The 114211-nt window shown below is 63.4% G+C and carries 103 protein-coding genes (1 of these 103 cut by a window edge); 58 read left to right on the top strand and 45 right to left on the bottom strand.

The annotated features are described in order from the left end of the window. Positions 1-149, bottom strand: partial view of a tetratricopeptide repeat protein gene (locus tag FFS45_RS12750; RefSeq protein ID WP_137955005.1) — the 5' end (the start) only. 1693 nt of this gene lie to the left of the window's left edge; 149 of the gene's 1842 nt are visible here — the first part of the coding sequence; it begins with the start codon at positions 147-149; its stop codon lies off the left edge, out of view. A gap of 87 nt (positions 150-236) precedes the next feature. On the opposite strand from FFS45_RS12750, the gene mutM reads away from it, so the two are divergent. Together mutM and mutY are read left to right on the top strand one after the other, a co-directional pair. Then, complete coding sequence (mutM, locus tag FFS45_RS12745) at positions 237-1067, top strand: bifunctional DNA-formamidopyrimidine glycosylase/DNA-(apurinic or apyrimidinic site) lyase (RefSeq protein WP_137955004.1); 831 nt, start codon at positions 237-239, stop codon at positions 1065-1067. Between the two features lie 7 nt (positions 1068-1074). Next, the gene (gene mutY / locus FFS45_RS12740) at positions 1075-2205 is read left to right on the top strand and encodes an A/G-specific adenine glycosylase (protein WP_137955003.1); all 1131 of its coding nucleotides are present in this window, start codon (positions 1075-1077) and stop codon (positions 2203-2205) included. A gap of 62 nt (positions 2206-2267) precedes the next feature. Here mutY and FFS45_RS12735 read toward each other — a convergent pair whose 3' ends face one another. From FFS45_RS12735 to kdsD, 11 genes are all read right to left on the bottom strand, one after another. Beyond that, positions 2268-2900, bottom strand: a complete 633-nt coding sequence (locus tag FFS45_RS12735) for an LON peptidase substrate-binding domain-containing protein (RefSeq protein ID WP_137955002.1) — start codon at positions 2898-2900, stop codon at positions 2268-2270. A gap of 42 nt (positions 2901-2942) precedes the next feature. Further along, entirely contained in the window at positions 2943-3836 is an 894-nt protein-coding gene (gene rapZ, locus FFS45_RS12730; RefSeq protein WP_137955001.1) for an RNase adapter RapZ, read from the bottom strand. 80 nt (positions 3837-3916) lie between these two features. After that, positions 3917-4885, bottom strand: coding sequence for an HPr(Ser) kinase/phosphatase (gene hprK, locus FFS45_RS12725; protein ID WP_074263299.1), 969 nt, complete (start codon positions 4883-4885; stop codon positions 3917-3919). A 143-nt stretch (positions 4886-5028) separates the two neighbouring features. Further along, positions 5029-5544, bottom strand: a complete 516-nt coding sequence (locus FFS45_RS12720; RefSeq protein ID WP_137955000.1) for a PTS sugar transporter subunit IIA — start codon at positions 5542-5544, stop codon at positions 5029-5031. A gap of 290 nt (positions 5545-5834) precedes the next feature. Then, positions 5835-6194 (bottom strand): ribosome-associated translation inhibitor RaiA, encoded by a 360-nt coding sequence (gene raiA, locus FFS45_RS12715; protein ID WP_090684953.1) that lies wholly within the window; start codon positions 6192-6194, stop codon positions 5835-5837. Between the two features lie 252 nt (positions 6195-6446). Beyond that, positions 6447-7961 (bottom strand): RNA polymerase factor sigma-54, encoded by a 1515-nt coding sequence (locus FFS45_RS12710; protein WP_137954999.1) that lies wholly within the window; start codon positions 7959-7961, stop codon positions 6447-6449. A 194-nt stretch (positions 7962-8155) separates the two neighbouring features. Continuing rightward, complete coding sequence (gene lptB, locus FFS45_RS12705; protein ID WP_137954998.1) at positions 8156-8938, bottom strand: LPS export ABC transporter ATP-binding protein; 783 nt, start codon at positions 8936-8938, stop codon at positions 8156-8158. Positions 8939-8943: 5 nt separating this feature from the next. Continuing rightward, a complete protein-coding gene (lptA, locus tag FFS45_RS12700) occupies positions 8944-9615 on the bottom strand; it encodes a lipopolysaccharide transport periplasmic protein LptA (protein WP_137954997.1) in 672 nt (223 codons plus the stop codon). A gap of 19 nt (positions 9616-9634) precedes the next feature. After that, positions 9635-10243: an LPS export ABC transporter periplasmic protein LptC gene (gene lptC, locus FFS45_RS12695; protein WP_137954996.1), complete on the bottom strand. Its 609-nt coding sequence runs from the start codon at positions 10241-10243 to the stop codon at positions 9635-9637. Continuing rightward, positions 10240-10803 (bottom strand): HAD family hydrolase, encoded by a 564-nt coding sequence (locus FFS45_RS12690; protein WP_137954995.1) that lies wholly within the window; start codon positions 10801-10803, stop codon positions 10240-10242. The genes lptC and FFS45_RS12690 overlap by 4 nt, the downstream gene beginning before the upstream one ends. Next, positions 10803-11786: an arabinose 5-phosphate isomerase KdsD gene (kdsD, locus tag FFS45_RS12685; RefSeq protein WP_137954994.1), complete on the bottom strand. Its 984-nt coding sequence runs from the start codon at positions 11784-11786 to the stop codon at positions 10803-10805. The genes FFS45_RS12690 and kdsD overlap by 1 nt, the downstream gene beginning before the upstream one ends. Before the next feature lie 136 nt (positions 11787-11922). Between kdsD and FFS45_RS12680 the strand changes: the two genes are divergently transcribed. From FFS45_RS12680 to purU, 5 genes are all read left to right on the top strand, one after another. Continuing rightward, entirely contained in the window at positions 11923-13926 is a 2004-nt protein-coding gene (locus tag FFS45_RS12680; RefSeq protein ID WP_137954993.1) for a monovalent cation:proton antiporter family protein, read from the top strand. A 74-nt stretch (positions 13927-14000) separates the two neighbouring features. Continuing rightward, positions 14001-14567, top strand: coding sequence for an adenine phosphoribosyltransferase (locus tag FFS45_RS12675; RefSeq protein ID WP_137954992.1), 567 nt, complete (start codon positions 14001-14003; stop codon positions 14565-14567). Between the two features lie 73 nt (positions 14568-14640). Further along, on the top strand, positions 14641-15255 hold the full coding sequence (locus FFS45_RS12670) for a LysE family translocator (RefSeq protein WP_137954991.1): 615 nt from the start codon (positions 14641-14643) through the stop codon (positions 15253-15255). A 47-nt stretch (positions 15256-15302) separates the two neighbouring features. Beyond that, complete coding sequence (locus FFS45_RS12665) at positions 15303-16151, top strand: DUF4743 domain-containing protein (protein ID WP_137954990.1); 849 nt, start codon at positions 15303-15305, stop codon at positions 16149-16151. A 44-nt stretch (positions 16152-16195) separates the two neighbouring features. Further along, on the top strand, positions 16196-17065 hold the full coding sequence (gene purU, locus FFS45_RS12660; protein ID WP_137954989.1) for a formyltetrahydrofolate deformylase: 870 nt from the start codon (positions 16196-16198) through the stop codon (positions 17063-17065). A 118-nt stretch (positions 17066-17183) separates the two neighbouring features. Here the strand turns inward: purU and FFS45_RS12655 are convergent, their stop codons facing one another. Further along, complete coding sequence (locus FFS45_RS12655) at positions 17184-18269, bottom strand: AI-2E family transporter (RefSeq protein WP_137954988.1); 1086 nt, start codon at positions 18267-18269, stop codon at positions 17184-17186. 35 nt (positions 18270-18304) lie between these two features. After that, a complete protein-coding gene (gene uvrA, locus FFS45_RS12650) occupies positions 18305-21178 on the bottom strand; it encodes an excinuclease ABC subunit UvrA (RefSeq protein ID WP_137954987.1) in 2874 nt (957 codons plus the stop codon). A gap of 311 nt (positions 21179-21489) precedes the next feature. Between uvrA and FFS45_RS12645 the strand changes: the two genes are divergently transcribed. The 3 genes from FFS45_RS12645 (at position 21490) to FFS45_RS12635 (ending at position 23737) form a co-directional block, all read left to right on the top strand. Continuing rightward, a complete protein-coding gene (locus tag FFS45_RS12645; protein WP_137954986.1) occupies positions 21490-22680 on the top strand; it encodes an MFS transporter in 1191 nt (396 codons plus the stop codon). Between the two features lie 113 nt (positions 22681-22793). Beyond that, positions 22794-23321 carry a single-stranded DNA-binding protein gene (locus tag FFS45_RS12640; RefSeq protein ID WP_137954985.1) on the top strand — a complete coding sequence of 176 codons (528 nt, stop codon included), beginning with the start codon at positions 22794-22796 and terminating at the stop codon, positions 23319-23321. Positions 23322-23506: 185 nt separating this feature from the next. Further along, positions 23507-23737 carry a hypothetical protein gene (locus tag FFS45_RS12635; RefSeq protein WP_137954984.1) on the top strand — a complete coding sequence of 77 codons (231 nt, stop codon included), beginning with the start codon at positions 23507-23509 and terminating at the stop codon, positions 23735-23737. 212 nt (positions 23738-23949) lie between these two features. Here the strand turns inward: FFS45_RS12635 and FFS45_RS12630 are convergent, their stop codons facing one another. After that, a complete protein-coding gene (locus tag FFS45_RS12630; RefSeq protein WP_137954983.1) occupies positions 23950-24798 on the bottom strand; it encodes a LysR substrate-binding domain-containing protein in 849 nt (282 codons plus the stop codon). Positions 24799-24901: 103 nt separating this feature from the next. On the opposite strand from FFS45_RS12630, the gene FFS45_RS12625 reads away from it, so the two are divergent. Then, positions 24902-25549 carry a LysE family translocator gene (locus tag FFS45_RS12625; protein WP_137954982.1) on the top strand — a complete coding sequence of 216 codons (648 nt, stop codon included), beginning with the start codon at positions 24902-24904 and terminating at the stop codon, positions 25547-25549. 59 nt (positions 25550-25608) lie between these two features. On the opposite strand, the gene FFS45_RS12620 is transcribed toward FFS45_RS12625, so the two are convergent. From FFS45_RS12620 to FFS45_RS12595, 6 genes are all read right to left on the bottom strand, one after another. Continuing rightward, entirely contained in the window at positions 25609-26706 is a 1098-nt protein-coding gene (locus FFS45_RS12620) for an oligopeptide/dipeptide ABC transporter ATP-binding protein (protein WP_137954981.1), read from the bottom strand. Positions 26707-26747: 41 nt separating this feature from the next. Further along, positions 26748-27755 carry an ABC transporter ATP-binding protein gene (locus FFS45_RS12615; protein ID WP_137954980.1) on the bottom strand — a complete coding sequence of 336 codons (1008 nt, stop codon included), beginning with the start codon at positions 27753-27755 and terminating at the stop codon, positions 26748-26750. Between the two features lies 1 nt (position 27756). Next, complete coding sequence (locus FFS45_RS12610) at positions 27757-28659, bottom strand: ABC transporter permease subunit (RefSeq protein WP_137954979.1); 903 nt, start codon at positions 28657-28659, stop codon at positions 27757-27759. Between the two features lie 50 nt (positions 28660-28709). Beyond that, complete coding sequence (locus FFS45_RS12605) at positions 28710-29648, bottom strand: ABC transporter permease subunit (protein ID WP_137954978.1); 939 nt, start codon at positions 29646-29648, stop codon at positions 28710-28712. Between the two features lie 44 nt (positions 29649-29692). After that, positions 29693-31309: a peptide ABC transporter substrate-binding protein gene (locus FFS45_RS12600; protein ID WP_137954977.1), complete on the bottom strand. Its 1617-nt coding sequence runs from the start codon at positions 31307-31309 to the stop codon at positions 29693-29695. 811 nt (positions 31310-32120) lie between these two features. Beyond that, positions 32121-32579, bottom strand: a complete 459-nt coding sequence (locus FFS45_RS12595; RefSeq protein WP_137954976.1) for an Lrp/AsnC family transcriptional regulator — start codon at positions 32577-32579, stop codon at positions 32121-32123. A gap of 286 nt (positions 32580-32865) precedes the next feature. On the opposite strand from FFS45_RS12595, the gene FFS45_RS12590 reads away from it, so the two are divergent. Beyond that, on the top strand, positions 32866-33939 hold the full coding sequence (locus tag FFS45_RS12590; RefSeq protein ID WP_137954975.1) for a Glu/Leu/Phe/Val dehydrogenase dimerization domain-containing protein: 1074 nt from the start codon (positions 32866-32868) through the stop codon (positions 33937-33939). A gap of 44 nt (positions 33940-33983) precedes the next feature. Here FFS45_RS12590 and FFS45_RS12585 read toward each other — a convergent pair whose 3' ends face one another. Then, positions 33984-34787, bottom strand: a complete 804-nt coding sequence (locus tag FFS45_RS12585; RefSeq protein ID WP_137954974.1) for a DUF4239 domain-containing protein — start codon at positions 34785-34787, stop codon at positions 33984-33986. Positions 34788-35172: 385 nt separating this feature from the next. On the opposite strand from FFS45_RS12585, the gene FFS45_RS12580 reads away from it, so the two are divergent. Next, a complete protein-coding gene (locus FFS45_RS12580) occupies positions 35173-36810 on the top strand; it encodes a methyl-accepting chemotaxis protein (RefSeq protein WP_137954973.1) in 1638 nt (545 codons plus the stop codon). Between the two features lie 41 nt (positions 36811-36851). On the opposite strand, the gene FFS45_RS12575 is transcribed toward FFS45_RS12580, so the two are convergent. The 6 genes from FFS45_RS12575 to FFS45_RS12555 form a co-directional block, all read right to left on the bottom strand. Then, positions 36852-37664 carry a c-type cytochrome gene (locus FFS45_RS12575; RefSeq protein WP_137954972.1) on the bottom strand — a complete coding sequence of 271 codons (813 nt, stop codon included), beginning with the start codon at positions 37662-37664 and terminating at the stop codon, positions 36852-36854. Further along, positions 37661-39286, bottom strand: a complete 1626-nt coding sequence (locus FFS45_RS12570; protein WP_137954971.1) for a b(o/a)3-type cytochrome-c oxidase subunit 1 — start codon at positions 39284-39286, stop codon at positions 37661-37663. Before FFS45_RS12570 ends, FFS45_RS12575 begins: the two co-directional genes overlap by 4 nt. Beyond that, positions 39273-39845 carry a cytochrome C oxidase subunit II gene (locus tag FFS45_RS12565; protein WP_137954970.1) on the bottom strand — a complete coding sequence of 191 codons (573 nt, stop codon included), beginning with the start codon at positions 39843-39845 and terminating at the stop codon, positions 39273-39275. Before FFS45_RS12565 ends, FFS45_RS12570 begins: the two co-directional genes overlap by 14 nt. 2 nt (positions 39846-39847) lie before the next feature. Beyond that, positions 39848-40024, bottom strand: a complete 177-nt coding sequence (locus tag FFS45_RS41720; RefSeq protein ID WP_171029647.1) for a hypothetical protein — start codon at positions 40022-40024, stop codon at positions 39848-39850. Between the two features lie 70 nt (positions 40025-40094). Beyond that, the gene (locus FFS45_RS12560; RefSeq protein WP_171029646.1) at positions 40095-41477 is read right to left on the bottom strand and encodes a cytochrome c; all 1383 of its coding nucleotides are present in this window, start codon (positions 41475-41477) and stop codon (positions 40095-40097) included. Next, on the bottom strand, positions 41474-42190 hold the full coding sequence (locus FFS45_RS12555) for a c-type cytochrome (RefSeq protein WP_137954969.1): 717 nt from the start codon (positions 42188-42190) through the stop codon (positions 41474-41476). Before FFS45_RS12555 ends, FFS45_RS12560 begins: the two co-directional genes overlap by 4 nt. Positions 42191-42252: 62 nt before the next feature. Here FFS45_RS12555 and FFS45_RS12550 point away from each other — a divergent pair, with 62 nt between their 5' ends. After that, positions 42253-42507 (top strand): hypothetical protein, encoded by a 255-nt coding sequence (locus tag FFS45_RS12550; RefSeq protein WP_137954968.1) that lies wholly within the window; start codon positions 42253-42255, stop codon positions 42505-42507. On the opposite strand, the gene FFS45_RS12545 is transcribed toward FFS45_RS12550, so the two are convergent. Next, positions 42500-43396: a LysR family transcriptional regulator gene (locus FFS45_RS12545; protein ID WP_137954967.1), complete on the bottom strand. Its 897-nt coding sequence runs from the start codon at positions 43394-43396 to the stop codon at positions 42500-42502. The genes FFS45_RS12550 and FFS45_RS12545 overlap by 8 nt on opposite strands. A 98-nt stretch (positions 43397-43494) precedes the next feature. On the opposite strand from FFS45_RS12545, the gene FFS45_RS12540 reads away from it, so the two are divergent. The 6 genes from FFS45_RS12540 to FFS45_RS12515 all read left to right on the top strand — a co-directional run bounded on the left by FFS45_RS12540 (position 43495) and on the right by FFS45_RS12515 (position 52818). Then, the gene (locus FFS45_RS12540) at positions 43495-44826 is read left to right on the top strand and encodes an MFS transporter (RefSeq protein WP_137954966.1); all 1332 of its coding nucleotides are present in this window, start codon (positions 43495-43497) and stop codon (positions 44824-44826) included. Between the two features lie 248 nt (positions 44827-45074). Next, on the top strand, positions 45075-45728 hold the full coding sequence (locus FFS45_RS12535) for a response regulator (RefSeq protein WP_171029645.1): 654 nt from the start codon (positions 45075-45077) through the stop codon (positions 45726-45728). Between the two features lie 164 nt (positions 45729-45892). After that, the gene (locus tag FFS45_RS12530; RefSeq protein ID WP_137954965.1) at positions 45893-46585 is read left to right on the top strand and encodes a response regulator transcription factor; all 693 of its coding nucleotides are present in this window, start codon (positions 45893-45895) and stop codon (positions 46583-46585) included. A gap of 108 nt (positions 46586-46693) precedes the next feature. Continuing rightward, positions 46694-47338 carry a response regulator transcription factor gene (locus tag FFS45_RS12525; RefSeq protein WP_137954964.1) on the top strand — a complete coding sequence of 215 codons (645 nt, stop codon included), beginning with the start codon at positions 46694-46696 and terminating at the stop codon, positions 47336-47338. A 241-nt stretch (positions 47339-47579) separates the two neighbouring features. Continuing rightward, a complete protein-coding gene (aqpZ, locus tag FFS45_RS12520) occupies positions 47580-48326 on the top strand; it encodes an aquaporin Z (protein WP_137954963.1) in 747 nt (248 codons plus the stop codon). A 34-nt stretch (positions 48327-48360) separates the two neighbouring features. After that, on the top strand, positions 48361-52818 hold the full coding sequence (locus FFS45_RS12515; RefSeq protein WP_137954962.1) for a transporter substrate-binding domain-containing protein: 4458 nt from the start codon (positions 48361-48363) through the stop codon (positions 52816-52818). 59 nt (positions 52819-52877) lie between these two features. Here FFS45_RS12515 and FFS45_RS12510 read toward each other — a convergent pair whose 3' ends face one another. Then, positions 52878-53066 carry a hypothetical protein gene (locus tag FFS45_RS12510; RefSeq protein WP_137954961.1) on the bottom strand — a complete coding sequence of 63 codons (189 nt, stop codon included), beginning with the start codon at positions 53064-53066 and terminating at the stop codon, positions 52878-52880. Positions 53067-53354: 288 nt separating this feature from the next. On the opposite strand from FFS45_RS12510, the gene FFS45_RS12505 reads away from it, so the two are divergent. Together FFS45_RS12505 and FFS45_RS12500 are read left to right on the top strand one after the other, a co-directional pair. Then, entirely contained in the window at positions 53355-53789 is a 435-nt protein-coding gene (locus FFS45_RS12505; RefSeq protein WP_137954960.1) for a CHRD domain-containing protein, read from the top strand. 91 nt (positions 53790-53880) lie between these two features. After that, positions 53881-54873 carry an alpha/beta hydrolase gene (locus tag FFS45_RS12500; protein WP_137954959.1) on the top strand — a complete coding sequence of 331 codons (993 nt, stop codon included), beginning with the start codon at positions 53881-53883 and terminating at the stop codon, positions 54871-54873. Here the strand turns inward: FFS45_RS12500 and FFS45_RS12495 are convergent. Beyond that, positions 54843-55685, bottom strand: a complete 843-nt coding sequence (locus FFS45_RS12495; RefSeq protein ID WP_137954958.1) for an EcsC family protein — start codon at positions 55683-55685, stop codon at positions 54843-54845. The genes FFS45_RS12500 and FFS45_RS12495 overlap by 31 nt on opposite strands. 139 nt (positions 55686-55824) lie before the next feature. On the opposite strand from FFS45_RS12495, the gene FFS45_RS12490 reads away from it, so the two are divergent. Then, positions 55825-57420: an MDR family MFS transporter gene (locus tag FFS45_RS12490; RefSeq protein ID WP_137954957.1), complete on the top strand. Its 1596-nt coding sequence runs from the start codon at positions 55825-55827 to the stop codon at positions 57418-57420. 29 nt (positions 57421-57449) lie between these two features. Continuing rightward, positions 57450-57905, top strand: a complete 456-nt coding sequence (locus tag FFS45_RS12485) for a MarR family transcriptional regulator (RefSeq protein WP_137954956.1) — start codon at positions 57450-57452, stop codon at positions 57903-57905. Positions 57906-58002: 97 nt separating this feature from the next. Here FFS45_RS12485 and FFS45_RS12480 read toward each other — a convergent pair whose 3' ends face one another. Then, positions 58003-59280 (bottom strand): amino acid deaminase, encoded by a 1278-nt coding sequence (locus FFS45_RS12480; RefSeq protein ID WP_137954955.1) that lies wholly within the window; start codon positions 59278-59280, stop codon positions 58003-58005. A 182-nt stretch (positions 59281-59462) separates the two neighbouring features. Here FFS45_RS12480 and FFS45_RS12475 point away from each other — a divergent pair, with 182 nt between their 5' ends. The 3 genes from FFS45_RS12475 (at position 59463) to FFS45_RS12465 (ending at position 62313) form a co-directional block, all read left to right on the top strand. After that, positions 59463-60353 carry a MurR/RpiR family transcriptional regulator gene (locus tag FFS45_RS12475; RefSeq protein WP_137954954.1) on the top strand — a complete coding sequence of 297 codons (891 nt, stop codon included), beginning with the start codon at positions 59463-59465 and terminating at the stop codon, positions 60351-60353. A 3-nt stretch (positions 60354-60356) separates the two neighbouring features. Further along, complete coding sequence (locus tag FFS45_RS12470; RefSeq protein WP_137954953.1) at positions 60357-61838, top strand: D-aminoacylase; 1482 nt, start codon at positions 60357-60359, stop codon at positions 61836-61838. Positions 61839-61920: 82 nt separating this feature from the next. Beyond that, a complete protein-coding gene (locus tag FFS45_RS12465) occupies positions 61921-62313 on the top strand; it encodes a RidA family protein (RefSeq protein WP_137954952.1) in 393 nt (130 codons plus the stop codon). 742 nt (positions 62314-63055) lie between these two features. Here the strand turns inward: FFS45_RS12465 and queF are convergent. From queF to ilvA, 3 genes are read right to left on the bottom strand one after another with little or no spacing between them, the layout of a single operon-like run. Continuing rightward, on the bottom strand, positions 63056-63880 hold the full coding sequence (gene queF / locus FFS45_RS12455; protein WP_137954950.1) for an NADPH-dependent 7-cyano-7-deazaguanine reductase QueF: 825 nt from the start codon (positions 63878-63880) through the stop codon (positions 63056-63058). Continuing rightward, positions 63877-64794, bottom strand: a complete 918-nt coding sequence (locus tag FFS45_RS12450; RefSeq protein ID WP_137954949.1) for a 5'-nucleotidase — start codon at positions 64792-64794, stop codon at positions 63877-63879. The genes queF and FFS45_RS12450 overlap by 4 nt, the downstream gene beginning before the upstream one ends. Before the next feature lie 21 nt (positions 64795-64815). Further along, positions 64816-66339, bottom strand: coding sequence for a threonine ammonia-lyase, biosynthetic (gene ilvA / locus FFS45_RS12445; RefSeq protein WP_137954948.1), 1524 nt, complete (start codon positions 66337-66339; stop codon positions 64816-64818). A 520-nt stretch (positions 66340-66859) separates the two neighbouring features. Between ilvA and FFS45_RS12435 the strand changes: the two genes are divergently transcribed. The 18 genes from FFS45_RS12435 (at position 66860) to FFS45_RS12350 (ending at position 89345) form a co-directional block, all read left to right on the top strand. After that, a complete protein-coding gene (locus FFS45_RS12435; RefSeq protein ID WP_137954947.1) occupies positions 66860-70963 on the top strand; it encodes an FAD/FMN-binding oxidoreductase in 4104 nt (1367 codons plus the stop codon). Between the two features lie 34 nt (positions 70964-70997). Continuing rightward, the gene (locus tag FFS45_RS12430) at positions 70998-71426 is read left to right on the top strand and encodes an HIT family protein (protein ID WP_137954946.1); all 429 of its coding nucleotides are present in this window, start codon (positions 70998-71000) and stop codon (positions 71424-71426) included. A 60-nt stretch (positions 71427-71486) separates the two neighbouring features. Beyond that, positions 71487-71900: a DUF971 domain-containing protein gene (locus tag FFS45_RS12425; protein ID WP_137954945.1), complete on the top strand. Its 414-nt coding sequence runs from the start codon at positions 71487-71489 to the stop codon at positions 71898-71900. Positions 71901-71966: 66 nt separating this feature from the next. Further along, positions 71967-72698, top strand: a complete 732-nt coding sequence (ubiE, locus tag FFS45_RS12420; protein WP_137954944.1) for a bifunctional demethylmenaquinone methyltransferase/2-methoxy-6-polyprenyl-1,4-benzoquinol methylase UbiE — start codon at positions 71967-71969, stop codon at positions 72696-72698. Between the two features lie 37 nt (positions 72699-72735). After that, complete coding sequence (locus FFS45_RS12415) at positions 72736-73770, top strand: TIM44-like domain-containing protein (protein WP_137954943.1); 1035 nt, start codon at positions 72736-72738, stop codon at positions 73768-73770. Positions 73771-73883: 113 nt separating this feature from the next. Then, entirely contained in the window at positions 73884-74528 is a 645-nt protein-coding gene (locus tag FFS45_RS12410) for an SCP2 sterol-binding domain-containing protein (RefSeq protein WP_137954942.1), read from the top strand. 15 nt (positions 74529-74543) lie between these two features. Further along, positions 74544-76121: a ubiquinone biosynthesis regulatory protein kinase UbiB gene (ubiB, locus tag FFS45_RS12405; protein ID WP_137954941.1), complete on the top strand. Its 1578-nt coding sequence runs from the start codon at positions 74544-74546 to the stop codon at positions 76119-76121. Positions 76122-76229: 108 nt separating this feature from the next. After that, positions 76230-76880 (top strand): methyltransferase domain-containing protein, encoded by a 651-nt coding sequence (locus FFS45_RS12400; RefSeq protein ID WP_137954940.1) that lies wholly within the window; start codon positions 76230-76232, stop codon positions 76878-76880. A gap of 149 nt (positions 76881-77029) precedes the next feature. Beyond that, positions 77030-77401, top strand: a complete 372-nt coding sequence (locus FFS45_RS12395) for an FmdB family zinc ribbon protein (protein WP_137954939.1) — start codon at positions 77030-77032, stop codon at positions 77399-77401. 74 nt (positions 77402-77475) lie between these two features. Then, the gene (locus FFS45_RS12390) at positions 77476-78129 is read left to right on the top strand and encodes a DUF502 domain-containing protein (RefSeq protein ID WP_137954938.1); all 654 of its coding nucleotides are present in this window, start codon (positions 77476-77478) and stop codon (positions 78127-78129) included. A 71-nt stretch (positions 78130-78200) separates the two neighbouring features. Beyond that, complete coding sequence (gene aspS, locus FFS45_RS12385; protein ID WP_137954937.1) at positions 78201-80000, top strand: aspartate--tRNA ligase; 1800 nt, start codon at positions 78201-78203, stop codon at positions 79998-80000. A 188-nt stretch (positions 80001-80188) separates the two neighbouring features. Then, a complete protein-coding gene (gene nudB / locus FFS45_RS12380) occupies positions 80189-80665 on the top strand; it encodes a dihydroneopterin triphosphate diphosphatase (protein WP_137954936.1) in 477 nt (158 codons plus the stop codon). Next, entirely contained in the window at positions 80662-81921 is a 1260-nt protein-coding gene (gene clsB / locus FFS45_RS12375) for a cardiolipin synthase ClsB (RefSeq protein WP_137954935.1), read from the top strand. Before nudB ends, clsB begins: the two co-directional genes overlap by 4 nt. Before the next feature lie 256 nt (positions 81922-82177). Then, the gene (locus tag FFS45_RS12370; protein WP_137954934.1) at positions 82178-82777 is read left to right on the top strand and encodes a TetR/AcrR family transcriptional regulator; all 600 of its coding nucleotides are present in this window, start codon (positions 82178-82180) and stop codon (positions 82775-82777) included. A gap of 98 nt (positions 82778-82875) precedes the next feature. Next, the gene (locus FFS45_RS12365) at positions 82876-84663 is read left to right on the top strand and encodes an acyl-CoA dehydrogenase C-terminal domain-containing protein (protein ID WP_137954933.1); all 1788 of its coding nucleotides are present in this window, start codon (positions 82876-82878) and stop codon (positions 84661-84663) included. A gap of 127 nt (positions 84664-84790) precedes the next feature. After that, on the top strand, positions 84791-87226 hold the full coding sequence (locus tag FFS45_RS12360) for a 3-hydroxyacyl-CoA dehydrogenase/enoyl-CoA hydratase family protein (RefSeq protein WP_137954932.1): 2436 nt from the start codon (positions 84791-84793) through the stop codon (positions 87224-87226). A 27-nt stretch (positions 87227-87253) separates the two neighbouring features. Further along, positions 87254-88453 (top strand): acetyl-CoA C-acyltransferase, encoded by a 1200-nt coding sequence (locus FFS45_RS12355; RefSeq protein WP_137954931.1) that lies wholly within the window; start codon positions 87254-87256, stop codon positions 88451-88453. 127 nt (positions 88454-88580) lie between these two features. Continuing rightward, the gene (locus FFS45_RS12350; protein ID WP_212745727.1) at positions 88581-89345 is read left to right on the top strand and encodes an enoyl-CoA hydratase; all 765 of its coding nucleotides are present in this window, start codon (positions 88581-88583) and stop codon (positions 89343-89345) included. Positions 89346-89376: 31 nt separating this feature from the next. On the opposite strand, the gene fdhD is transcribed toward FFS45_RS12350, so the two are convergent. Next, positions 89377-90207, bottom strand: coding sequence for a formate dehydrogenase accessory sulfurtransferase FdhD (gene fdhD, locus FFS45_RS12345; RefSeq protein ID WP_137954929.1), 831 nt, complete (start codon positions 90205-90207; stop codon positions 89377-89379). A gap of 146 nt (positions 90208-90353) precedes the next feature. On the opposite strand from fdhD, the gene FFS45_RS12340 reads away from it, so the two are divergent. The 6 genes from FFS45_RS12340 to FFS45_RS12315 all read left to right on the top strand — a co-directional run bounded on the left by FFS45_RS12340 (position 90354) and on the right by FFS45_RS12315 (position 96323). Beyond that, positions 90354-90830, top strand: coding sequence for a nitrate reductase associated protein (locus FFS45_RS12340; RefSeq protein ID WP_137954928.1), 477 nt, complete (start codon positions 90354-90356; stop codon positions 90828-90830). Positions 90831-91076: 246 nt separating this feature from the next. After that, entirely contained in the window at positions 91077-94181 is a 3105-nt protein-coding gene (locus FFS45_RS12335; protein WP_137954927.1) for an EAL domain-containing protein, read from the top strand. Between the two features lie 142 nt (positions 94182-94323). Then, positions 94324-94914, top strand: coding sequence for an XRE family transcriptional regulator (locus FFS45_RS12330; protein WP_137954926.1), 591 nt, complete (start codon positions 94324-94326; stop codon positions 94912-94914). Further along, complete coding sequence (locus tag FFS45_RS12325; protein ID WP_137954925.1) at positions 94911-95438, top strand: GNAT family N-acetyltransferase; 528 nt, start codon at positions 94911-94913, stop codon at positions 95436-95438. The genes FFS45_RS12330 and FFS45_RS12325 overlap by 4 nt, the downstream gene beginning before the upstream one ends. Before the next feature lie 55 nt (positions 95439-95493). Next, positions 95494-95760, top strand: coding sequence for a hypothetical protein (locus FFS45_RS12320; protein ID WP_137954924.1), 267 nt, complete (start codon positions 95494-95496; stop codon positions 95758-95760). Beyond that, positions 95757-96323 carry a GNAT family N-acetyltransferase gene (locus FFS45_RS12315; protein WP_249362767.1) on the top strand — a complete coding sequence of 189 codons (567 nt, stop codon included), beginning with the start codon at positions 95757-95759 and terminating at the stop codon, positions 96321-96323. The genes FFS45_RS12320 and FFS45_RS12315 overlap by 4 nt, the downstream gene beginning before the upstream one ends. 1 nt (position 96324) lies before the next feature. On the opposite strand, the gene FFS45_RS12310 is transcribed toward FFS45_RS12315, so the two are convergent. Then, a complete protein-coding gene (locus FFS45_RS12310) occupies positions 96325-96720 on the bottom strand; it encodes an acyl-CoA thioesterase (protein ID WP_137954923.1) in 396 nt (131 codons plus the stop codon). Positions 96721-96955: 235 nt separating this feature from the next. Here FFS45_RS12310 and FFS45_RS12305 point away from each other — a divergent pair, with 235 nt between their 5' ends. Continuing rightward, the gene (locus FFS45_RS12305) at positions 96956-98848 is read left to right on the top strand and encodes an ABC transporter ATP-binding protein/permease (protein WP_137954922.1); all 1893 of its coding nucleotides are present in this window, start codon (positions 96956-96958) and stop codon (positions 98846-98848) included. Positions 98849-98852: 4 nt separating this feature from the next. On the opposite strand, the gene murU is transcribed toward FFS45_RS12305, so the two are convergent. Together murU and FFS45_RS12295 are read right to left on the bottom strand one after the other, a co-directional pair. Then, positions 98853-99590 carry an N-acetylmuramate alpha-1-phosphate uridylyltransferase MurU gene (murU, locus tag FFS45_RS12300; RefSeq protein WP_137954921.1) on the bottom strand — a complete coding sequence of 246 codons (738 nt, stop codon included), beginning with the start codon at positions 99588-99590 and terminating at the stop codon, positions 98853-98855. Positions 99591-99611: 21 nt separating this feature from the next. After that, positions 99612-100670, bottom strand: a complete 1059-nt coding sequence (locus FFS45_RS12295; RefSeq protein WP_137954920.1) for a phosphotransferase — start codon at positions 100668-100670, stop codon at positions 99612-99614. Positions 100671-100897: 227 nt separating this feature from the next. Here FFS45_RS12295 and FFS45_RS12290 point away from each other — a divergent pair, with 227 nt between their 5' ends. The 4 genes from FFS45_RS12290 to rsmA all read left to right on the top strand — a co-directional run bounded on the left by FFS45_RS12290 (position 100898) and on the right by rsmA (position 106611). Beyond that, positions 100898-103264, top strand: coding sequence for an LPS-assembly protein LptD (locus tag FFS45_RS12290; protein ID WP_137954919.1), 2367 nt, complete (start codon positions 100898-100900; stop codon positions 103262-103264). Positions 103265-103331: 67 nt separating this feature from the next. Beyond that, positions 103332-104726: a peptidylprolyl isomerase gene (locus FFS45_RS12285; RefSeq protein ID WP_137954918.1), complete on the top strand. Its 1395-nt coding sequence runs from the start codon at positions 103332-103334 to the stop codon at positions 104724-104726. 5 nt (positions 104727-104731) lie between these two features. Continuing rightward, a complete protein-coding gene (gene pdxA / locus FFS45_RS12280; protein WP_137954917.1) occupies positions 104732-105745 on the top strand; it encodes a 4-hydroxythreonine-4-phosphate dehydrogenase PdxA in 1014 nt (337 codons plus the stop codon). A gap of 32 nt (positions 105746-105777) precedes the next feature. Next, a complete protein-coding gene (gene rsmA / locus FFS45_RS12275) occupies positions 105778-106611 on the top strand; it encodes a 16S rRNA (adenine(1518)-N(6)/adenine(1519)-N(6))-dimethyltransferase RsmA (RefSeq protein ID WP_137954916.1) in 834 nt (277 codons plus the stop codon). Positions 106612-106614: 3 nt separating this feature from the next. Here rsmA and FFS45_RS12270 read toward each other — a convergent pair whose 3' ends face one another. Further along, positions 106615-107553, bottom strand: coding sequence for a DMT family transporter (locus FFS45_RS12270; protein ID WP_137954915.1), 939 nt, complete (start codon positions 107551-107553; stop codon positions 106615-106617). A gap of 238 nt (positions 107554-107791) precedes the next feature. Here FFS45_RS12270 and gloA point away from each other — a divergent pair, with 238 nt between their 5' ends. Next, on the top strand, positions 107792-108178 hold the full coding sequence (gene gloA / locus FFS45_RS12265; protein ID WP_137954914.1) for a lactoylglutathione lyase: 387 nt from the start codon (positions 107792-107794) through the stop codon (positions 108176-108178). A 60-nt stretch (positions 108179-108238) separates the two neighbouring features. Then, on the top strand, positions 108239-108634 hold the full coding sequence (locus tag FFS45_RS12260) for a nuclear transport factor 2 family protein (RefSeq protein ID WP_137954913.1): 396 nt from the start codon (positions 108239-108241) through the stop codon (positions 108632-108634). A gap of 24 nt (positions 108635-108658) precedes the next feature. On the opposite strand, the gene FFS45_RS12255 is transcribed toward FFS45_RS12260, so the two are convergent. From FFS45_RS12255 to glyQ, 5 genes are read right to left on the bottom strand one after another with little or no spacing between them, the layout of a single operon-like run. Then, a complete protein-coding gene (locus FFS45_RS12255; RefSeq protein ID WP_137954912.1) occupies positions 108659-109522 on the bottom strand; it encodes a SprT family zinc-dependent metalloprotease in 864 nt (287 codons plus the stop codon). 59 nt (positions 109523-109581) lie between these two features. Next, positions 109582-110340, bottom strand: coding sequence for a lysophospholipid acyltransferase family protein (locus tag FFS45_RS12250; protein ID WP_137954911.1), 759 nt, complete (start codon positions 110338-110340; stop codon positions 109582-109584). A 39-nt stretch (positions 110341-110379) separates the two neighbouring features. Further along, positions 110380-110940 (bottom strand): D-glycero-beta-D-manno-heptose 1,7-bisphosphate 7-phosphatase, encoded by a 561-nt coding sequence (gene gmhB, locus FFS45_RS12245; RefSeq protein ID WP_137954910.1) that lies wholly within the window; start codon positions 110938-110940, stop codon positions 110380-110382. Between the two features lie 24 nt (positions 110941-110964). After that, positions 110965-113070 (bottom strand): glycine--tRNA ligase subunit beta, encoded by a 2106-nt coding sequence (gene glyS, locus FFS45_RS12240; protein WP_137954909.1) that lies wholly within the window; start codon positions 113068-113070, stop codon positions 110965-110967. A gap of 15 nt (positions 113071-113085) precedes the next feature. After that, positions 113086-114093, bottom strand: a complete 1008-nt coding sequence (gene glyQ, locus FFS45_RS12235) for a glycine--tRNA ligase subunit alpha (RefSeq protein ID WP_137955062.1) — start codon at positions 114091-114093, stop codon at positions 113086-113088. Positions 114094-114211: the final 118 nt, after the last annotated feature.

Raw genomic sequence — 114211 nt, 5'->3', positions numbered from 1 at the left:
GAAGGGTCTTGCGCATGCGCCGGCACGGCGGCGAGCGCCCACAAGGCTAGCGCTGCCGCGCCGAGCAGACGGCGGGCGGACACGGCGTGCGGCACGCGGGAAGTGCGCGCCGGGCGCTTCGAAAACAGCTTCACGAAGGACAAGTTCATGGAAATCCGTTCAATGTTTCGGACGATTGTAACGCGCTCGCTACAATAAGCGCACAACCACTCACGCAAGTTGCAGACCAGTTAGACATGCCAGAGTTGCCAGAAGTTGAGGTTACCCGACGAGGAATTGAACCGTATGTCTCCGGACGCCGGGTCGAACGCGTCGACGTCCGCACAGCCGCGCTGCGCTGGCCGATTCCGGCCGACCTTGCGAGAACCTTGCGGGGCCATGTGGTGCATAAGGTCGAGCGGCGCGGCAAGTACCTGCTGTTCGAAATCGACGCCGGATGGTTCATTGTGCACCTTGGCATGACGGGTACGCTGCGAGTGCTACGTAACCTGCCGCATTTGCCGGTCGCGGCGAAACACGATCATATCGACTGGATCTTCGACGAGTTCATTCTGCGCTATCGCGATCCGCGGCGCTTCGGCGCTGTGCTCTGGCATGCGCGCGAGGATGGGGACGTGCTGGAGCATCCGCTTCTGGCGGGACTCGGGGTCGAGCCGTTTTCCTCAGCCTTTTCCGGCGCATTGATGCACCGGCTGACGCGCGGCCGCAAGGTCTCCGTCAAGCAGGCACTGCTCGCCGGCGAGATCGTGGTGGGAGTTGGCAATATTTACGCATCCGAAAGCCTGTTTCGCGCCGGTATCCGGCCCACGACGCCGGCCGGCCGCGTATCGCTGGTCCGCTATGGCCTGCTGGCCGACGCGGTACGCGTCACGCTAGCCGCTGCGATCGAAAAAGGTGGCAGCACGTTGCGCGATTTTGTCGGCAGCAATGGCGAAAGCGGCTACTTCCAGCTCGATTATTTCGTCTATGATCGCGCGGGGCTGCCGTGCCGTGTGTGCGGAACGCCGATCAAACAGATCGTGCAGGGGCAGCGCTCCACTTATTTCTGTCCGACCTGCCAGCGCTAATTTCTCGATGCCCTCACGCTTAACGCCGTCTTCCGCGGCCACCGTGCCCGTTCTGTCCGACAAACCGGCTTTGGCCGATTTCTCCGCGCGCCTGATTGCCTGGCAGCGCCAGCATGGCCGTCACGATCTCCCCTGGCAGAACACGCGCGACCCGTATCGCATCTGGTTGTCGGAAATCATGCTGCAACAGACCCAGGTGTCGACGGTGATCCCCTATTACGCGCGTTTTCTGGCGCGTTTTCCGGATGTTGCCGCACTGGCCGCGGCGCCGATCGACGATGTGATGGCCCTGTGGGCCGGTCTTGGCTATTACTCGCGCGCTCGCAATCTGCACCGCTGTGCGCAGGCGGTGGTCGAACTGCATGGCGGGTCGTTTCCGGCTTCGGTCGAGGCGCTGGCTGAGCTGCCCGGCATTGGCCGCTCGACGGCGGCTGCGATCGCGTCGTTTGCATTCGGCGCGCGCGCAACGATTCTCGACGGCAACGTAAAGCGTGTGCTGGCGCGCGTATTCGGCGTCGAAGGTTTCCCGGGTGAAAAGCGTGTCGAAAACGCCATGTGGACGCTGGCCGAATCGCTGCTGCCGTCCAACGCCAGCAAAGCCGACGTGAGCGCCTATACCCAGGGGCTGATGGATCTTGGCGCGACGCTGTGCATGCGCGGCAAGCCCGACTGCGAACGCTGCCCGTTCGCACCCGATTGCGTGGCAAATGTGACCGGCCGGCAGCGTCAATTGCCCGCCGCGCGGCCTAAAAAAGCGGTGCCGACGCGCCGCACATGGATGCTGGTGCTGTGCGACGGCGATGCAGTGATGCTCGAAAAACGGCCACCGTCCGGCATCTGGGGCGGGCTGTGGAGCTTGCCGGAAGCGGGCGATGAAGCGGCTTTGGCAGAACGTGCACGTGAGTTCGGCGGCGATGGCGCAGTTTCCCCGCTCGCGCCGCTCACCCACACGTTCACGCATTTCCGCCTGGATATCGAACCGCGTCTCGCAGAGCTGAACCGCGCAGGAGCGGGCCGGGCGGGGCTGGCACTGGGCGATGCGGAGACGGTGTGGGTCGCGCTGCGCGATATCGACGCGTACGGCGTGCCGGCGCCGGTGCGCAAGCTGCTGGACGGCCTGCACGGATCTTTGCTGTAGCACCTGCTGTGGATGTGAATCTGGATGCGCGCGTGGGCCTCAACGCTGCCGCGCCGGCGCCCTCACAGCAATTGATGCTGCTGCATGTAGTGATGAACCACATCGATACGCGCGCCGGCATCCTGCAATTCCATCAGCTTCTGCCGCGCCTTTAGCGCAATCGGCAGCACTTCGGAAAGCCGGTTGGAGACCCAGGTCGGATCGTCGAGCTTGAACGGCTCGGCAAACGGCAGGCTATCCGGATCGCGCTCGCGGATCGTCGCAATGATCCGCTCGAGCACTTCGGCACAGGCGCCGAATTTGGCCAACTGCTCGTTGCCTTCAAGAGGCACGTCGTCGGACAGCGGCTCGGCCATGCCGACCAGCAGGCCACTGGGCTCCACACGATGCGACAGCAGCTTGAAGCGCCGCGTGCCGCGCGCGCGGATCAGCAGCATGCCGAAGGTTTCGACATCGCACTCGCCGATTTCAGCAAGGCAGCCGATGTTCTCAGGCACGGACGGTTCGTCCGGCTGCGCGACTTCACCGCCGCTTTTCAGCAGGCACACACCAAACGGCGTTTTTTCGCGCAGACAGCCGCGCGCCATGTCCAGATAGCGCGCTTCGAAAATCTTCAGGGGCAGCAGCCCATCGGGGAACAGCACCGTATGCAGCGGAAACAGCGGCACATCGGCAAGCACAGAAGTAGATGACATGGCGGCGCAACGCTTCGGGTTGAGGCCGCGCGATGCGGCCAGTTAAGCCACTAACTTCGATGATTCGCCGACATCCACCGGCGCATCGCGGTGCCGCACGATCACATTGGCCTCTTTGGCAAGACGCGCGGCAAGCGTCTCGGCAATGAATACGGAACGGTGCTGGCCACCCGTGCAGCCGATTGCCACGGTCAGGTAGCTGCGATTGTCGTCGCGAAAGTGAGGCAGCCATTTCACGAGGAACGTCTCGATGTCGCCCATCATGTCCTGCACCACGGGCAGGGCGCCGAGGAAATCGATCACCGGCTTGTCGAGTCCGGTGAGAGGGCGCAATTCATGATCGTAGTACGGGTTCGGCAGCGTGCGCACGTCGAATACGAAATCGGCGTCGAGCGGCACGCCGCGCTTGAAGCCGAACGACTCGAACATCAGCACGAGACCGCTGTGCTCCTGCTCGATAAAGCGCTTGACCCATGCGCGCAACACGTTGGCGCGCAGGTTGCTGGTATCGATCTGATGACCGAATTCGGCCAGATTCGCCACCAGTTCACGTTCGCGCTCAATCGCTTCTTCCAGCGAAGTGAGCAGGCCGACGTCGGCGTTGTGCGAGGCCGACCCGGAAAGCGGATGGCGGCGGCGCGTTTCCGAGAAGCGTTGAATCAATGCCTGCGTGCTGGCATTCAGAAACAGCACACGCACATCGTGCTCGCGTGACAGGTCGCGGATCATCGCGGGCATGTCGTCGAGCGAGGCGCTCGAGCGCGCGTCTATCGCGACGGCGAGACGGCCTTGCCCGTCTTCCGCGAGATAGGCGGCGAGCTGCGGCAGAAAGCGCGGCGGCAGATTGTCGACGCAATAGTAGCCAGCGTCTTCAAGCGCGTTCAGTGCAACGGATTTGCCGGAGCCGGAAATACCGGTGATCAGAATAATGCGCATGGAGTCGTTGAATCGGTACGTTTCATCATAGCATCTGGTCCCCGCGCGTGCCCCGCTACAGCCGGGCACGCCGAGCGGTTTCAGATCAGCTTGCCGGGAAACTGGCTGTCCGGATCCTGCATGGCGAGGCGCTGGCGATCCATGAAGTCGCGCAGCGTGTCGATGCCGCGCAATTGCAGGATCGTATTGCGCACAGCGGCTTCCACCAGCACGGCCAGGTTGCGGCCGGCCGCCACCTGAATGGTGACCTTGCTGATAGGCAGGCCGAGCACGTCGACAGTCTGGCTTTCCAGCGGCAGGCGCTGGAATTCGCCGTCCGGGCGGCGCACGAGCTGAACGATCAGCTTGAGCTTCATTTTGCGCCGTACCGCGGTTTCACCGAAGATGGTTTTGATATCGAGCAGGCCCAGGCCGCGCACTTCCAGCAGGTTTTGCAGCAGCGGCGGGCAGCGGCCTTCGACGAAATCCGGCCCGAGGCGCACGAAATCCACCGCGTCGTCGGCCACGAGGCCGTGACCGCGGCTGATCAGTTCAAGGCCGAGTTCGCTCTTGCCGAGGCCCGAATCGCCGGTCAGCAGCACGCCCATCCCGAGGATGTCGAGAAACACGCCGTGCAGCGTGGCGCGCGGCGCCAGAATGCGCGACATGTACAGACGCAGGCTGTCGATCACGGCGGCGGCCGACATGGGCGTGGTGAAGAGCGGCGTGGACGAACGCGTACAGCGCAGCACCAGTTCGGGCGGCGCGGCCACTCCGCCTGCCACCACGAGGAACGGCGGCTCGAGGGCGATCAGCTCGGCCATGTGGCGCGAGCGGTCTTCCTCGGATTGGCGCTGGTAATAGTCGACTTCGGCGTCGCCGAGCACCTGGATCCGGTTCGGGTGGATCAGGTTCAGGTGGCCGACAAGGTCGGCGCTCGAGGTGGCATTGGCGACCGTTTCCGCCGAGAAGCCGCGCTCCCAGCCTTCATGCCCCGTCAGCCAGCTCAGTTTGAGCATGGCGGCGTTGTCGTCGAAAATGCTTTGGGCGTTGATGCTGGACGTATCCATGAGTCCGTGACTCCAGTGTGGGCCGCTGCCCCGCGTGCGCCGGCTGCCTCAGCGCAGCCGGATGGGCCGGCGCGAGCCGGATTCGACACGAGGACCCAGCCGCTCGCAGGCGGGGGACCGACGTGCGGATGGGCGCCGATGCATCAAGGTTGCCACTGAGTGAGCAGCCGATGCAATGCTTCGCGGTCTTCTTCCGTATGCAGCCGTTCGCGGGCTTCGCGATCGGACAGCAACTGGGCGATTTCCGAGAGAATTTCGAGGTGTTGCTGGGTAGCTTGCTCGGGAACCAGCAGGAAGATCAGCAGCGAGACCGGCTGGCCGTCCGGCGATTCGAAGGGGATGGGTTCGGCGAGGCGCACGAAAGCGGCGAGCGGCTGCTTCAAGCCTTTGATCCGGCCATGCGGAATCGCGACACCCTCGCCAAGACCCGTCGACCCGAGGCGCTCGCGCGCAAACAGATTGTCAGTGACTGTGCTGCGGGCAATGCCGTTCTGGTTTTCGAAAATCAGGCCCGCTTGCTCGAAGACGCGTTTCTTGCTGGTGACCGACAGGCCGACGACGACGTTTTCGAGGGGAAGAAATTTGGCTAAACGATTCATGTTGGCAGGCGGAAACGTGGCCTGGATACTCCTCGCTGTGGCGTTTGAGTGGCGTTCCATTCTCGACTGATGCTCACCGCGATGTGCTTGGGAGCCCGAAAACGCAGGACTCCCGCTGAATAACCCCGATTGACCCCGATGGTAACCGGCCCATTATAGAACAGCGCGACCATGGATGGTGCGGCGCGCCATGCGTAGATCATAGTGCGATGTGCAGTGCCGCGCATAGCGCCGGCGTTGCACGGTGCGGCGACGGGTTGCTCTCGCCAGCTTGCGCTCGCCTCACCTAACGAAAAACCGCCCGTTGCCGGGCGGTTTAGCTGTCTCAGGAAAAACCCTTCTAATCTTGCTTATTGCGGCGGCACTTCCACTTGCGGCGCCAGCGGCTGATACTTGATCGCTTCGTGCTGATGACCCTGCAGGCGATCCTTGTGACGAATGACTTGCCGGTCGAGCTTGTCGATCATCAGATCGATCGCGGCGTACAGGTCGCCGTCACAGCTCTCGACAAAGATGTCCTTACCCTTCAGATGCAGGTTGATTTCAACCTTCTGCCTCTTTTCCTTTTCCTTGTGGTTGTCGACCGAGAGGACCACACTGCCATCGATCACCTGATCGAAATGTCTTAGCACCCTATCCAGTTTGGTGATCACGTATTCTCGCAACGCTGGCGTTACTTCGAGATGGTGTCCACTGATCTGCAGATTCATAGTGCTTCTCCAAGCTAGTGGCCGCTTGGTCCGCACGATGGGGCAGTACCGGTCGATCTGACGGCTCGCCTGTGTCATCCCCCGTTGACTGACTACTGGCAGGTCGCATCGGCCGGCCTGTCCGCCTACGGGCGGAGCGGCCGGAAAATGCCCGCCACACAACGCGACGGGCCAAAAGGAAACGCCGGGCCGCCCCCAAGTTTCCTTTCCCCCCTCGGGGGGCCTGGCGCGAAGCGACAGGTCGGGGGCCAGCTACAGAGACTTGCGCAGGTTGACTGCCGGAATCTTCAGGGCTTCGCGGTATTTGGCGACGGTGCGCCGTGCGACCACGAATCCTTGCTCCGCCAGCAGTTCGGCTATGCGGCTGTCTGAAAGGGGAGATTTGGTGTTTTCCGCTCCTATCAGTTGCTTGATGAGCGCGCGAATGGCCGTGGAAGAGGCCGCGCCGCCCGTGTCAGTCGAAACGTGTGATCCGAAGAAGTACTTAAATTCAAGCGTCCCGAATGGGGTCAGCATGTATTTACCGGTTGTCACACGCGAGACAGTTGATTCGTGTAGGCCCAGCGTATCAGCAATTTCCCGCAAAACCAAGGGCCGCATGGCAATTTCGCCATGCACAAAAAAGCTCTTTTGACGCTCCACAATGGCTTGCGCCACGCGCAGGATGGTCTCGAAGCGCTGCTGGATATTTTTGATCAGCCAGCGGGCTTCCTGAAGTTGCTGGCGCAACGAGCCGCTGCCGGGGTCGCCGCGGTTGTTCCGCAAAATGTTGGCGTACAGGTGATTGATCCGCAGTTTCGGCACGACCTCGGGATTGAGCTCGGCCTGCCAGCCCTGGCCCGTCTTGCGCACCATGATGTCAGGCACAACGTAGTCGGCCTCGGCCTTGCCGTAGGCGGCGCCCGGAAACGGCTCGAGCGAGCGGATCAGCACATGCGCGTCGCGCAGGTCGTCGTCGCCGGCCTTCAGGTGCTTGCGCAGGCGTGTGAAGTCGCGCGCGGCAAGCAGCTCCAGATGGTGGGCCACAATGTCGAGCGCGAGCGTTCGGGTCGGCGAGGCTTCGAGGCGCAGTAACTGCAGCTTCAGGCACTCGGAAGCCGAACGTGCGCCGACGCCGGACGGATCGAAGCTATGCAGCAGCGCGAGCGCCGCGTTCAGTTCGTCCAGGTCGACTTCGAGCTCTTCGGGCAGGTCGGCCTGCACTTCGTCGAGCGTCGCGGTCAGATAGCCGTCGTCGTCGAGGGATTCGATCAGGAAGGTGATCAGTGCCCGGTCACGCGGGCTCGCCTGGGTGACGCGCAACTGCGCCATCAGGTGGTCGCGCAGCGAGGTGCTTGACTCATGAATCTGCAGCGGCGGCAGGTCGTCGTCGTCGGAGGCGGTGCCGGAGCGGCCGTAGTCGTCCAGATTCCACTGGGTGGAGTCGCCGTTGCCGTCGGCGGCGAGGCCGTTGTACTCGTCCACGCCCTGCGGCTCGCCGTTTTCGGCACGCTCGCTGGTGCTGGTGGACGAGGAAGAGGTGCCGCTGCCCAGTTGCTCGGGCGCCGCGTTATTCGGTGTCTGGGCGATCACCGAGCCGTCCGCAGCGACCCGTAGCGGGCTGGCGATCCAGTCGTCCTCGTTTTCGAGCAAGGGGTTCTGGGAGATCGCCATCGCGACCTCCTGCTGCAGTTCGAGCGTAGACAACTGCAGCAGCCGGATGGACTGTTGAAGTTGAGGGGTCAGCGCAAGATGCTGCGACAGGCGGAGTTGTAGGCTGGCTTTCATGGCAAGTTGAGATTCATTGTAAAGAGTTTGCCACGACCGCGATACCTTGCGGCATTCGCAATAACGAGCGCGCCCAGATTGTTGGGTCTGCGGGGGAGAAGGCGGCCTGTCGCGTCAAAAATAGCGCAAGGCTGCCGGAGCAAGGGGCCAAGGGGTGGGCGGCAGGGGATGCCGCCGGTTAAGCCCCCTCGTGCTTACATGCGGAAGTGCTCGCCCAGGTAGACGCGCCGCACGTTTTCGTTTTCGATGATGTCGCCAGGCGCGCCGGCGGCCAGCACGCTGCCGTCGCTGATGATGTACGCATGATCGCAGATGCCGAGCGTTTCACGGACGTTGTGGTCCGTAATCAGCACGCCGATGTTGCGCTGCTTGAGGAATTTAACGATCTTCTGGATTTCCAGAACAGCAATCGGGTCCACGCCGGCGAACGGTTCGTCGAGCAGGATGAAGCTCGGGTTGGTGGCGAGCGCACGGGCAATTTCCACGCGCCGGCGTTCGCCGCCCGACAGCGACAAAGCCGGATTGCCACGCAGGTGGGCGATCTGCAGTTCGTCGAGCAGGGCTTCCGTGCGTGTGGTGATGGTGTCCTTGTCGAGGCGCTTGCCGTTTTCGTCAAGCTGTAGTTCCAGCACGGCGCGAATGTTTTCTTCGACCGTGAGCTTGCGGAACACCGAGGCTTCCTGCGGCAGATACGACAGGCCGAGCGAGGCGCGCTTGTGGATGGGCAAGAGGCTGATCGACTTGCCGTCGAGGTCGATCTCGCCCGCGTCGAGCGGCACCAGACCCACGATCATATAGAACGAGGTGGTCTTGCCGGCGCCGTTCGGGCCGAGCAGGCCGACCACTTCGCCGCTCTTGACGTCGAGCGAGACGTCCTTGACGACGGTGCGCGAACCATAGCGCTTCTTCAGGTTGCGAACTACCAGCGAACTGCTGGTCCCAGCCGGCTTGCGATGGGGGAGGGAGGGCGAATTCACTGAGTTCACTGGGCCGGGGCTCCCTGGAGCGTGGTGGACGGCGCGAGCGTGGCCGAGGCGCCGGTGAGCGGCGCGGCGCCGCCGTTGCGCGGCGACAGCATGGCGCGCACGCGGCCGGTCGGGTTGCCGGGGCCGGCGACGTCCTTGCCCGCCTTGGCGGTATAGAAGTCGTTCTGGCCGTCATAGGTAATGACGCTGCCGTGGACCGTATCCATCACGGTGGAGAGGCCTTGCAGGCGGTTCACCGTGGCGTCGGTGGTCAGCGTGGTGAGATCCTGCTTGCCGTCGTAGTCGATGCGGATGGCGGTGCCTTCGACGTATTCGTCCAGACCTTCGCGCTTCTGGCGGAAATACGACAGGTTGCCGCCGCTCGAGGTACCGGTGGCGTACTGATAGCCCTGCGGATCCTGCGTCACTTCGACCCGGTCGGCCTTGATGACGATGGTGCCTTTGGTGGCGACCACGTGGCCGGTGAAGATGTTGACCTGCTTCAGGTCGTCATAAGTCATGTTGTCCGCTTCAATATTGAGCGGCTTGTCCTTGTCGGCGCGTTCGGCGTGCGCCGGCGGCGCCATGCCGGCGAGCGGCAACGCGACCAGCAGCGCAACAAGTCCAGCGCGGCACGCGGACAAGGCGCGCGAGCGGCCGGTATCAAAACGGGGGAACGATTCGTTCATGCAGTCACGCTGGATTGAATTACCCGGGTTGCTTCAGGGAGCCGCCTGACGAGTCGGACGCGGCGATCGCGCCACGGACGTTGCCGAACAGCTGCATTACCCGGGTGACATTGTTGTAGTTCATGCCGCTGGCCGTCATGACTGACAGGCCGCGCTGAAGTTTAACCGGCTTTTCGGTCTCGATCACATCGTCGTTGACCAGCACCCGAAAATGCTGGGAATCAGCCTGCATCGCCGGATCGCCGTCGCCGGCGGCGCGCAGGATGCGGGCGTGGTCGTACAGGTCGACGATCGAGGCGTCGCCATTCACCGTGCCGGTGTCGCCGGTTGCCGTGACGATCGGTTTGCCCGGCTGGAAGGCGCGGATCGCCGGCTTGACCAGATCGCTCAGTTCATTGTCCTCATAATGGATGAGGCTCGAGGCGGTCAGCCGGTACTGCGTGGCGCCCGACTGATCCAGTTCGGACACCGAGAAATTGTCGGCAAAGTAGTCGGGCGTGTGTTCCTTCGGCTTGATCTCACCTTCGTGCGGCGGCGGCGCGGTAGCCTGCAGCAGCCACCACGTGATGCCGGCAAGCGCCGCCATGGCGACGAGGGGGATCAGCGAAGTAAAGCGGAACTGATTCATCCGACAAGGCCCTGCTGCTGACCGCCGCTGCACGCGGCCGCGAGCAGGGAGTCGTACTTGTTCTGCGCGCGCAGCAAGGTATCGCACACTTCGCGAACCGCGCCGTGGCCGCCACGCGCTTCGCTGACCCAGTGGGCGCGGGCGATCACTTCCGGATGCGAATTGGCCGGCGCCGCAGCAAAGCCGACCTTCAGCATCACGCCGAGATCGACCCAGTCGTCGCCCATATAGCCGCATTCTTCAGCCGTGAGGCCGGTCTGCCTGAGCAGGTCGGCAAACGCTTCGGGCTTGTTTTCGATGCCTTGATACAGATGCGTGATCTTCAGTTCCTTGGCCCGCACTGCGACGATGCCCGACTTGCGCCCGGTGATGATCGCCGTATCGATGCCGGCTTCGCGCAACAGCTTCGCGCCGTGGCCGTCCATCGAGTTGAACGACTTCATGGTGTCGCCCTCGGCGGTAAACATCAGGCCGCCGTCGGTCAGCACGCCGTCGACGTCGAAAATCATCAGCTTGACGCGGCGTGCGCGTTCGGTGGCGGTAAGGGGCGCGGCGGCCATCAGATCACCTTCTTGGAGAAGAGGTCGTGCATGTTGAGCGCGCCGATGAGCTTGCCCGCTTCGTCGACGACCAGCATCTGATTGATCCGGTGGCGCTCCATCAGTTCCACCGCTTCGACTGCCAGTTGATCCGGACCGATGGTACGCGGGCCAGGTGTCATCACCGAGGCGATCGACAGCTCGCGGAAGTCGCCGCTGCGTTCGAGCACGCGGCGCAGGTCGCCGTCCGTGAAGATGCCTTTGACGTGCTGGTTCTCGTCGACAATCGCCGTCATGCCCATGCGCTTGGCCGTCAACTGGAACAGCGCATCGCGCACGGTGGACTCGGGCATCACCATCGGCACCTGGTCGCCGGTGCGCATCACGTCGCGCACATAGGTGAGCAGACGCCGGCCGAGCGCGCCGCCGGGATGCGAACGGGCAAAGTCGTCCGGGCCGAAGCCGCGTGCGTCGAGCACCGCTACCGCGAGCGCGTCGCCGAGCGCGAGCGCGGCGGTGGTGCTGGCGGTGGGGGCGAGATTCATCGGGCAGGCTTCCTTGGCGACCCCGGCATTCAGATGCACGTCGGCCAGTTGCGCGAGGCTGGAGGCAGGCTTGCCGGTGATCGCGATCAGCTTGGCGCCGAGGCGCTTGACGAGCGGCAGGATCGCAATCAGCTCGTCGGATTCGCCGGAATTGGACATGGCCACGAACACGTCGTCCGCCGTGACCATGCCGAGGTCGCCATGACTGGCTTCGGCCGGATGCACGAAGAAGGCGGGCGTGCCGGTGCTGGCGAACGTCGCCGCCAGCTTGCGGGCCACGTGGCCGGACTTGCCGATGCCGGAGACGACCACGCGCCCACGGCAGCTAAGGATGAAGTCAATCGCCTCGACGAAGCCATCGTCGAGTTGTTCACGAAGCGCGCGCACGGCGTCCGCTTCGATGTCTAGTACGTCGCGAGCGAGCGCGAGTGCCCGGTCGCCATTGATTTTCGCTATCATGCGCGGAGTATAGCAAAAGGCGTTTGTTCGCCGCGCCGGGCCTACCGTGCCCAGCCGCTGCCCTCACCGGCCCCTCAACCTTGTCGCACGGCGGTTCGCGTGCGATGGTTATGTCGACGAACCAGGACGCTTTCCGATGATTTCCCCGCTCGAAATGACGCTGTTCCTGCTGCTGGCATCGGTGGCGGGCGTCGTCGTTTTCCGTTTCCTGAACCTGCCGCCCATGCTCGGCTACCTGACGGTGGGCATCATCGTCGGGCCGCACGCGTTCGGCCTGGTTCCGGATTCGCAAGGCGCGCAGAACCTGGCTGAGTTTGGCGTGGTGTTCCTGATGTTCTCGATCGGGCTGGAGTTTTCGCTCTCCAAACTGCGTTCGATGCGCCGGCTGGTGTTCGGACTCGGCCTCCTGCAGGTGATCGGCACGGTTGTCGTTGCGGTGGGGTTGGGCTTCGTGCTGGAGCGCTGGGTGCATATCACGTGGCAGGGCAGCGTCGCGCTGGGCGGGGCACTGGCCATGTCGTCCACGGCTATCGTCAGCAAGATGCTGGCGGAGCGGCTGGAGATCGAAACCGAGCACGGCCGCAATATCTTCGGTGTGCTGCTGTTCCAGGATCTGGCGGTGGTGCCGCTGCTGATTATTATCTCGGCGCTGGGTGGCGACTCGCGCAGCCTGATGACAGCGCTCGGCCTCGCCGCGGTGAAGATTGTCGTCGCGCTGGCCTTGCTGCTGATCGTCGGGCAGAAGTTCATGACGCGCTGGTTCAATGTGGTGGCGCGGCGCCGTTCGCAGGAGCTGTTCATCCTGAACCTGCTGCTCGTCACGCTCGGCGCGGCGTTCATCACGGACAAGTTCGGCCTTTCGCTCGCGCTCGGTGCGTTCATTGCCGGCATGCTGATCGCCGAGACGCCGTACCGGCATCAGGTGGAAGAAGACATCAAACCGTTTCGCGACGTGCTGCTTGGGCTCTTCTTCGTGACCACCGGCATGCTGCTCAATCCGGTGGTGATCTGGAAGCATCCGTTTATCGTGCTGGCGTTCCTGATCGGCCCCATGCTGCTGAAGCTGATCATGGTCACGGCGCTCTCGCGCCTGTTCGGCGCCTCGCCCGGGGTGGCGATGCGCACCGGCATTGGTCTCGCACAGGCCGGCGAATTCGGCTTCGTGCTGCTGAACCTGATTCTCGACAAGCATCTGGTCGACGCCACGTTCCTGCAGGCGATTCTCGCCGCGATGCTGCTGTCGATGCTGGCCGCACCGTTCCTGATCCAGAACGCGGACCGCATCGTGCTGCGGCTGTCTTCGACTGAATGGATGATGCAGTCCTTGCAGATGACGCGGATCGCTACCCAAAGCCTGAAGCAAAGCGGCCATACGATCATCTGCGGATATGGGCGGGCCGGGCAGAATCTTGCACGCATGCTCGAACACGAAGGGCTCTCCTATGTCGCGCTCGACCTCGACCCGGACCGGGTGGCGGCGGCTGCGGCGGCGGGCGAGTCCGTGGTGTTCGGCGACGCCGGGCGGCGCGAGTCGCTGCTGGCGGCCGGGATTCACCGGGCGGCGGCGGTGGCGATCACGTATGCCAATACGCCGTCGGCGTTGCGGGTGCTGCACAACATCCACGAACTCGAGCCGACGCTGCCTGTGATTGTGCGCACGGTGGACGACGCCGACCTCGAAAAACTGCTCGCCGCCGGTGCGACCGAGGTGATCCCGGAGATCGTCGAAGGCAGCCTGATGCTCGCCTCGCATACGCTGGTGCTGATGGGCGTGCCGATGCGGCGGGTGGTGCGGCGCGTCGAAGAGATGCGCGACGAGCGGTATAGTCTGCTGCGCGGCTACTTCCACGGCGCCGACGACGTGGGCGACGACGACAGTCACGAGCAGGTGCGACTACAATCGGTGCCGGTCGACGAGAACTCGGACGCGGTGGGCCGCACGCTGGCGGAGGTGGGGCTGTTCGAGCTGGGCGTCGAGGTGACGGCGATCCGCCGCCACGGCATTCGCGGTGTGGAACCGGACCCGTCGACCAAGCTGCGCGCGAGCGACATCGTCGTGCTGCGCGGCTTGCCCGAGGCGCTTGCCGAAGCCGAGGAACGGCTGTTGCGGCATCGCCGGGGTGGTGCGGCCGCCGTCTAGGCGGAAGCGTCGCGCCGCCGCGCGAGATTGTTCAGTCTTTTACCCGGATCCCTGCGGATCCATCTGGAGTCATCATGTCCAACGCGCTTGCGAGCGCGCCGCTCGACGCGGCTGCGTTCGTCAAAAGCCAGATTCGCACCGTGCCCGACTGGCCCCAGGCCGGCGTGCAGTTCCGCGATATCACGCCGCTACTGCAGCATCCGAGAACCTTTCGCGTGCTGATTGACCTGTTCGTGCAGCGTTATATCGACGCGAAGCTCGACTACATCGCGGGCCTCGATGCGCGCGGCTTCATTATCGGGCCGGTGCTGGCTTATGAACTGAACGTGGGCTTTATTCCAATCCGCAAGGCGGGCAAGCTGCCGTACAAGACGGAGTCCGAATCGTACGAGCTCGAGTACGGCAAGGCGACCGTCGAGATTCACGCAGACGCGTGCTCGACGGGCGACCGCATTGTGATCGTCGACGATCTGATCGCAACCGGCGGCACCATGATGGCCGGCAAGAAATTGCTCGAGCGGCTGGGCGCAGAGGTGATCGAAGGCGCGGCGATTATCGATCTGCCGGATCTGGGCGGCTCGGCGCTGTTGCGCTCGGCGGGGCTGCCGCTCTTTACCGTGACCGAGTTTGGCGGTCACTAGCATCGTTTGATTCATCGGCAAGACTGCATCCGCAAAACCGCATTGGCAAAACATTCGCGACGAGGTAAGTAGCATGCCCAATTTCCTGCTGTTTCTCGCCACTTCGATAGCAATCACGCTGGCGCCCGGCCCCGACAACCTCCAGGTGCTCGCGCGTGGCATTTCGCAGGGGCGTGCGGCGGGCCTCGTCGCCGCGCTCGGCTTTGCGGCCGGCATCACGTTTCACACCACGCTCGCTGCGCTCGGTGTCGCCGCGTTGCTGCGCTCGTCGCCGCTGGCGTTTCAGGCCATCAAGTACGCGGGTGCCGCTTATCTGATCTGGATCGGCATCAAGGCATTGCGCAGTCAAGGTCTCGCCACAGCTCATGAGCGTCCGGCGCAGCCGCTGTGGTCCGTGTTCCGCCAGAGCGTGTTCGGCAACATGCTGAACCCCAAGGTGACGCTGTTCTTTCTCGTGTTCCTGCCGCAGTTCATCGAGCCGCATGGCGTGCAGAGCGTGACGCTGCAGATGCTCGAACTGGGCGTGCTGTTCATGCTGCAGACGGTGGTGGTGTTTTCGCTGTTCGGCGTGTGTGCCGGGATGATCGGCGGCTGGCTGAAGCGCCGCCCGCGCGTGGGCGTGTGGCTTGACCGCCTTGCCGGTGCAACCTTTATCGCAATCGGCATTCGGGTCGCGTTGCGCGATTAAGCGCGTCCGCGCAGTTTTCGCGCAGTTTCCGAGCAGTTGGAGCATTCATGAGTTTGCCCTGTATCACCAAGGCGCGCCGCTTCGATGCGCACGCGCACCGGCCGTTCTGGATCGACGGCCAGCAGGTCGGCTGGATTCGCGCGACGGATGTGCCGTTGCTGGTCCGCTGGCCGGATGTTTTCGATATCGATGCGGCGCGCGTGACGTTATCCGCGCGCTTTAACACGCTGGACCTGCGCAGCGCGGCGCTGGGCGCCGTGATCGGCGCGCTGGCCGCGGACGGCCGCATTCCCGGCTGGCGCGATGAAACCTACGCGATCCGCAATGCCTTCGACGCACCGCCGCTCGCCTATATCGAACGCGCCGCGTCGCGCTTCTTCGGCACGATGACCTACGCGGTGCATCTGAACGGCGTCGTAGAATACGCGGATGGCGCGCCGCAACTGTGGATTGCGCGCCGCAGCGACACCAAGGCAACCGATCCAGGCATGCTGGATAACGTGGTGGCGGGCGGGATAGGCTGGGGTTTCGGTATCGAAGCGACCATCGTCAAGGAATGCTGGGAAGAAGCCGGCATTCCCGAAGCAATCGCCGCACGCGCTGCGGCCGGGCGGACGGTGCATGTGCTGCAATCGCTGCCGGAAGGCACCCAGGCCGAGCAGATTTTCGTCTACGACCTGGCGTTGCCCGCCGATTTCGCGCCGCGCAATCAGGACGGTGAAGTAGGCGAACACCGGCTGGCGCGTATCGATGAAGTGGCGCGCTGGATCGAAGAGGACGCCATGACGGTGGATGCCAGCCTCGCGACGCTCGATTGCCTGCTGCGCCACCGCTGGATAGATGCGCAGGACTGCGTGGGAATCGACACGCTGTTCGAGCCGCCGGCCGCCGCCTAGCCCAAGCAACAAATTACGCATTGAAGAAGGGAGTCACCCAGGTCATGTCGACCGATCACAGCTTTATTCTCAAACTGTCGTGCGCCGACCGGCCCGGCATCGTGCATGCCGTATCGGGCTTTCTGTTCGAGCGCGGCAGCAACATTCTCGACTCGGCGCAGTTCGGCGACAGCCATACGGGCGAGTTCTTCATGCGTGTGCATTTCCAGCAGGTGGGCGGCGATCCCGGTCTGGAGGCGCTACGCACCGCGTTCAGCACGCTCGCCGACGAGTTCGGCATGCGCTGGGAGCTGCACGACGCCAACGTGAAGCCGCGCGTGGTCATCATGGTCTCGAAGATCGGCCATTGCCTGAACGACCTGCTGTTCCGCTACCGCACCGGTCAGCTGGGCATCGAGATTCCCGCGATCATCTCGAACCACAAGGAGTTCTATCAACTCGCCGCGAGCTACGACATTCCGTTCCACCACTTCCCGCTGCTGGCGTCGACGCCAGCGGGCAAGGCGGCTCAGGAAGCGCGCGTGCTTGAAGTGATCGACGAGCACAAGGCCGACCTGGTGGTGCTCGCCCGCTATATGCAGATTCTCTCGCCGCAGTTGTGCGAGCACCTCGCGGGCCGCGCGATCAATATTCACCATTCGTTCCTGCCGAGCTTCAAGGGCGCGAAGCCGTATTACCAGGCGTTCGACCGCGGCGTGAAGCTGATTGGCGCGACCGCGCACTACGTGACGACCGATCTCGACGAAGGTCCGATCATCGAGCAGGAAGTGGCGCGGGTCGACCACAGCATGACGCCGGATCAGCTCACGGCGATCGGCCGCGACGTCGAGTGCGTGACGCTCGCGCGGGCGGTGAAGTGGCATGTCGAGCACCGCATCGTGCTGAACGGCAGCAAGACGGTGGTGTTCCGCTAAGCGGCGGGCTGACCCAACGCAACTGGGAAAAATAAAGGCCGCCAGTCATTGCGACTGGCGGCCTTTTCATGGAGCGAAGCGTCAGCATGCGAGCGAGCCGGCGCCCCGCAGGCGGCTTTTACACCAGCCGCAGATAGATCAGCTCCCGCTTGATATACGCATAAAAGATCGGCGCGGCAATCACGCCGGGGATGCCGAACGCGGCTTCCATGATCAGCATTGCCACCAGCAATTCCCACGCACGCGCCTCGATCTGGCCGCCCACAATCCGTGCGTTCAGGAAGTACTCGAGCTTGTGGATCAGGATCAGGAACACCAGCGACATCACCGCAGCCGGAAAGCTCACCGAGAGCGCCACCGCGACGATGATCGTGTTCGAGATCAGATTGCCGATTACCGGCAGCAAGCCGACGATAAACGTGACGAGCACCAGCGTCTTGGAGAGCGGCAGCCGGTCGTGGAAGATGGGCAGGATCACCAGCAGGAAGATGCCGGTGAAAACCGCGTTGATGGCCGAAATCTTCACCTGAGCAAACACGATGCGGCGGAAGGCGTCGGCAAAACGCGTCACGCGGGTCACGAACGCGGTGGACAGCGGCAGCCGCTGCATATGCTTCTGCGCGCCGACCGCGATAATCGCGCCGATGATCATGCCGATCAGGATGTGCGTAAAGACCCGCGCCGCATTCTTGCCGCCTTGCTGCAGCATGCCCGCATGGGTCTGCATCAGCTCGGTGGCGCGCGCCTTCATCTGGTCGGTATCCACCGGCAGATAGTTGGCGACGAACTGCGGAATCCGGCCGCGAGCCTCGTCGATCAGTTGCATGGCCTGGTCGAGCAGCACCTGCACGTTAGGCACATCCCCCTCGAAGTGATCGATGATGCCGATCACGAGCAGCGTCAGGCCGCCGACGATCACCACCGCCAGGATCACCACCGAGAGCCAGCGCGCGCGCTGGCTGGACATGTGCTTTTCGATGCGTGGCGCAATCGTCTGGATGAGCTGATACACCAGCAGCCCGGCCAGCAAGGCGCCGAGCAGCCGCAGGTTCAGCACTGCCCACATGCCGAACAGCATCAGCAGATAGCTGCCGATCTCGACTGCCGACAGCTTGGGCAGGCTCATATCGCTCGTCAGCCTGACCGGGCGTGGGCGCAGATCCTGCACCTGCCCATCTTCGGGCGCCTCGTTACGCTTGGTCATGGCCTATTTCCATCTCCAACCCAGGGTTTGCAGCATTACTTTTTGGCGGCGTCGCGCTTGAGCAGCGGCGCCAGATATCGACCGGTAAAACTTGCCTTCGACTTCGACACCTGCTCCGGCGTGCCTTGGGCGATGATCTGGCCGCCGCCGGCGCCGCCTTCGGGGCCGAGGTCGATCAGCCAGTCGGCAGTTTTGATTACATCCAGATTATGCTCGATGATCACCACCGTGTTGCCCTGATCGCGTAAACGATGAATCACTTCGAGCAACAGGGCGATATCGTGGAAGTGCAGACCGGTGGTCGGTTCGTCGAGAATGTATAGCGTGCGACCCGTGTCGCGCTTGCTCAGTTCCAGCGAAAGTTTGACACGCTGGGCTTCGCCGCCCGACAGCGTAGTGGCCGACTGGCCCAGGCGAATATAGCCAAGACCCACGTCCAGCAAGGTTTTCAGCTTGCGCGCCACGACCGGCACCGGCTTGAAGAACTCGTAGGCGCTCTCGACGGTGAGTTCCAGCACTTCGCTGATGTTTTTGCCCTTGTACTGCACGTCGAGCGTTTCGCGGTTGTAGCGCTTGCCGTGACAAACATCGCACGGCACGTACACGTCGGGCAGAAAGTGCATTTCCACCTTCAGCACGCCGTCGCCCTGGCAGGACTCGCAGCGGCCGCCCTTGACGTTGAACGAGAAGCGGCCCGGATCGTAGCCGCGTTCCTTTGAAGCCGGCACGCCCGCGAACAGCTCGCGGATCGGCGTGAAAAGACCCGTATAGGTGGCCGGATTCGAGCGCGGCGTGCGGCCGATCGGCGACTGGTCGACGTTGATGACCTTGTCGAAGTGCTCGAGCCCTTCGATCGCCTCGTACGGCGCCGGCTCGGCCGACGAGCCGTACAGGTGATGCGCAACCGCGTGGTACAGCGTGTCGTTGATCAGCGTGGACTTGCCCGAGCCGGAAACGCCGGTGATGCAGGTGAGCAGGCCCACCGGCAGATCGAGCGTGACGCGCTGCAGGTTGTTGCCGTACGCCTCGACGATGCGCAGGCGCCGTTCGTCCGGCTCCTTGCGCTCGTCCGGATACTGGATGGTGCGCGCGCCGGACAGGTACTGGCCGGTGATCGAGCCCGCATCGGCCTCCACTTCCTGAGGCGTGCCTTCCGCGATGATCATGCCGCCGTGCTCGCCGGCGCCCGGCCCCATGTCGACCACGTAGTCGGCCATGCGGATCATGTCCTCGTCGTGCTCGACGACGATCACCGAGTTGCCCAGATCGCGCAGGTGCTTCAGCGTGGAGATCAGACGGTCGTTATCGCGCTGGTGCAGGCCGATCGACGGCTCATCCAGCACGTACATGACGCCCGTAAGCCCCGAGCCGATCTGCGACGCCAGCCGGATGCGCTGCGCTTCGCCGCCCGAAAGCGTTTCGGCACTGCGCTCGAGCGACAGATAGTCGAGCCCGACGTTATTCAGGAACATCAGCCGCGCGACTATTTCCTTGATCACCTTGTCGGCGATCTCGCGCTTCGAGCCTTCCAGGCGCAAGGTCTGGAAATAGCCGAGCGCATCGCGCAACGGCCAGCCGCTGATTTCGTAGATGCCGCGCGCATCGCCGTCCGCGCCGATGCGCACGAAACGCGCTTCACGGCGCAGGCGCGTGCCTTCGCAGGCGGGGCAGGCCTGGTTGTTCTGGTACTTGGCGAGCTCTTCGCGCACCGCGACCGAATCGGTCTCGCGGTAACGGCGCTCCAGATTGGGGATGATCCCTTCAAACACATGCTCGCGCACCGATGCCCGGCCGCGCTCGTTGATGTACGAGAACGGAATGGTTTGCTTGCCCGAGCCGTACAGCAGGATCTTCCTGACCTTTTCCGGCAGGTCCTCGAAGGCCTCGTCGATATCGAACTCGTAGAACGCCGCGAGGCTTTGCAGCATCTGGAAGTAGAACTGGTTGCGCCGGTCCCAGCCCTTCACGGCGCCTGCCGCCAGCGACAGCGAGGGATGCGCCACCACCCGCTTCGGATCGAAGAACGTGATCTGGCCCAGGCCGTCGCACTCCGGGCACGCGCCCATCGGGTTGTTGAACGAGAACAGGCGCGGCTCGAGTTCCTGCAGCGAGTACGAGCAGATCGGGCAGGCGAACTTGGAGCTGAACAGATGCTCCTTGTCGGTGTCCATTTCCAGCGCAATGGCGCGGCCGTCGGCGAGGCGCAGCGCGGTTTCGAACGATTCGGCCAGGCGCTGCTTCATGTCGGCGCGCACTTTCAGGCGGTCGACCACGACGTCGATCGTATGCTTGTCGTTCTTCTTCAGCTTGGGCAGCGAATCCACTTCGTAGATCGTTGCGACCTCTTCATTGGCCGTGCCGCCGCCCGAGCGCACGCGAAAGCGGATAAAGCCCTGCGCCTGCATTTCCTCGAACAGCTCGACGTGCTCGCCCTTGCGGTTCGCCACCACGGGCGCCAGGATCATCAGCTTGGTGTCTTCGGGCAGCGCGAGCGCGGCGTCCACCATCTGCGAGACGCTTTGCGCCTCCAGCGGGATCTCGTGGTCCGGGCAATAGGGCGTGCCGACTCGCGCGTACAGCAGGCGCAGGTAGTCGTGGATCTCCGTGACCGTGCCGACCGTGGAACGCGGATTGTGCGAAGTGGCCTTCTGCTCGATCGAAATGGCGGGGGACAAGCCCTCGATCAGGTCGACGTCCGGCTTTTCCATCAGTTGCAGGAATTGCCGGGCGTAGGCGGAGAGACTTTCGACGTAGCGCCGTTGCCCTTCCGCGTAGAGCGTGTCGAAGGCAAGCGACGATTTGCCTGAGCCCGACAGGCCCGTAATCACGATGAGCTTGTGGCGCGGCAGGTCGAGACTGACGTTCTTCAGGTTGTGGGTACGGGCCCCACGGATACGGATTTGTTCCACGCGTTGATCCAATACCTGGCCATTACCTGGCGGAAAGAGGAAGAGGCTAAACCTGCTACTATAACGACTTTTCAAGACTGCTGTTACGGCTACCTGACAGCGTCCTACAGGCGCGCGGCAGGCTGTAAGACAGCGGTTCTGAGCGCCGTGGGGAAGGGCCGCAGGTGGGGTCTTTTTTCGTGACTGCAAGACGCCTGCGGGTCTTTGCCGCAGGGTGAAGGTCGCTCACGGCGGGCCACCGGGAGTATGCTGCTCGACGGTGTGTCGCCCGGCCCAACAAGGCCGTCCAGATTATTCAAAACACGTTCCCGATGTCCAATCCGTCCGCCACATCTTCACGCATGAGCGCGCCTGAGTTGCGCGCGACCGTGTCGCTCGCAGCCATCTTTGCGTTGCGCATGCTCGGTCTCTTCATGATCATGCCGGTGTTCTCGATCTACGCGAAAACCATCCCCGGCGGCGACAACGTGCTGCTGGTGGGGATCGCGCTCGGCGCGTACGGCGTGACCCAGTCGCTGCTGTATATCTTCTACGGCTGGATTTCCGACAAGGTGGGCCGCAAGCCCGTGATCGCGACCGGGCTGGCGATTTTTGCGCTCGGCAGCTTCGTCGCGGCGGGCGCACACGACATGACGTGGATTATTGTCGGCCGGGTGATTCAGGGGATGGGGGCGGTGTCGTCCGCCGTGCTCGCCTTTATCGCCGACCTCACCTCCGAGGAACATCGCACCAAGGCGATGGCGATGGTGGGCGGCAGCATTGGCGTGTCGTTCGCGGTGGCGATTGTCGGCGCGCCGATCGTATTCCAGTGGGTCGGCATGAGCGGCCTGTTTACGCTGGTCGGCATTTTCTCGATTCTGGCGATTGGGGTCGTGATCTGGATCGTGCCCAATGCGCCGATGCCGGTGCACGTACGCGCACCGTTTTCGGAGGTGCTGCACAACGTCGAACTGCTGCGCCTGAATTTCGGCGTGCTGGTGCTGCATGCCACGCAAACGGCGCTGTTTCTGGTGGTGCCGCGGATTCTGGAGGCGGGCGGCTTGCCCGTTGCGTCGCACTGGAAGGTTTACCTGCCCGTGATGGGGCTGTCGTTTGTGATGATGGTCCCGGCGATTATCGCTGCGGAAACGCGCGGCAAGATGAAGACGGTGCTGGTCGGTGCGATTGGTCTTATCCTGATCGGACAGTTGCTGCTGGGCGTCGCACCCCATACCATTCTGAGTGTGGCCGGGATTCTGTTTATCTACTTCCTCGGCTTCAATATTCTTGAAGCGTCGCAGCCTTCGCTGGTGTCGAAACTGGCGCCCGGCTCACGCAAGGGCGCGGCGACGGGTGTTTACAACACGACGCAGTCGATCGGCCTCGCGATTGGCGGCGTGCTCGGCGGTGTGCTGCTGAAAGCGGACGGGCAGAGCGCGGTGTTCTTCGCGTGCTCGGGGCTGGTATTTTGCTGGCTTATAATCGCGGCAAATATGAAGCAGCCGCCGCGCAAGAAGGCGTAATCAAGACTCACCGGTGGCCGGTTGAGGCGCAGTTTTTGTCTCGAGCCGGCCGGTTCTGAGATGTGAAACGTGCGTTGCCGCGCCACCTGCAACGGAATCAACAGGAGAAACTCATGGCATCCGTGAACAAGGTTATTCTCGTCGGCAACCTCGGAGCCGATCCGGAAGTCCGTTATCTTCCGAGCGGCGACGCTGTGGCGAACATCCGCCTTGCGACGACGGACCGGTATAAGGACAAGACGTCGGGCGAAATGAAGGAAGCTACCGAGTGGCATCGGGTTTCGTTCTTTGGGCGTCTGGCGGAGATTGTTAACGAGTACCTGAAGAAGGGCTCGTCGGTTTATATCGAAGGGCGCATTCGTACGCGTAAGTGGCAGGCGCAGGATGGTACCGATCGGTACTCCACCGAGATTGTGGCTGAGCAGATGCAGATGCTTGGTGGTCGGGGTGGGGCTTCGATGGGTGGTGATGAAGGCGGGTATAGCCGGGGTGAGCCGTCGGAGCGCAGTGGTGGCGGTGGTGGTGGCCGTGTGGCTTCGTCGGGTGGTGGTTCGCGTGGCGGTAGCGGTGGTGGGGCTAGCCGGCCGAGCGCGCCAGCTGGGGGCGGGTTTGATGAGATGGATGATGATATTCCGTTCTAAGAGGAACATCGTCCACTGATGTAAAGGAGGCCCCGGATCTCTCGGGGTCTTTTATTTTTACCGCGCTGATTCGATGGCCGGAGCATCCGGTGTTGGTAAGGAATCACTCGGCCAAATGCGCATGGCGTTCCTCCATGCAATCCCACAGCGATTGACAACTCGACAAGCAGAAAGAGACCAAGACCATGACGATCCTTAAACAACCCGACGATGCCCAGTATCGAGTCGAATGCACTATTGCCAAGCTCGACGAAATTGAAACCGAGTTGGAGGCTGAAAAAGCCGTAGCACACGTCAAAGGCTATATCTCGGCGCTCCGTTACAGCGAGCAGATCGGAGATGAACACTTCAAGCGGATGGTGGAGGCTCTGGATAGAGCGCTTCGCGACTGGCATCTGAAGCATGACAAGCTCTGAGTTGAGTGACTGAGCACAGGTCGCCCGTGCGTGATAGTTGAGCTAGAAGCCTGAAGGTTTCGGTCGGTCAACCTCTTTGCCGGGCGACGATGGCGCACGTTTTGACACAGCCTCGACCGAACCCAGCCTGGCGGCGACTGGCTTAACTCAGCGACTTTCTGCCTGCCGATGATCGGCCATGCGCAACTCTGAGAGGATTCCCTGCCACCCCCTCAATTCCTCAACTCCGCCAGAATCTGCTCAGCGAGAAAATCACAAGGCGGCCTCCCAGACCGGGCACTACGGGCAAGAATGACTTCAAGATCATCCAACGGCGGCAACCCTTCGTTCTGCGACAACTGAACAAGATGCGCCGGCACGCTGCACTGTGCCAGCGGCGCCACCGCCAGCCCCGCTTCGACCATACTGATAAGCCCCAACAAACTCGGGCTCTCATACGACATCCGGTACTTGATATTTTCACGCTGAAGCGCGCTGATCGCATGGGCACGTGCGGTACTGCCATGCTCAAAAACGGCAATCGGAAGTGGCCGCTCTTTCCAAACTTTTCGCGTAGGCGACCCAGCCCACACGATCGGTTCGAACCGGATAAATTCGCCCACAATACCCTTAGTTTTGGTGAGACAAGCCAGGTCGAGCGTATTGTCCTTAAGCAATGGAGCAAGCCCGCTACTGGGCAAACCGACCACCCGAATCTCCACACGTGGATGAGCAGCCGCGAACTTCCCCAAAACCGTTGGCAGCAACGTTGAAGCATAATCGTCAGGCACACCGATCGTAACGCGCCCCTTTATCTCCGGCCGAACCACCGACGCCCACGCTTCCTCCCGCATCGCAAGCATCTGACGCCCATAGTCCAGCAGCGTTTTACCCTCTGCGGTAATCGCAACGTTACGCGTGCTTCGCACGAAGAGCGGTTTACCCAGCGCTTCTTCAAGCGCCTTGATCTGCATGCTGACCGCCGATGGCGACCGGTGCACCGATTCCGCACCTTGAACAAACGATCCCGCATCGGCGACCGCCACCACCATCTCAAGCACATCCAGATCGAGCTTTTTCATTTTAGTCAGAAAATCTGAGTAATGAGTTCAGTTTAATTCGTTTTACTGGAGTATGCATCGAATCGATACTGCTAACACTGAACACTTGAAGGGAGCCCGAGAAATGCACGGCACCACATCGATTTACGGATTTCTGATGGTCGGTGGAATGCTCGCCGTGACACCGGGCCCGAACATGATCTACGTGATGTCGCGCTCGATTGCGCAAGGACGCACGGCCGGGCTTATTTCGCTCGCGGGCGTCATGTTCGGCTACCTTGTCTATATGTTTGGCGCCGCGTTCGGTATCACGGCACTTTTCATGAGCGTGCCTTATGCAGGCAGCGTGTTAGGCGCAGGGGGCGCTGCGTATCTGTTCTATCTGGCGTGGCAGGCGGTTAAACCCGGCGGCCGCTCCCCGCTGGAGGTGCGCGAACTGCCTCGCGAACAACCTCGCCGGCTTCTCGCAATGGGCGCGACGACTAGCCTGTTGAATCCCAAGCTCGCGATGATTTTTCTGTCCCTCCTGCCGCAATTCATCAACTACCAGGACGGCAGCGTTCTCAGGCAATCGCTTGTGCTCGGTTCGTCGTTGATTATCGCGTTCGCATCGGTTAATGGCCTGGTAGCCGTGTGTTCCGGCAGTATGGCGACGTTTCTCGGCCGTCGCCCTGGGCTCCTGCTGGCTCAACGCTGGGCGATGGGAACGGTACTGGTTGTCCTTGGCGCGCACATGACCATGGACGCATTGAGGCTGGCAGGCGTCGCTTGACGCCACACAGCTTGAGCCCGGTCTGCAGACCACCGGGCACAACCCACTCAACAAACCACTCAAACAACCGTCCGGGCCTCGCGCATCTCCACTCCCACCCGAATACAAGCCACCCTTCGATCCCCCGTTCCACGCGACACCGGCTGCGGCACATCTTCCGCACAAGCCGCAATCGCGTCCGGACAGCGCGTGCGAAACGCACACCCGGAAGGCAGATTAAGCGGCGAGGGCATTTCCCCGGTCAACACCGCATGCTTGCGCGTGCGCTCGCTGGCGGGATCGGGCCGCGGCACCGCCGACAGCAAAGCCCGCGTATAAGGATGCTGCGGCGACCCATACACCTCATGCCGTGTCCCAAGCTCCATCACCCGCCCGAGATACATCACCAGCACGCGCTGACTAATCGCCTTAACCACAGCCAGATCATGCGCAACAAACAGCAGTGAAAGCGACAGCTCCCGCTGCAAATCGCGCAAGAGGTTAACAATCTGCGCCTGAATGGAAACATCGAGCGCGGACACAGGCTCATCGCAAATTACCAGTTGCGGCTCACCGACCAAGGCGCGCGCAATCCCTATCCGCTGGCACTGCCCGCCGGAAAATTCATGCGCATACCGCGACAGATGATGCGCACCGAGCCCCACGCGTTCGAGCATCGTCACCACTCGCGCATGTGCCTCGTCCCGTCCGAGTTCCGGCCGCTGCACCTTCAGCGGCTCAGTCACAATCTGCTCGATCGTCATGCGCGGATCGAGCGACGCAAGCGGGTCCTGAAACACCATCTGCACGTCTTTGCGCAGCCGCTCCATCGCAGCGGCGGGGCGCCGCCCGTCGCTAACCGTTTCGGTATCGCGCCACCGCACGCTACCGTCCGTCACAGGCGTCAGCCCAATAATCGCCCTTGCCAACGTCGACTTGCCGCAGCCCGACTCGCCGACAAGCCCCACGGTCTCACCGCGTCGAATGTCGAACGACACGCCTTCGACCGCGCGCAGCGTTGCCTTGGGCGACCATGGATATCCGCCGCGCGGCACGCGGAAATGCACCTTCAGATCGCGCACCGTCAACACCGGCTCGCCGACCGGCGCCACGTGTGCGCCCCCTGCTGCGCCGCCGGCTACGCCACCAGCTACGCCACCAGGCAGTGAGCTCGTCATCGCATCATCCCTATGCGCCGTCTTGCGCGTTGCCGTATCACTCACCGCACCACCTCCTCAATCTCCTCGACAGGCCGCAGACAGGCGCGCCAGCCGTCTGTCACACCGGCAATCGGCTCCAGTTCAGGCCGCGTGCTGTGGCAGCGCTCGCGCGCCAGCGAGCAGCGCGGCGCAAACGCACAGCCTTCGATCGTTTGGCCCGGCGCTGGCGGATTACCCGCAATCGTGCGCAGCGGCGCATCGATATCATGTGTCCCGTCGCCGTCATCGAGCCGCGGCAACGCTTCGAGCAACCCACGCGTATAAGGATGCGTCGGGTGCTCGAAGAGCGCCTGCGCACTCGCGCGCTCCACGGTCCGTCCTGCGTACATCACCATCACATCGTCAGCGAGCCCGGCCACCACGCCCATATCGTGCGTAATCAGGATGATCGCCGTACCCAGATCGCGGTTCAGCTCGCGCAGCAGTTCGATGATCTGCGCCTGCACGGTCACGTCGAGTGCGGTAGTCGGCTCGTCGGCAATCAGGATTTCAGGTTCGGTGAGTAGCGCCGTGGCGATCGTCACGCGCTGGCGCATGCCGCCCGAGAATTCATGCGGATAGCGATCGATGCGTCGTGCCGCGTCCGGAATCCAGACGCGCTGCAGCGCTTCGATAGCCTGGCGGCGTGCCTCGCGGCGCGACACGCCACGGTGCATCTGCAGCGCCTCGGTCATCTGCCGCTCGACGGTCAGAAACGGATTCAGCGAGGTCATCGGGTCCTGGAACACCATGCCGATGCGATCGCCACGAATCTGGTTCAGTTCGCGCTGGCTGAGCGTCAGCAGGTTGCGCCCCGCGTAGAGCGCTTCGCCGGACGCCTGGCCGTTGCCGGGCAGCAGTCCGAGCAGTGCCATCACCGTCTGGCTTTTACCGGAACCGGACTCACCGACAATCCCCAGCGTCTTGCCTTTTTCGAGCGTGAACGACACGCGTTGCACGGCGTCCACAGGCGAGGCGTCGCGGCGTGTGAAGCGCACCCCCAGGTCTTTTACTTCGAGCAACGCCATCTCACCGCTCCTTGGTATCGAGCGCGTCGCGCAGCCCGTCGCCTACAAAGTTCACGCAATACAGCGTGACGCACAGCATCACCGCCGGGCACAGCAGCAGCCACGGCATCGACTCCAGTTTTTGCGCGCCGTCGTTGATCAGCACGCCCCAGCTTGTCATCGGTTCCTGCACGCCCAGGCCAAGAAACGACAGCACGGATTCGGTCAGCACGATGCCCGGCACGGTGACCGTCGCGTACACCACCACCACGCCGAGCAGGTTCGGCACGATATGCCGCAGGATGATCCCCGACGTGCCCACGCCGGTGGCGCGCGCCGCGTCGATGAACTCGCGCGTGCGCAGCGACAGCGTCTGGCCGCGCACCACGCGCGCCATGTCGAGCCACGAGAACGCGCTAATGGTCAGCACCACCAGGTAGAAGGCGCGGCCGAGCAGCGTCATCATCAGAATGGCGATCAGCATGTAGGGAATCGCATACATCATGTCGACGATACGCATCATCACCGCGTCGGTGCGTCCGCCGATATAGCCGGCCGTGGCGCCCCAGGCCACCCCGATCAGGCCGGAAACGAGCGTGCCGAGCAAGCCAACCTCGAGCGACACGCGCCCGCCGGCGAGCGTGCGCACCAGCAGGTCGCGGCCCAGCTCGTCGGTGCCGAACCAGTGCTGGCCTTGCAGCGTGGGAGCCATGCTGATCGCGCCCCAGTCGTTGGCGGCGGGGTCGTTGGAGAGAAGCAGCGGCCCCACAAAACAGGCAATGATGATGAGCCCGAGAATCACGAGGCTCGCGAGCGCGGCGCGGTTGCGCAGAAACTGCCTGAAGGCGAGCTCGAGCGGGCTGCGCGAGCGCCGCGGGGCGGTGGCGTCAACCGCGGGCGCAGCGGTGGAAGGGGTGGTGTTCATGGCGTCTCTAGCGAAATTCGATGATCAGGGCGGGTTCCGTAAGCACAGGTTCAGTAACGGATGCGCGGGTCGAGCCACGCATACGCCAGATCGACCAGCAGGTTGAACACCACGGCCGCAACGGTGGTGAGCACCACGAGCCCGAGCACCAGCGTGTAGTCGCGGTTGATGGCGCCGTCCACCACCAGTTGTCCGAGGCCTGGCAGCGCGAACACCGATTCGGTCACCACAGCGGCGGTAATCGATGTAATACAGATCGAGCCGAGCAGCGACACCACCGGCATCAACGCGGGCTTGAGCGCGTGCCGCAGGACGATCACGTGACCGGGCAAGCCCTTGGCGCGCGCCGTGCGGATGAAGTTGCCCGACAGCACTTCGATCATGCTGCCGCGCATCACCCGTGCAATCGACGAGACGTTGATGATCACCAGCAGCGCCATCGGCAGCACGCGGTAGTGCCAGCCGCCGTCGCCCCAGCCGCCCGCGGGCAGCCAGCCGTGGCCGTCCGCGCGTTTTAGCAGAATCGCAAACACCCACACCAGCACCGGCCCGAGCACGAACGGCGGAATCACATTGCCGACGTTGCCGAGCAGCATCACGATGCGGTCGGTCAGGCCGTCGCGGCGCACGGCGGCGGTCGTGCCGAGCAGTACGCCGATCACCAGCGCGATCGGCACCGAGAGGCCGCCCACACCGAGACTGACCGGCAGCGCCTTGCTCACCAGATCGTTGACCGACCAGTCCACATAACGGACCGACGGCCCGAGATCGCCGTGAAGCAGCGCGTTCAGATACAGCAGGTACTGCTTCCAGAGCGGCTGGTCGAGGTGATATTTCGCGTTGAGGTTAGCGAGGGTGGCCGCGGACAGATGCTTCTCGGTGTCGAACGGACCGCCGGGCGTCGCATGCAACATCAGATAGCACACCGTAATCACGGCAAGCACGGTTGGAATGACCCAGAGGGTGCGGCGCAGCGCATAGGCGAGCATGGCGGATTCCGTTACTTCAACATTCAGTGGCCGGTGAGCGGGGCTTAGTGCGCCAGCAGGTACATGTCCTGCGAGGCACGCTGGTCGACATAGTTGGTCGGCAAATAGCCGCCCACGTACGGCTTCACGAGCCGGTCTGCCGAGTACTGGAACAGCGGGACCAGCGGCGTTTCGCTCATGGCCAGATTGTGCGCCTGTGTGAGCATGGCGGTGCGTTTCTGGTCGTCGAGCTGCACGTTGGCCTGATCCACCAGCGCGTCGACCTTCGGGTCGCAGAACTGCTGATCGTTCTGCAGGCTGCCGCAGCGGAGCTGATCGAAGTACGACATGGCGTCGTTATAGTCGACGAACCAGCCATCGCGGGAGGCTTGCACCTTGCCGGCGTGGCGTTCGCTCAGCAGCACCTTGTATTCGACGTTCTCCAGCTTTGCATTCACGCCCAGCTTGGTGCGCCATTCCGAGGTGGAGAAAAGCGCCACCTTCTTGTGCAGATCGTTCGTGTTGTAGGTGAGGGTGAAGGTGAGCGGCTTCGCATCCGAATAGCCGGCTGCCTTGAGCAGGCCGCGCGCATAGTCGACGCGCTTGGCCATCGGCCAGCTTGCCCAGTCGGGGCTGTAGACGGCGGCGCCTTTGGTGCCTTTGGAGATCAGGCCGTACATCGGCAATTCGCCTGCCTGGGTCAGCTTCGAGGTGAGCAGGTCGCGGTCGATCACCATGGAGAGCGCGAGCCGCACACGCGGGTCATGGAACGCAGGGTCGCTGTTGTTCAGGCTATAGAAGTAGGTGGCAAGCTGCACGCCCGTCTGGAGCTCCTTGCCGAACTGCTTGCTGACCTGGGCGTAGATGCCTGAGGGAATCGAGTACGTATAGTCGATCTGGCCTGCCTGATACATGCGCATTGCGGTCTCGTCGCTTTCCACCGGGACATAGGTCACCTTGGTGATGACCACTTGCGGTGCATTCCAGTATTTGGCGTTCTTGACCATCACGATGCGGTTGTTCGGCTCCCAGTCGGTCAGCGTGTAGGGGCCGTTGCTCACCATATTGCCCGGACGCGTCCAGCTATCGCCGAACTTGGCCACCACCGCCTTGTTCACCGGCGCCATGGTCGGCATGGCGGTCAGTTCGGAGAAGAAGGCGGCGGGTACTTCGGTCTTTACCTCAAGCGTGTACGGATCGACCGCGCGCGCGCCCAGCGACGTGAGCGGCGCCTTGCCCGCGAGGATGGCCTTCGCGTTCTTCACGAACTCCACCAGGATCGTGTATTTCGAGCCGGTTTTCGGATCGAGCACGCGCTGCCATGAGTAAACGAAATCGGCGGCCGTGACCGGGTCGCCATTGCTCCACTTCGCGTCGTGACGCAGCTTGAACACCCAGGTATCGGGCGCGGTGCGCGTCCACGATTCCGCGACACCCGGCACGACTGCACCGGAGGCGCCGATGCGGGTGAGCCCCTCGAACAGGTCGAGGCCGATGGTGTTGCCGGTCCACGATTCGATATGCGCGGGGTCGAGCGATTCGACTTCCGTCGGCACCTGTCGGGTCAATTCCTGCTTGGCGGCGAGCGTGGTGCCGGGTGGCACGGTGACGGCCGACGCTGTGCCGGCAAAGGTGAACGTGATCGCTGAGAGCACCGCGGTAAGGGATTGCGACAGTTTCATGGCCTGTTTCGGAATTAGAGGTTCAAGAGAAAACCGCGCCCCGCGGAAAAAGCGGAAAGGGGCGGAAAGAAAAGCATGACGACGCAGCGCGCTGAAGCACGACGAAGCTCACCCGAGATCAGGCGGCAACGCGTCGCGGCCCGCGAGCGGGCGTGGACGTCGGGTGAGGAATGGGGTGTCTGAAGACAGATGGCGCCGCGCAAAGTCCTGTGCGGAGCGATGGGGTGATGCAGCGTGCATCGACGGTTTGCTGAGGTCGGCCTGGCGCGCAGCCGGCGCGCTCGAGGATGCCTGAAGGTCTTGCCCTGCCGGCATGCGCGTACCGCCGTGTCGTCGCCCGGCGGCCGATACCACTTGCATACGTTTCACTTACGATTCTTCCTTTCGTTGAAGCCACAACCATGGACGACCTGCCCATCGGCGCACGAGCCGTGCGCCAGCGGTCATGCACGTTGTCCGGCAAGCGTTTTGCCGTTGACGCGCAACATTCGTTATCGAAAGTCCCATCAGCACGCAACGCCGATTGTGTCGGCGCTACGCTGGTTTGAGGCGACGGCACCCTAAGCAGAAGGTATGCCAATAGCGCGGCTCGGTCCGCGCCAATCAGTCAGCTGTCTCCTTGATGCCGAGGCAACTGACTGATTGGATTACAAAAAGTCGGCCGTTTAGGTATCCGTAGCTACCTGCACGTTCGACGGGGTATCGCGCTTATAACACGCCGAAAGAAAGCGCGATTTTGGAAACGCCAAAACTAGAGCAGAGAATCTAGCGCATGTTGGTGCATTGCGCGCACCAGTACGGGAAAACCCTCTCAAGGCTCGACCGAAACCGAGCGCTTCAGGCAGCGCAGCGCAAAGATCGAGCGGCTGTTCTGAAAGCCCGGTAGCCGGTAGAGCTTGCGTCGCAGGAACGACTCGTAGCCTTCGGTACCGGCCACCGCTACCTTGATCAGATAGTCATATTCGCCGGAGACGAGGAAGGCTTCGACCACTTCCGGCAGATCCGCGAGCGCTTCGCCGAAACGCTCCAGCGTGCGCTCGTCGTGCTTGTCGAGCGTCACTTCAATGATGACGGTGTCGGGAAGCCCAAGCGCCTTCTGGTTGAGCAGTGCCGCATAACCTTCGATCACGCCCGCTTCTTCCAGCGCGCGCACCCGGTTCCAGCATGGCGTGGCCGAGAGGCCTACGCGCTCGGCGAGTTTGGCGTTGGGCAGGCGGCCATCGCTGCGCAGTTCGCGCAGGATTCGCTGGTCGATCGCGTCGAGCTTCATGTCGTCCTCCAGGTGTCTCCCAGGCGCGGCAGGCGGGGAGACGATTCGTCTTTATAAAAGGCCATGCATAGTCAAATCTTCTGCTGTGGCCTGCATCATGCCAGATAAACAGAAGAAACCCCCGGATTTGGCCGCATACACTCTTGCCGTCGAGGTGCGCTCAGCCGCCGGGCTGATGCCTCGCCCGATTTCCGCATGCTGCCGCGATCCGGTTCGCATGCGGCCAGGCGCGAAGCCATTGCTTCGCGCGGACGACGAACTCTCCGCCCACAAGGAAGGAATACTGATGGACCGACTGACGACCACTGCCGCCAGCACGCTCTTTGGGCTGCACGGCGAACCCGCACACGAACGCATCGTCCTCGCCACCGACGCCGCCTCCGGCCTGCAAGCCATCGTCGCCGTCTACAGCACGGCGCGCGGTCCGGCATTCGGCGGCTGCCGCTTCTGGCAATACGCATCGGACCATGAGGCGTACAACGACGCGCTGCGCCTGTCGCAAGGCATGGCGTTCAAGAACGCGCTCGCCGACCTGCCGTTCGGCGGCGGCAAGGCCGTGATCCTGCGCCGTCCGGACGTGCTCGACCGCACGGCGCTGTTCAAGGCGTTCGGCCGGCTGGTGCAATCGCTGGAAGGCATCTACATCACGGCTGAGGACGTCGGCACGACCGCCGACGACATGCGTGCCGTACAAAGCGAGACCGGCTATGTGAGCGGCATTCCGCGCGCCAACGACGTCTACGGTGGCAACCCGTCGCCGCGTACCGCTTATGGCGTGTTCGTCGGCCTGCTGGCAGCGGTGGAAGCGGCGCTTGGGCGCAAGTCGCTCGACGGCGTTTCGGTGGCGGTGCAGGGCCTCGGCTCGGTGGGTTGGGACTTGTGCGAGCGTCTGCATCAGGCGGGCGCGCAACTGATCGTCTCGGACATCGACGCGGCCAAAACGGCGCGTGCGCAGCAGCTTTTCAATGCGCGCGTGGTCGGCACGGCGGAGATCACCTCTGTCGAAGCGGACGTTTTCGCACCGTGCGCGCTGGGCGGCTCGATCACGGAGACGGTCGCGGCGCAGTGCCGTTTCAAGGTGGTGGCGGGCGGCGCGAACAACCAGTTGATTTCGCTGGCCGAAGGCGACGTGCTGCATCGGCGCGGCATTTTCTACGCGCCGGATTTTCTCGTGAATGCAGGCGGCATTATTAGTTGCGTGCGGGAGTATCAGGGTTCGGGCGAAGAGCAGGCGGTGCTCGCCGAAGTTGCGCAAATCGGTCCGCGCGTCTTCGAACTGGCCGAGCGTGTGCGTGCAACCGGCATTGCGCCGGCGCGCGCCGCGGTGGCATGGGCTCGCGAAAAGATGGTGGCGGCCTGAGCCGGCGCCGCTAGTCAGGGCTAGTCAGCGCCAGTTAGCACCGGTTAGCGGTTCAAATGCTCGAGCGCGTCGCGCATCGGCTGGCTCGATATGACGATCGGGCCGGTAAACGGCGTATCCAGATCGACGATCACGTACACGGCCGAGGCAATCGACAACGCCCCAAGCGTGATCGTCACGAGGGCCAGCGCGTTGCGCGGCGCGATCAGGCCGAAGCTCAGGAAGATCACGAACAGCCAGAACGTCAGCGTCATGAAGAACGGCTGTGAAATCGTGCTGTGGGCTTCTTCGATCAGTTTCCAGCGCGCCTGAACGACCCGCTCGAACTGATCGATGCTTTGGTCGAGCAGCCGCTGGTGATAGGCATCATTTGCTGAGAGTTGCCGCAGACGCGCGCCGGCGAGATTGAGCATGTCGCCGAGCCGGGTGTCCTCCAGCTTTTCCGAGTTGTTCTCGGCCGGAATGTCTTTTGGGTAGTAGTCACCGGCGGGACGCGGCTCGGACGGCCAGGTGCTGGCGATGGCCGCTGCGGTGTAGGCGCGCAGCAGTTGCCGCACTTCGCTGGCGTCGCCGCCGTATTGCCGCAAGGTCGCGTTGAGCTGGATCAGGTCGGCCGAGTAGGTCCGAAAGTCATTGCCGACCGTATCGAAGCTGGTTTTGGCTGACGCCGTCATCAGTCCCAGCACGAGTGCTGCGAAGGTGACGAGCATGCCAATCACCAACTGGATCAGTTGCACCGTTTCATGGGCCTTGTGCTCTTCCGGCAAGAGCGGCCGCACCAGCACACCCGTTCCCGTGCCGATCAGAAGCAGCACGAACACCAGCATGGCCGACCCGATCTCGTACATGGCGCGCGGCTCCACGGAACGTCGCCTCGCTACTTTCCTTCAACTCGCCGGTGAGAACAACCTCGGCTAGTCCCGCTGCGCCGGCCGGCGCTTGTCTCGATTTCTTGATCCGGCGCATAAGCCATCGCGAGGCGGCGGGTAACAATACCGGCGCATCGGCCAGCAAGGCTGCTCATATCCAGCAGCGCGCATCGCTGGAGAACCGGTAAGGCAATTTGTCTGACCAGAGCCATAAAGTTTTTGGCCAGATAGCCGTAGACCATTCCATGTGGCGTTCGCTTAATTTGTAAGCAAGTTGCGAACCTGGCCAGTGGGCTTGGGCGCAGCACCCCAGTCCGGCGCTCTTTCCTGACCGTCGGCGGGTAAGCCCATTGGAGACGAGCTCATGTTGAAAAAGTTGTCGATCCGCGCCTGCCTGACCGTGATGATTGCCTTCTTCGGCGTTGTACTGCTGATCGGCGCGGCGGCGGGGCTACTGTCGTTACGCGCCAGCAACGACTCGCTGCAGCAGATGTACACGGTGGATACCCCCGCGGTGGCCGACCTCGAAGGCAGCGCCGGCCAGTTGCTGCGCCTGCGCCTCGCGCTGGCTACTTATGCATCGCTTGTCGACCTGAACGACCAGGACGGCGCGACGGCGGTTCTGCAGCGCTTCGATCAGTATCTGAAGGTCTCAAACGACCGCCTTGCCCACTATATAAGCCGCGCCGGCTCGGACGACGAAGAGCAGCGCCTCATCAAGGACATGCAGGACAAGCGCGATACGTTCCTGCACGAAGGCGTCGAGCCGGCCATGGCCGCGCTCAAGTCCGGCGACAAGCCGACCTTCCAGCAATTGCAGGCGCACAAGCTGCCTTCGCTCTACAACAACTACGAAAAAGCGATGCTCACGCTCGAGCAGTTGCAACTGAACCATGGCGCGCAACGCTATCAGGACGCGCAGGATCGTTTCTTTGCGGTCAGTGTCGCGGTCGGTGTGGGGATGGTGCTGGCGCTGGTGCTGTCCTGGCTCGCGCGGATGGTGCTGGTGCATGCGATCGTCGACCCGGTGGATGCGACGATCGGCCAGTTTGAGCGCATCGCCGAAGGTGACCTGACGGGCCGCATCGAAGTTGTCAGCGACAACGAGATGGGCAAGCTTGCGGCCGCGCTGCGCAAGATGCAGGACTCGTTGATCTCGACCGTGAACACGGTTCGTCAAGGCACCGAATCGATCGACACCGGCGTCAGCGAAATCGCCGCCGGCAACACCGATCTGTCGCAGCGCACCGAGGAGCAGGCCGCTTCGCTTGAAGAAACCGCGGCGAGCATCGAACAGCTCACGTCCACCGTCAAGCAGACCGCCGAGAACGCCAAGCAGGCGAGTTCGCTGGCGCAAGGCGCGTCGAGCCTCGCCGCACAGGGCGGCGAGCTGACCCAGCAGGTGGTGGGCACGATGAATCACATGGTCGACGATTCGCGCCGGATTGCCGATATCGTCGGCGTGATCGAGGGCATCGCGTTCCAGACCAACATCCTCGCACTCAATGCCGCGGTCGAAGCGGCCCGAGCGGGCGAGCAGGGCCGCGGCTTCGCGGTGGTGGCGAGCGAAGTGCGCTCGCTCGCGCAGCGCAGCGCGGGCGCGGCCAAAGAGATCAAGACGATGATCGACGATTCGAATGCGCGGGTGCAGACCGGCGCACAACTGGTCGAGCGCTCGGGCACGACGATGACCGAAATCGTCGACTCGATTGCCCGGGTGAGCGCGATCATGAGCGAGATCGCTGCCGCGGCGACGGAGCAGAGCACCGGCATCGATCAGGTCAATCTCGCGGTCGCGCAGATGGATGAAGTGACCCAGCAGAACGCTGCACTTGTGGAACAGGCTGCTGCGGCGGCCGGTTCGCTGGAAGATCAGGCGCGCCGTTTGACGGCGGCGGTGGCGGTGTTCCGTACCGGCTCGGGTGGGGCGGCTGCCGTACGCTCATCTGCCGCGGGCCATGCGCGCAAGAGCGGCAGCCGCGCGGAGCCGGTTGCTGCATAGATCAGGCTCGCGCGGCGCGCCGGACGCGAAGCGCCTGGCTGCTAAGGTTGTGCCGCATAGTACTTCGCGAGGCCGTCAATTTCTTGCGGCGTCAGATGCCGTGCAACATTGCGCATCTGTTCGTTGATGTCGTTATGCCGCTCGCCGCTCGCAAAGTGCTGCATCTGCGCGGCCAGATAGACGGACGATTGCCCGCCGAGCCAGGGCGCGGCGCCCTTGCGGTCCAGTTGCCCGTGGCATGCGGCGCACGGCGCGATGTTGCGGATCGGGTCTCCCTGCATGGCCAGTCTGACAGCGTCGACATCCTGCGCGGCGCCTGTTGCGCCGCCGGGTTCGGCCGGCGCGGCCCGCTGCAGCGACGCGTAATACGCGGCCAGATCGTGCAGATCCTGATCGCTGCGGCTCTGGATGATCGGCTGCATGATCGCGTTGGCGCGCTGCCCGCTCTGGTAATCGCGCAACTCCTTGTAGATCACGTCGGCATACTGACCGGCGAGCGCGGGCGCGGTGACCTGAACGGTGCCGAGCACGCCGTGGCACATCGAGCAGTTCTGCGTCGCAATGGTTGCGCCGCGTCCGATCGAAGCCGCATCGGCGCTCGCATGGCCTGGCGGCAACACCACCACCTCGCTCGGCGGCGCCCCATTCAGGTTGGCTCCGCCACCGTACCAGCTCGACGGTGTGCCGGCCGCGCTGCAGATGGTCGCCCACAAGCCATGGCCGCTGAAATCGCCGTTGGCCGACGGCAGCCAGATGAAACCGATCAGCGCCGATATCACCGCCACCGAGAGGATGCCGCCCACGCTCGTCACGAACCATGGGTTGCGCAGGCTGAAGACGCGTTCTTCATTCATCGCTGGGCTCCGACGACGACCGCCGGCACGGAGGTCTGCTGCAGCCGCAGTAGCTGGAAGACAGGCACGCTGTAATTGACGACCGTCAAGGCGATCATCAGCCCGACCCACAGGCCGAAGCTGTTCAGCGCGGCGGGCACGCGATCGACGGGATGCGTCGCGAGGCTAAAGCGGAATTCCTTCGGCTGCACGAGCGGTCCGAGTTGCGACTTCGCGAGAATGTAGATGAACAGCACGCCGGAGATCACCAGCACGAAGCCGCCGATGGCCGACATCGCCACCCAGATGGCCTGCTGTTCGAGGCCGGGTGCGGTGTAGTCGTAGTAGGCCATGCGCCGCGGCGCACCGAGCAGGCCCACGTAATGCCACGGCAGCGTCACGACCATCATGCCGATGAACCACAACCAGAGCTGGGCGCGCACGAGACCCAGCGAATACAGCGCGCGCCCGGTAAGTTGCGGCCACAGCTCATACGCAATCGCGAAGTACATGATGACGATTGCGCCGCCGAAGATCAGATGGAAATGGCCCGTCACCCACTGTGTGTTGTGGATGGTCGAATTCAGCTGGTAGCTCATGTTGATGAGCCCGCCCGCGCCGCCGAGCCCCAGCATGACGAACGAAAACGCCAGCACCAGCATCATCGGATTGCGCCACGGCAGGGCGGCCAGCCAGCCGAACGCACCCTGGCCGCCGCGCAGGCGTCCGGCAATTTCAACCGAGGCGCAGATCGTGAACACGGTCAGCAGTGTCGGCACCGACACCATTCCCGTGAACACCGCATGCAGGAATTTGAAACCCGCGCCAACCTGCGGATCGACGAACAGATGGTGAATGCCGATCGGCATGGCGAAGATCAGGAACAGGATGAACGAGACGCGCGCCATCGAATCGCTGTAGAGGCGCCCGCCGATCGCGCCCGGCACAATCGTGTAGTAAGCGATATACGCCGGGATCAGCCAGAAGTAGACGATGGCATGCAGTGTCCACGAGAACAGCACGCGGGCGAGGCCGGCGTCGATGGTGCTCTTCCAGCCGAGCGCCACCGGCAGGATCTGCAGCAGGATTTCGAGCGCCGCGCCGATGGCTGTCCATGCCCATAGATACGCGCCCGCGACGTTGGCGAACATCGCGAGCGGCACCGGTTTGCCGGGATTGGCGCGCTTCCAGATGCGCAGGTTCACGTTCATCAGCGCGACCCAGATCCACGAGCCGACCACCACCAGCACCACGCCGATGTAATAGAGCGGGCTGCCGATCATCGGCGGATAGAAGGTGAAGAGCACCGACGCCCGGCCCATCGACACAGGCACCATCGCGACCACGGCGCCCACCGCAAGGATGAAGAACGCGGCCCACGCCCATTTGAGTCCCACCAGGGGCTGACGCAGCGCGAGTTCGACAATCGCGTAGCCGAAGCCCATCGCCACGAGGGTCGGCAGCACATAGGCCATCACCGTGCCGTGCGCGGTCACCGAGCGGTAATAAAGCTCGGGGTCGCCGACCCACGGCAGCAGCGGACTTCTCACCAGCATCTGCCACGAGCCGAGAAAGAGCGCCAGCAGAAACGCGATGAAGGCGAGCCAGAAGTGCGCGAGAACGAGTCGCTTAGCGAGAAACACAGCTGAGCCTCCTTGATTGTCGTGCCTGCTCGAAGAACGCGGCCTTGTCGATCACCTTCACGTGCGCCCACATGGTTTGATGGCCGAAGCCGCAGAATTCGTGGCACGGCATCAGGTGATCGCCGGGGTGATCGAAACTGGTAGTGAGTGTGGAGATGTAACCCGGCACCACCATCGTGTTGATGTTGGTATCCGTGACCAGCAAGCCGTGCACGACGTCCGCGCTGGTGGTGCGGAAGGTGACCGGCGTACCGGCGGGCACCAGCAGGCATTGCGGCGTGAACGAATACTGCTGCGCGATGAAGCGCACCACCACCGAGCCGTCGTCTCCGACCGCGGAGCCCAGGTTGTCTTCGACGAATTCGCCGGACAATTGCAGACGGGTCGGATCGACGGTCTCGACGCGCGAGGGCGGCATCATCGCCCAGTGCAGGCCGGAGAACACGACCACGACGAGCATCAGCAGGATCAGGCTGGCGGCGAAGATCGCCCAGCGCCGCTCGGCACGCAGCGCGACCGCATGGCCGTCACCAGGATGGTCGGGGGAGGGAGTGGCCATGATCAGTGCACGACGCCGCGCGGCAGGAAGACAAGGAAGTAGAAGCCGAACCAGATCGCCATCACGATCAGCGTGGCGACGCCGGCCACGGCAATCGCGCCGTGCGGTCCGGCTGCGACCACGCGTTCGACTTCTTCGTCGGAGGGCGGTGCGGCGCCCGGGTTGTCGTTGGCATCCATCTGAGGGATCTCCGGAACAACGTTTGTGCAGACCAGTTCAAGCGTGCCTGCGGCGGGTCCGCCGCGCGGCTCAGTGCAGCGGCGCCTTGCGCAGTTCGTTGACCTCGCGCTCCGTCACAGGGGCGCCGTGATTGCCCCAGGCGGTGCGGATATAGGTCACGACGGCGGCCGCGTCGGTATCGCTCAACTCCTGGCCGAACGGCGGCATGCCATACGGTTCAGGATTGCGTTGCGTGCCTGGCGGGAAACCGCCGTTCAGCACGATACGGATCGGATTTACGGCAGAATTCATTTCGATCGACTGGTTGCTCGCCAGCGGCGGGTAATGCTGCACGTGTCCTTCGCCGTTCTGGCCGTGGCAAAGCGCGCACTTGTCCAGATAGATCCGGTTGCCGAGTTCGAAGACCTTGGTGTTGGTGCGCGCGGACGGTCCCGATTTGCGGCCGCGATCGTTGTCGGGCAGCGTCTTCAGATAGGCGGCCATCGCCTTGATGTCGTCGTCGCTCATGTACTGCAGGCTGTGATAGGTCACTTCGGCCATCGGCCCGTAGACCGCGCCGCGATCCGAGATGCCGGCTTGCAGCAGATCGACGATGTCTTTCACGCTCCAGTCGCCGAGGCCGCCGTCCTTGTCGGATGTGAGCGAGGGCGCGTACCAGTTCTGCACCGGAATCAGGCCGCCCGCAAACTGGTCGCGCTGCGACGAGCCGCCTAGCAGGTTGATCTTCGTGTGGCACAGCGTGCAATGGCCGAGCCCTTCCACCAGATACGCGCCGCGATTCCATTCCACCGAGCGGGTCGGGTCAGGCTTGTACTCGCCTTCGCGGAAGTACAGCGTGCGCCAGCCAAGCAGAAGCTTGCGCTGGTTGAAGGGGAATTTCAGCGTATGGGGGCGGCTGGCTTCACGCACCGGCGGCACCGACTGCAGATAGGCGAAGATCGCGTCGGAGTCTTCGCGCGTCACCTTGGTGTATTGCGCAATCGGCATGGCCGGGTAGAGCAGCTTGCCGTCCGGGGTGATGCCGGTGCGCATCATGTGAAAGAACGCGTCCGGACTCCAGGCGCCGATACCGTACTGCGCGTCCGGGCTGATGTTCGGCGAGTAGAGCGTGCCGAACGGGGTTTCCATTGCGAGGCCGCCGCCGAACATCTTGCCGCGCGGGGCGGTGTGACAGGCAATGCAATCGCCGGCGCGCGCGAGGTATTCGCCGCGCTTGACGATATCGGGGCGGGTGTCCGAGGCGGAGGCGCCGGTCGCTGCTGCTGCGGGCGCTGCGTTGGCGGACGCGGCATCGGAGGCGGCGAACGCCACGCCCATCAACCGTGTATCGGGCGCAGCCAGCGCGGCAATGACGGCAAGCAGCGCCAGTGCGCGAAGTCTCGTGCAACTCGCCGTGGCATTGCCGAAAACTCGCGCGAAGCCAGACAGGATGGTTGAGGAGATCGGCTTCATTGCGGCTGACTCCCGCAGGCCAACGGCAGCGGACCGGCGCTGGATGCCGCCGGCCGCGGATCGTCCGGTCTCGGCTGGCGCGCGAGCCAGCTCGACACCGCGGTAATGTCCTTGTCGGTTAGCTTGACGGCGATCGCATGCATGCAATCCGGCGCCACTGCATGGCGCGTGCCGGAACGCCACGTCCCCATCTGTCCGGCAATATAGCTGGCGTGCAGGCCGAGCAGCCCCGGAATGCCGGGTTGCGCGCCGGTCAGCCGCGCGCCGTGGCAGGCCGCGCAGGCCGGCAGCTTGCGCGCCGGGTCGCCGTGCGTGACGAGCCGTTCGCCGTAAGCGAGTACCGCCGGCGGGACATTGCCGGTGTCGGAATTCGGATAAGGCGGCTGCTGGTCGGCAAAGTACTGGCTGATCTTGTGCAGATAGTCGTCCGGCAGGAAGGCGATCAGATAACCCATTGGCGGATAGGTACGGCCGCCGTCGCGAAACGCGATCAACTGGTTGAACAGGTAATCGGCGGGTTTGCCGGCGATGCGCGGGAAGTAATCGTTGTCGCGCCCCTGGCCTTGCGCGCCGTGGCACGAGGTGCAGGCGCGCACACGCTCGTCCATTGCCAAGGGCATGGGCGCCGCCGCGTCGGTGGCGGCGAGCGTCGCGCAGGCCCAAGCGGCGCAAATCACCAGCAGAAGTGAGGATCCAATAGTTCTGCGTTGCACGCCAAGCCTCGTCAGGGAGAACGCGTTGATACGCATACTTCGCATGCAGCGCATACCGATGCATGACAACCCTTCAAACTGCTTTAGACCGCGACAGCGAAACAGAAAATCAGAACGGACCAGTCAAATTTGGTGCGCAGTGCAAAATAATCAGATTGAGTATTTACTTTATTGCACAGCTGTCTACGCGCAATGCCTGTGGCGTGAAGGCTTGCGATTTTTACGCTGGGTTTTCTCGCGCTGCTTTGCCAGAGCGCACGGCGAGATTGCATCAATTTTTCGCCAGCGTCAACCGGCGTCAACCCAACGTTAACTGAAGAGCCGCACCAACGCGGCGCGCGCATTGGTGACGCGTTCGCTCTCGCCGGAGCGTCCCGACAACAGATGAAACTCCACCGTGGGCAGTGCCGGCAAACCCACACCCGCTCCACACGCAACCACCCCGGGACCGATCGACGATTCATTCAGGCAGCCGATGCCAAGCCCTGCCTTCAGCGCAAGCTGCAAACCGGCGACGCCCGACGCGGAGTGCGCAATCAGATACGGCACCTTGCGTTCGTCGAGCAGCTTCACGACGAAGCGCTGCAACTGACAACTGGACGGTAGCAGCACCAGCGGAAACGGCTGGCCCACGCCCACGCCCGGGCCCGCGTCGGTCGCGACGGCCCACACCAGCTTCTCCCGGCGCACGACGATGCCTTTGTCGCGCCCGCCGACAGCCGCGCCACGCCGGGGCTGCGGCGTCATGAGGCGCAACGACAGGCCGATGTCGAAGGCCGCGTCGCCACCGGCGCTCCCGTCGATCACTGCGCTAGGCAGCACTGTGACGTGCAGCTTCAAGCGCGGATATTGCTCCGAGAACGTTTTCAGAATGCGGGCGATATCGTGAGGGCGGTAGTAATCGGTGATCGCGATGCGCAACTCGCCGTCCAGCGAATGGCCTTGCAGGTCGTCGAAGGCCGCTTCGCTCATGGCGAGGATGCGGCGCGCGTGCTCGATCAGCCGGGCGCCGGCATGCGTGGCGGCGACGCCCTGCTTGCTGCGCACGAACAACGGCTGGCCGACGCGCTCCTCCAGCTTCTTCAACTGTTCGCTCACCGACGACTGAGAAAGGAACACGCGCTCGGAGCCACCCGAGACGCTGCCTGCGTCGGCGACGGCGACGAAGGTACGCAATTGGCCCAAATCGAATCCACGCCAGCTCATGATTCGGAATCTCCGATGGAAGTGATCTAATTTTCCGGCTTTTCCGATGCTTCGTCCAGCCTTAGGATTGCCTCAATTTATCAATGTTGGGGGGCATCATGAGCAGCGATTCTTTGCGTGCGGCGCAAACGGACCGCATCCGCGGCGCCAATCACCGGTGGAAGGTGCTGGGGGTTGGCTTTGCCGCCAACGCCAGTTTTTCGGCGGCATTTTCGGGTATTCCGACAACCGCGGTGTTTTTGCGCTCCGGCTATCACGTCGGCAACAGTGGTCTCGGGCTGGTGCTGGGCATGCTCGGCCTCGGCATCGCGCTGAGCGAATTGCCGTGGGGGTTGCTGACCGACCGTTGGGGTGACCGGCGGGTTCTGCTGCTTGGTCTGGGCACCACCGCCGCGGCCCTCGCGGGCATGGCGCTGTTTGTCGTACCGAGCGGCGCTCATGTGCCTGGTCTTGCAGCGCTGGCGCTCGGCTTGCTGCTGGTCGGCCTGCTGGGCGGCAGCGTCAATGGTTCGAGCGGCCGCGCGGTGATGGCGTGGTTCCGCGAAGGCGAGCGTGGCCTCGCCATGAGCATCCGCCAGACCGCGGTGCCAGCCGGCGGGGGCCTCGGGGCACTGATGTTGCCGGCCCTTGCGTCGCACTTCGGTTTCGCCAGCGTCTATGGCGTGCTGGCGTTGCTATGCGCGGTGACGGCGGCGTTTGCATGGCGCTGGTTGCACGAGCCCTCGCTGCATGAACATGCCGATAGCCAGCGTAGTGTCGCCGAGACCGCCGCATCGAGTGCCAACCCCGGCCCGCTGCGTGATGCGCGCGTCTGGCGGGTCGCACTGGGCATCGGCGCGCTATGTGTGCCGCAAATCGCGGTGGTGACCTTCGCCACGGTGTTTCTGCATGACTTCACTCACGCGGGCGTCATGCTGATCAGCGCGACGATGGCGGCGGTGCAAACCGGTGCGGCGATCGCCCGGGTCTGGAGCGGGCGTTGGACTGACCGGCACGGCAACCGTCGCACGTATATGCGGGCCTGCAGCCTGCTGAGCGCGGCGCTGTTTGCCTTGCTCGCTGCCGCGGCGGCCGTGAGCGGCGCGCATCATGCGGCACTGGCGACGCTGTTCGCGGGACTCATCGTCCTCGGTGGCGTGAGCGCCTCGGCCTGGCACGGTGTGGCGTTTACCGAGCTTGCCACGCTCGCCGGTACGCGTCGCGCCGGGACCGCACTTGCGATGGGCAACACGTTTGCCTTCCTGACATTGTTCGTGACGCCGCTGACCATTCCGCTACTGCTCTCGGTCGGCTCGTGGCCGCTGGTGTGGGCTGTGGGTAGCGCGTGCGCGTTAATTGCGTTGCCGGTGTTTCCGCGCACGATCGCAACGGGCCCGCGCACTGCAGCGCGCACGCAGACGGGTGTGAACGCTAACGGTAGAAACGTGTAAGAGGTGCGCGATGAAACGTCTTTTATTCCGACAAATAAATTCGGTAATCCTTATGGTTTAAAGACGATTATCGACAAAATGATTTGATTAGGAAATCTCCGATTAAAAATTCTTTAACCAGATGATTTTATGGAGGAACCCTGCCGCACTCTTTCGAAGCCGCGAGCCGGGCCGGGCGAACGGCACGCCAGAGGGCATCGCATCGAAATGGGTAATGCGCATAGACATGCAACAATCAAGAGAACACCATGACGAACCTTCGGGTTATCCTGGCGGACGATCATCCTTTCGTTCTGCTCGGAGTGCGCGCCGCACTTCGTGCGCATCGCGACATCACGATCGTTGGTGAGGCCACGGGTCCAACGAGTCTGATCAATCTGCTGCGCAGCGTCCCCTGCGACGTACTCGTCACCGATCTGGCCATGCCCGAGGCAAACGGCGCCATGGGTGACGGCTTGCATCTCATCCGGCGAATTCGCGGCGAATGGCCGGAGCTGCGTGTGGTGGCGCTTACCGGTTTGACGAACACCGCCATTCTGAGCTCGGTCCTCTCGGACGGCGTCGTGGGCATTGTCAACAAGACCGAGGCAATGAGCGAACTGGTCGCGGCGGTTCGCTGCGCCGGAGATTGCCGTGTCCATATTGGAGAGTCCGTTCGTGAAGCGCTTGACAAACTCGGAAGGACGCCGGACGGCACGTGGCGCATACGTCGTCTGTCGCCGCGGGAGGCCGAGGTTATCGGATTGTTCGCACAGGGTAAGTCCATATCAGAAATCGCACACGTGCTAGGACGCGATGCCCGCACGGTCAGCCGGCAGAAGCGCATTGCAATGGCAAAGCTCGGCGTGACCAACGATCCCGGTTTGTATGCGTATGTCAAGGCGAATGGAGTGGTCCGGTAAATAGGTCGAACGACTAAGTAAAATTCTATTGAAGATTACGATCGACAGGTATTTCGGAGCAATCTTATGTTTGTGCCATGGCAAATGTTTGATGCTCGCCGCTGGGCCAGTTGTTCCGTCATACGGAGCGACCGGGAACCGAGAAGCCGGTGGAGCCGAGCACAATGTACGAAAGCACACATATAAGCACACCAGTTAGAGCCATCGTTGCGGACGATCATCCGCTTGTCCTGTTGGCGGTTGAAAACCTGATGTCCGGCTTTCCCAATATGGAGATAGTCGGTCGCGCTACCGATGCCGCCGAGTTGTTTGCCGAAGCCGATCGTGTCAAGTGCGATCTTGCCGTGATGGACCTGTACATGCCCGGCAATATGGAAGGCGACGGCTTCACCACCTTGAGGCAGTTTCGCCAACGCCATCCGAACGTGGCGCTGGTGGTGCTGACCATGGAGACCGATGCCAGCGCGCTACAGCGCGTGCTCGCGTTGGGAGCCGAAGCCCTGTTGAGCAAGCGTGACCGGATTGACCTGATTCATGTGGCGATTGTGAGTGCGCTGGCGCGTGAGCGGTACATCGGCCCGGCGGTTCGCACATTGATCGCCGACGCGGCTCAGGCAGAGCGGTTCGAGTTCGTGCGCGAGGTTCTGTCACCGCGCGAGCTGGAGGTGATCACACAATACGCGTCCGGCATCGGAGTGACAGAGCTCGCCGAGCGCTTCGAGCGCAGCGTCAAGACGATCAGCTCGCAGAAGTGTGCCGCCATGCGCAAGCTCGCGCTGAATAGCGACTCCGAGCTATTCAGGTTTGCTGTCGAATACGGCTTGCTGCCCCAGGGTCTTCCGCAAAGCCGGCGCTGATCCGGTACGGGCTCGCGTGCGTCATGCACGCGACACTCAGAACCCTGACTGGCCTCTCCGGGGGATGCATGACCTGCACGGAGATCCAGTCAAGCTCACCAGAACAACATGAATCCGACTATTCGAGTCATCGTGGCTGACGACCATAGCTGCGTGCGCTTTGGCGTGCGGCAGTTGCTGGAAGCCAAGGCTCACCTGTTAGTCGTCGGCGAGGCGCCGGATACACAAACGCTCGCCGAGCTGATCGACACCTGCCCTTGCGATGTCGTGGTCTCCGATATCGGCATGCCGGATATCGACGGCCTCAGCAACGCCACGCCGATCTTGCGGCGTGTCTTGCGCCACCCGCCGCATCCGCGTGTGGTGATCCTGACCATGATCTGCCATCCGCCCACCTTGTCGGGCCTGCTGAACCTGGGCGTGTCGGCCATCGTGGACAAGCGCGACGCCGTCGATGCACTGTCTGATGCGATCGCCTCCGCTGTGGCAGGACAAACCTATCTGTCGGCCAGTGTGCAGACCGCCTTTGACGAGATGGGTTCTTTCCCACACCCGCGTGCAGGAATTCTGAGTGTGCGGGAATGGGAGGTCTTCTGCCTCTATATACAGGGCATGTCGATCAGCGAGATTGCCATGCGGCTCAACCGTAGCGGCAAGACGATCAGCACGCAAAAGCGCAGTGTCATGCGCAAACTTGGAATCGAATCCGAAGCAGCGCTCATCAAATACGCCCAGCAGATGGGCCTTACCTGAATGCCTAAGAGCGCGATTTACATGAGCGATCGGACAGCTGCGCCGATTTAAGAATCGTCTGATTAGTAGGGCTGCATCGCCATTCCATACTTGCCGGCGGCGTGCGATTCATGGGTGGTTGTCACGAACCCTTCACAAAAAAACGATTCGGCATGCAAATTTTATTCAGAAATGTGCATGGCGGCGGCCCGGCGCCCAAGGCGCGCTTTCGCACCGTGTAACTCGGAGAGTGAGGGGCGCAATGATGAGCTTGAGCAAGCGGTTGGCGGTCGAGTGTGCGGGCACGGCGTGGCTGGTGTTCGTGGGCTGCGGCAGCATCGTTCTGAGTGCGGTGCTGCCGCAGCCCGGCTTTGGCGCGCTGCAGGTGGCGCTTGCCTTCGGGCTCGCCCTCACGGTTGCGACCTATTCGCTGGAACACGTGTCCGGCGCCCACTTCAATCCTATTGTGACTGTTGGGAATGCCATCGCCAACCGCTTCCCGATTCGCGACCTGGTGCCCTACATTGCCGCGCAGATTTGCGGCGCGCTGCTCGGTACCGCGCTGCTCGCCTATGTGGCGAGCGGGCGCCCGGGGTTCGATCTGGCAGCAAGCGAGTTCGGCGCCAACGGCTTCGGCGAGCATTCCCCTGCGGACTATCAGCTCCATTCCGCGCTTGTGATCGAGCTGTCCATGTCGTTTGCGCTCGTTATGGTCAATCTGCTGATGTCACGCAAAGGCGTTTCCCGCTCCGTCTCGCCTCTGGTCAAAGGCGCCTGCATGGCGTTGATCTATCTGATTGCCATGCCTGTCACGAATGCGTCGGTCAATCCCGCGCGCTCCACGGGTCCGGCGTTGTTCGTCGGCGACTGGGCGCTTGATCAGCTTTGGCTGTTCTGGGCCGCGCCGCTGGCCGGCGCCATCGCCGCGGGAGTTTTGTACGCGCACTTGTGGCCCAAGCCGTGTGCGGCGAGTGGCGGCACGGGGGAGGGGCAAGGTGGGTTCGCCTGATTTCCGCGTTCCGGCAGGATCCTGTGCAGCCGTCATGCGCCCGCCTCGCTTCGGGGTTGGGCTCGACGTAGCGCGGCGTCTTTGGTGGCTTGCCGCGGCCCTGCTTCTGCAACTCGGCACGCCGTTCGCACTGGCTGCCAATCCGCCCGGCGGCGCCGCGGCGCAGGCGAGCGCCGCGATGCCGGCGCAGCTCGTCGTTGGCACGCTCGCGAGCGGGTGGGCGCCCTTCGAGGAAGTCATCGACGGGCGTTTAACCGGTTTGAGCGCTGACTATCTACGCACCCTCGTCGGTCCCCGTGTGATCATCGTACCCAGGATCTTTCCCGATATGCCGCAACTGCTTGCGGCAGCCGCGGCCGGCCAGGTCGATCTGTTGATGAGCGTGGCGCGTACCCCGGAGCGCGAGCACAGTCTGAGTTTCACGGCGCCGTATTTTTGGGCCACTACCTCGGTGGTCGTCAGGTGGCACGACCAGACCGTGCAGGATGTCACACAGCTCGCCAATGCCCGGCTCGCCATTGAAAAAGGTTTCGCACTGGACCGCGGGCTGCGTGAGCGTTTCCCACGCGCACAGATCGAGACCTATCCGGACACCGCTTCGGCCTTGCGCGCCGTCGCACAGAGTAACGCGGACGCTTATCTGGGATTCACGCCAACCGTTCAATACGCACTCACGAACGAAGGATTCCGCGATCTGCGCATCGCCTTCGAAGAAGGCAGCCCCGGCGAACTGCGTTTCGCGGTGCCGCGCGGGCGCACCGCGCTGCGCGATCAGCTCGACCACGCGCTGGCCTCCATGTATCCGGCAGATGAAGCGGCCATCCGCGCGCGCTGGCTCGGCGCCAACTTCAAATCCCCCTCTATTTTCGCCGCACAGCGCCTCATGCTCACTCCGGCGGAGCAGGCATGGCTGCGTGCGCTGCCGCCGGTCTCTGTCGGTTTTGACAGCGGCTGGCAGCCGTTTAGCTATCTCGACAGTGCAGGACGCCCGAGCGGCATTGCCGCGGAATATCTCGACTATCTGAGCCGCTCGCTCGGCGTCCAGTTCACCCGCGCGCCGATTGCCGGTTGGCCGGCTACGGTCCGCGCCTTTCAGCATGGCGATCTGGGCGTCCTGGCCACTGCGGTGCGCGGCGATCCGCAGCTCAGGAACGCGGTGAATACGCGCCCATATGAAAGCTACCCGCTCGTTATAGTAGGACGGGAGGACGAGCCCGCTGCACGTAGCCTGAACGATTTCGCTTCGCGCCGCATTGCCGTCTCCGCCCACAGTGCGGATTCGATCCCGTTTGCGGCGTACAACATTCCTGCCGCGAATGTGAGCGTCGCGCCCACCCTCGACGAGGCGCTCAATCTGGTTGCGCGCGGCAAGGCGGATGTGCTGGTCGGCAACCTTGCCGCCGTCGATCTCGCTTTGAAGCAGCGCTACGAGGGTGAGTTGAAGATTCTTGGCACAGTCGGCGAATCCGACTCGCTGAGTTTTGCCGTGCGCTCCGATCTGGCGCCGCTCGCCGGCTTGATCGACCGTGCGCTGCAGGCCATGCCGTCGGCGGAAAAGCAGCGCATCCGGCAGAGATGGGTGACCGGCAATGGCGGCGAGCGCGGCGCCTGGAGCATGTCGGCGCTACGTTTGCTGCCATTGCTGATTGGCATCGGCGCGGTGCTGGTGGTGACGTTGCGCGCTTACCTGTTGCTGCAGCGCGAGGTGCGACTGCGCAAGCAGACCGAGCGCGAACTGGTGAGGCAACTCAATTTCCAGCAGACCATGATGGAGATGGTGCCGTATCCGCTCGTTGCGAAAGATCTGGACGGCCGCTATATCGCCATCAATCGTGCCTACGAGGAGAGTTGCGGCTTGCCCCGTGAGCAGATTCTGGGCCGCACGAGCGAGCAGGTGCAGGTCTGGGGCGTGGCGAACAGCTATAAGCTGGAGCACGCGATCCGGGAAGCGATGAGAACCGGCGAGCGCTCCCGGCTGGAACTCGAATTCGCCGGCCGCGACGGACGGACGCGGCACGGTCTGTTCTGGACCAGCGTGTGCCGTGGCACCGACGGCAAACCCCTCAGCGTGCTTGGCACCGTGGTCGACATTACAGAGATCCGGCGCGCCGAAATGCTCGCGCGCGAGAACGAGCGGCGCCTGTTCGATGTGACGAGCTCGTTGCCGGCGGTAGTGTTTCAATTGCGCCGTGGCGCGCAGGGCCGCTACTCGTTTCCCTATATTGGCGGCAATACCCAGCATTTGCTCGGCGGCGAGAGCAGTGCGCTCATGCAGATGGGCGAGATCGATTTCGAGCGGGTGTGCGCGGAAGACCGGCCACGCGTGCTGGCCGAGCTCGAGCGTTCGGCGCGCACCCAGCAGCCGATTCACATGGAGTTCCGTTCCTCGGCTCGCGATGGCGCGCGCTGGGTGCGCGCCGAACTGGTACCGCGGCGCGAGCCCTCCGGCAGCGTAGTCTGGAGCGGGTATTGGGTCGACGCGAGCGCGGAGCATGCCCGCTCCGAGGAACTGGCGCGCGCCCGCGATCTGGCTGAGGCCGCCTCGCGCGCCAAGGACGACTTCCTCGCGATGATGAGCCACGAGATCCGTACGCCGATGAACGGCGTGCTTGGACTCGTCGAGGTGCTCGAACGCACGCGCCTGAGTGCCGATCAGGGTGAAATGCTCGGCATGATTCATGAGTCCGCGGGCGCGCTGCTGCAGATTCTGGACGATCTGCTCGATTACTCGAAGATTGAGGCTGGCCGCTTGACCATCGAGGCGGAGCCGATCGACCTGCGCGAACTGGTCGACAATGCCGTGGGCCTGCTCGCCGGGCGAGCCCACGAGAAGGGCCTGAGGGTCCGCGTGGACATCGCTCCCGAAGTTGCGGCCAGTGTGCGGGGCGACAGCGTGCGCCTGCGCCAGATCCTCTTTAACCTGCTCAGCAATGCGATCAAGTTCACCTTGGCGGGCGAGGTCGACGTGCGGGTCTGCGTGGTCGGGCAGACGGAGGATAGCCAGACATTGGAGATGAGTGTCGAGGACACCGGTATCGGTATTGCGCCGGACGTTCAGGCGAGTCTGTTCGAACCGTTCGTGCAGGCCGAGTCTTCGACAACCCGGCGTTTTGGCGGAACTGGGCTCGGCCTGACCATCTGCCATAAGCTCACCACACTGATGGGTGGTGCGCTGGAGTTGCAGAGCACGCCCGGCGTGGGCACCCTCATGACCGTTCGGATCGCGATGCCCCTCGAGGCGTTGCACTACAAGGCCCGTGCCTTGCGTGGCAAGCGTGGGCTTGTCGCCGTCGCGGATCCGCGTGTTGCGCGTGCGCTGGTGCATTTCGGCCATGCGCTCGGTATCGATTTGCGCCGGGTTGCGGAGGGCGCAGCCGAGTTGAGCGATCCCGTAGCGCTCGCCAACGAGGACCTGGTATTCCTGAGCGACGGGCTGGAGATACCGGACGCTGCGCGCTCAGGTTCACGCGTGATCTACCTGACGGAAAAACCCAAACCGACCGGTTACCGCATCCTGGACGACACGGTGCGCGTCAGCATCAATCCGATTTCCTGGCGCGGCCTCGCAGCGGCCTGCGCGGCCGCGCTGACCGGTTTGTCGACGTCCGCGCCACGTGCACAGGAAATCGCGGAAGCGGGCGCTGCGCCTCCCGACCGTGAGCGCGCCATTGCGAGCGGCCGGTTGATCCTTGTGGCGGAGGACCATCCGGTCAATCAGGAATTGATCCGTCACCAGCTCACCTTGCTGGGTTTCGCGTGCGACGTGGTGAACGACGGCATGGAAGCGCTCGCGGCTCTGCGGGAATGCCGCTATGGGTGCCTGATCACCGATTGCCATATGCCGAACCTGTCCGGCTATGAACTGGCGCGCCGCGTGCGCGAAGCAGAAGCGGCGCGGGAGGGCGGGGCGGAGCATCTGCCGATTCTCGGCATTACCGCCAACACCGCTCCGGAGGATCTGCGGCAATGCCGCGACGCCGGCATGGACGATTGCCTTGTCAAGCCGACCCGTCTTGCGACCTTGCGTGAGCATCTGAACCGCTGGTTCGGCGCAGGCGGCGCGCATCCGGCCGCACTAGCCGAAGCAGTCCCTGCGGCAGGAAGCGCGCGTGCGGCCGCCGAACCGCAAGGACAGGAATCCGTTGAGCCCTTCGTGCCCGTGGACCTTGGCCATATGACGCAACTGTGGGGCAGCGAGTCGACCGTGAAGGCGCTGCTCAATTCGTTCGTGACATCCGTGCGGGACGATGTCCGGGCATTGCCACCCTTGCTCGAGCAAGCGAATGTCGCGCAGTTGCGCGAGTGGCATCACCGGGTAGCCGGCGCGGCGGGTGTGCTGAAGTATCCGCCGCTACTGGCAGCGTTGGAGGAATACCGGCGCGATATTGCCGTCAAGACACCCGAGGCGCTGCGTGCCGAGGGTCTCGCGCTGGTCAGGAAATGTGACGCCATGCTCGATGGCATCGAAGAGCAGGCCGCTTTGCTTGCATAGCGCAAAAAAAACGCGGCCGAAGCCGCGTTAAAGATTGGAGACATCCTTCGATGAAGGAGTCACTTCTCGCTAACCGAAGCATAGCGCCCAGATGCGGATTGATTGACTGCATATTGCGCAATTAAGTATTTTGAAATAGTGAAGGAAAAGTGGATATCGGCGCTGAATTGCCTTGGTGTCACAATGCCGTCATCGAAGCCTTCCTCGGTCAAATCGACCGGCCGGTGCAATAGTGTCACCGACAACATTTACTGTCGACGATGCGCGAGGTAGCGCTGCAAAAAGGTGCCATACCAAATACCGGGAACGATTCGACGGCAACGAATTTCGGCTTCTCTACTGAGACGGTAGCCGCGTAACGCTCCAAATAAATAAGTTAAGCTAACTAAAAATGAAGCAAGCCTTGTCCTCCCTTGGCGATCAGGCGACGCGGCAGAGCAGCCAGACGGCAGCGAGCGGTTTACACTAGTATGTGATGGCTCCGCGCGCAGCCTATCCGTTGGTGCGGCGGTGCACCAAGTCCGGAGAGAAAAAATATGATTGCCATTCGGAAACTGAGTGTGGGAGTGGTGTTGTGGGCGCTGGCATCGGGGATTGCCTGCGCGGACACGGTGGCCTTGAAGGCGGATCTGGAGCCGTCGAGCGAAGTGCCGCCGCGCGTGAGTCACGGGCACGGCATGTTGAACGCCACTTTCGATACGTCGACCAAGGCGCTGCAGTGGACGGTCACCTACGAGGATCTGTCCAGCCCGACCACGGCGGCTCACTTCCATGGCCCGGCACCCGTCGGGCAGAACGCGAAGATCCAGATCCCGATCGAGAAGAACGCCTTGGCCAGCCCGATCAAGGGTTCGGCCACCTTGTCGGACCAGCAGGTCCTCGACCTGATGGCTGGCCAGTGGTACTTCAATGTCCATACCGTGCAGAACCCGATGGGCGAGATTCGCGGTCAGGTGCGGCCTTCAAATTAGCCAACGTTGCGCGCTTTAGAACGGATCGTCCAGGGGTTGATTGCTGAAACCCACGTACCATGGCAGACGACCGTTCATGGAGGGGCTTCCAATGAGTTGGCAAAGTGCGCTCGCATGCTGGTATCTGCGCCGGCAATTTCGGCCGGCTACCCAAAGGACCGAGATTAACGTCGAGCGGGCACGCGCGCTCACGGCGAAGCGCGCATGGTCGCCCAAAGTGCCGGCGGGCTGGCGCTTGCGCGAGCAGTACGGCGCCGGCGAGACGCTACGCGGCGAATGGTTCGAGCCGCTCGGCGCCAAGGGTGGCAGGAGCGGCAATGGCGGCGGGAGCGCCGAGGCTGACTCCACCGTTACCCCTACCATCCTGTATCTGCACGGCGGCGGTTACTACTTCTGCTCGCCCCGTTCGCATCGCTCGCTGGTGTTCGGATTGGCGATGCGCTCACATGCCCCTGCGTTTTCGCTCGACTATCGCCTCGCCCCCGAAGCACGTTTTCCGGCGGCCCTGGATGATGCTCTCGCGGCTTACCGGCAACTGCTCGCGAGTGGCATTCCGGCGGAATCGATTGTGATTTCAGGTGATTCGGCGGGCGGCGGTCTTGCGCTCGCGACCCTCGTCGCCTTGCGCGATGCCGGCGGTGCGTTGCCGGCGGGCGCCGTGCTGTTCTCGCCATGGACCGATCTCGGCGCGAGCGGCGCATCAATCCGCACCAACGACGGCGCCGATCCGATGTTCAGCGGCCCCGCCATCGGCCGGGCCGCCAGGCTGTACCTTGGCGATACGCCTGCCACTCACCCATACGCCTCGCCGGTCTATGCCGATCTGCACGGCCTGCCGCCACTGCTGATTCAGGCCGGCAGCACCGAGGTGCTGCTGGACGATTCGCGGCGCGTGGCCGAGAACGCGCGCACCGAGGGCGTATCGGTCGACCTGCAGGTGTGGCCCAACATGCCGCACGTCTGGCAGATCTTCACGCCCTTCATCCCCGAAGCACGGCGCGCGCTCGACGAGGCCGCCAGCTTTGTGCGCAAGGTCACGAGTCCGGGCAGCGCTCAGCCGTCCAGCGCGATGTCGATGGTCTGATAGGCGGCTTTGACCGTTTCCGCTCCGTATTGCCGCTCGAGTCGCCGCACGGTGAAGTGACCGTGGGCGACCAGCTGGAAGTGGTCCATAAACACCGTGTTGACCATTGCCCCCAGCACCGCGCCGATCGCCGGAATCGACTTGGCCGCGATCTGTTCGCTCACCTGCACCGAAAAGCGCGACGCGATGGTGTTGAGCAGGCGCAGCAGCGCCGCCGACCCATGCGCGGTGAAGCCCTTGGCGGCGATTTCCGACGATGCCTTCGAGACCGCCTGCGCCAGCGCACCGCGCATGATGAAGTAGCCGTAGTCGGCGTCGTCATCGGCTTTCGAGGCGCCGCCCATGCCCAGCACGGTCAGACATTGCAGTTGCGCGTCGATTGACGAGAGGTCCTCGCCTTCACTGCGAGCAATATCGCAGATCGAGCGGAACATCAGCGTGGTCGTGACCGGTAATTCCACGGGGAGGGCGAACAGGCCGAACGCGCCGCCGGCCGCGCCGGTGGTCGCTACCGCGAACTTGTGCAGCAGGTTGCTGGGCTTGTCGGGGATCACGAGCGGCGCGTCGGGATCGTGGCGGCCCAGCGTGCACAGGGCAATCTGCAGGCACTTGCGCAACGCAAGCTGGGTCGCCTCGGTCACCTTTTCGTTGGCCATCGCCGGCATGCGCGATAGCAGCTTTTCGAGCGGTGCGCCGACGATGCTGGCAAGTTTCATCGCCAGCGCGGGGCTTTCCAGTTCGTGTTTCGCGCGTCGCAACGCGCTCAGGTCCTCGGCGGACAAGCTCTGTTCGGCGAGCGAAGTGGACTCCATAGGCCTCCCTGCGGCGGGCAAATTCTGTAGATAACCGGTTGGCGGCGCATCAGATGTGCGTCGCCGCTGTCAGTTTAGAGCGTCATAACGTGCTATGATTCCTCATCAATTGACGCGTCAACAGTTGCACCATCAAAAAATGGCTGTCCATACCGCGGCTCACCACTCGAGTGGGCAAGTTTTACCGTTCCGTGAATCGCTGATGGCGATGCTCGGCGTTTCCTTTGTGACGATGCTTGTCGCGCTCGACCAGACCGTGGTCGGCACCGCGCTGCCCACTATCGTGGCCGAGCTCAAAGGCTTCGAGCTATACGCCTGGGTCGCCACGTCCTATCTGCTGACCTCGGTCATCACCGTGCCGATCTTCGGGCGCCTCGGCGACTACTATGGGCGCAAGCCGTTCGTGATCGCCTCGATCGTGGTCTTCACCGGCGCCTCCGTGCTGTGCGGCATGGCCAACAGCATGCTGTTCCTGGTGCTGGCGCGGGGTCTGCAGGGGATCGGCGGTGGCATGCTGGTGGGCACCGCGTTCGCGTGCATTCCCGATCTGTTTCCCGATTCTGTCGTGCGCCTGCGCTGGCAGGTGCTGATGAGTTCGGCGTTCGGCATTGCCAACGCAATTGGGCCGTCGCTCGGCGGCTTCCTGACCCAGTACTATGGCTGGCGCTCGGTGTTCTACGTGAACCTGCCGGTCGGTCTGCTATCGCTGTTCTTCGTGTGGCGCTTCCTGCCGCATTTGCGGCATGTCGAGCACGAAGGCAAGATGCGCCTCGACTGGCCCGGCGCGCTGCTGATCGCGATCGCGCTCGGTTGCCTGCAACTGTTCGTCGAAATGCTGCCGAAGCACGGCGTGACGCTGAGCGCCGCCGCGTTGCTGGCCGTCAGCGTGGCATCCGCATACGGCCTGTGGAAATGGGAGCAGCGCTGCCCAACGGCGATCCTGCCTGTGGACATGTTCCGCAACCGCAGCCTCGCCGCGCTCTTCACGCTGGCGGTGCTCGGCGGCTTCACGATGTTCTCGTTGCTGTTTTACGCGCCGCTGCTGTTCCAGGGCGGCTTCGGCATGTCGCCGAAAGACGCAGGGCTGGTGATTACGCCGCTCGTCGTGTTCATCACGATTGGCAGCATTGCCAACGGGCGGATCGTATCGCGCGTGCGCAACCCGAACCTGATGCTGTACATCGGCTTCACACTGATCGCGCTGTCATGTCTTGGCGTGGTCGTGGCGACACGTGCCATGCCGCAATGGCTGCTGCTGTCGTTCATGGTGCTCGGCGGGCTCGGCCTCGGCTTCGTCATGCCGAACCTGACCATCTTCGCGCAGCAGACAGCGGGGCGCGAACACCTCGGCATCGCGACGGCGCTGCTGCAATCGCTGCGAATGATCGGCGGGATGATCGGCACGGCGCTGACCGGCACGCTCGTCACGCATATGTATGCGAGCGGCGTGCGCAGCGCGCTGGAACGCGACCAGGCGTCGCACTGGTTCACGGATATGGGCGACCCGCAAATCCTCATCAACCGTGATGCCCAGACCACGCTGCTAGGTCAGCTGGCGCATGCCGGGCACAACGGCGCGATGCTGCTGGAGTCGGCGCGCGAAGCGCTGGTCGGGGCAATCCATCTGGGTCTTGCGCTGGCGGCTATCATTGCTGTCGTGTCGATCTGGCAGACCCGGCGCGTGCCGCCCGTCAAACTTCAGCGCCAGGTCGAACCGACCATCCTCGCAGATTGATTTTCGAATACCCGCAACATCGGAACACCATGGAAGAACAGGATCGCGTCGCCATCATGCAGCAATTCGGCCGCACCTATCGGGCGTTCATGTCGGCGTTCGAAGCGCAGGTCGGCCATCCCATGCCGCGCTGGCGGATCATGCTGGCGTTGCATGACCAGGGCGGGCAGTCGTCGCAGAAGCGCCTTGTCGAGCGGCTGCGAGTGGATCCTGGCGCCTTGACGCGTCAGTTGAAAGCGCTTGAAGTGCTGGGCTGGATTTCACGCAGCATGGACGAGCGCGATAACCGCATCACCAACGTCCGGCTCACCGAAGCGGGCATGGCCGCCACACAAGCGAGCCTGCCGCGCCGCAATGCGTTCCTGCACGACACGATGGCCGGGCTGCCGGACGAGGCGCTGACGGCGCTGTCCGGGGCGTTGCAAATGCTCGAAGTGCGAATCGGCGAAGTGGCGGCGGCCGGGCAGGGGCAGGCGGCGGCCTGAGGATCGGGCGGCAGCAGGCGTTGCGCCTGCCGCCTCGCTAAACCACGCGGGCGCGGCGCATCCGTTGCGTTGGCTGCGCCCCGGTTGAACGCCCGGTTCAGAAGAACGTTTCGATCACTTCCGTAACCTGATACGACGGATTGACCACCAGCAACTGACGCCACTTATCGAACGTCAGGCAGGGGTGCGAGATGTCGAACGCAATCATGTCGCCCACTTTCAGATCCGCGCCCGCGGGAATCCGCAGATAGGCGTGCTGATCCATCATGCCGAAGATTTCCCAGCCCTCGCTGGCCGCAATCTCACGCGGCGCTTGCGTGCCCGGACGATAGTGGCGCGCGGGTTCCGGCATGCCGGCGTCGAAAGCGGAGTCGCGCTTGCCGAGACCGATAATCGCGCGATCCGGTTCAGGAATCGACTGCACGTAGGCCCACAATTGCAGCGCCGGCAGCAGTCCTTCGCCCATCTTCCTGGCGACGGGATTGCGCGCAAAAATATCCGTCTGCGCTTTCCGATAGACGCCCACGTCATGCGTCAGATAGCAGCCCGGCCGCAATACCACTTCCACCTGGCCGGCGGCCGACGCCTTGACGAACTCTTCTGCGACCACGTCATACCAGGCTGAGCCGGCACCCGACAGAATGGCCGGCGTGCGCGCAAAGCGTCCTTCGTCCGCCAGCGTGCGCGTGATGGCGACGGCGCTCTGCAGAAACTCACGGACTTCCGCTTCCTCCTTCAGCACGCCCTCATACAACTCGACGCCGGCAAGCTTGAGCGCATCCGGGTAGCGTGCGATAGCCTCGAGCACAGCCGTGCGCTGCGCTTCGTCGCGCACGCCGGTGCGCCCGCCGGGCACGCCGAGTTCGAGCAGCACGTTCAGCGACTTGCGCACCGAGCCGAAGAACTTGCCGAGCTGCTCGACGCCTTCCACCGAATCCACCAGGCAGAAAAATTCGAACTCGGGATCGCTCAGCATCTCGGCGATCATCAGCATGTTGCGGCGGCCAACCAGCTGGTTAGCCATCAGGATGCGCAACACGCCGCCGTGATAGGCGGCGCGCACCTGGTGCGCGGTGGCGAGTGTAATGCCCCACGCGCCCGTTTCGAGCTGGCGGCGAAACAGTTGCGGGGCCATGGTGGTCTTGCCATGCGGCGCGAGCTTGACACCGTACTCCGCGACGAAGGCCTGCATCCACTTCAGGTTGTGCTCAATACGATCCGCGTAGAGGACGGCGGCCGGCAGGCTCACGTCCTCGTTCAGCAGATTCCATTCAAGGCGGCCGGCGTCCAGAAGCTGGATACTGGTGCCCGGAACCATGCCCAAGCCCTTGCTATAAGGATCAATTGTCGCGCCCTGATAGTTTGTAACTTTCATGTAATCCTGCTCCATCTTCCAGAAAAATTGCAGCGAAGTTGACTTTCGTATGTTACCGAAAGTAGCATACTTGCTGAAATGTTATTTAGTACCACGGTGCTGGCGCCGGCTGGTACAAGGTGCCGCGAGCGGTGTTTCAACTGTTTCGCGTGCCGCAACGGTCCCCGATCCTGACGATCTTCATGAACTCCAGCGCTGAGCCGCTTAGCTTCGACATTGTCGCTCGCATTGCCGAATGCGCGCCGGAACTGCGCTCGGCCGAGCGCAAGGTGGCCGCGCTGATCCTCGACGACCTGACCGGCGCCTCGCGGGCGAGCATCGGCGCGTTGGCGCAGCAGGCAGGCGTCAGTGTTGCCACCGTCACGCGCTTTGCCAAGGCGGTGGGTTGCCGCGACGTACGCGAACTGAAGCTGCGCCTCGCCCAGGCGGCGGCGGTGGGTCAGCGCTTCCTGCAAAGCGGCGCTGCCGCCGGCACGCCCGAGCCGCTTGCCACCCGCGTGTTCGACGAAGTGCAGACCGCGCTCACGCACAACCACCAGTTGCTGCGCCAGGCACCGGTCGCCGAAGCGGCCGCTGCGCTGCGCGAGGCGCGCATGATCTACGTGTTCGGCATGGGCGGCGGTTCGACCGCGCTCGCCGACGAAATGCGCTTTCGCCTCGTGCGCCTCGGCAGGCCGGTGGCGACCTACCAGGACGGTTTGCTGCAACGGATGGTGGCCAGTACGGTATCGCGCGAATGTGTCGTGATTGCGTTATCCACGACCGGGCGGGTGCCCGAGATGGTGGAGAACTGCCGCATTGCGCGCAGCTATGGCGCGACGCTGATTACGCTGACCGCGCCGGCCTCGCCGCTGGCGCGGCTGGCGGACTGGGTGATTCCGATCGTCGCGTTCGAAACCGATTTCATTTACAAGCCCTCGTCATCCCGCTACGCGATGATGATGGCGCTCGACGTGCTCGTCACCGAACTCGCCGTGAGCCAGGGCGACGAGAGCCGCGAATTGCTGCGCCGCATGAAGCACGCGCTCGACGCGCACCGCGGCGGCGGCGACCGACAACCGCTAGGAGACTGACCTATGCATTCGCATCCCGAAGCCGCGGATACGCTGATCATCGACGCGCAACTGTATGACGGCACCGGCGCGCCACCGCTCGAACGCGACGTGGCTGTGCGCGACGGCAAGATTGTGGCGATCGGCAATCTGTCTAACTGGCTGGCCGAAGAAGTCGTGGAAGCGAACGGCCGTGCACTGGCGCCGGGTTTTATCGACGTCCACACGCACGACGACACCCACGTGATCCGCGCACCGCAGATGCTGCCGAAGATCAGCCAGGGGGTGACGACGGTGATTGTCGGCAACTGCGGCATCAGCGCATCGCCGGTGGCGCTGAAGGGCGATCCGCCAGACCCGATGAACCTGCTGGGCGAGCGCGACGCGTTCAGGTATCCGACTTTCGCCGCGTATGTGGAAGCGGTGAACGCAGCGCGCCCGGCGGTGAACGTGGGCGCGCTGATTGGCCACACGGCGCTGCGCAACAACCAGATGGACCGGCTGGACCGCGCCGCGACGGCGCAGGAAATTGCGGGGATGTGCGCGCAACTCGAAGAGGCGCTTCGGCATGGCGCGCTCGGTTTGAGTTCGGGGCTGGCGTATGGCTCCGCGTTCTCGGCGCCCACGGAAGAAGTGATGGCGTTGGCCGAGCCGCTGGCGGCAGCAGGCGCGTTGTACACGACGCATATGCGCACGGAGTTCGACGCGATTCTCGACGCGATGGAAGAGGCCTACCAGGTGGGGCGCCATGCGCGCGTGCCGGTGGTGATCTCGCATCTGAAATGCGCGGGCCCGTCGAACTGGGGGCGTAGCGTGGAGGTGCTGAAGTCGCTGGATGGCGCGCGCCGCCTGCAGCCGATTGGTTGCGACTGCTACCCGTACAACCGCAGCTCGTCGACGCTCGATCTGAAGCAGGTGACGGGCGATATCGACATCACGATTACATGGTCGGAGCCGCATCCGGAGATGGCGGGCAAGCTGGTGAAGGAGATTGCCGCCAAGTGGGGCGTGACGCAGCAGGAGGCGGGCAAGCGCCTGCAGCCGGCGGGGGCGGTGTATCACAACATGTCGGAGGACGACGTGCGGCGCATCCTGTCTCATCCGGCGACGATGGTGGGCTCGGACGGTTTGCCGAACGACCCGTTGCCGCATCCGCGGCTGTGGGGCGCGTTTCCGCGCGTGCTGGGGCATTACGCGCGGGATGCGGCGTTGTTGCCGCTGGAGGAAGCGATCCGCAAGATGACGGGTCTCTCGGCGCGGCGCTTTGGTTTGACGCAGCGTGGCGAGGTGCACGTGGGCTATCACGCGGATCTGGTGCTGTTCGATCCGGCGCGGGTGCGGGATGCCGCGACGTTCGACAAGCCGCAGCAGCCGGCGGACGGGATTGACGCGGTGTGGGTGAACGGCGTGTTGTCGTATCGGGATGGGCAGCCTACTGGCGAGCGGGCAGGGCATTTTGTGGCGCGTGGTGTGGCGTCGGGGGTGGATGCGCAGGGCGCGTTTTGAGGGTTTTGTTTTCTGTTAATTGACGCGGCGCGTTGGGGGTTTTTTGCTTGCGTGCCGCTGGATCTTATAAGGAGTGTTTGCGATGAAGCGATATGGCGTTGAGGGTGGCAAGGGGACCGGCGGGCAGCATATGCCGTTCGCGCGTGCGGTTGAAGCGGATGGCTGGCTCTTCGTGTCCGGGCAGACGCCGATGGAGAACGGCGAAGTGATCGATGGCGGGATTGTGGCGCAGTCGCACAAGGCTATTCAGAATGTTTTTGCCATTCTCAAGGAAGCTGGCTATGGCGCCGAGCATGTGGTCCGGTGTGGAGTCTGGCTCGATGATCCGCGGGATTTTGCTTCGTTTAATAAGGTGTTTCGGGAGTATTTTGGGGAGAATCCGCCGGCGCGGGCGTGTGTGGTTTCTAGTATGGTGATTGATTGTAAAGTGGAAGTTGACTGCGTCGCGTATAAGGCGCCTGTTGGGAAGGTTTGAGGTTTTTTTGCCTGCGGCGCCTTGTTTGTTTGGTTGTTTTTAGGGCGTTGGCCTTTCCTTGTTGTGTTATTGGTCTATTAGCGTTGCCCCTGTGCGGGGCGGCACCTACTTTTCTTTGCCGGCCGCAAAGAAAAGTAGGCAAAAGAAAGCGGGCTGCAACCGCCAGCTTGTAGTGAGCCATCCCGGTGTGCCACGGGAAACGGCCCTAGACAAGACCCGCCCTCGCACCACTCCCGTTAGTGACAAAGCCGTCATTCGCTCCAGCGTCGCGCTGCGCGCCCCGCCGTCGGGCATAACGTCTTCTGCAAACTCCATAGGTATTCTAACTATTTCGGCTTGCCGATTCTCGGTATGCTGATCACACCCGCACCCGCACCCGCACCCGCACCCGCACCCGCACCCGCACCCGCAGGACTATTGCCGCGTAGCCGGGTAGCGGCGGTTTCCCATGCAAGCCCATCCGCGACGCACGTAGTGCGGAGTGGGGTGGATGAGTGCTGTGTCACGAACGCGTGAAATGCGAGGGCAGGTCTTGTCTTGGGCCGTTCCCGGTAGCAAACCTAGATGGCTCACTACGGGCTAGCGGTTGCAGCCCGCTTTCTTTGCTTACTTTCTTTGCGGCGGCAAAGAAAGTAAGTGCCGCCCCGCACAGGGGCGAAGCTAATAGACCGATAACAAAACAAGGAAAGGCCAACACCATGAGAACAACAACCAATAACAAGGCGCCGCAGGCAAAAAAACATCACTGCCGCGCCGTGCGCAAATTATCCGGCATAGGCAAATTAAAATTAGTCCGGAAGGGGTTGATATCCAGCCCACCCCGCCGCGTATAGCGCGCATAGACGGCCAGCTTCACCGGCTTGCAGACCTTAAGAATATCCACAAATATCCTCTCAACACACTGCTCATGAAACCCAGTGTGATTCCGATAGGAGACGATATACCGCAACAACCCGGCATGATCGATCTGCGGCCCAACATAATGAATCTGCACACTCCCCCAATCCGGCTGCCCGGTGACGGGACAATTAGACTTGAGCAGATTAGAAAACACCGTCTCCTCAACAGGCGACTCCTCAAGCGCCGCCTTGAGCAACGAGGCATCCGGATGATAAACATCCGTATCCAGATCGAGCCGGTCCAACGGCGTCCCCTCGAACTCCTCAAGCGCAAGCTTGCCAAAATCCACCGGCCCGGTCAGATGCACTGAAACACTCGCGCCGCAGGCAGCCGATACATCCCTCTTGATCGTCTCCCGCACAACCTCAAACGACTCAAACGAGCTCTGCGCAAACGACCCAAGATACAACTTGAACGACTTCGACTCGACGATATTCGGCGAATCCGCCGGCACATAAAAAGTCGCCACCGCGATCTGCGGCTTGCCGCGTCCATTTAGCCAGGAAAGCTCGTAAGCATTCCAGATATCCGTCCCAAAGAACGGCAACTGCGCGCCAATGCCAATAGCCTCGCGTGCGGCCTTGCGCGCGATCGGGAAGAGCAGCGTCGCGTCGTACTGTTCGGTATAGGCGGCAGGTTTGCCCAGCGGTGATTGTTCGGGTGTCATGGTGCGTTCACGATGCCACTCAGCACGTGCCCCGTCGCCGTTACGACGCGGGCCGATTCGCAGTGGCCAATTTGATCGTCGAAGAAAAAGTCCGGCTCGAACTCACGCAAAAATGCGCTCTTGTCCAGCCCGCCCAAGAACATCGCTTCGTCGATTTCGATGTTCCAGGCCATCAGCGTGCGGATCGCCCGTTCATGCGCCGGCGCCGAACGCGCCGTCACCAGCGCCGTCCGGATACGCATTGGCGCCGCCTGGGTCGGGGCGGCTTCGCCCGCCACGTTCTGCAGGCGGTGTAGCGCCTCCAGCAACGGCTTGAGCGGTCCGTCGGCTAACGGGAGATCCTTGTTATGGATCTCATGCCCGAGGAACGCGCGCAAGCCATCTTTCTGAAAAACCCGCTCGGCTTCGTCGGAAAACAGGACGGCGTCGCCGTCGAACGCAATACGGATCTCGTCCGGATACTTACTCGCCATTTTCGCCGATTCCGGCAACACGCGCGCAGCCGGAAATCCGGCGGCCAGCGCGTCGCGCACGTCGTCCTGGTTGGCGGACAGGAACAGCGACGCATTCAGCGGCTTCAAATACCCGAACGGCGCCCGGCCGCGCGTGAACACGCCGCGCTCGATGGCAAGACCGTACTCGCGGCACGAATGGAATGCGCGCAAGCCGCTGATCGGATCGCTGCGCGACAGGATCACTACCTCGACCCGGTGCGCGCCCGCGTTCAGCGCCAGCAGCTTGCGGATCAGCGGGAACGCCACGCCAGGCTTGGCCGGCACGTTCAACCGTTCGCGCTGCAGCGTTTCGTAGGCGTGCAGGTCGCCTTCCTCGTACACGCGGTTCTCTTCCTCGAAGTCGAACAGCGCGCGCGATGAAATCGCCACCACCAGCTTGTCCTGAAGCGAAAAGGCCATCTGTGCGTTCCGGACAGCCGCTTACGCGAGGAACAGCCGGTACACGGGGTTCGTCGTTTCTTCCCAGTACGGATAGCCGAGCGTCGCGAGGAAGCGGTCGAACTCGTTGTTTTCCGTGCCGGGCACCTGGATACCCACGAGGATCGAGCTGTAATCCGCGCCCTGATTCCGGTAATGGAACAGGCTGATATTCCAGTTCGGCGCCATCGACGACAGGAACTTCATCAGCGCGCCCGGCCGTTCCGGGAATTCGAAGCGGAACAGGCGTTCGTCATGCGCGAGCGGCGAGCGTCCGCCCACCATGTAGCGAATGTGCTGTTTCGACAGTTCGTCGCCCGTCAGGTCGACGGTGGCAAAGCCGTGCGCCTCGAACGCGCCCGCAATCTGCGCCGATTCGCTGCGATTCCTGATCTGCACGCCCACGAAGATATGGGCGGAGTTCGCATCCGCGATCCGGTAGTTGAACTCGGTAACGCTGCGCGTGCCGACCAGTTCGCAGAAGCGTTTGAAACTGCCGCGCTCTTCGGGGATGGTCACGGCGAACACCGCTTCGCGCGCCTCGCCGACCTCGGCGCGTTCGGCCACGAAGCGCATGCGGTCGAAATTCATGTTGGCGCCGGAAGTGACGGCGATAAGCGTCTGATTTTCGATGCCTTCGCGCTCGGCATACTGCTTCGCGCCGGCCACCGCCAGCGAACCCGCGGGCTCCAGCACGCTGCGCGTGTCCTGGAACACGTCCTTGATTGCCGCGCACAGGCCGTCGGTGTTCACGATCAGCACGTCGTCCAGATACTCGCGGCACAGGCGGAAGGTTTCCTCGCCGACCAGTTTGACAGCGGTGCCGTCCGAAAACAGGCCCACTTCGTTCAGCGTGACGCGCTCCCCGGCTTTCAGCGATTGCGCCATGGCGCAGGAATCGTCGGTCTGCACACCGATCACCTTGATCTCCGGGCGCACCGACTTGACGTAAGCGGCAACCCCGGCGGCAAGCCCGCCGCCGCCGATCGGCACGAAGATCGCGTGAATCGGCCCCTGATGCTGGCTTAGAATTTCCATGGCCACCGTGCCTTGGCCCGCGATCACGTACGGATCGTCGAACGGGTGCACGAAGGTCATGCCGCGCTCCTCCTGCAGTTTGGCGGCATGCGCGTAAGCGTCGCTATACGACTCGCCCGCCTGCACGACTTCGACCGTGGGGCCGCCGTGTGCGCGCACGGCGTCGACCTTCACCTGCGGTGTTGTCACCGGCACCACGATAATCGCCTTCACCCCCATGCGCGCCGCCGACAGCGCCACGCCCTGCGCATGATTGCCGGCCGAGGCCGTAATCACGCCGCGCTCCAGCGCTTCCGCCGGAATGTGTGCCATCTTGTTGTACGCGCCACGCACCTTGAACGAGAACACCGGCTGATTGTCTTCGCGCTTGAGATAAATCGGATTGCGCAGCCGTGCCGACAGATTCGGCGCATGTTCGAGTTCGGTCTCGCGGGCGACGTCGTAGACGCGCGCGGTCAGGATTTTCTTCAGATAGTCGTGGGATGCCATACGGGTGGCGCGGTGCGCTGTGTGAGACGGGAAAGGACAATGATAGCGCCAACGGCCCGCTCTCTGGCCTCGGCCGTATGGCCAGGGCGCTGGAAAGGCGCCCGCCCGACCGTTCGGTCGACCAATTCCGGACTCACCAGTTGGAACATATTTCCGTGTCTTTTCGTGCAAAAGCCCTGCTGTAGCCTGATTCGAGCGTCAACGCGCCCGCGGATCATGCGGTAGAATTCGATTTTGGAACAAGGATCGGAAGATGCACTGGCAGCCTCGGATCGCCCATTTGGTGCCCGCCCCGCGTGAGTCTCGTCCCGCGGCGCAGCGGCACATCCGTTGCGCACGATCGTGTAGCTGCATCTGAGCGCCGCGAAGCGGCCGGCGTGTGTCGCCCGTCGGCAGGTGCTTCGCCCAACTAGAAGATTTCCAGCATTGCGCCCCACGCGCACCGTCAGACGGTGCCTCCCTAATCGTCTTTATCGCTGATCAGGGAGCGCGGCCAACTGACCTACCGAGTCGTCCGAACATGAACGCACCTCAAGTATTCGATCCGCACGGAGCCGCCGCCGCGGTGGCTGCCGACCCCGAAGCGCGCCTGCGCGAAATTCCCTATAACTACACGTCGTTTTCCGATCGCGAAATCGTCATCCGCCTGCTCGGCAATGAAGCGTGGGACGCGCTGGCCGAACTGCGCGCCGAACGCCGCACCGGCCGCTCGGCACGCATGCTGTACGAAGTGCTCGGCGACATCTGGGTGGTGCGCCGCAATCCGTATCTGCAGGATGACCTGCTCGACAACCCGAAGCGCCGTGCGCTGCTGATCGAGGCGCTGCACCACCGCCTCTCGGAGATCGAGAAGCGCCGCCGCGCCGACCTCGTCGAGCATGGCGATGAAGCGGGTGTCGACCGTGCAGCACGCGTCGAAACGCTGGTGGTCGCCGCGCGCCGCGCCGTGGATGAATTCGCTAACGAGTTCGACAAGACCGCTGAACTGCGCCGCCGCGCCAACAAGGTACTGGGCCGCGTCACGCAGAAAGACAACATCAAGTTCGACGGACTGTCACGGGTGTCGCACGTGACCGACGCGACCGACTGGCGTGTCGAGTATCCGTTCGTCGTGCTGACGCCGGATACCGAAGCCGAGATCGCCGGCATGATCAAGGCCTGCTTCGAACTCGGGCTGACGGTGATTCCGCGCGGGGGCGGCACCGGTTATACGGGCGGCGCAGTGCCGCTGACGCCGTTCTCCGCGGTCATCAATACCGAAAAGCTCGAACAGCTCGGCGCGGTCGAGCTGACCGAGCTGCCGGGTGTGCCGAACAAGGTCGCGACGATCTTTTCGGGCGCCGGTGTCGTCACGCGCCGCGTGACCGAAGCCGCCGAACACGCCGGCTATGTGTTCGCGGTCGACCCGACTTCGCTCGACGCTTCCTGCATTGGCGGCAATGTGGCCATGAACGCGGGCGGCAAGAAGGCTGTGCTGTGGGGCACCGCGCTCGACAATCTCGCCTGGTGGCGCATGGTCGATCCGGAAGGCAACTGGCTCGAAGTCACGCGTCTTGACCACAACATGGGCAAGATCCATGACATCGCGGTGGCGCGCTTCGAACTGAAGTGGTTCGACGGCGAGTATGCGCCGGGCGAGAAGCTGCTGCGCACGGAGTCGCTCGATATCGAAGGCCGCGTGTTCCGTAAGGAAGGGCTCGGCAAGGACGTCACGGATAAGTTCCTCGCCGGTCTGCCGGGCATCCAGAAGGAAGGCTGCGACGGGCTGATCACCTCGGCGCGCTGGGTGCTGCACAAGATGCCGGCGCATACGCGCACCGTCTGCCTCGAATTCTTCGGTCAGGCGCGCGACGCGATTCCGAGCATCGTCGAAATCAAGGACTATCTGTTCGAAACGTCGAAGCAGGGCGGGGCGATTCTGGCCGGCCTCGAACACCTCGACGAACGCTATCTGCGCGCGGTCGGCTATGCGACCAAGAGCAAGCGCAACGCGTTTCCGAAGATGGTGCTGATCGGCGATATTGTCGGTAACGATGCGGACGCGGTGGCGCAGGCCACCTCGGAAGTGGTGCGCATGGCCAACGGCAAGAGCGGCGAAGGCTTTGTCGCGGTGAACGCCGAGGCGCGTAAGCGCTTCTGGCTGGACCGCAGCCGCACCGCCGCGATCGCCAAGCACACCAACGCGTTCAAGATCAATGAAGACGTGGTGATTCCGCTGAACCGGATGGGTGAGTACACCGACGGCATCGAGCGCATCAACATCGAACTGTCGATCAAGAACAAGCTGCAACTAGTCGACGCGCTCGAGGCGTTCTTCAAGGGCGGCAAGCTGCCGCTCGGCAAGAGCGACGACGCCAACGAGATTCCGAGCGCCGAACTGCTGGAAGACCGCGTGCAGCATGCGCTCGATCTGCTCAAGCAGGTCCGCACCCGCTGGGAATTCCTGCGCGACAAGCTCGATCTGTCCTTGCGCGAAGCCCAGCACTACCTGGTCGGACTCGGCTACGAAGCGCTCGCGGAGAAGTTTGCCGATCGCGCCGACGTGCAGCCCGATGCCACCGTGTTCCACGTCACGCAGGACCGGACGATCCGCGTGTCCTGGAAGCAGGAAATCCGCGCCGAACTGCGCCAGATCTTCAACGGCGGCGAATTCAAGCCGATCCTCGAAGAAGCCCAGGCGATCCACAAGCAGGTGCTGCGTGGCCGCGTATTCGTGGCGCTGCACATGCATGCGGGCGACGGCAACGTGCACACGAATCTCCCCGTCAACTCCGACAACTACGAGATGCTGCAGGACGCCCACACGGCGGTCGCACGCATCATGAAGCTGGCGCGTTCGCTCGACGGCGTGATCTCCGGCGAGCACGGCATCGGCATTACCAAGCTCGAATTCCTGACGGACGCGGAGATCGGCGAATTCCGCAAGTACAAGCAGCGCGTCGACCCGCATGGCCGCTTTAATGCCGGCAAGCTGCTCGAAGGCGCGGACCTGCGCAACGCCTACACGCCGAGCTTCGGGCTGATGGGCTATGAATCGCTGATCATGCAGCAGTCCGACATTGGCGCGATTTCCGAGTCGATCAAGGACTGCCTGCGCTGCGGCAAGTGCAAGCCGGTGTGCGCCACGCACGTGCCGCGCGCCAACCTGCTGTACAGCCCGCGCAACAAGATTCTCGCCACCTCGCTCTTGGTCGAGGCGTTCCTGTATGAGGAGCAGACCCGCCGCGGGGTGTCGATCAAGCACTGGGACGAGTTCAACGATGTCGCCGACCACTGCACGGTCTGTCACAAGTGCGTGACACCTTGCCCGGTGAAGATCGATTTCGGCGATGTCACGATGAACATGCGCAATCTGCTGCGCAAGATGGGCAAGAAGAAGTTCAACGCCGGCAACGCGGCCGGCATGTTCTTCCTCAACGCTACCAATCCGCAGACCATTAACGTCGCGCGCACCGCGATGATGGGCGTCGGCTACAAGGCGCAGCGCCTCGGCAACGACGTGCTGAAGAAGTTCACGAAGAAGCAGACGGCGCACCCGCCGGCCACCGTCGGCAAGCCGAAGGTGGTGGAGCAGGTGATCCACTTCATGAACAAGAAGATGCCGGGCAATCTGCCGAAGAAGACGGCGCGTGCGCTGCTGGACATCGAAGACAACAAGATCGTCCCGATCATCCGCAACCCGAAGACCACCACGGTCGATACGGAAGCGGTGTTCTACTTCCCGGGCTGCGGCTCCGAGCGGCTGTTCTCGCAGGTGGGGCTGGCGACCCAGGCCATGCTGTGGGAAGCCGGCGTGCAAACCGTGCTGCCGCCGGGCTACCTGTGCTGCGGGTATCCGCAGCGCGGCTCGGGCCAGTTCGACAAGGCCGAGAAGATCGTCACGGACAATCGCGTGCTGTTCCACCGCGTCGCCAACACGCTGAACTACCTCGACATCAAGACGGTGGTGGTGTCGTGCGGCACGTGTTACGACCAGCTCGCCGGCTACGAATTCGAGAAGATTTTCCCGGGTTGCCGGATCATCGACATTCACGAGTTCCTGCTCGAGAAGGGCATGAAGCTCGACGGCGTGAGCGGCACGCGCTACATGTACCACGACCCGTGCCACACGCCGATCAAGACGATGGACCCGGTCAAGCTCGTCAACCAGTTGATGGGCTCGGAGAACGACGGCTACAAGATCGAGAAGAACGATCGTTGCTGTGGCGAATCCGGCACACTTGCGGTGACGCGTCCGGACGTTTCGACCCAGGTGCGCTTCCGTAAGGAAGAGGAGATCCGCAAGGGGGCGGCGAAGCTGCGCAGCATCCCGGTGGTCGCCGCAGCGGGCGCCAACGGGGGCAACCCGGGCAACGTCGCGGCGGCTGCGGCCGGCGCTCCGAACGGCTCGGCTTCAGCGGTCTCCACGGCTGGCAATGGTGGGGCTGGCAACGGCGCTGCCGACGTGAAGATCCTCACGAGCTGCCCGTCCTGCCTGCAAGGGCTGTCGCGCTACAACGAGGACGCGGGCATCGAGGCGGACTATATCGTCGTCGAAATGGCGCGCCACGTGCTGGGTGAAGACTGGATGGCGGATTACGTCCAACGTGCCAACAATGGCGGAATCGAGCGCGTGCTGGTTTAATGCTACGACTGACGATTCCCGCTTGAGGACGACGATGGACTGTGTATTTTGCCGTGAAGATGGCGGCGATGTGCTGTGGCAGGACGACTCGCTGCGGGTCGTCCTTGCCGACGAACACGATTACCCGGGCTTTTGCCGGGTGATCTGGAACGGGCACATTGCCGAGTTCTCGGATCTTGCCGAGGCCGACCGCGACCACGTGATGCGCGCGGTGTACGCGGTCGAGCGCGCCATGCGGCGCATCCTGCAACCGGTCAAGGTGAACCTGGCGAGCCTCGGCAACCAGGTGCCGCACGTGCACTGGCATGTGATTCCGCGTTTTTCGAACGACGCTCATTTCCCGCTGCCGATCTGGGCACCGCGTCAGCGCACGGTATCGGAGGCGCTGCTGTCGTCGCGCCGCGCGCAGGCTACCTTGCTGCGCGACGCCGTGCGTCACGAAATCGAACAGGCGCTTGGCTGAGCGCACCCGAAGCCGCGCGCTTCGCGCCAGGACCCCCGAGGGGGTAAATACGAGGTCAACATGAGTGGACTGACTCCCGACACCCCCGTGCCGACCGGCGTGGTCGTGCATGCCAAATCACGGGTGCTCGAACTGCAATACGCGAATGGCGAATCGTTCCGCGTGCCGTTTGAGCTCCTGCGCGTCTATTCCCCGTCGGCTGAAGTGCGCGGCCACGGGCCGGGGCAGGAGACGCTGCAGACCGGCAAGCGCGAGGTGACGATCACGGCCATCGAGGGCGTGGGCAATTACGCGCTGCAGCCGACCTTCTCGGACGGCCATTCCACCGGGCTTTATTCGTGGGATCTGCTGTACGACATCGCCACCCGTCAGGATGAACTCTGGCGCGAGTATCTCGACAAACTGAAAGCGGCCGGTGTCGACCGCGACGCTCCCATGGTGTCAGCGAGCGCACCGCACGGTCATTGTCACTGATACGATTCGGCCTGACGCCGCGCTGATGCGGCGCAACATTCAAGAATACGCGAAAGGACGAACGCGATGAGCAAAACCCACTTCGGCTTTCAGACAGTCGACGAACAGGAAAAAGCGCAGAAGGTGGCAGGCGTGTTCCACTCCGTTGCCTCCAACTACGACCTGATGAATGACCTGATGTCGGGCGGGTTGCACCGGGCGTGGAAGATTTTCACGATTGCCCAGGCGAACGTGCGGCCGGGCTACAAGGTGCTCGATATCGCGGGCGGCACGGGCGATCTGTCCAAGGAATTCGCCAAAAAGGCCGGGCCGGGCGGCGAGGTCTGGCATACGGACATCAACGAGTCGATGCTGCGCGTGGGCCGCGACCGCCTGCTCGACAAGGGCATCGTGACGCCGGCCCTGTTGTGCGACGCGGAAAAAATTCCCTTTCCAGACAATTACTTCGACGTGGTGACGGTGGCCTTCGGGCTGCGCAACATGACCCACAAGGACGTGGCGCTGGCGGAAATGCGCCGTGTGCTGAAGCCGGCCGGACGGCTGCTGGTGCTGGAATTTTCCAAAGTGTGGGATCCGCTTAAAAAAGTCTACGACGTCTATTCGTTCAAGGTGCTGCCGTGGCTCGGCGAGCGCTTTGCGAAAGACGCCGAGAGCTACCGTTACCTGGCGGAATCGATCCGCATGCACCCCGACCAGGAAACTTTAAAAACAATGATGGAACAAGCTGGCCTCGACGGCGTCAAATATTACAATTTGTCAGCTGGTGTGGTAGCTTTACACGTGGGGACCAAATACTAGGGTCCCTAACCCATCGTTTTTAAAGGAAAATTTCATCATGTCCGATTCGCGTTTGTTATCTGATCGTAAGTTTTCTCGGTCGCTGGCGAGGAGAATCGGACTGGCGGCCATGGTCGGCTTTATCGCATTCGCCACCGTTGCCTCGCTCGACGCCGAGGCGCGCCGCATGGGCGGTGGCCGTAGCGTCGGCCGTCAGCAGTCCACCACCATGCAGCGGCAGACCACGCCGCCTGCCCAACCGGCTCAACCCACGCAGCAGTCGGCTCAGGCCGCCCAGGCTCAGCGTGCCCAACCGGCACCCACGCCGGCCGCGGCGCCTAACCGCTCGCGCTGGCTGGGGCCGATCGCCGGTCTCGCCGCGGGTTTGGGTATCGCGGCGCTGCTCTCGCACTTCGGCATGGGTGAGGCATTTGCGGGCGCGATGGCCAATATGCTGGTGATCGCCGCAATCGCGATGCTGGCAATCTGGCTGATCCGCCGCTTCGTGAATCGCAAGCGCGATGCCACAGCGCCGGCATATGCGGGCGCTTCGCCGAGCCTGAACGCCGGGCGCAACGGCGGCTACTCCGGTTATTCGCAGGAGCCGAGTTTCACGCCGCCTTCGGCGCAAAGCGGTTCGTACCTTGAGCCGCAGGGCAATGCCGCGTTGGCTGCGCCCGCGATGCAGGCGGCGCCTGTTGTGCCGGCCGGCTTCGATTCGGACGCCTTTGTCCGCAACGCCAAGGTGTACTTCGTGCGCCTGCAGGCTGCGTGGGACGTGGGCAACATCGCCGATATCCGCGAATTCACGACGCCGGAAATGTTCGCCGAAGTGAAGATCGATCTCGACGCGCGCGGTGCGGAGTCCAATCTGACCGACGTGGTGCAGCTGAACGCCGAATTGCTGGGTGTCGAAGACCGCGGCAGCGAGTATCTCGCCAGCGTGCGCTTCTCCGGCCTGATCCGCGAGACCTCGGGCGCGCCGGCCGAGCCGTTCGTGGAAATCTGGAACCTGTCGAAGTCGACGCGTGCCGGTGAAGGCTGGTTGCTCGCCGGGATTCAGCAGGTCGGCGAGGCAGCCCCCGCGCACTAACGTTAAACCTTGTGTATCGGCTGAACGGCTGAGTAAGCCGGGAAGCGAACGGACGTTACAATAGGAACCCGCGCGGGCACATCGCCCGCGCGGGTTTTTTCTTGCCACTCTCAATGACCCTCGCCGCCAAGCCCTTCGCTGCTGCCGTCAATCACCTGCTCGCCCGCGAATCGTGGGCACGCGAGCGCCTCGCCCCCTACGCCGGCAAGACCGCCCGTCTATCCTGCCCGCCGGTCGTGCTGATGCTGCTAGTTCAGCCGGACGGCTATCTGGCCGCGGTCGACGAATCGCAAACGCATCAGTTCGACGTCACCATCTCGGTGCCGTCCGAGGCGTTGCCGGCCTTTGTGCAAGGCGGCCAGGCAGCGGTGATGAAGCACGTGAAGATCGAAGGCGATGCGGAATTCGCCACGGCGATCGCGAAGCTCGCCGAGCATCTGCGCTGGGAGCCGGAGGAAGATCTGGCGCGGCTGATAGGCGACGGTCCGGCCTGGCGGGTCGCATCGGTCGCGCGCTCGGTCGGTGAGCATGCACGCCGCACCGGGCGCAATCTGCTCGACTCGGTGGCCGAGTACCTGCTCGATGAAAATCCGCAACTGGTGCGCCGTGCCGCGCTCGACGAGTTCAATGCCGAACTCGCCCGTGCCCGCGATGCGCTGGCGCGCGTCGAAAAGCGCCTTGAGCGCCTTGAACAGAAGGTCGAAGCCCGTGGCGCTGAAGCGCCCGGCGGCGCCGCCACGTCGCGCGGCACGCGCTAGTCACCGGGCTCAACCATGCGTTTTCTGCGTTTCCTCAAGATTTTCTTTACAGTCATCCGCTTCGGTCTCGATGAGATGATGCTGAGCCGCATCAACGACCGCCGCGTGCGGCTGTTGCTGCGCATCACGACTATCGGCCGCAAGTTCGAGCAGCCGCCGGGCGTGCGGCTGCGCCTTGCGCTCGAAAGCCTCGGGCCGATCTTCGTGAAGTTCGGCCAGGTGCTGTCTACGCGCCGCGACCTGCTGCCGGTCGATATCGCCAACGAACTCGCCAAGCTGCAGGACCAGGTGCCGCCGTTCCCGTCGGAGGTAGCGATTGGCCTCGTCGAGAAGTCGCTCGGCGCGCCGGTCGACGTGCTGTTCGACGACTTCGAGCGGGTGCCGGTGGCAAGCGCCTCGATCGCGCAGGTGCACTTTGCCAAGGTCAAGGCCGGCCAGCACGCGGGCAAGGCGGTCGCGGTCAAGGTGCTGCGCCCGAACATGCTGCCCGTGATCGACTCGGATCTCGCCTTGCTGCGCGATATCGCCGTGTGGGCCGAGCGTCTGTGGGCGGACGGCAAGCGCCTGAAGCCGCGTGAGGTGGTCGCCGAATTCGACAAGTACCTGCACGACGAACTCGACCTGATGCGCGAAGCGGCCAACGGCAGCCAGTTGCGCCGCAACTTCGCCGGGCTCGACCTGCTGCTGGTGCCGGAGATGTACTGGGAGTTCTGCACGCCCACCGTGCTGGTGATGGAGCGCATGATCGGCGTGCCGATCAGCCAGGTGGAGACGCTGCGCGCCGCGGGCGTGGACATCCCCAAGCTGGCGCGCGAAGGCGTCGAGATCTTCTTTACCCAGGTGTTCCGCGACGGCTTTTTCCACGCCGACATGCACCCCGGCAATATCCAGGTGAGCCTCGATCCCGCGCACTTCGGGCGTTATATCGCGCTCGATTTCGGCATCATTGGCGCGCTATCGGACTTCGACAAAAACTACCTCGCGCAGAATTTTCTCGCGTTCTTCAAGCGTGACTACCATCGGGTCGCCACATTGCACCTGGAATCGGGCTGGGTGCCGCCTACCACGCGGGTCGAAGAACTGGAGAGCGCGATTCGCGCGGTCTGCGAGCCGTACTTCGACCGCGCGCTCAAGGACATCTCGCTGGGCCAGGTGCTGATGCGCCTCTTTTCCACCTCGCGCCGCTTTAACGTCGAGATTCAGCCGCAGCTCGTGCTGCTGCAGAAGACGATGCTGAACGTCGAAGGACTTGGGCGTTCGCTCGACCCCGAACTCGACTTGTGGAAGACGGCCAAGCCTTATCTCGAACGCTGGATGAACGAGCAGATCGGCCTGCGTGGCTGGTATGAGCGGCTCAAGATTGAAGTGCCGCAGTGGAGCAAGACGTTGCCGCAATTGCCGCGCCTGATCCATCACATGCTGGCCGAGCGTCATGACAGCCAGCATGGTCCGGGCGACGACACGATCCGGCAGATACTGCTTGAACAGAAGCGCACCAACCGGCTGCTGCAAGGCTTGCTGTTGTTCGGCATTGCGGTGGGAGTCGGTGCGGTGGTGGCGCGGGCGTGGCTGGCGCTGGCCTATGGCGGCTAGGGTGGATAGCGTGGATAGCGTGGATAAGGCGGGCAGCTTGAATAGGTCACTCAGCGCCGCCGCGAGGCCAGCCGCCTCTCCAGCCGTCAACTCTTACGAGGTGCAGTGATGAGCGATCCGACCGACCCGGCCCAGCCCCCTAACGCCAATGGCATCGACTTCGCCAGCCGCGATCCGAATTCGCCGGGCTTCTGGGACGAGCGCTTCGAGCGCGGTTTCACGCCTTGGGACCAGGCCGGCGTGCCTGCGGCGTTTCAAGCCTTTGCGGCACGGCATCCCGACGCGGCCGTGCTGATCCCCGGTTGTGGCAGCGCATGGGAAGCGCTCTGGCTCGCCCGCCAGGGGCGCCGAGTGCAGGCGATCGATTTCTCGCCCGCCGCGGTAGCAACGGCGCGTGCCCAGTTGGGCGAGCACGCAGGTGTGGTCGATCAAGCCGATTTCTTCGCCTGGCAGCCGCCCTTTGCGCCCGGCTGGATGTACGAGCGCGCGTTTTTGTGCGCGCTGCCGAAAGACCGCCGCGCCGACTACGCGCAGCGTATGGCTGTGCTGTTGCCGGCGGGGGCCCTGCTGGCTGGCTTCTTCTTCCTGGGCGATACGCCGAAAGGTCCGCCGTTCGGCATCGAGCGCGCCGAGCTCGACGCGTTGCTCAGCCCGTACTTCGAGCTGCTGGAAGACGAACCGGTCAGCGACTCGATTCCGGTATTCGCCGGCCGCGAACGCTGGCTCACCTGGCGGCGGCGGGACCGCGCAGGAGCGTGATCGAGGACTTGATCCTGTGCGAGGCGCCCCCATCTGCGCGGACGGTGGCCGCGCCAGCCGTCCGCGCCCGAAAACCGGGGTGGCGGATCGTTTGCGGCTATAATTCAAGGCTTTGCAAGCGTTTACCAGATTACTGTAGGGAAAAGATCATGCCGATCTACGCGTATCGCTGCGAATCATGCGGCTTCGGGAAAGACGTGCTTCAGAAGATGAGCGACGCTCCGCTGACGGACTGCCCGGAGTGCGGTAAAGACGCCTTCCGCAAGCAGGTGACGGCGGCCGGGTTTCAGTTGAAGGGTTCGGGCTGGTATGTAACCGATTTCCGTGGCGGCAATAGCGCGAACGGCTCAGCGGCTGCGAACGGCAGTGCAGCGGCCTCGGCGAAGACCGAAGGCGGCTCCGCCGAGAGCACCGCGGCCAGTTCGCCGGCAAGCACCGCCGAGAGTTCCACGAGCGCCGCAGCAGCACCGGCAGCGCCCGCGGCCGCAGCGGCGGCCACAAGCGGTTCCGGCAGCGCCTAGCTAGCGTTGCCGCCTCCAAGAGGCGGCGCATTCGCCGCACCCGGCTGAGCCGGGGTGGCTTTCTGGCGGTACACATGACGACGAAAAAAGCGACGCTCAAATCGGTGTTCCTGACTGGCCTGCTGGTGCTGGTGCCGTTGGCCATCACGTTGTGGGTGCTCGGTCTGATCATCGGCACGATGGATCAGACATTGCTGCTGCTGCCGGAGTCGTGGCAGCCGGAGCGGGTCTTGGGCTTCCGTTTGCCGGGGCTGGGCGCCGTATTGACGCTGGCGTTCATTTTCATCGTCGGACTATTGACGCAAAACTTCATCGGGCAGAAGCTCGTGAAATGGTGGGAACTCGTGGTCGGCCATATCCCGGTGGTCGGGCCGATCTACACGAGCGTCAAGCAAGTGTCGGATACCTTGCTCTCGAGCAGCGGCAATGCGTTCCGCAAGGCCCTGCTCATCGAGTATCCGCGCAAGGGTTCCTATACGATCGCGTTTCTGACCGGGATTCCGGGTGGCGACGTGGTCAACCACCTGAAGGAAGATCACGTCAGCGTGTACGTGCCGACTACGCCGAACCCGACGTCCGGTTTCTTCCTGATGGTACCGAAGAGCGAAGTGGTCGAGCTCGATATGACGGTCGACGCTGCGCTCAAGTACATTGTCTCGATGGGCGTGGTGGCGCCGTCTGCGCCGCCGGCGCATGTGCGCCGCTCCACTATTGAGCCGCCGATGTAATGCCGGCGCGCATTGTTTCAGTTTCATGAGCTGCGCGCCGTTCAACCAATGCAAAACGAAAGACAAACATCATGTCGATGCGATCTGAATATTGCGGTCTGGTGACCGAAGAACTGTTGGGCCAAACCGTGTCCCTGTGCGGCTGGGTGAGCCGTCGCCGTGACCACGGCGGCGTTATCTTCATCGACCTGCGCGACCGTGAAGGCCTCGTTCAGGTCGTGTGCGACCCGGATCGCGCGGAGATGTTCAAGACCGCCGAAGGCGTGCGCAACGAGTTTTGCGTGCAGATCAAGGGCGTCGTGCGCAACCGTCCGGAAGGCACGACCAATGCCGGCCTGAAGAGCGGCAAGATCGAAGTGCTGTGCCACGAACTGAACGTGCTGAACGCGTCGATCACGCCGCCGTTCCAGCTCGACGACGACAACCTCTCGGAAACCACGCGTCTCACGCACCGCGTGCTCGACCTGCGCCGTCCGCAGATGCAGCACAACCTGCGTCTGCGTTACCGCGTCGCCATCGAAGTGCGCAAGTACCTGGACTCGCTCGGCTTCATCGACATCGAAACGCCGATGCTCACCAAGAGCACGCCGGAAGGTGCGCGCGACTACCTCGTGCCGTCGCGTACCAACCCGGGCCAGTTCTTCGCGCTGCCGCAGTCGCCGCAGCTCTTCAAGCAGTTGCTGATGGTGGCGAACTTCGATCGCTACTACCAGATCGTCAAGTGCTTCCGCGACGAAGACTTGCGCGCCGACCGCCAGCCGGAATTCACGCAGATCGACTGCGAAACCTCGTTCCTCTCCGAGCAGGAAATCCGCGATCTGTTCGAAGCGATGATCCGCCACGTCTTCAAGGTGACGATCGGTGTCGAACTGGACGAGAAATTCCCGGTTATGGAGTACTCGGAAGCGATGCGCCGTTTCGGTTCGGACAAGCCCGACCTGCGCGTGAAGCTCGAGTTCACGGACCTGACCGACGCGGTCAAGGACGTCGACTTCAAGGTGTTCAGCACGCCGGCCAACACCAAGGACGGCCGCGTCGCAGCGTTGCGCGTGCCGAAGGGTGGCGAGCTCTCGCGTGGCGATATCGACAGCTACACGGAATTCGTGCGCATCTACGGCGCAAAGGGCCTCGCCTGGATCAAGGTCAATGAAGTCGCGAAGGGTCGTGACGGTCTGCAAAGCCCGATCGTCAAGAACCTGCACGACGAAGCGATCAAGTCGATCATCGAGCGCACCGCCGCGCAAGACGGCGACATCATTTTCTTCGCGGCGGATCGTGCGAAGGTTGTCAACGACAGCCTTGGCGCACTGCGTCTGAAGATCGGTCACTCGGAATTCGGCAAGGCCAACGGTCTCGTCGAAGGCGGCTGGAAGCCGCTGTGGGTGGTGGACTTCCCGATGTTCGAATACGACGAAGAAGAAAACCGCTACGTCGCCGCGCATCACCCGTTCACGAGCCCGAAGGACGAGCACCTCGAGTATCTGGAAACGGATCCGGGCCGCTGCCTCGCCAAGGCCTACGACATGGTGTTGAACGGCTGGGAAATCGGTGGCGGTTCGGTGCGTATTCACCGTGAAGAAGTGCAGAGCAAGGTGTTCCGCGCGCTCAAGATCAACGCGGAAGAAGCACGCGCCAAGTTCGGCTTCCTGCTCGACGCGCTGCAGTACGGCGCGCCGCCGCACGGCGGTATCGCCTTCGGTCTGGACCGCATCATCACGATGATGGCCGGGGCCGATTCGATCCGCGACGTGATCGCGTTCCCGAAGACGCAACGCGCACAGTGTCTGCTTACGCAGGCTCCGAGCGAAGTGGACGAGCGCCAGTTGCGCGAGCTGCATATTCGCCTGCGTCAGCCGGAAGCGAAGGCATAAGCTTGTAGACCCGCTCCGTTCACGCAGTCCCCGGGCCGCGATTGAGCAAACTTGAGCAAACGAAAAAGGCGCGTCATGCGCCTTTTTCGTTTTTTGCGTTACAGTCGTAGCAACACGCGAGGCGCCATGCGCCAGCAAGACCGTCGACCGACATGTATCGCGCGCAGCGCGCGCCCAGTCTTATCGCCATGCCGAAACCGCCGAAGATTCCCGAATCCGTCCTTGTCGTCATCCATACTGCGGAACTCGATGTGCTGCTCATCGAGCGCGCCGACCGCGCGGGCTTCTGGCAGTCGGTGACCGGCTCGAAAGACAGCCTCGACGAACCGCTTGCCGCGACCGCCATGCGCGAAGTGGCCGAGGAAACCGGCATCGTGATCGGCAGCGCAGCCGTGCCGCACGACGCGTTGTTCGACTGGCGGTATCAGATCGACTATGAGATCTATCCGGTCTGGCGGCATCGCTACGCGGAAGGCGTGACGCGCAACACCGAGCACTGGTTCAGCTTGCAGGTACCGCAGCGCTGCGAGGTGACGCTTGCACCGCTCGAACATACGGCATACGTCTGGCTGCCTTACGAAGAAGCCGCCGAGCGCTGCTTTTCAGCGTCGAATGCTGACGCGATCCTGCAGTTGCCGCGGCGCCTGAAGGGGCGGTTCCGATGACGGTCGGCGGCACGCGCCGTTTCGAGCGGCTTCGGCAGACTTTGTTCGGCCGTCGCTACTGGTCGAAATATCGCTTCACCGCCGGTAATCAAGTTCAGCTGTTTCGCTCAGGCGACGCGTTTTTCAAGTCGCTGATCGCGCGGGTCGACGCCGCCGAGAAAGACGTCGTTCTCGAAACCTATATCTTCTGCGACGACAGCGCGGGCCAGGCCGTCAGCGCCGCTTTGCTGCGCGCCGCCGCACGAGGTGTGCGGGTGCGTGTGATTACGGATGGCATCGGCACAGCGCGTCTGCCGCTCTTCGACGAGTGGCTCGCCCGCGGCATCGAGCATCTGATTTACAACCCGCACCTGTTCGGCCGCTTCGGCTTTTCACGCACGCATCGCAAGCTTGCGGTGGTCGACGACCATCTCGCCTGGTGCGGCGGCATCAATATCGTCGATGACCTGGAGAATGGCGGCGTGCGTTTGCCGTATCCTCGCTGGGACTTCACGGTCGAACTGCGGGGGCCGGTGGTCGCCGACGTGCGTGAGGCCTTTGAGACGCAGTGGCACCGCATCCGTTTCGGCCACCGTCCGGTCGAATCGCTGCAGCCGGATTTAAGCCTCAAGGACGACGACGCTTCCACCGAGCCGGGCCGTAGCCGCCACCGCAGCGCCGACTCGCGCAGCGCCGCCGGTGAGTCCGCGGTAGCGTTCGTCGCACGCGACAACCTTGTCAATCGCCGCGCCATCGAAAAGGCCTATCTCACCGCGATCGGCCAGGCGCGAAGCGAGGTGCTGCTCGCGAATCCCTACTTCATGCCGGGCCGCAAGCTGCGTCGCGCGCTGGCGTTCGCGGCGCGGCGCGGAGTGGAGGTAAAGCTGGTGATCGGCAGGAAGGAGTTCGCCGCGCTCGACTATGCGGTGCCATTCCTCTACCGGTCGCTGCTCGCAGCCGGTGTGAAGATCGCCGAATACGAAAAGACCATGTTGCACGGCAAGGTGGCGGTGGTCGATTCGAACTGGGGCACAGTCGGCTCGTCGAACCTCGACGCGCTCAGCCTGATGCTCAACAACGAGGCCAATGTCGTGCTGGTGCTCGATCCGCAGATCGGCGCGCTGCGCGAAGCGATCCTCGGCGCGTTCGACGAATCGCGCCGTATCGATCTCGCCCATTACGAAGCACGCCCTGCAGGCGAGCGCCTGCTGAACTGGCTGGCCTACACGACCTACCGGGCGGTGATGAAGCTGCTCACCGTGGGTGGTTACGATTAGCCTGCGATGCGCCTTGTACGCTGTCGGGATAAACCCGCACTTACATCAGACCCCACGCCGCCTTATGACAGACGTCAAACGCAACAAGGCAAACGCCTCTAAAAAATCTACTTCGTCTGATTGACGTATGACGCAAAATTGATGCTCCGGTTAGAAACCGGTTTCTAATAAATTCCTTGTTTCGCGGACGGCAGCACTCAATAATAGTACGGCCGTTCGATTTTTCTTTCGGTCACATAAGAACGGTAAAACAGCTATGCGAAAAGGCGAACAAACGCGAGCAGCGATTCTCGAAGCAGCACTCGATCTGGCAAGCCGCGACGGACTGGAAGGTCTGACGATTGGGCTGCTGGCCGAGCGCATGCAGATGAGCAAGAGCGGCGTGTTTGCGCACTTCGGGTCGCGCGAGGACTTGCAGGTTGAAGTCGTGCGTGAATATCACCGTCGTTTCGAGGACGAGGTGTTTTTCCCGAGTCTGCGCGAGCCGCGCGGCTTGCCGCGTTTGCGCGCAATGATCTCCCGCTGGATTGAGAAGCGCATTCAGGAAGTGACCACTGGGTGCATCTACATCAGCGGTGCGGTTGAGTACGACGACCGCGCGGACAACCCGGTGCGCGAGCAACTGGTGGCGAGCGTGACGATGTGGCGTGCTGCGCTCACCCGCGCCATTTCGCAGGCAATGGATGAAGGGCACCTGCGGGCGGACACGAATCCGCAATTGATGCTCTTCGAACTGTACAGCTTCACGCTCGGCCTGCATCACGATGCACGCTTCCTGCACTTGCCGGATGCTGTGCCTCTCACGTGGGCCGCGCTCGAAAAATTGATTGTTTCGTATCAGAGCGAAAGCCGTTAGCGGGGCAACCGGATCCGGGGGATCCAGTGGCGCTGAAAAGGTCCGAACCACGGGCCTGGGCTGACGGCCCTGCTTCTTGTCAAACCTTGGAGAGAGTCATGGGACAGTACGCCGCGCCACTGCGCGACATGCAATTCGTGTTGCACGAGCTGCTTAACGTCGAAGCCGAAATCAAGCAGATGCCGAAGCACGCGGATCTCGATGCCGACACGATCAATGCGGTGCTGGAAGAGGCTGGCAAGTTCTGCTCCGAAGTGCTGTTTCCGCTCAATCAGAGCGGCGACCAGGAAGGCTGCACCTACGTCGGCGACGGCGTCGTGACCACGCCGAAGGGCTTCAAGGAAGCCTACAAGCAGTATGTCGAGGCCGGCTGGCCGGCGCTTGGCTGCGACCCGGAATACGGCGGCCAGGGTCTGCCCGCATTCGTCAACAACGCCCTGTACGAAATGCTTAATTCGGCAAATCAGGCGTGGACGATGTACCCGGGCCTCTCGCACGGCGCGTATGAGTGCCTGCACGCGCACGGCACGCCGGAACTGCAGCAGCGCTATCTGCCGAAGCTCGTCGCGGGCGTCTGGACCGGCACGATGTGTCTGACCGAGCCGCACTGCGGCACGGACCTCGGCATCCTGCGCACCAAGGCCGAACCGAACGCCGACGGCTCCTACTCGATCAGCGGCACGAAGATTTTCATCTCCAGCGGCGAGCACGACCTCTCCGAGAACATCATCCACCTGGTACTCGCGCGGCTGCCGGATGCGCCGATGGGCACCAAGGGTATTTCGCTCTTCATCGTGCCGAAGTTCGTGCCGAACGAAGCCGGCGAGCCGGGCGAGCGCAACACCGTGAAGTGCGGCTCGATCGAACACAAGATGGGCATTCATGGCAACGCGACGGCCGTGATCAACCTCGACAACGCCAGGGGCTGGATGGTCGGCGAGCCGAACAAGGGCTTGAACGCCATGTTCGTGATGATGAACGCCGCGCGTCTCGGCGTCGGCATGCAGAGCCTGGGCCTGACCGAAGTCGCTTACCAGAACTCGTTGACGTACGCGAAAGAGCGTCTGCAGATGCGTTCGCTGACCGGCCCGAAGGCGCCGGAAAAGGCAGCGGACCCGATCATCGTGCACCCGGACGTGCGCCGCATGCTGCTCACGCAGAAGGCCTACGCCGAAGCCGCGCGTGCGTTCTCGTACTGGTCCGCGCTGCATATCGACAAGGAACTGTCACACGCTGAAGAGTCGGTGCGCAAGGATGCCGCTGATCTCGTCGCGCTGCTCACGCCGATCCTGAAGGCGTTCCTGTCGGACAACGCGTTCGAGAGCACCAACCACGCCATGCAGATCTACGGCGGCCACGGCTTTATTGCCGAGTGGGGCATGGAGCAATACGTGCGCGACGCGCGTATCAACATGATCTACGAAGGCACCAACGCGATTCAGGCGCTCGACCTGCTGGGCCGCAAGATTCTCGGCGACATGGGCGCCAAGATGAAGAAGTTCGGCAAGCTGGTGACGGAATTCGTCGAAGCCGAAGGCATCAAGCCGGAAATGCAGGAATTCATCAACCCGCTCGCCGACATCGGCGACAAGGTGCAGAAGCTGACGATGGAAATCGGCATGAAGGCCATGCAGAACCCGGACGAAGTGGGCGCAGCGGCCGTGCCGTATCTGCGTACCGTCGGCCACCTGGTGTTCTCGTACTTCTGGGCCCGCATGGCACGTATCGCGCTGGACAAGGAAGCGTCCGGCGATCCGTTCTACAAGGCCAAGCTTGCCACCGCGCGCTTCTACTTCGCCAAGCTGCTGCCGGAAACGGCCATGACGATTCGCCAGGCCCGCGCCGGTTCGAAGTCGCTGATGGACGTTGAAGAGTCGCTGTTCTAAAGCCACATCACGGCGGCGCCATGCGTGCTGAAACGTGTCGCGCCGCCGCCAGCCATACATTGCGAAACCCGCGCAAAACCCGCGCGAAAATTACGCGACACCCGCATAACTCCCCCGGAGGAACGACGTGAGCAATCTGATCATTCGCAAGGTAGCCGTGCTCGGCGCCGGCGTGATGGGCGCGCAGATCGCCGCGCACCTGATCAACGCCAAGGTGCCGGTGCTGCTGTTCGACCTTCCTGCAAAAGAAGGCCCGAAAAACGCGATCGCGCTGAAGGCGATCGAGAATCTGAAGAAGCTGTCGCCGGCGCCGTTCGGCGTGAAGGACGACGCGCAATACATCCAGCCCGCGAACTACGACGACGACATCGAGAAGCTCGCCGAGTGCGACCTCGTGATCGAAGCCATTGCCGAACGGATGGACTGGAAGCACGACCTGTACAAGAAGGTCTCGCCGCATATCGCGCCGAACGCGATCTTCGCGACCAACACCTCGGGCCTGTCGATCACGGAATTGTCGCAAGGCTTTTCCGATGAACTGAAGGCGCGTTTCTGCGGCGTGCACTTCTTCAACCCGCCGCGCTACATGCACCTGGTCGAACTGATTCCGACCGCGACGACGCGCCCGGAAATCCTCGACCAGCTCGAATCGTTCCTGACCAGCGTGGTCGGCAAGGGCGTCGTGCGTGCCAAAGATACGCCGAACTTCATCGCCAACCGCGTCGGCATTTTCTCGATTCTCGCCGTCGTTCACGAAGCCGCGAAGTTCGGCCTGCGTTTCGACGAAGTGGATGACCTGACCGGTTCACGTCTGGGCCGCGCCAAGTCGGCCACGTTCCGCACGGCCGACGTGGTCGGTCTCGACACGATGGCGCACGTCATCAAGACGATGCAGGACAACCTGAAGGACGATCCGTTCTTCCCGGTCTACGAAACGCCGGCTGTACTGGCTGAACTCGTGAAGAAGGGCGCGCTCGGCCAGAAGACCGGCGCCGGCTTCTACAAGAAAGAAGGCAAGGCGATCAAGGTGCTCGACCCGAAGACGGGTGAGTACGTCGACGGCGGCGCCAAGGCCGACGAACTGGTGGGCCGCATCCTCAAGCGTCCGCCCGCGGAGCGCCTGAAGCTGCTGCGCGAGTCGGAGCACCCGCAGGCGCAGTTCCTGTGGTCGATCTTCCGCGATGTGTTCCATTACATCGGCGTGCATCTGGAGTCGATCGCGGACAACGCGCGTGACCTCGACCTGGCAGTCCGTTGGGGCTTCGGCTGGAACGAAGGCCCTTTCGAAGGCTGGCAGACGGCAGGCTGGAAACAGATCGCCGAGTGGGTTCAGGAAGACATCGCGGCGGGCAAGGCGCTCTCGAACGCGCCGCTGCCGTCGTGGGTGCTCGAAGGCCCGGTTGCCGAGAAGGGTGGCGTGCACACGAACGAAGGTTCGTGGTCGCCGGCTTCGAAGTCCTTCGCGCCGCGTTCGTCGCTGTCCGTCTACGAGAAGCAGGTGTTTCGTGCGCCGCTGGTCGGCGAAACGGGCGCCGATCCGAAGACTTACGGTAAGACACTGTTCGAAACCGACGCGGTGCGCGCATGGGTCGACGATCGTGCCGGCGAGAACGACGTCCTGATCGTCTCGTTCAAGAGCAAGATGAACACGATCGGACCGTCGGTGATCGACGGCCTCACGCAAGCGATCGAGCTGGCGGAAAAGGAATACAAGGGCCTGGTGGTGTGGCAGCCCACGTCGCTGAAGCTCGGCACGCCTGGCGGTCCGTTCTCCGCCGGTGCGAACCTCGAAGAAGCGATGCCCGCCTTCATGATGGGCGGTGCGAAGGGCATTGAGCCGTTCGTGAAGAAGTTCCAGCAGGGCATGCTGCGCGTGAAGTACGCGAACGTGCCGGTCGTCTCGGCGATCTCGGGCATCGCGCTCGGCGGTGGCTGCGAGCTGGTGCTGCACAGCGCGAAGCGCGTGGCGCACATCGAGAGCTATATCGGTCTGGTGGAAGTTGGCGTGGGCCTCGTGCCTGCGGGCGGTGGCCTGAAGGAAGCGGCGCTGCGCGCAGCAGAAGCGGCCACGCTCGCCGGCGCGACCAACGACCTGCTGAAGTTCGTGCAGAAGTCGTTCGAAAACGCGGCGATGGCGAAGGTCTCGGCCTCCGCACTCGATGCCCGCACGATGGGTTATCTGAAGCCGTCCGACACGATCGTCTTCAACGTGTTCGAACTGCTCGACGTGGCGAAGAAAGAGGCGCGTGCGCTGGCCGCTGCCGGCTACCGTCCGCCGCTGCGCGTCACGCAGGTGCCGGTGGCGGGCCGCTCGGCGATTGCGACGATCAAGGCATCGCTCGTCAACATGCGCGATGGCCGTTTCATCAGCGAGCACGACTATCTGATTGCGAGCCGCATCGCCGAAGCCGTGTGCGGTGGCGACGTCGAAGCGGGCAGCCTGGTGGACGAAGAATGGCTGCTGCAACTCGAACGGCGTGCGTTCGTCGACCTGCTCGGTACGCAAAAGACGCAGGAACGGATCATGGGCATGCTGCAAACCGGCAAGCCGGTGCGTAACTAACGCGCGACGAGCACAAAGGAGCTTTAAATGACAAAGCAATTGCAAGACGCATACATCGTCGCCGCGAGCCGTACGCCGATCGGCAAGGCGCCGCGCGGCATGTTCAAGAACACGCGCCCCGACGAACTGCTGGTGCACGCGATCAAGTCGGCCGTGGCGCAAGTGCCCGGTCTCGATACCAAGGTGATCGAAGACGCCATTATCGGCTGCGCGATTCCCGAAGCCGAGCAGGGCCTGAACGTGGCGCGTATGGGCGCACTGCTTTCGGGTCTGCCGAATACGGTCGGCGGCGTCACGGTAAACCGCTTCTGCGCTTCGGGCCTGACCGCGCTGGCGATGGCCGCTGACCGCATTCGCGTCGGCGAGTCCGACGCGATGATCGCAGGCGGCTGCGAGTCGATGAGCATGGTGCCGATGATGGGCAACAAGCCGTCGATGTCGCCGCATATCTTCGATCGCAGCGAAGACTTCGGCATTGCTTACGGCATGGGCCTGACGGCCGAGAAGGTCGCGGAGCGCTGGAAGATCAGCCGCGAAGCGCAAGACCAGTTCTCGGTCGAATCGCACCGCCGCGCGATCGCCGCGCAGCAAGCCGGTGAGTTCAACGACGAAATCGCCGCCTACACGATCACCGAGCGTTTCCCCGATCTCGCCACCGGCGAGGTGAAGGTGAAGACGCGCGAAGTGGCGCTCGACGAAGGTCCGCGCGCGGATACCTCGCTGGAAGGCCTCGCCAAGCTGCGCACCGTGTTCGCCAACAAGGGTTCGGTGACGGCCGGCAACAGCTCGCAGACCTCGGACGGCGCAGGCGCGCTGATCGTGGTGTCGGAAAAGATCCTGAAAGAGTTCAACCTGACGCCGCTCGCGCGTTTCGTCAGCTTCGCCGTGCGCGGCGTGCCGCCGGAAATCATGGGCATCGGCCCGAAGGAAGCGATTCCGGCCGCGCTGAAGGCTGCCGGCCTGAAGCAGGAAGATCTCGACTGGATCGAGCTGAACGAAGCGTTTGCGGCACAGTCGCTGGCGGTGATCCAGGATCTCGGTCTCGATCCGTCGAAGATCAACCCGCTCGGCGGCGCGATTGCACTGGGCCACCCGCTCGGCGCAACCGGCGCGATTCGTGCCTCGACGGTGGTGCACGGCCTGCGCCGCCGCAACTACAAGTACGGCATGGTGACCATGTGCGTCGGCACGGGGATGGGCGCAGCGGGCATCATCGAGCGTCTGTAATCGTGATCGCACAGGTCCCTTGAAGACCGCTGAACGGTTCGCCGGCCGCGAGGCTAGCGAACCGTTTTTCCATTCAGCCGCAGTGAGCCGCATTGAGCGGCACCGGGCAGAACTACAGGAGATGACGATGGACATTCTGGTCGAGCGCGCCAACGGCGTGCTGACGATTGCCTTTAACCGGCCCGACAAGAAGAACGCGATTACGGCCGCCATGTACCAGACGATGGCCGACGCGCTGGTTGAGGCGCAGGGAGATGCGTCCGTGCGCGCCATCCTGTTTCGCGGCAGCGTTGGCATTTTCAGCGCCGGTAACGATCTGGAAGACTTCATGAAGGCGCCGCCGACGGGCGAGAACGCCCCGGTGTTCCAGTTCCTGCGCGCGATCAGCTCGGCGGAGAAGCCGGTGGTGGCGTCGGTGGCGGGTGCGGCGGTGGGGATCGGCACGACTCTGCTGCTGCATTGCGACCTGGTGTATGCCGCCGACACGGCGATGTTCTCGCTGCCCTTCTCACAGCTCGGACTGTGCCCGGAAGCTGCGTCGAGCCTGCTGTTGCAGCGCGTTGCGGGTTATCAGGCCGCGGCGGAGAAGCTGCTGCTGGGCGAAGCGTTCGATGCGCGTGAAGCGCAGCGCATGGGCTTCGTGAACCGCCTGCTGCCTGCGGCTGAAGTCGACGCGTTTGCTCTTGGGCAAGCGGCGAAGCTGGCGGCGTTGCCGGCCTCGTCGTTGCGCGTCACCAAGTCGCTGATGAAGCGCGCGAGCCACCACGAGTTGCAGACCCAGATGACCGACGAGGCGCTGCACTTCGCCAAAATGCTGCTCGCGCCGGAAGCGCGCGAGGCGTTCAAGGCGTTCTTCGAGAAGCGCAAGCCGGACTTCCGCCAGTTCGACTGAGCCCGGAAGACGAGGCAGGGAGGGCAGGCGGTTACGTCGGCGCCAGCGTGTCGTAATCGACGTAACCTGCCTCGCGGCAGAAGCTCACCAGCCGCACGCCGGCCTGGCGCGCAATCGCAATCGCGAGCGAAGACGGCGCCGAAATGGTGGCCACCATCGGCACATCGACGCGCGCCGCCTTGCGCACCAGTTCGTAGCTCGCCCGGCTCGACAGGAAAACGAAGCCGTCCTTCGTATCGGCCCGGTTGAGCACCAGTTGCCCGATCAGCTTGTCCAGCGCGTTGTGGCGGCCCACGTCCTCGAAGGCGAGCTGGATCGCCCCTGACGCATCGCACCATGCCGCCGCGTGCAGACCGCCCGTCAGCCGGGTCAGCGCCTGATGCCCGGGCAATTCACGCGCCGCGCGGGCGATGGCGTCCGGCGCGAGCCGTTGCAGAAAGCCGGTATCGGGCACACGTTCCGGCTTCAGATCGAGCAAGTCGATGCTTTCGATGCCGCATACGCCGCAACCGGTCCGGCCGGCGAGCGCGCGCCGCTTTTCTTTCAGCCCGACAAACGCCTGTTGCACCACTTGCAATTGCACTTCGGCATGCGGCAATTCGCCGCCATACAATTCGACCTCGATGTCCTGAATATCGCTGCCGCGCTCCACAATTCCTTCCGAAATCGCGAATCCCACCGCGAATGCTTCCAGATCGCGCGGCGTACACATCATCACCGCATGCGAAATGCCGTTGAAGACGAGCGCCACCGGCCACTCCTGGCCGACGTGGTCCGTGACCGTCTCGACCTTGCCGCCGCGATGCCGTTGCACCTGGCGCTCCACGACGCCCGGCTGGCCGTCCGTTTCCAGTTCGTTCAAAATCCTGACTCCTTGATCCATGCGGCTCGGGCGGCGGCATTTCGCAGCACCGGGCCAGACCGGGCCGGGCCGCCGCCGCGCCAATAAGGTTCTAAAATACCTCAAGCGGGCCTTGCGTGTTGCCCGCCACCAACGAGGACACTGTCATGGGACTCAATGAAGCGCCGCTTCTGTTCAACTTCGAAGTCGAGTCTTCGGAGGATCTGACCTACATTCCGATGTCGGTGCGCTTCAATCTGGACCGCTTCGGACTGCGCGTTTCGCTCGCGCAGTGGCAGATGCTGCCGCACGAGGATCGCAAGCTGCTGGCGCGCTTTCCGGTCGAAGACGACATCAGCATCGAGCCGAACTTCGATCACGCGCTGTTTGAAATGCTGCGCACGCATGCCAATGTCGAGCCGGAATGGTTCACGCCGGAAGACGCACCGGCGTGGCGCCGCACCGATGCGGTACCCGACGGTGTTCTCCACCAGGCTGGCCTCGCTAGCCTGCGTGCCCCCAGCGCCGATGAGTGGGCCACGCTCGAGCCGTTCAAGCGCTATGTGCTCGCCAAACTGTCGCGCAAGCCGGAAGGCAACCACGACTTTGTGCCCGCCATGAGGGAATTCGGTCTGGCCGGGTAGGTCTGCCCGGGAAGTTCTCCCTGAACCGTTCTCACCGCGTGGTTCTCATTCGCTGCGCCGCGCTTCGCGGCGTCGCACAAAAATATTTCACATCGCACCCTTAATCTGTTCCGATCGTTGCCGTTATCCATGGGTTGGCGCGTAAAAGACCCCGCAGACGCAAGAGCAGTCCCAGCTGCGCGACGCATCTAAAGCGGACGACACCCCGCGCGCTCCCGCCTGCAGAACGAATGACGTTCGGAACCCATGACTCCTTTCCTATCGAGGCGGCTGCTGATCAATCTGGCAGTGGTCGCCGCAGCGGTTGGCGCGAACGCGTTCGTCGCCTATACGCAGATCCGCGGCCAGCGCGACGCGGATCTGCGCACCATGCGTTCGACCGATGTCCGGCAGAATCTCGACGCCTACCGGACGACGCTCGACGATGGCCTCGCCGCGCTCGGCCGCTTCGAAGCGACTGGACGGCCGGAGACGGCTGATGCCGCGCCGGCGATGGCGGCATCGCTCGCCGGGCTGGAGCTTACGCTGGCGGCCGAGCTCACCGACGAGCCGGCCATGACGGCCTCACTCGTCAAGCTGAGCAGCGCCAGCAAGGCGCTGCAACACGACATCGCGGCTGCGCTGGCGCGAGCCCAGGCGAGCAGCCCCGACGAATCGCGTGCCTGGGCGGCCTCGGCTTATACGCGGCTCGGCATGCAACTGGATCACGTGGAGACCGCGCTATCGACACTGCGGCAGCAGGAGGACCGCGCGCTGCAGACGTCGCTCGCGGAATCGACCCGGCAGACGCAGCACGCCATGCTGCTGCTGATCGTCACCATGCTGGCGGGCAGCTCGCTGCTCATCTATACCTTCGGCGCGCGCGAGAGCGCCGCCCGCGAACGGCTGCGGGTCGCCAAGGCCCTGCGCCGCAACGACGAGCGTTTTCGCGGCCTGTTCGACACCCATCCGGTGCCGATGTACATCTTCGATCGCGAGACGCTGCGCTTTCTCGCGGTCAACACGGCGGCCATTCAGCAATACGGCTATTCGGAGAGCGAGTTCCTCGCCATGACGATTCGTGCGATCCGGCCCGCCGGCGAGATCGGACGCCTCGAATCGCATCTGCTGCGCAGCGAAGGCGGTCCGCAGCAGGGCCGCACCATGGCGGGCGTGTGGCATCACCGGCGCAAGGACGGCTCGACCATCAGCGCGGATATCTCGTATCACTATCTGACGTACATGGGCCGTCCCGCGATCTTCGTGCTGGCCGATGACGTGACCGAGCAGATCAACGCGGAGGCCGAGGCCCAGCGCTCGAACCAGATGCTCGAAACCGTGATCGACAATATCCCGCAACGCGTTTTCTGGAAGGATCAGGAGTCGCGCTACCTGGGCTGCAACAGGGCGTTTGCGCGCGATGCCGGACTCGCGTATCCGGAGCAGGTGGTCGGCAAGACCGACCATGACCTGCCGTGGCGTGCGCTTGCCGACCAGGTCCGCGCACACGACGCCGAAGTCGTGAAAACGGGCGTGCCGAAGATGAATTTCGAAGTCGATCTCGTGATCGACGGCGTGCATCGCACCACCGTGACGAGCAAGCTGCCGTTCACTGACAGCGACGGACGCGTGATTGGCGTACTCGGCTCCTACACCGACATCACCGAGCGCAAGCGCGCCGACCTCGCGCTGCGTCTGCAAAGCCGTGCGCTCGACGCCAGCGTGAACGCGATCCTGATCACCGGGCCGACCAGCACCGGCAATCTGATCGAGTATGTGAACCCGGCCTTCAAGCGCATCACGGGCTACGATCCGGCGGAAGTGATCGGCCAGGACTGCCGCCTGCTGCAACGCGACGACCGCGACCAGGAAGGGATCGCCTCGATCCGCCAGGCGCTTGCCGCCAACCGCGAAGTCAGTGCGGTGCTGCGCAACTATCGCAAGGATGGCGCGCTATTCTGGAACCAGCTCTTCATTGCGCCGGTGCCGAATCCGGACGGCGAGACGACGCATCACATCGGCGTCATCAACGATGTGACCGACCTGATCCGCTATCAGGAGCAGCTTGAGTATCAGGCGAACTACGACAGCCTGACGCGGCTGCCTAACCGCAATCTGCTGCGCGACCGGCTGCAGCATGCGTTGATCGTGGCGCGGCGTCACCACAAAGGGGTGGCCGTGGTGTTCATCGATCTGGACGGCTTCAAGAACGTCAACGACAGCCTCGGCCATAGCGTCGGCGACCGCCTGCTGACCGTGGTCGCCGAGCGGCTTGCGCGCTGTGCGCGGGCAAGCGATACGGTGGCGCGCCACGGCGGCGACGAGTTTGTGATCGTGATGACCGATACGGTCGACGAGCAGTCGCTGATTGCGTGGATGGAGCGGGTGCGCGCCTCGATCTCCGAGCCGGTGTGGCTCGACGGCACCGAGCTGTATGTGGGCTGCAGCATGGGCGCGAGCCTGTTCCCGCAGGACGGCGGCGACACCGAAACGCTGATGAAAAAGGCCGACCTCGCCATGTATCGCGCGAAGGACATGGGCCGCAACACCTTCCAGTTTTACCAGCCGGAGATGAACGCGAGCGCCGGCGCTCGCCTGAATCTGGAACGCCGTCTGCGGCGCGCCCTGCGTGATAACGAGTTTCTGCTGCATTACCAGCCGCAGGTGGACATCGTGACCGGGCAGATCGTCGGCATGGAAGCGTTGGTGCGCTGGCGCGATCCGGAGGTGGGTCTGATCCCGCCGTCGTCGTTTATTCCGGTCGCGGAGGAGTGCGGCCTGATCGGGCCGCTCTCGGAGTGGGTGCTGCGCGAGGCGTGCCGGCAAAACAAGGCCTGGCAGGATGAGGGCTTGCCGCCGGCACGTGTCTCGGTGAACCTTTCGGCGCGGCAGTTCCAGCAGCACGATATCGCCAAGCTCGTCACCGAGGTGCTGGAGGAGACCGGGCTCGAGCCGCAGTATCTCGAACTCGAACTGACCGAAAGCACCATCATGCGCAACGCCGAAGAAGCGGTGACGATGCTCAACGCGCTGCACGCACTCGGGATTGGGCTTGCCATCGACGACTTCGGCACCGGGTATTCGAGCCTGAGCTATCTGAAGCGCTTCCCGGTCGACCGGTTGAAGATCGACCGCTCGTTTGTATCGGATATCGGCACCTCGGGTGACGACGAGACGATCACCTCGGCCATCATCGCGCTGGCGCATTCGCTGAATCTGCAGGTGATCGCGGAAGGCGTCGAGACCTCGGAGCAGCTCGATTTCCTCAAGGAGCGCGCCTGCGACGAGATGCAGGGCTTCTTCTTCTCCAAGCCGATGCCACGCGACGCGATTCCGGGGCTGTTGCAGGGTGGGGCGGCGGTAGTGGCATAGAAGTAGCGGCATAGTGCCCCCGGCGGCGCCCGCAGCGCTTGCCCGCGGGGCGCTCATGAAGCCTGTAGCCGCTTGCGCTGTGACTCGGCTGCCGCCTGCAAAATCTAGTTTACTGGAATTATTTTCTATTAAACTGGATGGCATGGATATCAACAACCGAATCGCCAGCCGTGTGCGCGAGTTGCGCGACGCCCAAGGTTTTTCACTCGACACGCTTGCCGAACGCAGCGGCGTGAGCCGCTCCACGATCTCGCTGATCGAGCGCGGCCAGAGTAGCCCGACGGCCACGGTGCTCGACAAGCTCGCCACCGCGCTCGCGGTTACGCTCGCCTCGCTGTTCGAAGACAGCGCGAACTCGGTCGCCGAGCCCTCGCCGCTTGCACGCGCCGGCGAACAGCCGGTGTGGACCGATCCGACTTCGGGTTATATCCGCCGCAATCTGTCGCCTGCCGCGCGCTCGCCGATCCAGTTGGTGGAGGTTCACTTCCCGGCCGGCCAGCGGGTTGCGTACGACACCAGCGCGCGTGATGTGGAGGTGTATCAGCAGGTCTGGGTGATAGAGGGCGTGATGGCGTTGACGGTCGGCGACGCGCAGTGGCGCCTGGAAACCGGCGATTGTCTTTCGATGCGTCTGGACTGTCCGATGGTGTTTCACAACCCCACGCGCGAGCCGGCCCGCTATCTGGTGGCGTTGACCAGTGTGGGCGCCACGCCAGCCAGGAGAAATGGATGAACGGGAAGGTGAGCATACGGCGGATCGGCGCTAACGAGGCCGTGGTCTGCGTGGAGGCGCTGGCTGATGTGCTGATCGATTGTGTCGAAGGCGGTGCTTCAGTGAGCTTCATGCTGCCGCTTGCGCGTGACAAGGCGCTGGCATTCTGGCGCGGGGTGGCCGAGGGTGTGGCACGCAGCGAGAGGGCACTGCTGATTGCGGAGAACGGCGAGGGCGAGATACTCGGTACGGTGCAGTTGGTGCTGGCGCAGCCCGACAATCAACCGCATCGCGCGGATGTCGCCAAGATGCTGGTATGCCGCAAGGCGCGCCGGCAAGGCATCGCGCAACGGCTGATGGCGGCGCTCGAAGAGGTGGCGCGCGAGGAAGGCAAGAGTGTGCTGGTGCTCGATACCGTCACCGGCGGCGACGCCGAACGCTTGTATGAGCGGGCCGGGTGGCAGCGTGCCGGTACGGTGCCGAAATACGCACTGATGCCGGATGGGGAGTTTTGCGCCACGACGTTTTATTATCGGCATTTGTGAGTTATCACAAGCGGGCTCGCTGTGTGTGATGGCGCGTCCTACAGGAGGTTTATCGATGAAGCATGCTGGACCGGCAGCCCTCGATACGCTCGCCGTTCTGATCGGCGCGATCCGCGAGCGCGGGGCGCTCAAGGAGCCGCGGCCCGGCGTGTTCTATCGCAAGGGCAAAGCGTTTCTGCATTTTCACGAGGACCCGGCAGGGCTATTCGCCGACTTGCGGCCGGCCTCGGAATGGGAGCGCTACCGGGTCTCCGAACCCGATGAGTGCGCAACATTTCTGGCGCTTCTCGATAGAAGCTTGAGTGGAGACCCAGCCAATTGAATCCGCCCGATTTCCCCGCCGACGGCATCATGACCGAGCGCGTGCGGTTGTGCGCCGTCACCCGCGCGGATGCCGAAGCGCTGCTCGCATTCCAGATCGAGAACCGCGCTCATCTGCAACCCTGGGAGCCGCTGCGCGCGCCGGAGTTCTTTACCTTGCCCGCGGCCGAGCAACGTCTAGCCCTGATGGAGCAGCAGATGACCGATGGCGCCGCGCTGCATCTGCTGCTGCGCGGCCGGATTACCGGCGCGGTGCTCGGCGAGTGCAACTTCACCAACATCGTCCGCGGTCCGTTTCAGGCCTGCTTTTTGGGGTTTTCGATCGGCGGTCGCTATGAAGGGCGTGGCCTGATGGGCGAAGCGCTTGGCGCCGCCATCGAACACGTGTTCAACGAGTACAGGCTGCACCGGATCATGGCCAATCATCGTCCGGAGAACCTGCGCAGTGGCAATTTGCTGGCGAGGCTCGGTTTCGAACGCGAGGGTCTTGCTCGCGCGTATCTGAAGATCAACGGTGAGTGGGCCGATCACGTGCTGACCTCACGCATCAACCCGCGCGTTTGATTCAGTCGATTGCGGGCAACGCACGCGGCCGGCGGTCGCTGTCAGTGGCGACATAAGTCAGCGTCGCTTCCGTCACCTTCACGACCTCTTCGTTGAGGCTCATTCGCTGTGCGTAAACGGTCACCTCGACCGTGACCGAGGTATTGCCGGTCTTGACGATATCCGCGTAAAAGCTCAGCAGATCGCCGACGAACACCGGCTGCTTGAACACGAACGAATTGACCGCGATGGTCGCCACCCGGCCGTTGGCGCGCCGGCTGGCAGGAATGGAGCCCGCGATATCGACCTGCGCCATGATCCAGCCGCCGAACACGTCGCCGTGGACGTTCGCGTCCGACGGCTGCGGCACGACGCGCAGCGCACACGATTTTTGCGGGAGTTGAAGTTGCTCGGTCATCGGGGCACCCATGAAAACGGATTGGCTCGGCTGGCAGGCGGGTTCTTCACGACAACATTACGACCGGCAAACGGCCAGCCCATGAAAAGCGGCGCCAGCCGGCTTCTGCGACAATAGAAAGATTAGGAATTGTACGGGAAAGCGCCCAGCCGGGTCGCCGCGCCAATAAGTCTGTCATGAGCGGCGCGCGCCACTGTTGCCTCTGTCTGTTCCGCCCCACCCCAGCCGACCCCCAATGCGCCGCTATTCCGCTCCCTCCGAACCCTCGCCGATCTCGACCCAGCCGCGCAACGACTGGCAGACGATCGTTTCGCTGCTGCCGTACCTCGCCACCTATAAGGGCCGGGTCGTGCTGGCGCTGGCTTGCCTGATCGGCGCCAAGGTCGCCAATCTGGGCGTGCCGATCGTGATGAAGCGGATCGTCGACAGCCTTGCCGCGGTGCGGCATCTGACGGCGCTCGGCCGCGCCGATCACGCGCCGGCCATCGTGCTGCTGGGCGGGGTCGGCTTGCTGGTGGTCGCGTATGCGGTGGTGCGGCTGTCGACGTCGCTGTTTACCGAGCTGCGCGAGATCCTGTTTTCGAAAGTCACGCAAAGCGCGGTGCGCCAGCTCGCGCTCAAAGTGTTTCGCCATCTGCATGGGCTCTCGCTGCGCTTTCACCTCGAGCGGCAGACGGGCGGCATGTCGCGCGACATCGAGCGCGGCACACGCGGCATTACGCAGCTCATTTCGTATTCGCTCTACAGCATCCTGCCCACGCTGGTGGAAGTGGGGCTCGTGCTGGGCTTCTTTGTCGTCAAATACGAGGTGTACTACGCGGTCGTCACGTTCGTGGCGTTGGCGGTCTACATCACCTTCACCGTGAAGATGACCGAGTGGCGCACGCACTTCCGCCGCACGATGAACGATCTCGATTCGCGCGCCAACTCGCGGGCAATCGACTCGCTGCTCAACTACGAGACCGTCAAGTATTTCGGCAACGAAGAGTGGGAAGCGCAGCGCTACGACGAGAACCTGAAGCGCTACCGGGCCGCCGCGATCAAGTCGCAGAACTCGCTGTCGGTGCTCAACTTCGGGCAGCAGGCGATTATCGGCACGGGGCTGGTTTTCATCCTGTGGCGCGCGACCCAGGGTGTGATGGCGGGCAAGCTGACGCTCGGCGATCTGGTGCTGATCAATACGTTTATGTTGCAGCTCTACATTCCGCTGAATTTCCTCGGCGTGGTGTATCGCGAACTGAAGCAGAGTCTCACCGACATGGACCGCATGTTCACGTTGCTTGGCGCACCGCAGGAAGTGCCCGATGCGCCTGACGCGCAGGAGCTCGTGGTCGGCGGTGCGCAGGTGCGTTTCGAGCATGTCAACTTCGCTTATGAGCCTGCGCGGCAGATTCTGCATGACGTGAGTTTTACGATCCCGGCCGGCACAACCACAGCGGTGGTCGGCCACAGCGGCTCCGGCAAGTCGACGCTCGCGCGCCTGATGTTCCGCTTCTACGATCTGGACCGGGCGACGGGCGGCGCAATTACGATCGACGGCCAGGATATCCGCGATGTGACACAAGACTCGCTGCGGGCTTCAATCGGCATCGTGCCGCAGGATACGGTGCTGTTCAACGACTCGATCTACTACAACATCGCCTATGGCCGGCCGAGCGCGGCGCGCGACGAAGTAATCGCGGCGGCACGGGCGGCGCATATTCACGAGTTCATAGAGGGCTTGCCGAACGGTTACGAGACGGCGGTCGGCGAGCGTGGGCTGAAACTGTCGGGGGGTGAAAAGCAGCGCGTGGCGATTGCCCGCACGATCCTGAAGAACCCGCCGATCCTGCTGTTCGACGAGGCGACCTCCGCCCTCGATTCACGCTCCGAGCGCGCGATCCAGCACGAACTCGATCAGATTGCCCGCGAACGGACCACGCTGATCATCGCGCACCGTTTGTCGACGGTGGTGCACGCGCAGCAGATCATCGTGATGGACAAGGGGCGCATTGTCGAGCGTGGCACGCATGCGGAGTTGCTGCAGGCAGGAGGTTTGTTTGCGCAGATGTGGGCGCTGCAACAGCAGCGCGCGGCGCAAGCCGAGGCTACGCCTGACGCGGTGACTGCGGGTGACAGCGGGCGCTAGGCCGTTACTGCCTAGCGATGCCGGGAGTCGCGGTGGCGAGCCGTAGCCGTTCGTCCAGTTCCTGCAACTGCTCAGGTGTGCCGACGTTCTCCCACACACCTTCATACAGCTCACCGCTCGCCAGTCCGCGTGCGATGGTCTCCTTGTAGTACGGCGTCAGCGCGCAGCGCGTGCCGGGCGGCAAGCCGCGGAACATGCGCGTGTCGTACAAGGCGATGCTACCGAAGGTGAGCCGCGGCTGCGCATCGTTGGACACGACCCCGTCGACGAGGCCGAAATCTCCATTCGGATGAAACGGCGGATTCGGCACCATCACCAGATGCATGCCAGGTTCGGCCAGGCTCGCGAGCCGCCCGGCGTGCACATGCAGGCGCGCGTAATCGAAATCGGCGTAGACGTCGCCGGCTACGCCGAGAAAGATCTCGCTTGCTGCGCCGTCTTCCAGCAGCGGCAGCGCCTGCGCGATGCCGCCGGCTGTCTCAAGCGCTTCCTGCTCGGGCGAATAACGCAATTGCACGCCCCAGCGCGAGCCGTCGCCCAGCGCCGCCTCGATGCGCTCGCCAAGCCACGCATGATTGATCACGATGGTCCGGAAGCCGGCATGCGCGAGCCGCTCGATCTGCCAGACAATCAGCGGTTTGCCGCCCGCTTCGAGCAGCGGCTTCGGGGTATGGTCCGTCAACGGGCGCATCCGTTCGCCGCGCCCGGCGGCAAAGATCATCGCTTTGGTCAGAGTCGTCATTGTGCGCAGGGCTCAGGAAGCTCAGAAGGTATAACCGACTTCGGCGGCACGGCCTTCCAGCTCGTCGAGCAGCTTTGCGAACGGCGCCAGCGGCCGGTAACGCTCGGCCACTTTGCGTGCATAGCCGATAAAGCGCGGCAGGTCCTTCATGTAGTGCGGCTTGTGGTCCCGGTAATTGATCCGGCAAAACAGGCCCAGCACCTTGATGTGCCGCTGCAGGCCCATCCATTCGAGTTGCCGGTAGAACTCGCCGAAATCCGCATCGACCGGCAGGCCGGCCTTTTTCGCGTGCTCCCAGTAGTACGCGAAGCAGTCGAGCTCGAACTCCTCATCCCAGCTCAGGAATGCGTCGCGCAACAGCGAGGCGACGTCATACGTGATCGGCCCATAGACAGCGTCCTGGAAGTCGAGTACGCCGGGGTTCGCCGGATTGGGCGCGGGCATCACCATCAGGTTGCGCGGCATGAAATCGCGCAGCATGAACACCTGCGGCTGCGCCTGGGCGCTGGCGACCAGCAGTGCGAAGGTGCGGTCGAGCACGCCGCGGGTCTTTTCGTCGACTTCGCGGCCCAGATGGCGGCCGATGAACCACTCCGGCAACAGCTCCATTTCGCGGCGCAGGAAGGCTTCGTCGAAGGGCGGCAGCACGTCCGGTTGTGAGGCGAGCTGCCAGCGGATCAGCGCGTCGAGCGCGTCGCGCATCAGCGTCTTCGCGTTGTCCGGCGTCAGCGCACTGAGGTAGGACGTGGTGCCCAGATCGGTGACGAGCATGAAGCCGGCCTCGAAATCCACCTCCAGCACCCGCGGCACATTCACGCCGGCCGTGCTTAGCAACTGCGCGACTTGCACAAATTCGCGGCACTTTTCCGGCGGCGGGGCGTCGACGGCGATCAGCGTCGTGCCCGTGGCGTCTTCCGCATCCTTACCCGCCAGCCGGAAATAACGGCGGAAACTGGCGTCGCTGGAGGCGGGCGCGAGCGTTGTCAGGTCGAGCGCATAACGGTTCGCGTGACTTTGCAGCCAGGCAGTGAGCAAGGACAGTCGGGTGTCGGAGGATTGGGAGGCGAGGGGCAGCGTCATGAAAACCGGAAGGCAAATTCAGGGGGGCAACGTCTTGCCATATAATACCCCACGACTTTTTTGACGCGACTCGCGCCAGCTTTCGCTCATCCCGCTTTGCCGCCCGCCTCATCGTTCGACCGGTTGTAAATATTGATTGATGGGTAGCCGACCGTCATGGCCGGGCTGCTCAGGCGGAGGACTGTGATTGCAGGAGCTGGCACCCGGGTCGATTCGCCAAACGATACATGCCGCCTAGACAGCTTTCCCAAACGACTCCCTTTCGCGGTGGTGTGCCACGCCGAAGGCGGCTCGTCGCGGCGTTGCTTGCCGTGCCGGGCCTGATGCCCGCGCTTTCGCACGCCCAGTTGTCGGGCGACGCGGCGCAACCGCAGCCGATCGACGCGCCGTGGGGCATGCGGCTTGCCCCGCAGCTCGAAGAGCATCCGTTGCAGCCGGACCAGAAGCCGGCGACCTTCGTGCTGGGCGACTACACGAGCGGCACCACGGACCAGGACCTTGCCGCCAAGGGTTCGGCCGAAGTGCGCCGTCCCACCTTCACGATCAAGGCCGACGCGCTGCACTACGATCAAGACACCGACATGGCCGACGCATACGGCAAGGTGCGTGTGATCAACAGCGGCACGAGCTTCGTGGGGCCGGAAGCGCATATGCAGGTGGATTCGAGCGAGGGTTACATGACCACGCCGAAGTACCACTTCAACATGACGGGCGGCTCGGGTAGCGCGGCGCGTGTCGACATGCTCGACAATGAACGCTCGGTTTTCTCGCAGGGCACCTATACGGCGTGTCAGTGCGAGAGCAATCCGGCATGGTATATCCGCGGCAGCGAGTTCGATTTCGATACCGGCGCCGACGAAGGCGTGGCGCACAACGCCGTGGTGTTCTTCCAGGGTGTGCCGATCTTCGGTTCGCCGTGGCTGTCGTTCCCGTTGTCCGGCGACCGGCGCAGCGGCTTCCTGCCGCCCACCTTCTCGCTCGGCTCGACCAACGGGTTCGAGATAAACCTGCCGTACTACTTCAATATCGCGCCGAACCGCGACTTGTTGTTGACGCCGAACTACATCTCGAAGCGTGGTCTGGAGCTGAACGAGACATTCCGCTATCTGTCGCCGAACTACTCCGGCACGATCAGCGGCACGTTCCTGCCGGACGACGCGATCACGAAGACCAACCGTTACGCGCTGTTCATCCAGCATAACCAGAACTTCGGTAACGGTTTCGGCGGCTACATCTACTACAACAAGGTCTCGGACAGCCAGTTTCCGGAAGACCTTGGCTCGGTGTCCAGCCAGATCCTCAACGGTACGCAGCTGCTGTACCAGCAGGAAGCAGGGCTGACGTACAACAACGGCCCGTGGTCGGTGCTGGCGCGCGAGCAGAACTGGCAGACGCTCTACCCTTCGACCGCGCCGTATGGGCGTGAACCCGAACTGAACGTCAAATACGCCCAGTACAACATCGGCGGCTTCGATTACGGCGCGGTCGGGGACTTCTCGCGTTTCCGTATCACGACCGCGGATTCGACCGAAGGCGACCGGATCACCTTCGACCCGTACGTGTCGTATTCGGTGGTGGGCCCGGGTTACTTCGTGACGCCGAAGGTGCAGTGGCACTTCGCGTCGTACGACCTGAGCAATATCGGCACCGGCTCGCCGGCTGGCCAACCGAAGAATTTTACCGAGTCGGTCCCGACCTTCTCGTTCGACACCGGCCTGATTTTCGAGCGTTCGGTGCAGCTGTTCGGTCAAGACTACATTCAGACCCTCGAACCGCGGCTGTACTACGTCTACACCCCGTACCGCAATCAGTCGTTCGCGCCGCTGTTCGATACCGCTGACGCGGACTTCGGGCTGGCGGAGATGTTCACGCCGAATACGTTCGTCGGCGACGACCGGATCGCCGATGCGAACCGTCTGACGGCTGCCATCACCACGCGTTTCATCAACCCGGCTACGGGCGACGAGCGCGCGCGTTTCGTGCTGGCGCAGCAGTACTACTTCCAGGACCAGCGCGTCACGCTGCTGCCGACGCAGACGCCCGCGCAGGCCACCCACTCGGACCTGATTGCCGGGGCTTCGCTCAAGCTCGGGGCCGGTTTCGCGTCGGAAACCGCGGTCCAATATAATGCGGACAATAACCGGCTTACCCAGAGCAGTATCGGCTTCGGTTTCAGCCCGGAATCGGGCAAGGTGATCAACCTTGCCTATCGGTACACGCGTGCCGATACGACGCTGGACAACACGCCGGTCAACCAGATCACCATTTCGGCACAGTGGCCGCTGACGCACCACGTGTATAGTGTGGCGCGCCTGAACTACGATCTGCAGGGGCACGCGATCGTCGATAGCCTGATCGGCCTGCAGTACGATGCGGATTGCTGGGTGTTGGGCATTGGCGTGCAGCGATACGCCGACGGCGTCAACAGCACGAATCAGCCGACCCAGGGAACGCGGTTACTGGCGCAGATTACGTTCAAGGGCTTGTCGAGCGTCGACAACGGCTTGATCAACGCATTCCGCTCCGGCGTGCCGGGCTATACGCCACTGCCGCCGCCTCCGGCGCCGGAGGCGCGTTTTACCAATTACGACTGACGGTTGTGTGAACGTCTATAGAATGCGCAAAGACGGGCGGGGCGCGCCCGACATCATTGGAGTATCTGTGGGAATCATGAAAAAGCTTCGCTTGGCATCGCTCGCGGCCGGTCTGGCCGCTGCGGCCTCTTTCCTGTCGGTCGCGCCAGCACAGGCGCAGGATCTGCCTAACGCGGCGCGGCAGGCGCCGGTGGCGGTCAACAACGGCCAGACGGTCGATACGATCGCCGCCGTGGTCAATGACGGCGTGATTACGCAGCGCGAGCTCGACGAGCGCGTCGGCCTGATCGCGCACCGTCTGCAGCAGCAAAATGCACCGATTCCGCCGACCGACCAGTTGCGTCAGCAGGTGCTGAACCAGATGGTGCTGGAGCGCATCCAGTTGCAGCGCGCCAAGGAAGACAACATCACCGTCGACGACGCCGCCGTGCAGAAGACGCTCGAGAGGCTCGCTGCGGCGAACAACCTGCCGCTCGACGTGTACCGCTCGAAGATCGAGGCCCAGGGCGTGCCCTGGTCGACCTTTACGCGCGATGCCCGCACGGAGCTGATCCTGTCGCGTCTGCGTGAAAAGGAAGTGGATAGCAAGGTGACGGTGTCGGATGCCGAAGTGGCCAACTACATTGCCAGCCAGCGTGGGCCGAACGTCGGCCTGACGAGCGACCTGCACCTCGAACACATCCTCGTGAAGGTGCCGGCCAACGCGGCGCAAAGCGATATCGTCGCGGCCGAGCAGAAGGCCCAGGCCATCCTGCAACAGGCCACCACGGGCGACACGAAGTTCGAGAAGCTCGCCAAGTCCGATTCGCAGGCAGCCGACGCATCGAAGGGCGGCGACATGGGCTTCCAGTCCACCACGCAACTGCCGCCTGAGTTCGTGAAGGCGGCTGCGACGCTGCGTCCGGGCGAAGTGAATCCGGACCTGATCCGCACCGCGGACGGTTTCGAGATCATGCGCCTCGTTGAGCGCCGCGCCGCGCAAGGCGCCGCGAGCTCCGATTCGACCCATCTCACGCAAACTCATGTGCGCCACATCCTGCTGCGTGTCGGCGACGGTATGTCGGAACCGGCGGCGCGTCAGAAACTGCTCGAAATCAAGCGTGAAATTTCCGAAGGCGGCGACTTCGCCAAGTTCGCGCGCACCTATTCGCAGGACGGTTCGGCCTCGCAAGGCGGCGATCTCGGCTGGATCAGCCCGGGTGAGACCGTGCCGGAATTCGAGCGCGCCATGAACAGCCTGCAGGACGGCCAGATCAGCGAGCCGGTGCGCAGCGAATACGGCTACCACCTGATCCAGGTGCTGGGCCGCCGCGAGGCGGAAGGGTCGGTGGCGCAGCAGATGGATCTGGCGCGTCAGGCGATCGGCCAGCGCAAGGCGGAACAGGCCTACGCGGACTGGCTGCGTGAATTGCGCGATACCGCTTATGTCGACGTGAAGGTCGGCAAGCCGAGCCTGCAATAAGTCTCATGACAACGGCCGCCCAATCGTCCCGCGCCGCGCTGCAGATCGCGATCACGACCGGCGAACCCGCCGGCGTCGGTCCCGAGCTGGCCGTGCAGGCGTTGGCGGGGGCGGCCGCGCACTGGCCCGACGCGCATTTCACCGTATTGGGCGATGCGGGACTGCTTGCCGAGCGGGCCCGCGCGGTCGGCGTGAATTGGGAGGCGCTCTCCGGCGCCGCACAAGCGCGCATCCGCGTGCAGCATCAGCCGCTTGGCGTGCCGTCGCAGGCGGGCAAGCTCGACGCCGCCAACGGGCGCTACGTGCTGAATCTGCTCGATAGCGCCATCGACGGCGCGGTGGCCGGCCAGTTCGACGCAATCGTCACCGCGCCGCTGCAAAAGAGCACCATCAACGATGCCGGTGTGCCGTTCACCGGTCACACCGAGTATCTGGCTGAGCGTACGCACACGCCGCACGTGGTGATGATGCTGGCCGGCACCGGCCAGCGGCCGCTGCGGGTCGCGCTTGCCACCACGCACCTGCCGCTCAAGGACGTTTCGGCGGCGCTGACGGTGGAGAGCATCGTCGGCACGCTGCGCATCATCGACCACGACCTGCGCCACCATTTCGGCTTGCCGGCGCCGCGTATTCTCGTGACCGGGCTGAACCCGCACGCGGGTGAAAACGGCTACCTGGGTCACGAGGAAATCGACGTCATCGCGCCCGCCCTGAAGCTCGCGAACGGCGAGGGCATCGACGCCCGCGGCCCGTATCCCGCCGACACGCTGTTCCAGCCGCGTTACCTGAACGAAGCCGATTGCGTGCTGGCGATGTTCCACGATCAGGGCCTGCCGGTCCTGAAATACGCGACCTTCGGCGAAGGCATCAACATCACGCTCGGCTTGCCGATCATCCGCACCTCGGTCGATCACGGCACGGCGCTCGACCTCGCAGGCACCGGCCGCGCGGATTCGGGCAGCCTGATTGCCGCCATCGACACCGCTGTTTCGATGGCGCGCCACCGTCGCGCGGCCTGAGTTTTTTCGTTCCTTTTTTGTAGCGTCATTCGATGTCCACCAGCAGACAGCACCAGGGCCATTTCGCGCGCAAGCGTTTCGGACAGAATTTTCTGGTCGATACCGGCGTGATCGATTCGATTGTCGACGTGATTCGTCCGCAACGCGGCGAACGTATGGTCGAAATCGGACCGGGGCTCGGCGCCCTCACCGAGCCGCTGATCGAGCGCCTCGCCACGCCCGAAGCGCCGCTGCATGCAGTCGAGCTGGATCGCGACCTGATCGTGCGGCTCAAGAAGAAGTTTGGCGACCTGCTCGAACTGCATTCGGGCGATGCGCTCGATTTCGACTTCGGCTCGCTGGCCGCGCCCGATGCGCCGGACGGCAAGCCAACGCTGCGCATTGTCGGCAACCTGCCGTACAACATCTCAAGCCCGCTGCTGTTCCATCTCGCTACGTTCGCACATTGCGTAATCGATCAGCACTTCATGCTGCAGAACGAGGTGGTCGAGCGGATGGTGGCGGAGCCGGGCAGCAAGGCGTTTAGCCGCCTCTCGGTGATGCTGCAGTACCGCTATGTGATCGACAAGCAGCTCGATGTGCCGCCTGAGTCGTTCCAGCCACCGCCCAAGGTCGATTCGGCGATCGTGAGGATGATCCCGTACGAGCCGCATGAAATGCCTCAGGTCGACGAGCAGGTGCTTGGCGAAGTCGTGACCGCGGCGTTCTCGCAGCGTCGCAAGATGCTGCGCAATACGCTCGCTGCGTTACGCCATGTGGTGGACTTCGAGGCGATCGGCTTCGATCTGCAACGCCGTGCCGAGGACGTGCCGGTTGCCGAGTATGTCCAGGTGGCGCAACTGGTGGCCGCGGCGCCCAGGCGCTAAGCGCTAGGCGCCGCGCCGCCGCGCCGGGGCATTGACGAGCGCGATGCCGGCCAGCACCAGCAGTGCGGCGAGCAGAAACCGCACGCTGAACGATTCCCCAAGCAGCAGCACGCCAAAGGTGACGCCGAACAGCGGCGTCAGGAACGAGAACACCGACAGGCGCGACGCAATGTAGCGCGTCAGCAGCCAGAACCAGACCAGATAGCTGACGAAGGCGACGACCACGGCCTGATAACCGAGGCTAAGCAACGCCATCGGTGTCATCGTCGCCGCTTTCACCTGCCCCAATCCCGCTGCCAGTGCGAGCAGCGCCACCGCCGACACCGCCAACTGGTAAAACAGCGTCTTGCTGGCGCTCGACTGGGCAAGACGGGTCGCACGTACTACGACCGTTGTTGCGGCCCATGCCACCCCGGCTAGCACGCCGAGTGCGTCGCCGGTCACACCTGCGAGCGTCGAGCTTTGACTGCCTGCATGAGCGTGTGTGAAGCCGTCGGCGAACGCCAGCGCCATGCCCGCAAAGGCGACCACGATGCCGGCCCACTGGATGCGGCGCATGCGCTCGCCGTCGACGAACCAATGCAGCCCCAGAGCCGTGAAACACGGTGCGGTATACAGGAATACCGCCATGCGCGAGGCACTGGTCAGCGTCAGGCCGAGGAAAATGCACACGAATTCGCCCGCAAACAGCACGCCGGCAAGCAACCCGGCGCCGAGTGTCCCGTCGTCGCGGAACAGCGGCGTGCCGCGGGTGCGCGCCCAGCCCCACACCAGCAGCGCGGCGATGGCGGAGCGCACGCCCGCCTGAAAAATCGGCGGCAGAAACGTATTGGTGCTCTTGATGGCCACCTGCTGAAGGCCCCAGATCGCACAGAGCGCGATCATGGTCAGGATGGCAAAGCTGTCGGGGGCGCGGCGCGCGGGCAGGGCGGTGGTGCTCATCGGATGGTTATTGTCGGCAGGAAGCGGGGCGCTGAAGCGCCGGCTACAGGCGCGGGATCGAGCATCCGCCTTACGATAACAAAAGCGGCACGCCCCGGGTTCGATGACCCCTTTGTGCGAATGTATTCCGTTCGCGCTCTGCTGGAGCGCAACATCCGCGAGCCGGCGAGGCCCGCAGCAACGTTGTGCGATTCCTGGTACATTTACGTCCTCGACATCAAGCAACAGGGAGTACGCGATGCGCCTTCTTCACACCATGCTCCGGGTCGGCAACCTGGATCGTTCCATCAAGTTCTACACTGAATTGCTCGGCATGAAACTGCTGCGCCGCAACGACTATCCGGAAGGCAAGTTCACGCTGGCCTTCGTCGGCTATGAGGACGAAAGCGATGGCACCGTGCTTGAGCTGACCCACAACTGGGATACCGAGTCGTACGATCTCGGCAGCGGTTTCGGTCACCTGGCAGTCGAAGTCGAAGACGCGTATGCGGCGTGCGACAAGATCAAGGCGCAAGGCGGTACAGTTGTGCGCGAAGCCGGTCCGATGAAACACGGCACTACCGTGATCGCTTTCGTGACCGATCCGGACGGCTACAAGATCGAGTTCATCCAGAAGAAGCAATAAGCTTCACGCGAGCGGTGCGCCGCGACCTGCGCCGGTCGGCGGCAATCATGGACAGCAACGATGAGCGACGCGAATCCCTACTTCGACGAGATCCAGGCCGTCAACGCCGCGGTTCAGGCGTGGTATGCCGGCGCAGCGCAAGCGGGTGCGCTGGACCGCCTGATGGCGCATTTCTCCACGCAATTTTCGATGATTCTGCCGAATGGCGCGACGCTCGACTGGCCGGCGCTGCGCGAGATTTTTGCGCAGTACGGCGGGAAGCGGCCGAACTTCGAAATTGAGATTACCGGCTGCACGATCATTGCCCAGTATCCGGGCGGGGCCGTGGTGCGGTACAACGAAAGGCAATCCGACGGCGGCGAGCGCAACCTGCGGCGCTCGACGGCGGTGCTGGAAATGGACGCGCACGCCACGGTGCGGTGGCTGCATCTGCAGGAAACGTTCTGCGCGGAATGAACGCTTCGCTGCAGCACTTTTACTTCACAGCGTAGGCAGCAACTCGGGCGGATGATGCTTGAGCGTCTGCCGCGCTTCGCGGAATTCCGGAAAAATCGATTCGACCGTTTGCCAGAAGCGCGGGCTGTGATTCATCTCGCGCAGATGCGCGAGTTCGTGGGCAACGACGTAATCGATGATCGAAAGCGGGAAGTGAATCAGCCGCCAGTTGAGGCGGATCTTGCCGTCGCTCGAACAACTGCCCCAACGCGTTGCCGCTGACGATAGCGCGTAGGCGCGATAGCTCACCCCCAGCTTCTCGGCGTAGATCGCCAGGCGCTCGCCGAACAGGCGTTTCGCTTCGCCTTGCAACCAGCCTTGCACGCGATCCTTGATCTGCTGCGGGTCGGCCTGCAACGGTAACGGCAGCGCGAGCGCGGCCTGCTCTGCATCGAAGGCGAGCGTTCCTTGCGGTGCACCAAGCGTCACGCGCACCGGTTGCCCAAGGTACGGCACCTGGGCGCCGTCCTTCCATTCGACCCGCGGCAGCGCGCGCTGTTCGACGCGTGTCTGCCATTCAATCAGCTTGGCGAAAATCCAGCGCTGCTTTTCGCTGATCGCGGTTTCGATGTCGGCCAGCGTGACCCAACGTGGTGCGGTGATCATCAGGCCGCTGCTGTCGATCGCAAAACCAATCGAGCGGCGCGACGAGCGCTTCAACTGATAGTGGAGCGTCTGCGTGCCGAGCGTCAGGCTGCGCAGCTTCGAGCCGTCGGGCGCGCGGGGAGCGTCCGGCTTCTGCGACGAAGGCGGCGTGGACGGCGGGAGGGCCGGCTCGGCGAAGAGCGGCAGATCGAGTTGCCGGCTATCGAGCGCCGCAGCGGGCTGCGGCGTGGGAGACTTCTGCATCGGTTTCGGCTTCGGGCAATACGCCCCGGCGCTAATACGCCGTCGAGGGCGTGGGCGCGTCAGATTCGAGCGGCGGCGGACGTGCCGGCTTCAGCACGGTACGCGGCAGGATCGATGCGGCGCATCTCTGCTTCGATCCACGTTTCGACGCGCGTGTTCACTTCATCGGGCGTGAGCCCCTTCGTCTCGATCGGCTTGCCGATCGACACTGTGACTATACCCGCATATTTGAGAAACGAGTTGCGTGGCCACACACGTCCCGCGTTGTGTGCGATCGGCACGACGGGTGCGCCGGTCGCTACCGCGAAGCGCGCGCCGCCCGTTTTGTACTTGCCTTGCGTGCCGGTGCGGGTGCGTGTGCCTTCCGGAAACATGATGATCCACGCCCCTTCTTCCATGCGCGCCTTGCCTTGCGTGGTGACGGACTCGAACGCGTACTTGCCGTCCTTGCGATTGATATGCACCATCTTCAGCAAGCCGAGCGCCCAACCGAAGAACGGGACGTACAGCAGTTCGCGCTTGAACACGTAGCACAACGGCCGCGGCATCAGCGCCGGGAACGCCAGCGTCTCCCAGGCCGACTGGTGCTTCGACAGCAGCACGGCAGGGCCGTCCGGGAGATTCTCGAAGCCCTCGATCCGGTACTCGATGCCGTTCAGGTGGCGCACCACGGCGAGCGTCGATGTGCACCAGCCGGCTGCCATCCAGTAGCGGCGCTCGGCGCGCATGAATGGAAAAGCGATGAAGCAGGCGATCGCGTAGGGGATCGTGTAGACCACGAGGTAGATCAGCAGCAGCAGCGAACGGAGGAAGCGCATCGGCGGGGCAGTCAGTGTTAAGGACGCGCGGAGGTCGCGTCAGGCGTGTTCTGTGGCGAGAAAGTCGAGCGCGAAGGCGCGCAGATCGTCGTGGACTTTGGTGCCTTCCGGCAGGCCGCCAGCCTCGAGCGTCTTGCGGCCCTTGCCGGTCAGCACCAGATGCGGCGCGAAGCCGAGCACGGCGCCGGCTTGCAGATCGCGCAGCGAGTCGCCTACGACCGGTGTCTCCTCCGGATCGGCCTCGAAACGCTCGGCAATCATCTTCAGCATGCCGGGCTTCGGCTTACGGCATTCGCAGTGATCCTCAGCCGTGTGCGGGCAGAAGAACACCGCGTCGATGCGTCCGCCGACCGCCGCAGCCATGCGATGCATTTTCAGATGCATCGCATTGAGCGCGTTCATGTCGAACAGGCCCCGGCCAATGCCCGACTGGTTCGTGGCAATCGCAATGCGATAGCCGGCCTGGTTAAGCCGGGCAATCGCTTCGAGGCTGCCGGGCAGCGCGACCCACTCGTCCGGCGACTTGATGAAAGCGTCCGAATCGACGTTGATCACACCGTCGCGGTCGAGGACGACGACTTTTTTAGGGCTGGTCGGCATAGCGCGCTCGCCTGGTTGCGTCGGTTAGGCTGCGAGCCTGGAGATGTCGGCAACGCAGTTCATCTGCTGATGCAGTGCGCCGAGCAAGGCCAGACGGTTAGCGCGCAACGCCGGATCTTCGGCGTTGACCATCACGTCGTTGAAGAACGTGTCGACCGGTTCGCGCAGGGCCGCGAGTGCAGTGAGCGCACCCGTGTAGTCGTGCGCCGCCAGTTGCGACTGAACGCGCGGGGCCACCTGTTCGAGTTGCGCGTACAGGGCTTTTTCTGCGGCTTCGCTCAGCAGGTTGACTTGCACGCCACCCACTGGCGCGCCGTCCGACTTCTTCAGGATGTTCGAAATGCGCTTGTTTGCCGCGGCAAGCGAAGCGGCTTCACTGAGAGCCGAGAATTCGCGCACCGCATCGAGACGCGCGACGATGTCGTTCAGGCGCGTGGGATTGAGCGCCAGCACCGCGTCGATTTCACCGGCCGAGTAGCCGCGTTCGCGCAGGAGGCCGCGCAGGCGGTCCATGCAGAATTCGTAGATGGCTTGCGTCGAATCGGCGACGTTCGGCACCGCGGCGAATTGCGCATAAGCGCTGCGCAGCAATTCGACGAGATCGACCGGCAACTGCTTTTCGACCAGAATCCGCAGCACGCCGAGCGCATGGCGGCGCAGTGCAAACGGGTCTTTCTCGCCAGTCGGTTGCAGGCCGATGCCCCAGATGCCAACCAGCGTTTCGAGCTTGTCCGCCAGTGCGACGACGGTGCCGGTTGCCGTGGCCGGCAAGGCATCGCCGGAGAAGCGCGGTTGATAGTGCTCGGTACACGCAAGCGCGACTTCTTCCGGCTCGCCGTCGTGGCGCGCGTAGTACGTGCCCATTGTGCCTTGCAGCTCGGGGAATTCACCGACCATGTCGGTGATCAGATCGGCCTTGGCGAGCCGTGCGGCGCGCTTCGCGAGCGCGACATCGGCGCTCGTCAAGGCGGCAATCGCACCTGCAAGCGCTTCAACCCGTTCGACGCGTTGCAGCGCCGAGCCGAGCTTGTTGTGATACACGACGTTGGCGAGCAGCGGCACGCGCTCGGCGAGCGGCTTCTTCTTGTCCTGCTCGAAGAAGAATTTCGCATCGGCCAGACGCGGGCGCACGACGCGCTCATTGCCTTCGACGATGTCGCCTGGCGTCGCCGTCTCGATGTTCGAGACGATCAGGAAGCGCGAGCGCAGCTTGCCGCTGGCGTCGGTCAGCGCGAAGTACTTCTGGTTCGTCTGCATGGTCAGGATCAGGCATTCCTGCGGCACTTGCAGGAATTCGTCCTCGAAACGGCAGGTGTAGACCACCGGCCATTCGACCAGCGAGGTCACTTCGTCGAGCAGCGCTTCCGGCATTACCACCTTGTCGCCCTCGGCCTGCGCGAGCAGGTGGGCGCGGATGGCTTCCTTGCGATCAGCGAAACTGGCGACCACGCGGCCTTTGTGATGCAGCGTTTCGGCATACGTATCGGCGTGCTGGATCGCCACCAGACCGTCGGAGAGGAAGCGATGGCCGAGCGTGGTGTCGTCGGAATCGATGCCGAGCGCCGTGACCGGCACGACCTGTTCGCCGTGCAACACCGTCAGGCGATGCGCCGGACGCACGAACTGGATATTGGTGCCGTCGGGACGCTGATACGTCATGCCCTTCGGAATCGGCAGCTTCGTGACGTTCAGCGTTTCGTCGAGCGCGGCTTGCAGGCCTTCTGCGAGCGTTGCGCCCGGCGCGGCATAGCGCAGGAAGAAGGCGTCGGCCTTGCCGTCCGAGGCGCGCTCGAGATCGTTCACCGAGAAGTCGGGGAAGCCCAGCGCGGCGAGTTTCTTGGCGAGCGGCGCGGTGGGCTGGCCGTCCTTGTCGAGCGCGACCGATACCGGCAGCACTTTTTCGCGCACGTGCTTTTCCGGCGCAACGCTGCGCACGTTCCTGATCGTGACGGCGAGACGGCGCGGCGTGGCGTAACGTTCGAACGACAGCTCGCCTTCGATCAGGTCGCGCGCGGCGAGGCGCTGGGCGATCCCTTCGGCGAAGGCGTCGCCGAGACGGGCGAGCGCCTTGGGCGGCAATTCCTCGGTCAGCAGTTCGACGAGGAGGGTGGCGTGTTGGGGATGAGTCATGTGTTCGTGTTCTCGTCAGTCCGCGTCGATCTTGCGTTCGACTTTGAGCGGCGGCGCCCAGGCGGGCATCGCGGCGTCCTGTTCGTCCGTGGTGAGGCCGGGCACGCCGTGCACCGGATTGCCGAGCATCGGGAAGCCGAGCTTCTCACGCGATTCGTAGTATGCCTGCGCCACCTGGCGCGACAGATTGCGAATCCGGCCGATATACGCCGCACGCTCGGTCACCGAGATCGCGCCGCGTGCGTCGAGCAGGTTGAACGTATGGCCGGCTTTCAGTACGAGTTCGTAGGCCGGCAGCGCGAGCGGCACTTCCATCATGCGCTTCGCTTCCGCTTCGTAGCTGTTGAAGAACGTGAACAGCAGATCGGTGTTCGCGTATTCGAAGTTGTAGGTGGACTGCTCGACTTCGTTCTGGTGGTACACGTCGCCGTAGGACAGGCGGCGCAGTTCCGGGCCGTTCGGGCCTTGCTCTTCCCACTCGGTCCACACCAGGTCGTAGACATTCTCGACCTTCTGCAGGTACATGGCCAGACGCTCGAGCCCGTAGGTGATTTCGCCGAGCACCGGCTTGCAGTCCAGACCGCCCACTTGCTGGAAGTAGGTGAACTGGGTGACTTCCATGCCGTTTAGCCACACTTCCCAGCCGAGGCCCCACGCGCCGAGCGTCGGGTTTTCCCAGTCGTCTTCCACGAAGCGCACGTCGTTCTGCTTGAGGTCGAAGCCGAGGGCTTCGAGCGAGCCGAGGTACAGGTCGAGGATGTTTTCCGGCGCCGGCTTCAACACCACCTGGTACTGGTAGTAGTGCTGCAGGCGGTTCGGGTTCTCGCCGTAGCGGCCGTCCTTCGGGCGGCGCGACGGCTGCACGTAGGCGGCGCGCCACGGCTCCGGGCCGACCGCGCGCAGGAACGTGTGGACGTGGGAAGTACCCGCGCCGACCTCCATATCGATCGGCTGGAGCAGCGCGCAACCCTGCTTGTCCCAATAGGATTGCAGCGTCAGGATGATTTGCTGAAACGTGAGCATGAAGTGCCTTTCGGGCATGGAGGCCGCGCCGCTGGCGCCGGGGCGCGCGAGGCGGCCGTGGAGCAAAGTGCTAAACGGGAGATTTTAACGGAAAGGGCGGGGGGTGAGGATTTTTGGG

The sequence above is a fragment of the Burkholderia sp. 4M9327F10 genome, from assembly GCF_005503145.1.
In the GTDB taxonomy this organism is placed as follows: domain Bacteria; phylum Pseudomonadota; class Gammaproteobacteria; order Burkholderiales; family Burkholderiaceae; genus Paraburkholderia.
Note: the sequence above shows the minus strand (reverse complement) of the source record. Positions and strands in the feature narration are given on the sequence as shown.

Excerpts from the sequence above, each read along its gene's own strand:
- mutM (WP_137955004.1), top strand. The coding sequence starts at position 237 with ATGCCAGAGTTGCCAGAAGTTGAGGTTACCCGACGAGGAATTGAACCG.
- mutY (WP_137955003.1), top strand. The coding sequence starts at position 1,075 with ATGCCCTCACGCTTAACGCCGTCTTCCGCGGCCACCGTGCCCGTTCTG.
- FFS45_RS12735 (WP_137955002.1), bottom strand. The coding sequence starts at position 2,900 with ATGTCATCTACTTCTGTGCTTGCCGATGTGCCGCTGTTTCCGCTGCAT.
- rapZ (WP_137955001.1), bottom strand. The coding sequence starts at position 3,836 with ATGCGCATTATTCTGATCACCGGTATTTCCGGCTCCGGCAAATCCGTT.
- hprK (WP_074263299.1), bottom strand. The coding sequence starts at position 4,885 with ATGGATACGTCCAGCATCAACGCCCAAAGCATTTTCGACGACAACGCC.
- FFS45_RS12720 (WP_137955000.1), bottom strand. The coding sequence starts at position 5,544 with ATGGAACGCCACTCAAACGCCACAGCGAGGAGTATCCAGGCCACGTTT.
- raiA (WP_090684953.1), bottom strand. The coding sequence starts at position 6,194 with ATGAATCTGCAGATCAGTGGACACCATCTCGAAGTAACGCCAGCGTTG.
- FFS45_RS12710 (WP_137954999.1), bottom strand. The coding sequence starts at position 7,961 with ATGAAAGCCAGCCTACAACTCCGCCTGTCGCAGCATCTTGCGCTGACC.
- lptA (WP_137954997.1), bottom strand. The coding sequence starts at position 9,615 with ATGAACGAATCGTTCCCCCGTTTTGATACCGGCCGCTCGCGCGCCTTG.
- lptC (WP_137954996.1), bottom strand. The coding sequence starts at position 10,243 with ATGAATCAGTTCCGCTTTACTTCGCTGATCCCCCTCGTCGCCATGGCG.
- FFS45_RS12690 (WP_137954995.1), bottom strand. The coding sequence starts at position 10,803 with ATGGCCGCCGCGCCCCTTACCGCCACCGAACGCGCACGCCGCGTCAAG.
- kdsD (WP_137954994.1), bottom strand. The coding sequence starts at position 11,786 with ATGATAGCGAAAATCAATGGCGACCGGGCACTCGCGCTCGCTCGCGAC.
- FFS45_RS12680 (WP_137954993.1), top strand. The coding sequence starts at position 11,923 with ATGATTTCCCCGCTCGAAATGACGCTGTTCCTGCTGCTGGCATCGGTG.
- FFS45_RS12675 (WP_137954992.1), top strand. The coding sequence starts at position 14,001 with ATGTCCAACGCGCTTGCGAGCGCGCCGCTCGACGCGGCTGCGTTCGTC.
- FFS45_RS12670 (WP_137954991.1), top strand. The coding sequence starts at position 14,641 with ATGCCCAATTTCCTGCTGTTTCTCGCCACTTCGATAGCAATCACGCTG.
- FFS45_RS12665 (WP_137954990.1), top strand. The coding sequence starts at position 15,303 with ATGAGTTTGCCCTGTATCACCAAGGCGCGCCGCTTCGATGCGCACGCG.
- purU (WP_137954989.1), top strand. The coding sequence starts at position 16,196 with ATGTCGACCGATCACAGCTTTATTCTCAAACTGTCGTGCGCCGACCGG.
- FFS45_RS12655 (WP_137954988.1), bottom strand. The coding sequence starts at position 18,269 with ATGACCAAGCGTAACGAGGCGCCCGAAGATGGGCAGGTGCAGGATCTG.
- FFS45_RS12645 (WP_137954986.1), top strand. The coding sequence starts at position 21,490 with ATGTCCAATCCGTCCGCCACATCTTCACGCATGAGCGCGCCTGAGTTG.
- FFS45_RS12640 (WP_137954985.1), top strand. The coding sequence starts at position 22,794 with ATGGCATCCGTGAACAAGGTTATTCTCGTCGGCAACCTCGGAGCCGAT.
- FFS45_RS12635 (WP_137954984.1), top strand. The coding sequence starts at position 23,507 with ATGACGATCCTTAAACAACCCGACGATGCCCAGTATCGAGTCGAATGC.
- FFS45_RS12630 (WP_137954983.1), bottom strand. The coding sequence starts at position 24,798 with ATGAAAAAGCTCGATCTGGATGTGCTTGAGATGGTGGTGGCGGTCGCC.
- FFS45_RS12625 (WP_137954982.1), top strand. The coding sequence starts at position 24,902 with ATGCACGGCACCACATCGATTTACGGATTTCTGATGGTCGGTGGAATG.
- FFS45_RS12620 (WP_137954981.1), bottom strand. The coding sequence starts at position 26,706 with ATGACGAGCTCACTGCCTGGTGGCGTAGCTGGTGGCGTAGCCGGCGGC.
- FFS45_RS12615 (WP_137954980.1), bottom strand. The coding sequence starts at position 27,755 with ATGGCGTTGCTCGAAGTAAAAGACCTGGGGGTGCGCTTCACACGCCGC.
- FFS45_RS12610 (WP_137954979.1), bottom strand. The coding sequence starts at position 28,659 with ATGAACACCACCCCTTCCACCGCTGCGCCCGCGGTTGACGCCACCGCC.
- FFS45_RS12605 (WP_137954978.1), bottom strand. The coding sequence starts at position 29,648 with ATGCTCGCCTATGCGCTGCGCCGCACCCTCTGGGTCATTCCAACCGTG.
- FFS45_RS12600 (WP_137954977.1), bottom strand. The coding sequence starts at position 31,309 with ATGAAACTGTCGCAATCCCTTACCGCGGTGCTCTCAGCGATCACGTTC.
- FFS45_RS12595 (WP_137954976.1), bottom strand. The coding sequence starts at position 32,579 with ATGAAGCTCGACGCGATCGACCAGCGAATCCTGCGCGAACTGCGCAGC.
- FFS45_RS12590 (WP_137954975.1), top strand. The coding sequence starts at position 32,866 with ATGGACCGACTGACGACCACTGCCGCCAGCACGCTCTTTGGGCTGCAC.
- FFS45_RS12585 (WP_137954974.1), bottom strand. The coding sequence starts at position 34,787 with ATGTACGAGATCGGGTCGGCCATGCTGGTGTTCGTGCTGCTTCTGATC.
- FFS45_RS12580 (WP_137954973.1), top strand. The coding sequence starts at position 35,173 with ATGTTGAAAAAGTTGTCGATCCGCGCCTGCCTGACCGTGATGATTGCC.
- FFS45_RS12575 (WP_137954972.1), bottom strand. The coding sequence starts at position 37,664 with ATGAATGAAGAACGCGTCTTCAGCCTGCGCAACCCATGGTTCGTGACG.
- FFS45_RS12565 (WP_137954970.1), bottom strand. The coding sequence starts at position 39,845 with ATGGCCACTCCCTCCCCCGACCATCCTGGTGACGGCCATGCGGTCGCG.
- FFS45_RS41720 (WP_171029647.1), bottom strand. The coding sequence starts at position 40,024 with ATGGATGCCAACGACAACCCGGGCGCCGCACCGCCCTCCGACGAAGAA.
- FFS45_RS12560 (WP_171029646.1), bottom strand. The coding sequence starts at position 41,477 with ATGAAGCCGATCTCCTCAACCATCCTGTCTGGCTTCGCGCGAGTTTTC.
- FFS45_RS12550 (WP_137954968.1), top strand. The coding sequence starts at position 42,253 with ATGACAACCCTTCAAACTGCTTTAGACCGCGACAGCGAAACAGAAAAT.
- FFS45_RS12545 (WP_137954967.1), bottom strand. The coding sequence starts at position 43,396 with ATGAGCTGGCGTGGATTCGATTTGGGCCAATTGCGTACCTTCGTCGCC.
- FFS45_RS12540 (WP_137954966.1), top strand. The coding sequence starts at position 43,495 with ATGAGCAGCGATTCTTTGCGTGCGGCGCAAACGGACCGCATCCGCGGC.
- FFS45_RS12535 (WP_171029645.1), top strand. The coding sequence starts at position 45,075 with ATGACGAACCTTCGGGTTATCCTGGCGGACGATCATCCTTTCGTTCTG.
- FFS45_RS12530 (WP_137954965.1), top strand. The coding sequence starts at position 45,893 with ATGTACGAAAGCACACATATAAGCACACCAGTTAGAGCCATCGTTGCG.
- FFS45_RS12525 (WP_137954964.1), top strand. The coding sequence starts at position 46,694 with ATGAATCCGACTATTCGAGTCATCGTGGCTGACGACCATAGCTGCGTG.
- aqpZ (WP_137954963.1), top strand. The coding sequence starts at position 47,580 with ATGATGAGCTTGAGCAAGCGGTTGGCGGTCGAGTGTGCGGGCACGGCG.
- FFS45_RS12515 (WP_137954962.1), top strand. The coding sequence starts at position 48,361 with ATGCGCCCGCCTCGCTTCGGGGTTGGGCTCGACGTAGCGCGGCGTCTT.
- FFS45_RS12510 (WP_137954961.1), bottom strand. The coding sequence starts at position 53,066 with ATGTTGTCGGTGACACTATTGCACCGGCCGGTCGATTTGACCGAGGAA.
- FFS45_RS12505 (WP_137954960.1), top strand. The coding sequence starts at position 53,355 with ATGATTGCCATTCGGAAACTGAGTGTGGGAGTGGTGTTGTGGGCGCTG.
- FFS45_RS12500 (WP_137954959.1), top strand. The coding sequence starts at position 53,881 with ATGAGTTGGCAAAGTGCGCTCGCATGCTGGTATCTGCGCCGGCAATTT.
- FFS45_RS12495 (WP_137954958.1), bottom strand. The coding sequence starts at position 55,685 with ATGGAGTCCACTTCGCTCGCCGAACAGAGCTTGTCCGCCGAGGACCTG.
- FFS45_RS12490 (WP_137954957.1), top strand. The coding sequence starts at position 55,825 with ATGGCTGTCCATACCGCGGCTCACCACTCGAGTGGGCAAGTTTTACCG.
- FFS45_RS12485 (WP_137954956.1), top strand. The coding sequence starts at position 57,450 with ATGGAAGAACAGGATCGCGTCGCCATCATGCAGCAATTCGGCCGCACC.
- FFS45_RS12480 (WP_137954955.1), bottom strand. The coding sequence starts at position 59,280 with ATGAAAGTTACAAACTATCAGGGCGCGACAATTGATCCTTATAGCAAG.
- FFS45_RS12475 (WP_137954954.1), top strand. The coding sequence starts at position 59,463 with ATGAACTCCAGCGCTGAGCCGCTTAGCTTCGACATTGTCGCTCGCATT.
- FFS45_RS12470 (WP_137954953.1), top strand. The coding sequence starts at position 60,357 with ATGCATTCGCATCCCGAAGCCGCGGATACGCTGATCATCGACGCGCAA.
- FFS45_RS12465 (WP_137954952.1), top strand. The coding sequence starts at position 61,921 with ATGAAGCGATATGGCGTTGAGGGTGGCAAGGGGACCGGCGGGCAGCAT.
- queF (WP_137954950.1), bottom strand. The coding sequence starts at position 63,880 with ATGACACCCGAACAATCACCGCTGGGCAAACCTGCCGCCTATACCGAA.
- FFS45_RS12450 (WP_137954949.1), bottom strand. The coding sequence starts at position 64,794 with ATGGCCTTTTCGCTTCAGGACAAGCTGGTGGTGGCGATTTCATCGCGC.
- ilvA (WP_137954948.1), bottom strand. The coding sequence starts at position 66,339 with ATGGCATCCCACGACTATCTGAAGAAAATCCTGACCGCGCGCGTCTAC.
- FFS45_RS12435 (WP_137954947.1), top strand. The coding sequence starts at position 66,860 with ATGAACGCACCTCAAGTATTCGATCCGCACGGAGCCGCCGCCGCGGTG.
- FFS45_RS12430 (WP_137954946.1), top strand. The coding sequence starts at position 70,998 with ATGGACTGTGTATTTTGCCGTGAAGATGGCGGCGATGTGCTGTGGCAG.
- FFS45_RS12425 (WP_137954945.1), top strand. The coding sequence starts at position 71,487 with ATGAGTGGACTGACTCCCGACACCCCCGTGCCGACCGGCGTGGTCGTG.
- ubiE (WP_137954944.1), top strand. The coding sequence starts at position 71,967 with ATGAGCAAAACCCACTTCGGCTTTCAGACAGTCGACGAACAGGAAAAA.
- FFS45_RS12415 (WP_137954943.1), top strand. The coding sequence starts at position 72,736 with ATGTCCGATTCGCGTTTGTTATCTGATCGTAAGTTTTCTCGGTCGCTG.
- FFS45_RS12410 (WP_137954942.1), top strand. The coding sequence starts at position 73,884 with ATGACCCTCGCCGCCAAGCCCTTCGCTGCTGCCGTCAATCACCTGCTC.
- ubiB (WP_137954941.1), top strand. The coding sequence starts at position 74,544 with ATGCGTTTTCTGCGTTTCCTCAAGATTTTCTTTACAGTCATCCGCTTC.
- FFS45_RS12400 (WP_137954940.1), top strand. The coding sequence starts at position 76,230 with ATGAGCGATCCGACCGACCCGGCCCAGCCCCCTAACGCCAATGGCATC.
- FFS45_RS12395 (WP_137954939.1), top strand. The coding sequence starts at position 77,030 with ATGCCGATCTACGCGTATCGCTGCGAATCATGCGGCTTCGGGAAAGAC.
- FFS45_RS12390 (WP_137954938.1), top strand. The coding sequence starts at position 77,476 with ATGACGACGAAAAAAGCGACGCTCAAATCGGTGTTCCTGACTGGCCTG.
- aspS (WP_137954937.1), top strand. The coding sequence starts at position 78,201 with ATGTCGATGCGATCTGAATATTGCGGTCTGGTGACCGAAGAACTGTTG.
- nudB (WP_137954936.1), top strand. The coding sequence starts at position 80,189 with ATGCCGAAACCGCCGAAGATTCCCGAATCCGTCCTTGTCGTCATCCAT.
- clsB (WP_137954935.1), top strand. The coding sequence starts at position 80,662 with ATGACGGTCGGCGGCACGCGCCGTTTCGAGCGGCTTCGGCAGACTTTG.
- FFS45_RS12370 (WP_137954934.1), top strand. The coding sequence starts at position 82,178 with ATGCGAAAAGGCGAACAAACGCGAGCAGCGATTCTCGAAGCAGCACTC.
- FFS45_RS12365 (WP_137954933.1), top strand. The coding sequence starts at position 82,876 with ATGGGACAGTACGCCGCGCCACTGCGCGACATGCAATTCGTGTTGCAC.
- FFS45_RS12355 (WP_137954931.1), top strand. The coding sequence starts at position 87,254 with ATGACAAAGCAATTGCAAGACGCATACATCGTCGCCGCGAGCCGTACG.
- FFS45_RS12350 (WP_212745727.1), top strand. The coding sequence starts at position 88,581 with ATGGACATTCTGGTCGAGCGCGCCAACGGCGTGCTGACGATTGCCTTT.
- FFS45_RS12340 (WP_137954928.1), top strand. The coding sequence starts at position 90,354 with ATGGGACTCAATGAAGCGCCGCTTCTGTTCAACTTCGAAGTCGAGTCT.
- FFS45_RS12335 (WP_137954927.1), top strand. The coding sequence starts at position 91,077 with ATGACTCCTTTCCTATCGAGGCGGCTGCTGATCAATCTGGCAGTGGTC.
- FFS45_RS12330 (WP_137954926.1), top strand. The coding sequence starts at position 94,324 with ATGGATATCAACAACCGAATCGCCAGCCGTGTGCGCGAGTTGCGCGAC.
- FFS45_RS12325 (WP_137954925.1), top strand. The coding sequence starts at position 94,911 with ATGAACGGGAAGGTGAGCATACGGCGGATCGGCGCTAACGAGGCCGTG.
- FFS45_RS12320 (WP_137954924.1), top strand. The coding sequence starts at position 95,494 with ATGAAGCATGCTGGACCGGCAGCCCTCGATACGCTCGCCGTTCTGATC.
- FFS45_RS12310 (WP_137954923.1), bottom strand. The coding sequence starts at position 96,720 with ATGACCGAGCAACTTCAACTCCCGCAAAAATCGTGTGCGCTGCGCGTC.
- FFS45_RS12305 (WP_137954922.1), top strand. The coding sequence starts at position 96,956 with ATGCGCCGCTATTCCGCTCCCTCCGAACCCTCGCCGATCTCGACCCAG.
- murU (WP_137954921.1), bottom strand. The coding sequence starts at position 99,590 with ATGACGACTCTGACCAAAGCGATGATCTTTGCCGCCGGGCGCGGCGAA.
- FFS45_RS12295 (WP_137954920.1), bottom strand. The coding sequence starts at position 100,670 with ATGACGCTGCCCCTCGCCTCCCAATCCTCCGACACCCGACTGTCCTTG.
- FFS45_RS12290 (WP_137954919.1), top strand. The coding sequence starts at position 100,898 with ATGCCGCCTAGACAGCTTTCCCAAACGACTCCCTTTCGCGGTGGTGTG.
- pdxA (WP_137954917.1), top strand. The coding sequence starts at position 104,732 with ATGACAACGGCCGCCCAATCGTCCCGCGCCGCGCTGCAGATCGCGATC.
- rsmA (WP_137954916.1), top strand. The coding sequence starts at position 105,778 with ATGTCCACCAGCAGACAGCACCAGGGCCATTTCGCGCGCAAGCGTTTC.
- FFS45_RS12270 (WP_137954915.1), bottom strand. The coding sequence starts at position 107,553 with ATGAGCACCACCGCCCTGCCCGCGCGCCGCGCCCCCGACAGCTTTGCC.
- gloA (WP_137954914.1), top strand. The coding sequence starts at position 107,792 with ATGCGCCTTCTTCACACCATGCTCCGGGTCGGCAACCTGGATCGTTCC.
- FFS45_RS12260 (WP_137954913.1), top strand. The coding sequence starts at position 108,239 with ATGAGCGACGCGAATCCCTACTTCGACGAGATCCAGGCCGTCAACGCC.
- FFS45_RS12255 (WP_137954912.1), bottom strand. The coding sequence starts at position 109,522 with ATGCAGAAGTCTCCCACGCCGCAGCCCGCTGCGGCGCTCGATAGCCGG.
- FFS45_RS12250 (WP_137954911.1), bottom strand. The coding sequence starts at position 110,340 with ATGCGCTTCCTCCGTTCGCTGCTGCTGCTGATCTACCTCGTGGTCTAC.
- gmhB (WP_137954910.1), bottom strand. The coding sequence starts at position 110,940 with ATGCCGACCAGCCCTAAAAAAGTCGTCGTCCTCGACCGCGACGGTGTG.
- glyS (WP_137954909.1), bottom strand. The coding sequence starts at position 113,070 with ATGACTCATCCCCAACACGCCACCCTCCTCGTCGAACTGCTGACCGAG.
- glyQ (WP_137955062.1), bottom strand. The coding sequence starts at position 114,093 with ATGCTCACGTTTCAGCAAATCATCCTGACGCTGCAATCCTATTGGGAC.